The sequence below is a fragment of the Vibrio lentus genome (assembly GCF_030409755.1).
Lineage (GTDB): Bacteria > Pseudomonadota > Gammaproteobacteria > Enterobacterales > Vibrionaceae > Vibrio > Vibrio lentus.
Window position 1 is genome coordinate 1,038,089 of sequence record NZ_JAUFQE010000002.1, and the last position, 115,343, is coordinate 1,153,431.

113 protein-coding genes and 6 pseudogenes (2 of these 119 running past the window's edge) are annotated in these 115,343 nt (G+C 42.9%); 95 read left to right on the top strand and 24 right to left on the bottom strand.

The window, feature by feature from the left end; all coding sequences use genetic code 11:
* The 7 genes and pseudogenes from galU to QWZ07_RS13140 form a co-directional block, all read left to right on the top strand.
* Positions 1-395, top strand: a pseudogene (gene galU / locus QWZ07_RS13110) (UTP--glucose-1-phosphate uridylyltransferase GalU); it begins 412 nt to the left of the window's first position.
* Between the two features lie 159 nt (positions 396-554).
* A complete protein-coding gene (locus QWZ07_RS13115; protein ID WP_192853535.1) occupies positions 555-1,340 on the top strand; it encodes a hypothetical protein in 786 nt (261 codons plus the stop codon).
* Positions 1,341-1,367: 27 nt separating this feature from the next.
* Entirely contained in the window at positions 1,368-1,850 is a 483-nt protein-coding gene (locus QWZ07_RS13120; RefSeq protein WP_192853536.1) for a VanZ family protein, read from the top strand.
* Between the two features lie 67 nt (positions 1,851-1,917).
* The gene (locus tag QWZ07_RS13125) at positions 1,918-2,661 is read left to right on the top strand and encodes a hypothetical protein (RefSeq protein ID WP_192853537.1); all 744 of its coding nucleotides are present in this window, start codon (positions 1,918-1,920) and stop codon (positions 2,659-2,661) included.
* 157 nt (positions 2,662-2,818) lie between these two features.
* Positions 2,819-4,237, top strand: a complete 1,419-nt coding sequence (locus QWZ07_RS13130) for an O-antigen ligase family protein (RefSeq protein ID WP_065112475.1) — start codon at positions 2,819-2,821, stop codon at positions 4,235-4,237.
* On the top strand, positions 4,230-4,670 hold the full coding sequence (locus QWZ07_RS13135) for a low molecular weight protein-tyrosine-phosphatase (RefSeq protein WP_017109851.1): 441 nt from the start codon (positions 4,230-4,232) through the stop codon (positions 4,668-4,670). Before QWZ07_RS13130 ends, QWZ07_RS13135 begins: the two co-directional genes overlap by 8 nt.
* Before the next feature lie 280 nt (positions 4,671-4,950).
* Positions 4,951-5,925, top strand: a complete 975-nt coding sequence (locus QWZ07_RS13140) for a porin (RefSeq protein ID WP_192853538.1) — start codon at positions 4,951-4,953, stop codon at positions 5,923-5,925.
* Positions 5,926-6,217: 292 nt separating this feature from the next.
* Here QWZ07_RS13140 and QWZ07_RS13145 read toward each other — a convergent pair whose 3' ends face one another.
* Together QWZ07_RS13145 and QWZ07_RS13150 are read right to left on the bottom strand one after the other, a co-directional pair.
* Entirely contained in the window at positions 6,218-6,688 is a 471-nt protein-coding gene (locus tag QWZ07_RS13145; protein WP_017109853.1) for a hypothetical protein, read from the bottom strand.
* Between the two features lie 394 nt (positions 6,689-7,082).
* On the bottom strand, positions 7,083-7,604 hold the full coding sequence (locus tag QWZ07_RS13150; protein WP_192853539.1) for a hypothetical protein: 522 nt from the start codon (positions 7,602-7,604) through the stop codon (positions 7,083-7,085).
* A 591-nt stretch (positions 7,605-8,195) separates the two neighbouring features.
* Between QWZ07_RS13150 and QWZ07_RS13155 the strand changes: the two genes are divergently transcribed.
* The 3 genes from QWZ07_RS13155 (at position 8,196) to QWZ07_RS13165 (ending at position 13,781) form a co-directional block, all read left to right on the top strand.
* On the top strand, positions 8,196-10,385 hold the full coding sequence (locus QWZ07_RS13155; RefSeq protein WP_192853540.1) for an immunoglobulin-like domain-containing protein: 2,190 nt from the start codon (positions 8,196-8,198) through the stop codon (positions 10,383-10,385).
* Between the two features lie 248 nt (positions 10,386-10,633).
* Positions 10,634-11,554, top strand: a complete 921-nt coding sequence (locus tag QWZ07_RS13160) for a LysR family transcriptional regulator (protein ID WP_029223507.1) — start codon at positions 10,634-10,636, stop codon at positions 11,552-11,554.
* Positions 11,555-11,735: 181 nt separating this feature from the next.
* Positions 11,736-13,781: a TonB-dependent receptor domain-containing protein gene (locus tag QWZ07_RS13165; protein ID WP_192853541.1), complete on the top strand. Its 2,046-nt coding sequence runs from the start codon at positions 11,736-11,738 to the stop codon at positions 13,779-13,781.
* Between the two features lie 146 nt (positions 13,782-13,927).
* On the opposite strand, the gene QWZ07_RS13170 is transcribed toward QWZ07_RS13165, so the two are convergent.
* Both QWZ07_RS13170 and QWZ07_RS13175 read right to left on the bottom strand, forming a co-directional pair.
* Positions 13,928-14,671, bottom strand: coding sequence for a class I SAM-dependent DNA methyltransferase (locus QWZ07_RS13170; RefSeq protein WP_261890876.1), 744 nt, complete (start codon positions 14,669-14,671; stop codon positions 13,928-13,930).
* Positions 14,672-14,850: 179 nt separating this feature from the next.
* Positions 14,851-16,146 (bottom strand): sensor domain-containing diguanylate cyclase, encoded by a 1,296-nt coding sequence (locus QWZ07_RS13175; RefSeq protein WP_192853543.1) that lies wholly within the window; start codon positions 16,144-16,146, stop codon positions 14,851-14,853.
* Between the two features lie 239 nt (positions 16,147-16,385).
* Here QWZ07_RS13175 and QWZ07_RS13180 point away from each other — a divergent pair, with 239 nt between their 5' ends.
* A complete protein-coding gene (locus QWZ07_RS13180; RefSeq protein ID WP_225998493.1) occupies positions 16,386-16,862 on the top strand; it encodes a GNAT family N-acetyltransferase in 477 nt (158 codons plus the stop codon).
* A gap of 350 nt (positions 16,863-17,212) precedes the next feature.
* On the opposite strand, the gene QWZ07_RS13185 is transcribed toward QWZ07_RS13180, so the two are convergent.
* Both QWZ07_RS13185 and QWZ07_RS13190 read right to left on the bottom strand, forming a co-directional pair.
* Positions 17,213-18,931: a S8 family peptidase gene (locus QWZ07_RS13185; protein WP_020477257.1), complete on the bottom strand. Its 1,719-nt coding sequence runs from the start codon at positions 18,929-18,931 to the stop codon at positions 17,213-17,215.
* A 373-nt stretch (positions 18,932-19,304) separates the two neighbouring features.
* Entirely contained in the window at positions 19,305-20,660 is a 1,356-nt protein-coding gene (locus tag QWZ07_RS13190; RefSeq protein WP_192853544.1) for a sphingomyelin phosphodiesterase, read from the bottom strand.
* 186 nt (positions 20,661-20,846) lie between these two features.
* On the opposite strand from QWZ07_RS13190, the gene QWZ07_RS13195 reads away from it, so the two are divergent.
* From QWZ07_RS13195 to QWZ07_RS13230, 8 genes are all read left to right on the top strand, one after another.
* Positions 20,847-21,443, top strand: a complete 597-nt coding sequence (locus QWZ07_RS13195) for a LysE/ArgO family amino acid transporter (RefSeq protein WP_192853545.1) — start codon at positions 20,847-20,849, stop codon at positions 21,441-21,443.
* A gap of 162 nt (positions 21,444-21,605) precedes the next feature.
* Positions 21,606-22,262, top strand: a complete 657-nt coding sequence (locus tag QWZ07_RS13200; RefSeq protein WP_192853546.1) for a glutathione S-transferase family protein — start codon at positions 21,606-21,608, stop codon at positions 22,260-22,262.
* 487 nt (positions 22,263-22,749) lie between these two features.
* Positions 22,750-23,328, top strand: coding sequence for a porin family protein (locus QWZ07_RS13205; RefSeq protein WP_192853547.1), 579 nt, complete (start codon positions 22,750-22,752; stop codon positions 23,326-23,328).
* Positions 23,329-23,482: 154 nt separating this feature from the next.
* Entirely contained in the window at positions 23,483-23,896 is a 414-nt protein-coding gene (locus QWZ07_RS13210) for a VOC family protein (RefSeq protein ID WP_192853548.1), read from the top strand.
* Between the two features lie 219 nt (positions 23,897-24,115).
* Positions 24,116-25,387, top strand: coding sequence for an exonuclease subunit SbcD (gene sbcD / locus QWZ07_RS13215; RefSeq protein WP_192853549.1), 1,272 nt, complete (start codon positions 24,116-24,118; stop codon positions 25,385-25,387).
* A gap of 5 nt (positions 25,388-25,392) precedes the next feature.
* Positions 25,393-29,115 (top strand): AAA family ATPase, encoded by a 3,723-nt coding sequence (locus QWZ07_RS13220; protein ID WP_192853550.1) that lies wholly within the window; start codon positions 25,393-25,395, stop codon positions 29,113-29,115.
* A gap of 262 nt (positions 29,116-29,377) precedes the next feature.
* Entirely contained in the window at positions 29,378-29,521 is a 144-nt protein-coding gene (locus tag QWZ07_RS13225) for a DUF2256 domain-containing protein (RefSeq protein WP_102561523.1), read from the top strand.
* Between the two features lie 89 nt (positions 29,522-29,610).
* Entirely contained in the window at positions 29,611-30,495 is an 885-nt protein-coding gene (locus tag QWZ07_RS13230) for a PA4780 family RIO1-like protein kinase (protein ID WP_280136710.1), read from the top strand.
* Positions 30,496-30,694: 199 nt separating this feature from the next.
* Here the strand turns inward: QWZ07_RS13230 and QWZ07_RS13235 are convergent, their stop codons facing one another.
* From QWZ07_RS13235 to QWZ07_RS13250, 4 genes are all read right to left on the bottom strand, one after another.
* Positions 30,695-31,435 (bottom strand): SDR family oxidoreductase, encoded by a 741-nt coding sequence (locus tag QWZ07_RS13235; protein ID WP_192853551.1) that lies wholly within the window; start codon positions 31,433-31,435, stop codon positions 30,695-30,697.
* Complete coding sequence (locus QWZ07_RS13240) at positions 31,435-32,994, bottom strand: cryptochrome/photolyase family protein (protein WP_192853552.1); 1,560 nt, start codon at positions 32,992-32,994, stop codon at positions 31,435-31,437. The genes QWZ07_RS13235 and QWZ07_RS13240 overlap by 1 nt, the downstream gene beginning before the upstream one ends.
* Positions 32,991-34,379 (bottom strand): DASH family cryptochrome, encoded by a 1,389-nt coding sequence (locus tag QWZ07_RS13245; protein WP_192853553.1) that lies wholly within the window; start codon positions 34,377-34,379, stop codon positions 32,991-32,993. The genes QWZ07_RS13240 and QWZ07_RS13245 overlap by 4 nt, the downstream gene beginning before the upstream one ends.
* A 227-nt stretch (positions 34,380-34,606) precedes the next feature.
* Complete coding sequence (locus QWZ07_RS13250) at positions 34,607-35,029, bottom strand: universal stress protein (RefSeq protein ID WP_004733915.1); 423 nt, start codon at positions 35,027-35,029, stop codon at positions 34,607-34,609.
* A 235-nt stretch (positions 35,030-35,264) separates the two neighbouring features.
* Here QWZ07_RS13250 and QWZ07_RS13255 point away from each other — a divergent pair, with 235 nt between their 5' ends.
* The 3 genes from QWZ07_RS13255 to QWZ07_RS13265 all read left to right on the top strand — a co-directional run bounded on the left by QWZ07_RS13255 (position 35,265) and on the right by QWZ07_RS13265 (position 37,072).
* Positions 35,265-36,395, top strand: coding sequence for a PcfJ domain-containing protein (locus QWZ07_RS13255; protein WP_065112491.1), 1,131 nt, complete (start codon positions 35,265-35,267; stop codon positions 36,393-36,395).
* A 24-nt stretch (positions 36,396-36,419) separates the two neighbouring features.
* Positions 36,420-36,554, top strand: coding sequence for a hypothetical protein (locus QWZ07_RS13260; protein ID WP_017107965.1), 135 nt, complete (start codon positions 36,420-36,422; stop codon positions 36,552-36,554).
* 65 nt (positions 36,555-36,619) lie between these two features.
* Positions 36,620-37,072 (top strand): GNAT family N-acetyltransferase, encoded by a 453-nt coding sequence (locus QWZ07_RS13265; protein ID WP_192853554.1) that lies wholly within the window; start codon positions 36,620-36,622, stop codon positions 37,070-37,072.
* Positions 37,073-37,090: 18 nt separating this feature from the next.
* Here QWZ07_RS13265 and QWZ07_RS13270 read toward each other — a convergent pair whose 3' ends face one another.
* Entirely contained in the window at positions 37,091-37,876 is a 786-nt protein-coding gene (locus QWZ07_RS13270) for a 4'-phosphopantetheinyl transferase family protein (RefSeq protein ID WP_192853555.1), read from the bottom strand.
* 239 nt (positions 37,877-38,115) lie between these two features.
* On the opposite strand from QWZ07_RS13270, the gene QWZ07_RS13275 reads away from it, so the two are divergent.
* From QWZ07_RS13275 to QWZ07_RS13365, 19 genes and pseudogenes are all read left to right on the top strand, one after another.
* Entirely contained in the window at positions 38,116-38,895 is a 780-nt protein-coding gene (locus QWZ07_RS13275; RefSeq protein WP_065112669.1) for an ABC transporter ATP-binding protein, read from the top strand.
* Positions 38,892-39,830 carry an ABC transporter substrate-binding protein gene (locus QWZ07_RS13280; RefSeq protein WP_065112494.1) on the top strand — a complete coding sequence of 313 codons (939 nt, stop codon included), beginning with the start codon at positions 38,892-38,894 and terminating at the stop codon, positions 39,828-39,830. Before QWZ07_RS13275 ends, QWZ07_RS13280 begins: the two co-directional genes overlap by 4 nt.
* Positions 39,827-41,803 (top strand): Fe(3+)-hydroxamate ABC transporter permease FhuB, encoded by a 1,977-nt coding sequence (fhuB, locus tag QWZ07_RS13285; protein WP_192853556.1) that lies wholly within the window; start codon positions 39,827-39,829, stop codon positions 41,801-41,803. The genes QWZ07_RS13280 and fhuB overlap by 4 nt, the downstream gene beginning before the upstream one ends.
* Before the next feature lie 195 nt (positions 41,804-41,998).
* Positions 41,999-43,654, top strand: a complete 1,656-nt coding sequence (locus QWZ07_RS13290; RefSeq protein ID WP_192853557.1) for a multidrug ABC transporter permease/ATP-binding protein — start codon at positions 41,999-42,001, stop codon at positions 43,652-43,654.
* A 59-nt stretch (positions 43,655-43,713) separates the two neighbouring features.
* Entirely contained in the window at positions 43,714-43,926 is a 213-nt protein-coding gene (locus QWZ07_RS13295; RefSeq protein WP_017110665.1) for an MbtH family protein, read from the top strand.
* 93 nt (positions 43,927-44,019) lie between these two features.
* Positions 44,020-54,978, top strand: coding sequence for a non-ribosomal peptide synthetase (locus tag QWZ07_RS13300; RefSeq protein WP_192853558.1), 10,959 nt, complete (start codon positions 44,020-44,022; stop codon positions 54,976-54,978).
* Positions 54,975-60,557, top strand: a complete 5,583-nt coding sequence (locus QWZ07_RS13305; RefSeq protein WP_192853559.1) for a non-ribosomal peptide synthetase — start codon at positions 54,975-54,977, stop codon at positions 60,555-60,557. The genes QWZ07_RS13300 and QWZ07_RS13305 overlap by 4 nt, the downstream gene beginning before the upstream one ends.
* 160 nt (positions 60,558-60,717) lie before the next feature.
* A complete protein-coding gene (locus QWZ07_RS13310) occupies positions 60,718-62,919 on the top strand; it encodes a TonB-dependent siderophore receptor (RefSeq protein WP_192853608.1) in 2,202 nt (733 codons plus the stop codon).
* Positions 62,909-63,886 (top strand): GNAT family N-acetyltransferase, encoded by a 978-nt coding sequence (locus QWZ07_RS13315; protein WP_192853560.1) that lies wholly within the window; start codon positions 62,909-62,911, stop codon positions 63,884-63,886. Before QWZ07_RS13310 ends, QWZ07_RS13315 begins: the two co-directional genes overlap by 11 nt.
* A 77-nt stretch (positions 63,887-63,963) precedes the next feature.
* A complete protein-coding gene (locus tag QWZ07_RS13320) occupies positions 63,964-65,253 on the top strand; it encodes a lysine N(6)-hydroxylase/L-ornithine N(5)-oxygenase family protein (protein ID WP_192853561.1) in 1,290 nt (429 codons plus the stop codon).
* Between the two features lie 333 nt (positions 65,254-65,586).
* Positions 65,587-65,841 carry a DUF3297 family protein gene (locus QWZ07_RS13325; protein ID WP_029223190.1) on the top strand — a complete coding sequence of 85 codons (255 nt, stop codon included), beginning with the start codon at positions 65,587-65,589 and terminating at the stop codon, positions 65,839-65,841.
* 421 nt (positions 65,842-66,262) lie between these two features.
* Complete coding sequence (gene glpT, locus QWZ07_RS13330; protein ID WP_017107967.1) at positions 66,263-67,636, top strand: glycerol-3-phosphate transporter; 1,374 nt, start codon at positions 66,263-66,265, stop codon at positions 67,634-67,636.
* Between the two features lie 79 nt (positions 67,637-67,715).
* Positions 67,716-68,771 (top strand): glycerophosphodiester phosphodiesterase, encoded by a 1,056-nt coding sequence (glpQ, locus tag QWZ07_RS13335; protein ID WP_192853562.1) that lies wholly within the window; start codon positions 67,716-67,718, stop codon positions 68,769-68,771.
* Positions 68,772-69,015: 244 nt separating this feature from the next.
* Positions 69,016-69,480 (top strand): ASCH domain-containing protein, encoded by a 465-nt coding sequence (locus tag QWZ07_RS13340; protein ID WP_192853563.1) that lies wholly within the window; start codon positions 69,016-69,018, stop codon positions 69,478-69,480.
* Positions 69,481-69,564: 84 nt separating this feature from the next.
* Positions 69,565-69,689: pseudogene (locus QWZ07_RS13345) on the top strand (D-2-hydroxyacid dehydrogenase family protein); the annotation flags it as partial.
* 28 nt (positions 69,690-69,717) lie between these two features.
* A complete protein-coding gene (locus QWZ07_RS13350) occupies positions 69,718-70,224 on the top strand; it encodes an HAD family hydrolase (RefSeq protein WP_192853564.1) in 507 nt (168 codons plus the stop codon).
* Positions 70,217-70,813 carry a class I SAM-dependent methyltransferase gene (locus tag QWZ07_RS13355; protein ID WP_192853565.1) on the top strand — a complete coding sequence of 199 codons (597 nt, stop codon included), beginning with the start codon at positions 70,217-70,219 and terminating at the stop codon, positions 70,811-70,813. Before QWZ07_RS13350 ends, QWZ07_RS13355 begins: the two co-directional genes overlap by 8 nt.
* 111 nt (positions 70,814-70,924) lie before the next feature.
* A complete protein-coding gene (locus QWZ07_RS13360) occupies positions 70,925-71,305 on the top strand; it encodes a SpoIIAA family protein (protein WP_192853566.1) in 381 nt (126 codons plus the stop codon).
* A gap of 183 nt (positions 71,306-71,488) precedes the next feature.
* Positions 71,489-71,902 carry an NUDIX hydrolase gene (locus QWZ07_RS13365; RefSeq protein ID WP_192853567.1) on the top strand — a complete coding sequence of 138 codons (414 nt, stop codon included), beginning with the start codon at positions 71,489-71,491 and terminating at the stop codon, positions 71,900-71,902.
* Between the two features lie 53 nt (positions 71,903-71,955).
* On the opposite strand, the gene QWZ07_RS13370 is transcribed toward QWZ07_RS13365, so the two are convergent.
* Positions 71,956-72,357, bottom strand: a complete 402-nt coding sequence (locus tag QWZ07_RS13370) for a YkgJ family cysteine cluster protein (RefSeq protein WP_017107975.1) — start codon at positions 72,355-72,357, stop codon at positions 71,956-71,958.
* Positions 72,358-72,555: 198 nt separating this feature from the next.
* Between QWZ07_RS13370 and QWZ07_RS13375 the strand changes: the two genes are divergently transcribed.
* The 6 genes from QWZ07_RS13375 to dfrA all read left to right on the top strand — a co-directional run bounded on the left by QWZ07_RS13375 (position 72,556) and on the right by dfrA (position 75,801).
* A complete protein-coding gene (locus QWZ07_RS13375) occupies positions 72,556-72,717 on the top strand; it encodes a hypothetical protein (RefSeq protein ID WP_012604036.1) in 162 nt (53 codons plus the stop codon).
* Entirely contained in the window at positions 72,690-73,406 is a 717-nt protein-coding gene (locus tag QWZ07_RS13380; RefSeq protein ID WP_192853568.1) for a pseudouridine synthase, read from the top strand. Before QWZ07_RS13375 ends, QWZ07_RS13380 begins: the two co-directional genes overlap by 28 nt.
* A 68-nt stretch (positions 73,407-73,474) precedes the next feature.
* Positions 73,475-73,849, top strand: a complete 375-nt coding sequence (locus QWZ07_RS13385) for a VOC family protein (RefSeq protein ID WP_065103514.1) — start codon at positions 73,475-73,477, stop codon at positions 73,847-73,849.
* Between the two features lie 95 nt (positions 73,850-73,944).
* Positions 73,945-74,553: a sugar O-acetyltransferase gene (locus QWZ07_RS13390; RefSeq protein WP_102291543.1), complete on the top strand. Its 609-nt coding sequence runs from the start codon at positions 73,945-73,947 to the stop codon at positions 74,551-74,553.
* Positions 74,554-74,771: 218 nt separating this feature from the next.
* On the top strand, positions 74,772-75,194 hold the full coding sequence (locus tag QWZ07_RS13395) for a DUF6678 family protein (RefSeq protein ID WP_192853569.1): 423 nt from the start codon (positions 74,772-74,774) through the stop codon (positions 75,192-75,194).
* Between the two features lie 133 nt (positions 75,195-75,327).
* The gene (dfrA, locus tag QWZ07_RS13400) at positions 75,328-75,801 is read left to right on the top strand and encodes a trimethoprim-resistant dihydrofolate reductase DfrA (RefSeq protein WP_102278643.1); all 474 of its coding nucleotides are present in this window, start codon (positions 75,328-75,330) and stop codon (positions 75,799-75,801) included.
* A gap of 354 nt (positions 75,802-76,155) precedes the next feature.
* Here dfrA and QWZ07_RS13405 read toward each other — a convergent pair whose 3' ends face one another.
* Complete coding sequence (locus tag QWZ07_RS13405; protein WP_102353495.1) at positions 76,156-77,181, bottom strand: IS110 family RNA-guided transposase; 1,026 nt, start codon at positions 77,179-77,181, stop codon at positions 76,156-76,158.
* Between the two features lie 167 nt (positions 77,182-77,348).
* Between QWZ07_RS13405 and QWZ07_RS13410 the strand changes: the two genes are divergently transcribed.
* The 3 genes from QWZ07_RS13410 (at position 77,349) to QWZ07_RS13420 (ending at position 78,773) form a co-directional block, all read left to right on the top strand.
* Entirely contained in the window at positions 77,349-77,762 is a 414-nt protein-coding gene (locus QWZ07_RS13410; protein ID WP_192854750.1) for a hypothetical protein, read from the top strand.
* A 122-nt stretch (positions 77,763-77,884) separates the two neighbouring features.
* Positions 77,885-78,301, top strand: coding sequence for a DUF6678 family protein (locus tag QWZ07_RS13415; RefSeq protein WP_192854749.1), 417 nt, complete (start codon positions 77,885-77,887; stop codon positions 78,299-78,301).
* 136 nt (positions 78,302-78,437) lie between these two features.
* Positions 78,438-78,773: an energy transducer TonB gene (locus QWZ07_RS13420; protein WP_192854748.1), complete on the top strand. Its 336-nt coding sequence runs from the start codon at positions 78,438-78,440 to the stop codon at positions 78,771-78,773.
* Between the two features lie 386 nt (positions 78,774-79,159).
* Here the strand turns inward: QWZ07_RS13420 and QWZ07_RS26495 are convergent.
* A pseudogene (locus QWZ07_RS26495) lies at positions 79,160-79,300 on the bottom strand (IS110 family transposase); the annotation flags it as partial.
* Between the two features lie 4 nt (positions 79,301-79,304).
* Positions 79,305-79,616, bottom strand: a pseudogene (locus tag QWZ07_RS13425) (IS110 family transposase); the annotation flags it as partial.
* Between QWZ07_RS13425 and QWZ07_RS13430 the strand changes: the two are divergent.
* From QWZ07_RS13430 to QWZ07_RS13460, 7 genes and pseudogenes are all read left to right on the top strand, one after another.
* Positions 79,615-79,872 (top strand): annotated as a pseudogene (locus QWZ07_RS13430) (hypothetical protein); the annotation flags it as partial. The pseudogenes QWZ07_RS13425 and QWZ07_RS13430 sit on opposite strands and share 2 nt — an antisense overlap.
* Before the next feature lie 49 nt (positions 79,873-79,921).
* Positions 79,922-80,398 carry a GNAT family N-acetyltransferase gene (locus tag QWZ07_RS13435; RefSeq protein ID WP_192853570.1) on the top strand — a complete coding sequence of 159 codons (477 nt, stop codon included), beginning with the start codon at positions 79,922-79,924 and terminating at the stop codon, positions 80,396-80,398.
* A 114-nt stretch (positions 80,399-80,512) separates the two neighbouring features.
* A complete protein-coding gene (locus tag QWZ07_RS13440) occupies positions 80,513-80,989 on the top strand; it encodes a hypothetical protein (protein WP_192853571.1) in 477 nt (158 codons plus the stop codon).
* A 221-nt stretch (positions 80,990-81,210) separates the two neighbouring features.
* Positions 81,211-81,601, top strand: a pseudogene (locus tag QWZ07_RS13445) (DUF1801 domain-containing protein).
* 11 nt (positions 81,602-81,612) lie between these two features.
* Positions 81,613-82,086, top strand: a complete 474-nt coding sequence (locus QWZ07_RS13450) for a GNAT family N-acetyltransferase (protein ID WP_192853572.1) — start codon at positions 81,613-81,615, stop codon at positions 82,084-82,086.
* Between the two features lie 14 nt (positions 82,087-82,100).
* Entirely contained in the window at positions 82,101-82,715 is a 615-nt protein-coding gene (locus tag QWZ07_RS13455; protein WP_192853573.1) for a nucleotidyltransferase domain-containing protein, read from the top strand.
* A 10-nt stretch (positions 82,716-82,725) separates the two neighbouring features.
* Positions 82,726-83,388 carry a DNA alkylation repair protein gene (locus QWZ07_RS13460; protein WP_192853574.1) on the top strand — a complete coding sequence of 221 codons (663 nt, stop codon included), beginning with the start codon at positions 82,726-82,728 and terminating at the stop codon, positions 83,386-83,388.
* 159 nt (positions 83,389-83,547) lie between these two features.
* Here the strand turns inward: QWZ07_RS13460 and QWZ07_RS13465 are convergent, their stop codons facing one another.
* A complete protein-coding gene (locus QWZ07_RS13465; RefSeq protein WP_102543721.1) occupies positions 83,548-83,703 on the bottom strand; it encodes a CCGSCS motif protein in 156 nt (51 codons plus the stop codon).
* Positions 83,704-84,016: 313 nt separating this feature from the next.
* On the opposite strand from QWZ07_RS13465, the gene QWZ07_RS13470 reads away from it, so the two are divergent.
* From QWZ07_RS13470 to QWZ07_RS13575, 22 genes are all read left to right on the top strand, one after another.
* Positions 84,017-84,538 carry a P-loop NTPase family protein gene (locus QWZ07_RS13470; protein WP_192853575.1) on the top strand — a complete coding sequence of 174 codons (522 nt, stop codon included), beginning with the start codon at positions 84,017-84,019 and terminating at the stop codon, positions 84,536-84,538.
* 237 nt (positions 84,539-84,775) lie between these two features.
* Positions 84,776-85,066: a hypothetical protein gene (locus QWZ07_RS13475; RefSeq protein WP_192853609.1), complete on the top strand. Its 291-nt coding sequence runs from the start codon at positions 84,776-84,778 to the stop codon at positions 85,064-85,066.
* Between the two features lie 49 nt (positions 85,067-85,115).
* A complete protein-coding gene (locus tag QWZ07_RS13480) occupies positions 85,116-85,412 on the top strand; it encodes a hypothetical protein (RefSeq protein WP_261890890.1) in 297 nt (98 codons plus the stop codon).
* 309 nt (positions 85,413-85,721) lie between these two features.
* Complete coding sequence (locus QWZ07_RS13485; protein WP_192853577.1) at positions 85,722-86,009, top strand: hypothetical protein; 288 nt, start codon at positions 85,722-85,724, stop codon at positions 86,007-86,009.
* A gap of 150 nt (positions 86,010-86,159) precedes the next feature.
* Positions 86,160-86,561 (top strand): OsmC family protein, encoded by a 402-nt coding sequence (locus tag QWZ07_RS13490; RefSeq protein WP_192853578.1) that lies wholly within the window; start codon positions 86,160-86,162, stop codon positions 86,559-86,561.
* A gap of 48 nt (positions 86,562-86,609) precedes the next feature.
* Complete coding sequence (locus tag QWZ07_RS13495) at positions 86,610-86,963, top strand: tRNA-binding protein (protein ID WP_102362249.1); 354 nt, start codon at positions 86,610-86,612, stop codon at positions 86,961-86,963.
* Positions 86,964-87,657: 694 nt separating this feature from the next.
* A complete protein-coding gene (locus tag QWZ07_RS13500; protein ID WP_192853579.1) occupies positions 87,658-88,107 on the top strand; it encodes a DUF3291 domain-containing protein in 450 nt (149 codons plus the stop codon).
* An 80-nt stretch (positions 88,108-88,187) separates the two neighbouring features.
* The gene (locus tag QWZ07_RS13505; protein ID WP_192853580.1) at positions 88,188-88,691 is read left to right on the top strand and encodes a P-loop nucleotide/nucleoside kinase family protein; all 504 of its coding nucleotides are present in this window, start codon (positions 88,188-88,190) and stop codon (positions 88,689-88,691) included.
* An 88-nt stretch (positions 88,692-88,779) separates the two neighbouring features.
* On the top strand, positions 88,780-89,292 hold the full coding sequence (locus QWZ07_RS13510) for a DinB family protein (protein ID WP_192853581.1): 513 nt from the start codon (positions 88,780-88,782) through the stop codon (positions 89,290-89,292).
* A 6-nt stretch (positions 89,293-89,298) separates the two neighbouring features.
* Complete coding sequence (locus QWZ07_RS13515) at positions 89,299-89,757, top strand: GNAT family N-acetyltransferase (RefSeq protein ID WP_192853582.1); 459 nt, start codon at positions 89,299-89,301, stop codon at positions 89,755-89,757.
* 82 nt (positions 89,758-89,839) lie between these two features.
* Positions 89,840-90,670, top strand: coding sequence for an NAD-dependent epimerase/dehydratase family protein (locus QWZ07_RS13520; RefSeq protein ID WP_192853583.1), 831 nt, complete (start codon positions 89,840-89,842; stop codon positions 90,668-90,670).
* Between the two features lie 398 nt (positions 90,671-91,068).
* Positions 91,069-91,554, top strand: a complete 486-nt coding sequence (locus QWZ07_RS13525) for a GNAT family N-acetyltransferase (protein WP_192853584.1) — start codon at positions 91,069-91,071, stop codon at positions 91,552-91,554.
* 69 nt (positions 91,555-91,623) lie between these two features.
* Positions 91,624-92,013 carry an HIT family protein gene (locus tag QWZ07_RS13530; protein ID WP_076671919.1) on the top strand — a complete coding sequence of 130 codons (390 nt, stop codon included), beginning with the start codon at positions 91,624-91,626 and terminating at the stop codon, positions 92,011-92,013.
* A 47-nt stretch (positions 92,014-92,060) separates the two neighbouring features.
* Complete coding sequence (locus tag QWZ07_RS13535; protein ID WP_192853585.1) at positions 92,061-92,669, top strand: pyridoxamine 5'-phosphate oxidase family protein; 609 nt, start codon at positions 92,061-92,063, stop codon at positions 92,667-92,669.
* 5 nt (positions 92,670-92,674) lie between these two features.
* Positions 92,675-93,067: an NUDIX domain-containing protein gene (locus QWZ07_RS13540; protein ID WP_192853586.1), complete on the top strand. Its 393-nt coding sequence runs from the start codon at positions 92,675-92,677 to the stop codon at positions 93,065-93,067.
* A gap of 125 nt (positions 93,068-93,192) precedes the next feature.
* Positions 93,193-93,612: a GNAT family N-acetyltransferase gene (locus QWZ07_RS13545; protein WP_076671922.1), complete on the top strand. Its 420-nt coding sequence runs from the start codon at positions 93,193-93,195 to the stop codon at positions 93,610-93,612.
* Between the two features lie 49 nt (positions 93,613-93,661).
* Positions 93,662-94,096 (top strand): GNAT family N-acetyltransferase, encoded by a 435-nt coding sequence (locus QWZ07_RS13550; protein WP_065112532.1) that lies wholly within the window; start codon positions 93,662-93,664, stop codon positions 94,094-94,096.
* Positions 94,097-94,113: 17 nt separating this feature from the next.
* Entirely contained in the window at positions 94,114-94,449 is a 336-nt protein-coding gene (locus QWZ07_RS13555; protein WP_102362243.1) for a 5-carboxymethyl-2-hydroxymuconate Delta-isomerase, read from the top strand.
* Positions 94,450-94,679: 230 nt separating this feature from the next.
* Positions 94,680-95,171 (top strand): RDD family protein, encoded by a 492-nt coding sequence (locus QWZ07_RS13560; RefSeq protein WP_065103494.1) that lies wholly within the window; start codon positions 94,680-94,682, stop codon positions 95,169-95,171.
* Positions 95,172-95,368: 197 nt separating this feature from the next.
* Complete coding sequence (locus QWZ07_RS13565; RefSeq protein ID WP_192853587.1) at positions 95,369-96,262, top strand: PhzF family phenazine biosynthesis protein; 894 nt, start codon at positions 95,369-95,371, stop codon at positions 96,260-96,262.
* Positions 96,263-96,746: 484 nt separating this feature from the next.
* Positions 96,747-97,199, top strand: a complete 453-nt coding sequence (locus tag QWZ07_RS13570) for a DUF302 domain-containing protein (RefSeq protein ID WP_102438988.1) — start codon at positions 96,747-96,749, stop codon at positions 97,197-97,199.
* Positions 97,200-97,398: 199 nt separating this feature from the next.
* The gene (locus tag QWZ07_RS13575; protein ID WP_102339694.1) at positions 97,399-97,845 is read left to right on the top strand and encodes a GNAT family N-acetyltransferase; all 447 of its coding nucleotides are present in this window, start codon (positions 97,399-97,401) and stop codon (positions 97,843-97,845) included.
* A 157-nt stretch (positions 97,846-98,002) separates the two neighbouring features.
* Here the strand turns inward: QWZ07_RS13575 and QWZ07_RS13580 are convergent, their stop codons facing one another.
* Both QWZ07_RS13580 and QWZ07_RS13585 read right to left on the bottom strand, forming a co-directional pair.
* Entirely contained in the window at positions 98,003-99,034 is a 1,032-nt protein-coding gene (locus QWZ07_RS13580) for a methionine synthase (protein WP_065112538.1), read from the bottom strand.
* A gap of 27 nt (positions 99,035-99,061) precedes the next feature.
* Complete coding sequence (locus QWZ07_RS13585) at positions 99,062-100,039, bottom strand: DUF1852 domain-containing protein (RefSeq protein WP_192853588.1); 978 nt, start codon at positions 100,037-100,039, stop codon at positions 99,062-99,064.
* Between the two features lie 292 nt (positions 100,040-100,331).
* Here QWZ07_RS13585 and QWZ07_RS13590 point away from each other — a divergent pair, with 292 nt between their 5' ends.
* From QWZ07_RS13590 to QWZ07_RS13600, 3 genes are all read left to right on the top strand, one after another.
* Entirely contained in the window at positions 100,332-101,141 is an 810-nt protein-coding gene (locus QWZ07_RS13590) for a sulfite exporter TauE/SafE family protein (protein ID WP_192853589.1), read from the top strand.
* A gap of 267 nt (positions 101,142-101,408) precedes the next feature.
* Positions 101,409-101,915 carry a DUF6653 family protein gene (locus QWZ07_RS13595; RefSeq protein WP_192853590.1) on the top strand — a complete coding sequence of 169 codons (507 nt, stop codon included), beginning with the start codon at positions 101,409-101,411 and terminating at the stop codon, positions 101,913-101,915.
* An 86-nt stretch (positions 101,916-102,001) separates the two neighbouring features.
* Positions 102,002-103,006, top strand: a complete 1,005-nt coding sequence (locus QWZ07_RS13600) for a S66 family peptidase (protein ID WP_192853591.1) — start codon at positions 102,002-102,004, stop codon at positions 103,004-103,006.
* 100 nt (positions 103,007-103,106) lie between these two features.
* On the opposite strand, the gene QWZ07_RS13605 is transcribed toward QWZ07_RS13600, so the two are convergent.
* Positions 103,107-103,550 (bottom strand): hypothetical protein, encoded by a 444-nt coding sequence (locus QWZ07_RS13605; RefSeq protein WP_192853592.1) that lies wholly within the window; start codon positions 103,548-103,550, stop codon positions 103,107-103,109.
* 89 nt (positions 103,551-103,639) lie between these two features.
* Here QWZ07_RS13605 and QWZ07_RS13610 point away from each other — a divergent pair, with 89 nt between their 5' ends.
* The 7 genes from QWZ07_RS13610 to QWZ07_RS13640 all read left to right on the top strand — a co-directional run bounded on the left by QWZ07_RS13610 (position 103,640) and on the right by QWZ07_RS13640 (position 107,726).
* On the top strand, positions 103,640-104,080 hold the full coding sequence (locus tag QWZ07_RS13610; RefSeq protein ID WP_192853593.1) for a MarR family winged helix-turn-helix transcriptional regulator: 441 nt from the start codon (positions 103,640-103,642) through the stop codon (positions 104,078-104,080).
* Positions 104,081-104,251: 171 nt separating this feature from the next.
* A complete protein-coding gene (locus tag QWZ07_RS13615) occupies positions 104,252-104,662 on the top strand; it encodes a GNAT family N-acetyltransferase (protein ID WP_076671945.1) in 411 nt (136 codons plus the stop codon).
* 44 nt (positions 104,663-104,706) lie between these two features.
* Positions 104,707-105,123, top strand: coding sequence for a VOC family protein (locus QWZ07_RS13620; RefSeq protein WP_017112026.1), 417 nt, complete (start codon positions 104,707-104,709; stop codon positions 105,121-105,123).
* A gap of 140 nt (positions 105,124-105,263) precedes the next feature.
* Complete coding sequence (locus QWZ07_RS13625) at positions 105,264-105,845, top strand: HD domain-containing protein (protein WP_065103483.1); 582 nt, start codon at positions 105,264-105,266, stop codon at positions 105,843-105,845.
* Between the two features lie 132 nt (positions 105,846-105,977).
* Entirely contained in the window at positions 105,978-106,448 is a 471-nt protein-coding gene (locus tag QWZ07_RS13630) for a GNAT family N-acetyltransferase (protein WP_192853594.1), read from the top strand.
* Positions 106,449-106,653: 205 nt separating this feature from the next.
* Positions 106,654-107,316 (top strand): DUF922 domain-containing protein, encoded by a 663-nt coding sequence (locus QWZ07_RS13635; RefSeq protein WP_192853595.1) that lies wholly within the window; start codon positions 106,654-106,656, stop codon positions 107,314-107,316.
* A 185-nt stretch (positions 107,317-107,501) separates the two neighbouring features.
* On the top strand, positions 107,502-107,726 hold the full coding sequence (locus QWZ07_RS13640; RefSeq protein WP_020477302.1) for a hypothetical protein: 225 nt from the start codon (positions 107,502-107,504) through the stop codon (positions 107,724-107,726).
* Positions 107,727-107,908: 182 nt separating this feature from the next.
* On the opposite strand, the gene QWZ07_RS13645 is transcribed toward QWZ07_RS13640, so the two are convergent.
* On the bottom strand, positions 107,909-108,241 hold the full coding sequence (locus QWZ07_RS13645; protein WP_017112031.1) for a PBPRA1643 family SWIM/SEC-C metal-binding motif protein: 333 nt from the start codon (positions 108,239-108,241) through the stop codon (positions 107,909-107,911).
* A gap of 193 nt (positions 108,242-108,434) precedes the next feature.
* Here QWZ07_RS13645 and QWZ07_RS13650 point away from each other — a divergent pair, with 193 nt between their 5' ends.
* The 3 genes from QWZ07_RS13650 to catB all read left to right on the top strand — a co-directional run bounded on the left by QWZ07_RS13650 (position 108,435) and on the right by catB (position 110,325).
* Positions 108,435-108,818, top strand: a complete 384-nt coding sequence (locus QWZ07_RS13650; RefSeq protein WP_192853596.1) for a nuclear transport factor 2 family protein — start codon at positions 108,435-108,437, stop codon at positions 108,816-108,818.
* Positions 108,819-108,887: 69 nt separating this feature from the next.
* On the top strand, positions 108,888-109,619 hold the full coding sequence (locus tag QWZ07_RS13655) for a glucose 1-dehydrogenase (protein WP_192853597.1): 732 nt from the start codon (positions 108,888-108,890) through the stop codon (positions 109,617-109,619).
* 79 nt (positions 109,620-109,698) lie between these two features.
* The gene (gene catB / locus QWZ07_RS13660) at positions 109,699-110,325 is read left to right on the top strand and encodes a type B chloramphenicol O-acetyltransferase (RefSeq protein ID WP_019823525.1); all 627 of its coding nucleotides are present in this window, start codon (positions 109,699-109,701) and stop codon (positions 110,323-110,325) included.
* Positions 110,326-110,394: 69 nt separating this feature from the next.
* On the opposite strand, the gene QWZ07_RS13665 is transcribed toward catB, so the two are convergent.
* A complete protein-coding gene (locus QWZ07_RS13665) occupies positions 110,395-111,573 on the bottom strand; it encodes a BamA/TamA family outer membrane protein (protein WP_192853598.1) in 1,179 nt (392 codons plus the stop codon).
* Positions 111,574-111,691: 118 nt separating this feature from the next.
* On the bottom strand, positions 111,692-112,057 hold the full coding sequence (locus QWZ07_RS13670) for a c-type cytochrome (RefSeq protein ID WP_192853599.1): 366 nt from the start codon (positions 112,055-112,057) through the stop codon (positions 111,692-111,694).
* Positions 112,058-112,289: 232 nt separating this feature from the next.
* Here QWZ07_RS13670 and QWZ07_RS13675 point away from each other — a divergent pair, with 232 nt between their 5' ends.
* From QWZ07_RS13675 to QWZ07_RS13685, 3 genes are read left to right on the top strand one after another with little or no spacing between them, the layout of a single operon-like run.
* Positions 112,290-112,541 (top strand): Rho-binding antiterminator, encoded by a 252-nt coding sequence (locus QWZ07_RS13675; protein WP_102578531.1) that lies wholly within the window; start codon positions 112,290-112,292, stop codon positions 112,539-112,541.
* An 8-nt stretch (positions 112,542-112,549) separates the two neighbouring features.
* Complete coding sequence (locus QWZ07_RS13680; RefSeq protein ID WP_192853600.1) at positions 112,550-112,783, top strand: hypothetical protein; 234 nt, start codon at positions 112,550-112,552, stop codon at positions 112,781-112,783.
* Between the two features lie 48 nt (positions 112,784-112,831).
* Positions 112,832-113,281 (top strand): GyrI-like domain-containing protein, encoded by a 450-nt coding sequence (locus QWZ07_RS13685; protein ID WP_192853601.1) that lies wholly within the window; start codon positions 112,832-112,834, stop codon positions 113,279-113,281.
* Positions 113,282-113,410: 129 nt separating this feature from the next.
* Here QWZ07_RS13685 and gltS read toward each other — a convergent pair whose 3' ends face one another.
* Entirely contained in the window at positions 113,411-114,631 is a 1,221-nt protein-coding gene (gltS, locus tag QWZ07_RS13690) for a sodium/glutamate symporter (RefSeq protein WP_192853602.1), read from the bottom strand.
* A 77-nt stretch (positions 114,632-114,708) separates the two neighbouring features.
* Positions 114,709-115,343 carry the 3' portion of a patatin-like phospholipase family protein gene (locus tag QWZ07_RS13695; protein ID WP_192853603.1) on the bottom strand. 739 nt of this gene lie beyond the right edge of the window, so 635 of the gene's 1,374 nt are visible here — the last part of the coding sequence; the start codon falls outside the window, past its right edge — the gene reads right to left on this strand; the stop codon is at positions 114,709-114,711.

Consider the following 115,343-nt stretch of genomic DNA (forward strand, 5'->3'; position numbering starts at 1 on the left):
AAGGGTGTACTCGAACAGATGATTGGCTTGTTCAAACAGTTTCGTTGCACCATTGTTGCTGTGGAAGAAGTGCCGATGCATGAAACACATAAATACGGTGTGATTGCAGGTGAGCACCTAAGTGATGACTTAATTCGTGTTACGACATGATTGAAAAGCCAGAACCCGGCACAGCACCAAGTAACTTAGCCATTATTGGCCGTTATATTTTAACACCTGATATTTTGGAACATATTGAAAACACAGAACCGGGTAAAGGCTGCGAAATTCAGGTAACAGATGCGATCCTCAAACAGGCAAAACAGGGGGGTGTCATTGCATATAAGTTCAAAGGTAAACGCTTTGATTGCGGAAGCGTTGAAGGTTATATCGATGCAACCAGAACATGTTTTTGAATCGTGTGGAATAAAGCGACTAGATACAAAGTTGTGCTCAAAATCCCACAGGTTATGTCGAGAATCTAGTAAGCCAGTGTTTAGATAACTGATGCCCGGACAGACTAAACACTTGCTTACTTTTTAGTTATACCAATTGCATTAAACAAGGCATTGCTTTTGACAATCATAATTCAAGATAAAGAAAACCCAATCGTAATTGAAGCTGGCATTGCACAAAGAAAAGAACGAGCAAACAAAGTGAAAGTTTTCTTGGGAATCAGCCTGATTTTTTTACTGTCGGCTTTTGTTGTTGGTGTGAGTAGTAAAATGCTACTGGCCAATTTTTACGTGTTGGATGCAGAAAAGCAGTTAGGCGCTTTCCTACAGAATAAAGAAAGTCAAAATACCAAGAGTCAGGCGGTTTTTGATTTGACCAAACTAGAATCTGCGATGGAAAAGGTTGCTGAGTGGGACACTAATAATCCGGATAGCCTTTTATTATTCGCGGCATACCAAGCAGTGATTGCGTCGCAAGTTCATGAACTGGAGCCAGAAAATGATTCTTACAGTGTCGAATACAAGTTTGAAGATGCGATAGCAATAGCAAAACAAGCACAGTTGCTAAGGCCGATGAACGCTAAAGCGTTTGTTGCCGAAGCTGAATATCAATGGCGGAATGGCGCATCATTTGAACAAGTTAACGCTCCGTTTGAAATTGCTTTGCAAAATGGTCGCTTTGAAAGACCAGTTGCCTTGTTTGGTTTGGAGTTTTATCTCGCTTATTGGGCAAGACTAGATGTCGAACAGCGTGTATTGGTGTCGAGTTACCTGCTAGAGCCTAAAAAGTACCGTATTAATCACTGGAAAATTAACCAGATCATAGCGCGTTCCCCAGAGAAGCTACGCGCATGTCGATTGCTTGCTTTCAATGACAAAACTACGCCTGCGTGTAAAGGAACTTGATAATGGTTGATTTGAACAAGTGTCTTTATGTGTAGCAAGACAACAGATTTAAAAAGTGCAGTTGTTGAGAGTAACAAAGTGATTTCTGAACAAAGACAAACGAGCTGGAAGCGGGTAGGACTCTTTTTAATCGTGCTATCGCTAGGTGGAATGGCTTCGTTGGCCAAATCTTTAGACCTTCTAACGGGGCTAATCGTCCAGCTAGAAAATAAAGTGGGTGGTGATATCGTTTTGCATCTGGCGGTTTCTGTTTGTTTAGGTGCTAGTGCCTGCTGGGCTGGTATGACGAATAAGCCAAAACGCCACTTCTTTTACTTTAGTGGACGGCAAGCCGCGCTCATTGTTTTAAGTATCAGCTTAGTCAGCCTAGACGAAGCGATGCAGTATTTTATTTCTACGCGAACATTTTCAGTTAATGACTGGTTCGCGAACATGGTTGGTTTGTTTATCGGAATAGGTATCTATCAACTTTTCTCAATTTATCGGATTAAGCAACAGCTATCAGCTTAGCTTGCTTTGGTAAACCATGGTGTGGATGCTGAATTCACGCTGTTTAATTCTCAAAAGAGGTATATACATGAAGTTAAACAAATTTATGCTAAGCGCATTGCTTGGTATGACGATGTCAACTTCGGTCACTTATGCTGCTACATCTGAATCTGTAGATTTAGTGGGTATCGTAGAACAAAGTGAGCTGACACCAGAAGAGCTAGTTGCACAGTTGATCGCTCAGTACCCAGAAATGGCTGCAGCAATCGTTGAAACGGTTGTGACGGCTAACCCTGAAGCTGCTGAAGCGGTCGTAACTGCTGCTGTAACGGCGCAACCAGAACAAGCGGCATCAATTGTTGAAGCGGCAGTAGCAGCTGAACCTGAATCGGCTGAAGCCGTATCGGTTGTTGCGATCGCAGCAGCACCAGAACAAGCAGCTGCTATTGCAACAGTTGCTGCTGAAGCGGGCGTTTCTAGCCAAGCAGTTACAGAAGCGGCGATTGAAGCTGGCATTGATCCTACCCAGGTTCAAGAATCTGTTGCAGCAGTAGAACAAGCGCCTGCAGCTGAGGCTCCAGTTGTTGAAGAAGCGGAAGCTCCGGTAGCTGAAGAGACTCCTGTAGCCGAAGAAGCTCCAGCTGCGGATGAGCAAGCTCCTGTAAATGAAGAAACGCCAGCAAACGAAGATTCTCCAGTAAATGAAGAATCTCCGGTTAAAGATGAATCTCCAGTTAAAGATGAAACACCAAAAGCGCCTGAATCAGATAAGAAATTCCCTGGTGCAGAGCCGACAAAACCTGTGAAAGATTCGCCTGTTTCAAGTAACTAACACAGTATAAAGCCCGCACACAATCTTTGTTGGTGTATAGCGTTAGGTAATAGCAAGCAATGACCTGAATGGTTGTGTTCATTACCAAGCTTTTGTATTTCAAGAAGGAGCGGGCTTTAATGACACGATTTGTTTCCCAATGAGAATGTTACGATTAATGCGTTTGAATACTTTTAGCTTCTATAGCTTACTTACATTGTTAGTTTGGTTGCCTATTCCATTAGGCTCTAACCGCATATGGGCATGGTCCATTGCAGGAGTTTGGGTTGGCACTACTTTAATCGCAGCGGTTCTGAGTTTTCGTTCTCATTGGCAAGCATTCCCTTTTCAACGCCTGAATCAGTTCAAATGGTTGATTTTACCCATTGCTATTTTTCAATTGTGGACGGCATTGCAACTACTGCCAATGTCTGAGCTTCCATTGACGTTTATGTCGCCAATGGCTTCTTTGGCTTATGAACAGGTACATTTAGTAACGAATACACAAGGTTTGGGGCAAATTAGTGTTGATGCTTTCAGTACATATTGCAGCCTAATTAAAGGCTTGGTTTACCTGTTGTTCATCGTGTTAGCTATCGTGCTAATCGATACGAAAGAACGTATTAAATGGGTACTCAGTGCTTTGTTGTTGAGTGGCTGTTTCCAAGCCGTTTACGGCGCGTTAGTGTTGTTGTTTGGGTTCGAGTTTTCACCGATTTTTGGTATTCGTTTGCCCGATGTCGCAACGGGCTCATTTATCTATAAAAATCACTTAGCCAACTACATGATGATGTGCCTGTGTTTAGGTGCGGGATTACTAGTTTCACAACTTCATGTGTCTTCCTCTGGTTCTTGGCATATTCGAATTCAACGTTGGGTATCAGGGTTAATTTCTAACAAAATGGTTGTGCGTTGCGGCCTAATTATGATGGTTATCGCGCTTGTAATGACGCGTTCCAGAATGGGTAACACGGCATTTTTCGCTGCTACCTTGATTGGCGGATTCACAGCATTATTGTTTTATAACCAAAAGCCGCGCGCACTAGTCGCACTAGTCATCAGTTTGGTCTTGATTGATACCGTTGTTGTCGGGTCTTTGTTTGGTTTAGCCAAAGTAAAAGATCGCTTAGAACAAACCGCTATGGAGAAAGAAACACGAGTAGAAGTGGTCGATTGGGGAACGTTAATGGTTGAGCAAGCCCCACTCACTGGATATGGAGCGGGTAGCTTTCATTCTACATTTCCTAAGTTTAGTTTTTGGAACATTGGTTATTACGATCATGCGCACAACGAGTATTTGCAATTTGCCGTGGAATCAGGTTTACCGATGACGTTAATGTTGGGAACAATGCTTTTTGTCGCTTTGTATAAAACGGTTCAAACCATGCGTAAACGCCGTAGTAAAACCATGAAAGGGACAGCGCTTGGCTGCTACATGGCCATTGTTGGCATGCTGATTCACATTTCCGTGGATTTTAATCTCCAACCTTCTGCTAATGCCATGACGTTTTTAATGGTCTTGGTGCTAGTCGGGGTGTCATCTGTATTGCCATCAGGCAAACGCCGTACGTCTACACAAGAGAGTCACAATGTTTAATCGAATTTTAGTGGTTTGTATGGGTAACATCTGTCGCTCTCCTCTAGGTGAAGCGTCATTGAAAGCGATAATGCCGAATAAAGCGGTTTGTTCTGCTGGGATTGCGACCGAGCCAAGTGGCTTAATTGGTCAGCCCGCAGACTCTATGATGCAAAGCGTTTCGGCGAATCATGGCTTAGAACTTAATGAACACAAAGCACAACAGCTAACTCAAGAACTGTGTGATTCAAATGATCTCATTTTGGTTATGGAGCCAGCTCATATTGACTTGGTTGCTTCCATTGCACCTAACGCGAGACATAAGACGTTATTGCTAGGGCAATGGAGTGTAGGGACTATTGCAGACCCTTACCAAAAAGACCAACAGGCTTTTGAATTTGCTCTGCAACAGGTGTTACAAGCAAGTCGCCAATGGGCGCAAAAGATCGCCTAATTTACGGCATTAGTGAAAAGTATTAACTACTGCGATATGAGCTGCGCACGATATTAACTAGGTTTGATATCAGCTAGGTGCAATATTGACTAGGTGCGACATGAATCACGCATCGGGCTAAATGACTCCTAAAAGATAAAACACGGATTCATCAATTTAAGAAGTTGAGTTTAAAGGAGCATGAGCTATACCCCTTTAAATTTTTTAAGGAATACAGCACTTGTATTCATTTTACGGTCTAGGTACGCAATGGTGCGTAGCTATTAGTTTGGAAATAACAATGAAGAAGACTATTCTCGCTTTAGCGACGTCGGCTGTTCTGTCACCCGCTTACGCTTACGAAATTATTAATAACGACACAGCTTACCTAGATGTATATGGTGAAGTGAAGGCTCGTGCGTTTTTCTACGACAATGAGAGCAATGACTACACGTTCGGTGAATCTAAGATTGGTGTAGATGCGCGTTATTCAGTGACGGACACGACTAGTGTACTTTCATTAGTTGAAGCTGAAATCAACTTTGATGCTGAAGAAGATAAAGATGAAGATGATCTTTACCTATCAAAATACTATGCAGGTGCACAACACGAAGTGTTAGGCACGCTAACGTTTGGTAAACATGCAACAACTTCGGATGACCTAAACGGCGTCGATTACTCTGAAGCGTTTGGTGGCTTAGCTAATCTTAATGCTGTAAGCCAACACGATCTTGGCCTTAAGTACAAATTCGAAACTGAAGTGTTTGCGCTTAGTGTGAACTACGGCCCTGAAGCCGGTGACTTAGATCGCGAAATTATGGAAGCTTATGGTCAGTACTTTTTAGCGGATCTAACTTTAACTGCTGGTGTGGGTTCTTCTTCAACAAACGTGACTCAAAACAGTAAAGATGAGCTGTACTCTATGCTAAGTGGTGAGCTAAACATGGGTGACTACAAGCTAGGTGCAACGTACTACAATACTGATATTGAAGACCGTTCAAACAGCCAACTTGACGTTAAGAAAAACGCTTTCGCTATCGCTGGTCAAATTGAGATTATCGAAAAGCTATTTGGTTACACCGGTTATGAGTTCATCTCCCAAGATTCAAACACTCGTACTTTAGACGGCGAAATCAATAACTTCTACTTAGGTTCTCGTTACGAAATCGTAGAATGGGCAAGTGTTTACGCTGAAGTGAACCTTGTCGATGACGGCACTAAAATAGTCGATGAGCAAGCCACTAACTATGCACTAGGTGCAACTGTTAGCTGGTAATTGACCGGTAGCTAATAAGACTGATTTCAGACCAATAAGCTATAGAGTTACGTGTAGCTCTACAGCTTAAAAAGTATTATCGCTCGTCACTTTTACTGATAGCTATAAGCAGAGCTCGCTTTGAGGGACGCTCGTCGCTGTGTTTACGAAATTGGTATTGGCTAAATAAAAAAGCAGTGGGACATTCGTCTCACTGCTTTTTTTATGAAAGTTAACTGGTTAGAGCTTACCCGTTTGTTTGATAGAGGCCATTTACATATCAGTTGTTAGTGTCATCAAAACAAGAGCCGAGTTAAAAGCTGATTTCCATTAGCTCGGTGACAGTTAAACCGAATAATAGTTGAATCAGTGCTAACGAGTCTTCATTAGGTAGTCTTTCTGAAATGAGTTTCGTTAGGGTAATGACACCATTTCGGCCGTTGCCATCAGCACCTTTTTTGTGTGCATGCATAATGAACATGCGCATGATCATTCGAAACTGATTGGATGAGCTCATTGAAGCTTTCCAAGAGTCGATCAGCTGTTCCCTAGATGAAAAATTAAGATGCTGGAGAATAATAGGGAATACTTTACCTTTAATGGCCACTTCAAAATCGCTATTGCTCGCGTAGTAACCTTGCAAGGTACTTTTTCTCAATCCTGTTTCTTTACTAAGACGGTCGTAAGTTACATTGTCCCAACCTTCGTTTAGAAAGATATCAAGAATGATAGAATTGTAGGCTGCAAAGTTTTCTTCCCATTGCGCCTTACTAATACGTGCCATAGTTGTCTCCGTAATGTTGATAGAACAAACATTAGCACATAATTATTAAAAAGTAATAGGTACGTATACTATCCTGACAAAGTGTCACGCTATTTTACAGGCCGTTGACATAGATAAGCGGTGAATACTACTTTTTGGTAGAAACAAGTGAAAGTAATTAACTGATATTTTACTTATTAAATGAGGAGGGAGGGGGAGGTTATTTGGAGTAGGGATTGGAAATGATCGAGTTAACGGACGAACATAAAGTGCGTTGTTTACCGTTTATGCCATAAAGTGTTTAATAAAAGGACTACTGGCTCAGAACATTGATCACGTTCTAGTTAACTCGATGGTTTAACCAACTGATAGTTATCTGTTGATGAATGGTTTCTGTATCAATTAGTGGCTTTTATTAACAAATAGTTTCAGCGAGTGTTTCTCGTATCGGCGCAATAACGGCCAGTCCGAAAATATGAACCATGATTTCACTGCTGTCTTCATGCGGAAGAGCGACTGCTATCAGTTTATGAAAATTTTCCATGGCTTGATTGGCAATTGGGGTCGGTTCATTTGAAATACAGTGCGATATGAGCATTTCGATAATAAAGCTAAATTCGGTTGTAGAGAGCGCGGTATTCCATGATCTAAAAAGTGCCTCTTTACTTGAAAGGTCAAGCTCTTTGAGCATCAAATCCTTTAAGTTCCCTTGTAGCGCAACTAAAAAATCAATATTACTTGGGTAATAGCCTTGTAATGTGCTTTTGCGAAGTCCTGTGATTTTTGAGATACGATCGTATGTTACTTTGCTCCAGCCTTCTGTTAAGAAAATATTCAAAATGACTGAATTCAGCTTTTGATAGTTTTCTTCTTTCTGCTGTTTAGTAATACGACTCAAATTAACCTCAATATCAGAATTTTTAATGAGTTGAATCATATCGTACCTAGTACCTTTATGGAATAGTGTGTCATACTTTTTTATGGAATTGTTGTTAGTTATTTAGTGTGTCGATGTGACGTTAGAGGCTTTTTGACATAGCCTTACCTAGCGAGCGAAATGATACTTGATGAGTAACAAAACTGTCAAATGCCACATTGTGCATATTCATTCAGTTTGCGTGTTAAGTCCGATATTTTTGTGATCTTCTGTGAAAAAAAATTATGTAGGTTCCTCTAAATTTTCTTAATGTAGTGATATTGATTCATATAACTTATATTACTCGGATTAGTAGTAAATTGGGTTAGGATCTAGTCTCCAATTTATTAATAATTTTCGATGTGAATTAAGATTCTAGATTCATTTGCCTTGTCAATAATTTAGCTCGACAAATCAATATTTTAGCATTTTAATTTGAATGAAAAGTCAAAATCATATTGATTCTTATATTCAATCCGTGACTTAAAATCACAAGTTAAATCAAAGGTCATCTTTTCTTATAAATTCCATTACTTGTCTATAAATATTCATGGCTAAAATGAATTGATTCGGTTGTGATGGGCACAGCTGTTGAGTAAGGAAATGGAATTGATGTTGAAACGTAAAGCTCTGCAATTAGCGGTATCTGTCGGAATGGCCGCAATGTCTGGCGCTGTTTATGCGAATGGTTCAGATATGACGAATCCAGATTCTGGTGTCGTAGTCGGTTATTGGCACAACTGGTGTGATGGTGGTGGTTACCAAGGTGGCAATGCGCCTTGTGTGACATTGGACGAAGTGAACCCAATGTACAACATCGTGAATGTGTCATTCATGAAAGTGTACGATGTGGCGGATGGTCGAATTCCTACTTTTAAACTAGACCCAACCATTGGGTTATCAGAACAACAATTTATTGACCAAATCTCAGAACTCAACAAGCAAGGTCGTTCTGTCCTGTTAGCTCTGGGTGGTGCAGATGCACACGTAGAACTAGAAACCGGTGATGAAAGAGCTTTTGCTGATGAAATTATTCGTCTGACTGAGCGTTACGGCTTCGATGGTCTGGATATCGATCTGGAGCAAGCCGCGGTAACCGCAGCCAACAACCAAACTGTTATTCCTGATGCGTTAAAACTGGTGAAAGACCATTACCGTGCGGAAGGCAAAAACTTCCTCATCACGATGGCGCCTGAATTTCCGTACTTAACGTCTGGTGGTAAATATGTACCATACATCGACAATCTAGAAGGTTACTACGACTGGATTAACCCTCAATTCTACAATCAAGGTGGCGATGGTATTTGGGTTGATGGTATCGGTTGGATTGCACAAAACAATGATGAATTGAAAGAAGAGTTCATCTACTACATTTCTGATTCTCTAATCAACGGTACTCGTGGCTTCCACAAGATCCCACACGACAAGTTAGTGTTTGGTATCCCTTCGAGCATTGATGCTGCAGCTACGGGTTTCGTGCAAGATCCTCAAGATCTTTACGACGCATTTGAGACCTTAACGACTCAAGGCCAACCTCTGCGCGGTGTAATGACGTGGTCTATCAACTGGGACATGGGCACCGATAAGAACGGCCAACAATACAACGAACAGTTCATCAAAGATTACGGCCCATTTGTTCACGGGCAAGTGACACCGCCACCGGTTGAAGGTGAGCCAGTGCTGAAAGGCGTTGAACATGCGCGTGTTCTTCATGGCAGCGCATTTGACCCAATGGAAGGTGTCACTGCAACAGACAAAGAAGACGGTGATTTAACGTCTTCAATTGATGTTGAAGGGTATGTTGAAACAGCGGTTATTGGCACTTATGTTCTGACTTACCGTGTGAAAGACAGTGACGATAACGAAACCACCAAAGCAAGAACGGTAGAAGTTTACAGCCAAAAACCAGTATTCGATGGCGTATCTGATACGACAGTAATACTTGGTTCTGCATTCGACCCAATAGCAGGTGTGACGGCGAATGATGCAGAAGATGGTGACCTAACGAGTTCTATTACACACACTGGCAGTGTCGATGTGAATGAAATGGGCAACTACTCGCTTGTATATAGTGTGACAGACAGTGCGCATCAAACCGTCACTGCTGAACGTAAAGTGTCTGTGACTGACGGTTCTAACTGTGCTGCTGCATGGGATGCCGAAACGGTTTATGTTGAAGGCGACCAAGCTTCACATGACGGTTCAACGTGGGCAGCCGGCTGGTACACTCGTGGCGAAGAGCCGGGAACAACAGGTGAGTGGGGCGTTTGGAGAAAGGTTTCAGATTCTTCTTGCGGTGGTAACCCTGATCCGGGTACAGATCCTGAACTTGAAGTTTCGGGTCTTCAGTCCGAATACGCACCTGATAACGGTGATGTCCGCTTGGATCTGACACTAACGTCAAACGAAGCGTTAGATGTGACTGCAATGGTGCTAAATAGTGCAGGTACTTTAGTTGAACAGACTAAAGTAAACCTCGTCGATAGCCAAACAATCACTATCGTTTTGAATGACGTAACTGAAGGCCAATACTCACTTGAAGTGGTTGGTACTGCATCGGATGGTGAAATGGTCATGGTGAATAATTCGTTCTCTGTGAAAGACGGTGGCGGTACTACACCACCTCCAGGTGATTACCCTCCTTATGAAGCGGGCACAAACTACGCAGCCGGTGACATTGTAGTGGGTAGTGATAATGGTTTATACGAATGTAAACCTTGGCCATACACGGCTTGGTGTGCAAGCGCATCTTACGCTCCTGCAGAGAGCCAATACTGGCAAGATGCTTGGACAAAGCTGTAAGTCAGCTAGATTTAACGGTAGACGCTAGAGACACAAAGTAAACGATACAAGAGAGGCTATATGCCTCTCTTTTTTGTGCCTGCAATTCATGACGATGTAGGTTTGGCTTCATTAAAACCGATTTGTAATCTCAAGCTTGAGTATACGCTTTGCTCTAGATCAAAATAAGAGTGATTATCAATTGTATTAATGGATTGATAGATGCACTATGCGCACAGTGAATTTTCAATTTTGTGAATATCTAAATAATGAATCTAGCGCAAGTCGACCTCAACCTCTTAGTCATCCTAAAGCATCTTTTAGAAGAAAAGCATGTGTCTAATACGGCCTTAGCGCTTGATATGAGCCAGCCAACGGTGAGTCGTTCGCTACAAAAACTGCGCACTGTATTTAATGATGACTTGTTGGTGAGAGCGGCTTATGGCTATGAATTAACGCCAAAAGCGGAAGCGATTAAACAAGATCTTAACTCTGTACTTACGCGCTTAGAAAAGCTGGTTCACGGAGACGTATTTGAACCTCAGACTAGTGACAATACCGTTCGTTTTTTTGGCTTGGTTCCTCAAGTTTCGCACTTATTGCCAAAAGTCGTGGCGCAAATTCGTAAACAAGCACCGAACATGGTGGTTGATATTGACTCCATCCCTAAACGTCACTTTGAACCTTTATTGTCGGGCGATGCGCACTTCGTGCTGTCAACGCATGAGCCGTTAAGCTCTGAGCAGAATCTGTATCGAATGTTCGTGATCAGCCGCGATTACCGCCTGTTGATGAGCAAAGACCACCCGTTGGCAGACAAAGAGATCACAGTCGATGATTTACTTAACAGCCAACTAGGTCAGATTTCACTGCAAGGTGACAAAAAACTCTCCATTGAAAATCGCTTTAAAGATTTAGGCTTGATTGATAAGCAGCGCCAACTATCGATTCCGATTCAGCTGTCCAATTTTAATATTGCTGCGGATATCGCTGAGACGACTGACATCATATTTCACTTACCGACACCGTTTGCCACACGAGCCGCTAATCAAAGAGATTTAATTTGTAAACGCGTACCTAAAGCCATCAGAAGCCCATCAGAAGATGTGTATCTATATTGGCACAAACGTTTCCACAATGATCCTATGTGTCGATGGGTTCGCAATCTATTTAAAGAGATATATACCTGATTTATCTTGGTGGTGAATGTGATTTCAATAATGCCATTGAAATGAATATGACTTTGTTTTGTTATTTGAAAGGTGAATAGCGAGAATCAATTTTTGGTATGAAACTTTCGTTGATAAGAATGGTACTAGGTTGTTTAATGCAAACCATTATCATTACCAATCACATATAAGAATAAATATCATGTCTGAGAGATCTCTTTTGATTCGCAAACCTCTTTTGGTTCGTAAACCCCTTTCGATCGCAGTCGCTGTTATTTGTACGTCACTTTCGGCTAACGTGTTAGCGCAAGAAGAAGCACAAGCTACCGATGAACAAATGGTGGTTACGGCAACTCGTACTGAGATGGCACTAAAACAAGCACCAGCTTCAATGTCGGTTATCACCGCTCAAGATATCGAAGACAGCCCTGGTATTACCTTAGCTGACATCGTCGCTGAATCAACGAGTGTTGAGTCTGACTTCGACAGCACACGTGCTGGCCGTCAAATGATCTCTATTCGTGGTATGGATTCTGATTACACGCTTATCATGGTCAATGGCCGTCGTCTAAGTTCGGCGAGCGCTATCATCCGTGGTAACGACTTCGACCTTTCTACCATTCCTGCTGATTCAATCGAACGTGTTGAAATCATCCGTGGCCCAATGTCTGCACTTTACGGTTCAGATGGCATGGGTGGCACAATCAATATCATCACCAAGGCTCCAGAAAATGATTGGAGTTCAACACTAAGCATGGACACGTCTTCACCGTTAGATGGTGATGGTGGTGAAGAGTACTCGATGGGCTTCACCACCTCTGGTGCTCTAATTGAAGATGAATTGTTTGCACGCGTTTCTGTGAACCAAACTAGTCGCAATGCATGGCAGCCATACTCTGGTACACACAGCTCCGGTTACGATCGCTCAGATGTTACCGCTTTAGAAGAGCGTGACACACTAAGCTTACTCGCAAGCTTGACTTGGAATGCGACAGACAACCAAACGATCGACTTTGATTTTGGTTACAGCGACGACGAACGTGACGGTTTAGCTGAATACGCTACAGGTGCAAACCCTGTTGATAGTAAGGTTGTACGTAACAGCCAAGCGATTACGCACAGTGGCTTTTGGAGTTGGGGTGATACGCAAGTGCGTTATTCTCGTGAGAACGTGACTGATAATGATGCTGCTGACTCAGATACTAGCTACAGCAGCGATGTTGAAGAGTTAACTCAAATCGTAGAAGCGTCTGCAACGACTTATCTTGGCGAGAGTCACACTGTAACATTTGGTATGGACTACCAGTTAAGTGAATTAACCAACAAAGAAAACCTCGTTAATGGAACATCAGAAGCTTACCAAGGTGCATTGTTTGTTCAAGACCAATGGTTGATGACTGAGCAGTTAACTGCAACAGTCGGTGGTCGTTTGGATAAGCACGAATTGTACGGTGAAGAGTTCAGTCCTCGTGTGTATCTAGTTCATCAAACGACCAATGACCTCATCATCAAAGGCGGCGTGGGCAAGGCGTTCAAAGCGCCGACTTTGACGCAAAACCAAGCAGACTATCAAGTGAATAGCTGTAAGGGTGCTTGTGATTTATATGGTAACGAAGACCTCAAGCCTGAAACTAGTTGGAACTATGAGATTGCGGCTATATACAGTCAACCTCGTTGGAATGTCGAAGGTGCTTTGTTCCGTAATGAAATTAACGACCTTATTGACCGTGACGACACATACTGCGAGAACGGCGGCATGTTTGAATCGGGTAAAGGGTGTGCGGATAGCTCTAGCTCAACTGGCTATGTGAAAGGAAAGCGTACTTATACCAATGTTTCAGAGGCTGTGGTTCAAGGTGCTGAACTGACTGGTCAATTCCAAATTACCGACGAGTGGGGCGTGTCTGGTAACTACACGTTCTTAGACACAGAAGACAAATCAACAGGTGAAGAGCTGCTTGAGCGCTATAAGCATTCAGGTTTAGTAAAGCTGAACTGGAGCCCAACTTACGATCTAAACACGTTCATCAGCGCTCGTTACCGAGGTGAACGTAATATCGAAACTGATTTGACTCAAGATGCTTACACGACACTGAACATTGGCGGGGTATATAACATTAATGATTCAGTTAGAGTACGCGCAGGCGTTACTAACTTGACTGATGAAGCGGTATCTCAAGAGCTTGAGAACATGGGCTACGTCGAAGAGCCACGTACTTACTATGTAGGTATGACTGCAGATTTCTAATCAGGTATGAGTGATTTCACTCGCTAAATTGATAAGCAATAAACAAAGAACCCACACAGGCTGGATACTCTATAAAGAGATTGGCGAGTGTGGGTTCTTTTGATTTGGGCGCTCGTAACTAGAGTGAGCATAGGTGTAGAAAAGTGTTAGCTTTTTACACAAGCGATCAAAGCATTGCCTGACAAGTTATCCCATGGAAGTAACTTATCGTAATCGTGTTCAAAGATATGAACCTCGAAGTAAGGCTTCAGTATTTCAATCAACTCTTTAAACGAGAACGCGACCATAGGGTGTTCATCATTCCAAATTTGCGTTTCACCTGCAGTTGTCTTTTCAATGCTGAGTTTCAATGCTTGCTTGCTACCTTCACCGGAGTAATACCAACCTGAGCGAAAGGTGAAATCATCTTGTTCTTGGTTGGCCGTGTGTCGAACAAACAAGTCATTGCTGATCTTCTCTTTGTCGACCACGTTGAAGCAGAACACACCTTCGGGTTTCAAGGCTCGGTGCACGCTTGCAATGCACTCTTTTAGTTTCTCTAGACCATCGTTGTAATGGATTGAATACAAGAAACAGGTGATCAAGTCGAGTGGCTCAGAGACTTCAAAGTTACTCATGTTTTGCACGGAGAAGTTGGCTTCAGGGCAACGAACTTGAGCAATATCGAGCATCGGTTTATTCAGATCAAGGCCATTACTTTGATAGCCGTAATCAATAAAATGACGAACATGTGGCCCTGTACCACATCCAAGGTCTAGGTGAGTTTTTCCTTTATTTCCAAAAATCTGATGTAGCCTACGAACGCAGTCACTCTGCGCTTGGTAGTCAATATCGACACACATTAAATCATAGTAACCAGATAGGTCGGTATAGAGTGCGTTGGCGGACATGTTTGCCTGCAGCATAAGCTGAAAAAATTGGGGTGGCGCATCATATACTGAAATGTTGAAATCACAACTAAATATTCAATGACCGATGGGTTTTTATACCGACTTTTCGTTGTCAAAGCGTTTTGTTGTTTACGCGTTTTTAGGATTTATAATCTTTAAAATCGTCATGGGGTATTCTGTTATCCTAATGCTTCAACACACACCGCATCTCTATTAACTGACACTTGATTTTTACCGTTAGTTTTGGCGTTATAAAGGGCATCGTCCGTTACGCGAATTAAGGTGTTAATCGATCTCGTCGAATGGCAAATACAATGGTTGGTAATGCCTATACTGACGCTCGATGTAAACTGTCGGCGGTTAAACCCATAGAATGTGTGTTGACTGAAGTCGTGGCAAATCCTCTCTCCAATAACTTGGGTTTGTGTGGGGTTGGCATTAGGGATAAAGACAATGAACTCTTCTCCACCCCAACGACCAATCACGCCGTTCAAGGCCGCGACATGCGTTTTGATGGTGTTTGCTAGCTGTTTAATCACAGTATCACCAACGGTGTGCCCAAATTTATCGTTAATTAACTTGAAGTCATCAATATCAAGCAATAAACAAGACATTTCCATGTTGTGATGAGCTGGCTTATTTAACCAATCATAAATTGCGCGGCGATTAAAGACATCGGTTAGATCGTCATGCATCGCACGATAAAGCAGTTCTCTCTCTAGCTCTACTTTATCGGTTACTTCTTCAAGCACGACCTGAATTGCGTCTTCACCTTCCCAATTAATCACGTTGTCATAGAGATTGAAGTACTTCTTTGTCCCATCAAAGCACTGATTGATGACGACAGAACTAAAGCTAGGTGGATTGCCGTTAAGGATATTATGGCAACGTTTTATTGCCGATTGGCGTTGTTCTTCAGGAACGATTGAAATAACCGACTCCATAGATAGAACATGTTCGATCGAGGTCGCCCCTTGTTGTTCAACCCAAGCTTGGTTGACCATTAAAGGTTTGAAATTGCGATGAATCAAAATGCCCTGTTTTGATGTACAGAGCAGTTCTCGATACATCCGGTCAGTCTCGTTACGCTTGCGTTCGCCTTCGACCACTTGTGTGATATCAATGAGCGTAACTTGTAAGGCGGGTCGGTTATTCAGTTCGATAACATGTGAAAGGCAGAACACAGATATGTTACGGCCATTGACCGGGATATCCGTGTAGACTTTTCCTTTATTAAGTTTGCATTTGATGGCTTCAAGGTATCTCTTCTTTGCGAGGCTTTGGTGTCCGTTAGGTACCAAAGCGTAGACAAAGTCGATATTGTCGAGCAGTTCTTCTCGAGTGGTGTAGCCAAAAATTTTGGCGATGTTATTGTCAACATCAACGACTCGGTGATCTTGTAGCGTCATATGGCCTTGTGTTGAATCGAAATTCTTACAGGGCATTGTGGTGGTTAAATCTAGTTGAATACTCATATGTTCCTGCTACTTTTTCACTGAACTGAACTGAACTGAACTGAACTGAACTGAACTGAACTGAACTACGTGTGGTTCCTTCGGCGCTTTGATCGCAAGAGTGCAATGGAACACTTTTGCGACGAGACTAGACCAGCAAAGTATGCTATCTAAGTATCAATCAGTTTGGCATTTATAACTTTTTTATTAATCAGTAATTTTACCCAATCAAACGAAGTGATAAGGAAAGCACAGTGGTCATGGGAACAAAGGAAGTCATAGACATTAAAATAGACGATTTGTCCGGCGGCGAAGTTATCGTGTTGCTAGAAGAACATCTTGCCGATATGTATGCTACGTCTCCGCCTGAGAGCGTACATGCCCTTGATCTTGATGGACTCAAGTCGCCAGAGATAACGTTTTTCAGCGCTTGGAAAGACAGTCAATTACTAGGATGTGTTGCCATCAAAGAGCTTGATACTCAACACGCGGAGCTTAAGTCAATGAGGACGTCTCAGTTTGCTCGAAACTTAGGTGTTGCTAGTCAACTTTTACAACACGTTTTGGATACAGCAAACGCTCGTAAATATCGACAAATCAGCTTAGAAACAGGCTCTGAGGAGTACTTCAAACCTGCCCGTAACTTATATGAGAAGTTTGGCTTTGGTTATTGTGAACCGTTTGCTGATTATGAGCTAGATCCTTACAGCCAGTTTATGAGTATCGAACTACGTTAGAAGTCACTACATCGCAATAAGAGATTCCCTATCACGTTCGTTCCTCACTGTAGGGAATGACGGAGGGGTGTATTTTCCCGTAGAGAGTGACGTGGTTGTAGTTCGCGGTCGGAAGTGACGAACATAACATTTAGGTGATTTCCCTTGCGTCATTCCAGAACTGAGGGACGAGGTATCTGGAATCTCTTAGCGCAAAGTGAGGTTCCTTATCACGTTTGTTCCTTACTGTAGGGAATGACGAGGTGGGGTGTATCTCGACGACTTGTACTTCTATTTTGCTGTTGTGAAAAACAAAAAGGTTGCTCTGAGCAACCTTTTTTCTTTATGAATCAATAGATAAATTGAAAACGTTAGCGAGTTTCTAGCTCTGCGAAAATTGCTTCAGCATCCACAACACTTCCTGAGATAGAAAGTGTGTTGAACGGAACCAAATCTTCAGGGCTAGAAGGCTTTTTAACTAACAGCTCTGGGTAGATTTTCGATTCACCCATCAACATTGCCTTGAGCTCTTTGACGGATAGGTCAGGGTAGCGAGACCAAACCAATGCCGCGACACCGGAAACAACAGGTGCAGCCATACTTGTGCCACTTTTCGAACCGTACGTGTTTCCCGGAGTGGTTGATAAAATACGGTACCCAGGTGCAAACACATCAACCGATTTCTGACCGAAGTTACTGAAGCTTGCCACTAACGTTTCGTCGGCATATTTTGCTGATGCACCCACATCTAACCATGTTGAAATAGGCTTTGAACGGTAGTGCTTCGCGTAGCGGTTTGGAAAGCTTGGTTTGATGTCGTTATCGTTACGGCTGTTTCCCGCAGAGTGAACGATCAACACGCCTTTACGCGCTGCATAGCGGAACGCGTGGTCGACGATGTACTTACGTGGCGAGTAGCTTTTGCCGAAGCTCATGTTAATGACCTTAGCACCATTATCGACGGCGTAGCGCACTGCGTTAGCAATGTCTTTGTCTCGCTCATCGCCATTTGGCACCATACGTACCGCCATGATCTGAGCATGATCCGCTACACCATCAATACCAATAAAATTGCCGCGTTCAGCTGCGATGATTCCAGCGACGTGTGTACCGTGCGAACCGACAGGGCCTTTTACATCGTTGTTGCCGTAGCCTTTTTCCCAAGGGTTAGAAATGTCATCCCAAACAATGTCGCCACGCGTATCGAGGTCTAGGTTAAGGTGAAAATCTAGAGAGTCTTGATAGCGGCTACGACGAGATTCCAGGTATTCAAAGGAGTACCATGAATCAAACACACTCAAAAGCCCTTCAGCTGCTGTAACGACGCTAGCATTCTCACTATCTAACAGTGTTTTCAGACCGTTAGTAGAAAAGTCTTTTTGATCGACGAATTTAAGAATCTCTTCTTTGTATTCATTGGCTTGGTCAGTTGCTGTTGTTACGCGATTCAACGCATCTTGGTCATCTTTTAGAGACGACAAGTAATCGGATTCAACACCTTGATAGTACTTACGTTTCTTACGCGGAATCCAATGTCCGTTCTCTTTTAACTCAAGGTACTTTTTGTATTCTCTAGTGACTTCTAACGTGTCTTGGTCAACGTTAATGCCTAACGAGTTACCCAAAAAGTTCCAGCCGTGGACATCGTCAATGTAACCATTGCCATCATCGTCAATCCCGTTGTTTGGGATCTCGTCTTCATTGGTCCAAAGTTTGTTTTTGAGGTCTTCGTGTTCAACGTCGACACCTGAATCAAGAACGGCAACGATGACTGGTTGTGGTTGAAGAGGGGGCATCAAGTAGTCGTATACCACATCAGAACCCACACCCTGAATTCTTGTGTAGCTTGCCGTTAAGTTAAACCAATCACCGCGTTGTTCATCTGCGTTACTCATCATTCTCATAGAGAAGAATGAAGGTTGAATGGTTTCTCGTGAGTAATCCTCAACAATTGTGCCTTTTACATCTTGAATAAAAGGAGAGTTGGCGGGTTGTGGCTCTGGGCTAATCTCATTCAGAGTCGTTGCTGATACGTGGGTCGAAGCCATAATAGCGAGGGCTATTGTGGTAAGTCTTTGTCCGTGATTCATCTGTGGTGCATCCTTATCATTGTGCGACTAAATAGTTGTGCGACTAGAGCTGACTCCTTTGAAAATAAGTGTAAAAAACACGCAGTAAGTCAGTTTTGTGAGAGGGAAATGCCCGCTCAAAACGCAGTTAAAAGGTAATATGCAATCAGACTTGTATCATTCGCTTGGTCAATGAAATGGTAGGAAGATCTCACTGTGATCGATTTTTAACTCTCAAAGTTTGAGCTAAATTCTATTAATAAAATCAATATTTATAAAATAAATATTGGAATTAAAGATGTTTAAAATCAATTGATTAGTTTGTTAATTGCAGGGGTGGTTTTGGCTCTCACTCAGCATTGAAGTGCTTTTGAAAGAGCCAAGATCAAGGAGCTTAGTCTTCGTGAGAGCTAAATTCAAAGTTTCCGTTGATGGCAAAATGGTCTGAAAGGTGCCAACTTCCCCAAGTGTCAGAGCTCAACCTTTGATGAAGCTTGACCGCATTAGTATTACTTGTTGCTCGTTTATGCATTCTGCTAACAAAAACGTAATCCAGATACTCTACATCAGCACCACCTGAATACTTATAAGCAGCATACGGGTTAATCGTCGGGTCAAAGGTTGCATTGGTGTAGCCTCTGAATTCTGGAGGATCAACATCCAACGTAGCTAGCATTAAAAGGTATTCCACGAAGTCGCTATTTTTATCGATATTGAAGTCTCCAGCATAGATAACCGCTTCGTTGGAAGGTATGCCTTTAGTCAGCATAAAGGTTCGCATCAGTCCTAGCTGTAGGCGTCTTAGACGTTTGGCTGCTGGCGTATTAAATGATGCTAGGTGAGTGTTGAATATATGGTATATCTCACCATCTTTGTCGACTTTGGTATAGACGACGCCTTTATCTGCGTAACAATCAGTTCCGGAGCAGTGTTCAAAAACTATACTGTCGGTTTCAATAATTGGATGGCGACTAAAAGTGACCACGCCTCCGTCGTACATCGCACTAGTGCCACCTCCTACGACCTCTGTTCTAAATGCATATTCCTCTGCTAGAGCGTTGAATAGGATCTCTCGGTCTGAAGAAAAAGCTTCTTGAAGTGTGAGTACGTCATATCCGGAGAGAGTGTGATCCAAGACACTTGCACGACTTGTAATGTTTGATGATACGCCGGGGAGCATCCATAGGTTATATGACCCAACGTTCAAGGTATTTGGGTCTTGATCAAAATCATTGATCGTATGTTCTGAGACTACAAATTCAACGTCGTCAAAGCCTGACGTGTATATAGCCTTAACACCGAACTCAGAGTGATATCCATCTTGGTTATATCGATGAAGAATATATGGGTTGTAGTCGGTCATCATCCCTTGATCTTTATACCCATAAGACAACGTTGAGCCTGAACCGTGACCAACTAACCTAAGTTGACTTACAGGTTCTTGCGGCTTAGGTTCCCAAGAACCTTCGTTTGTTAATCGTGAAATTGTTAGGAAGTAGTCATACGTTGCGCCATTAACAAGCCCATAATATCGATTAAAATCAGCTACTTTAGCTTTTTGATAAGGCCAAATAACTAAGTCATTTTCAGTCAACCTGTATTGGTAACCGTTACTTACGGGTTCACTGGAGTCTATCGAAAAGTTTATTAATATGGGTTTGTCGGTGCGGTTTATATAGTAAAGTGATGTTGCGAGTGCTTGGCTGGCTATTGCCCAAATTATCAGTGTTGAACACAGCTTTTTAATCATGTTTCTTCCTTTGATTACATTCCTAAAATCGAAAACAGAAAGTAGTCCTCATATGCATTCGGTTGCAAATTAAAGATTTTGGTTTTGTGCTGTGTAACGCGCATGTGATCATATTGTAAATTTTATGAAAAATTACGCTGTTTTATAGTAACTTATGATTATTCTAACCGATTCGAAGTACATTCTATGACGACTTATTTTGCTGGTTTCTCTCTGGGGCTTTCGCTGATTCTTGCGATTGGTTCTCAAAATGCATTTGTCTTAAAGCAAGGCCTTAAGAATCAACACGTTCTGGCTATTTGTACCGTGTGTGCTATTTCGGATGCGCTGTTGATCAGTTTCGGTGTGACAGGCTTTGGTGCGATCGTTAAACAGTTCCCGCAAATAGAACAATTTGCTCGTTTTGGTGGAGCGATCTTTTTAGGTGTGTACTCTTTCTTAAGTTTTCGGTCGGCATTCACGGAACATCACGCTCTAGAAGCAAGTGTCGAAACCAAAGACTCGTTAACTAAAGCGATTGCTATGTGTTTGGCGTTCACTTGGTTAAACCCACATGTTTATTTGGATACAGTTGTCCTGTTGGGTTCCATTTCAACGCAATATCAACCTAATCAAATGTTGTTTGGCGCAGGGGCTGTGTCGGCTTCGTTTGTGTTCTTCTTTTCGCTTGGTTATGGGGCACGATTCTTGGGGCCATTGTTTAAGAACCCACGAGCCTGGAAGGTGTTGGAGTTTGTCGTTGGAGTGATCATGGCGTCAATTGCGATATCTCTGATCGCTTAGCCACCCGTATTTAGGTATTCAAACTTACTACCTAAAGTGACTACCTTTAGTTACTTCAGTAATTAATTATTTCTACAAATAACGAATTAATTTTCGTCTTTTGAATCTGGCGTTCGTCTTAAGGGTGTAAACAGAAATTAATAACCTAATTCGGAGTCGAAAATGATTAAATTGATTAGCTTTAAAAATTGCCCATTTGTTCAACGTGTTATGGGTTCTCTCGTAATGAAGAATGTGCCGTTTGAAATTGAATATATTGAACTTAATGACAAGCCACAGTGGTTCTTAGATATTTCGCCAAACGGTCAAGTGCCAGTGTTAGTAACAGAAAACGATACTGTGTTATTTGAATCTGACGCGATTGTCGAATACCTAGATGATAAATATTCACCTATTGAAGAAGTAACTGCTGAGCAGAAAGCATTAGACCGTGCTTGGTCTTATCAGGCGAGCAAACATTACATGCCACAATGCGGCACAATGGGAAGTAAAGACAAAGAGACTTTTGAAACACGTTTAACGAACCTTCAAAAAGCCTTCCTAAAAGCCGAAAACAAGTTAGGCAATACAGAATTCTTTAAAGGGGATTATATCTCTAATGTCGACATCGCTTGGTTACCACTGTTGCACCGTGCGTCAGTAATTAAAGAGGGGTCAGGCTTTGATATGCTCGAAGGCTTCCCGAAAGTACAGAAGTGGCAAGCGGCGCTGATTGAATCTGGATTGACCGACAAAACCGTTCCTGAGGATTTTATCGAGAAGTTTAGTGGCTTTTATTTAACGAACAATTACTTGGCAAGCCTAGCAGAAGCTCGTTAGTAATATATAGTCATAACTTGAAATATATTTTAATAGCATAGCGCTCTAAATAAAATTAGATAAAAAATAAACTCACTCTATTTGACGATAGTGTGAGTTTTTTAATATCAGGAGCTAGGTTAACGAAAGAGAACTCGATATATAGAGAGTTGAAATAGAGCAAAATAAGATATTTTAAATTAACGGGTTAGGTTGATTGTCATCATGAGTTTTACGGTTTTTCCGCAACTGATTTATCCATTTTGTACTTGATTAAAATACCTAGTCTCATAATTAAGACTTATTGAATGTCGTCAATTGTTCATTTGATGAACGTAAAATGTTGTGATAACTTCCTATTCACTCCGTAAATGAACAGTGTTTTATTATTCATTAGGAGTTGCTTGTTTATTGTATTTTAAACGGTAGCGCAACATTTGGAATAGTGTCGGATAACGATTTCCGGTTGGCCAACGCTACTACAGGACAAATTAAAAAGGGTATTTTCATGCTTAAATCAACATTTCTATTGGGCCTAGTCGGCTTGGTTTCACTTCCTACTTTTGCTGCTGGTATTGAAGGCGGTCCATACATTGGTGCTGGCCTTGGCGTATATCAAGATTCAGACACGGATGGCGGTGGCAATTTAGACGCAGAAAGCATGGGATACAGCCTTTACGGTGGTTACCAGTTTAACCGTATCGTTGGTATTGAACTAGGCTACACGGATTATGCTGACTACGAAAAGTTTGGCACTAAACTACTTTCACCAACGTCTCTGTCTGTTGCCGCTAATGTCGGTTACACCTTCGATAACTCAATTCGTCCGTTTGTGTTAGCGGGTTTGAGCTATGTCGATCTAAATTCAAGCAAAGGTGCATTTTACGGTGATGATTCAGGCGCAGGTTTCCACTTTGGTGTTGGTGTTGAATACACGCCAGTAGAAAATCTAACACTTCGCCTGATCTCGCAAGCAGACGCCGTAAACATTGAAAATTTCGCTTATGTTAATGGCAATAAAGTGCGTCTGAGCAGCAGAGATGTGGCGTTCAGCACAGTAACACTGGGTGCTTCGTACAACTTCTAATTGCTTAGTATTTGAATTCTAGAAATAGCCCATGTTGTCGAGCGATAACGTGGGCTTTTTTATGGGGTTTGGGTTTGTAAATTATGGGGCAATAGATTCGTAAATATAACCATAGTGTGTAGAATCCTATTTTTGTCTAAATCGAGAAATACAGATGTCTGAACCAATCCAACAGCAAATCGGAAATATCGCGCTCGTCGTGGATAACTATGATGACGCGATCGAGTTCTATACCAAGAAGCTTCAATTCACTTTGATCGAAGACACCAATCTAGGTAGTGGGAAACGTTGGGTACAGGTATCTCCTCCGAATTCAAACGGCACCAACCTATTATTGGCTCAAGCGAGTAATGAAGAACAGAAACAGTCAGTGGGTAACCAAACCGGCGGCCGTGTTTTTCTGTTTCTACAGACCAATGACTTTTGGCGTGACTATGAGTTGATGAAAGCCAATGGCGTTGTATTCAACGAAGAGCCGCGAGTGGAAGAATACGGCACTGTGGTTGTGTTCCAAGACCTCTACGGCAACAAGTGGGACTTACTTCAGTTAAATCGCCCCAATCTTTAAGTTTCAACTTAGCTAGATTTACACATCAAAACCGCTCTAACTTTGAGCGGTTTTTTTATATAACAAGTTCCGATTGATGGCACGTTGAGCACGAATCCTCGAAGGCCCGAAATTAGTTGTTTTTCACAAGCTTATAAACGGGGAAATAATGCTAACTCATTTGGTAGTTGATCGGTATTTTGGTAAATTAAAGCTATTACCGACTTCCAGTGAGCAACAATGAAGATCCTTCACACGTCCGATTGGCACCTTGGCCAAAACTTCTACAATAAAAGCCGTAAGAACGAACACGAACGGTTCTTACAATGGTTACTTGAGCAAGTTACTGATCACAACATCGACGCGATAATTGTTGCTGGCGATATTTTCGATACCAGTACGCCACCAAGTTATGCTCGTGAAATGTATAACAAGTTTGTCGTCGACTCGAATAAGATCGGTTGCCAATTAGTGTTATTGGGCGGCAATCATGATTCAGTATCTGTGCTCAAAGAAACTCAGCAATTACTGAAGTACATGGGTGCCGACGTGATTCCCAATACCAATGAAGAATACGCGACTCAGGTTGTCGAACTCAAAGGTAAAACTGGCGATGTAGAAGCGTTGGTGTGTGCGATTCCGTTTATTCGCCCTCGCGATGTATTGACCAGCCAAGCCGGCGTTACTGGTGTTGAGCGTCAAAAGCAATTAGGTGACGCGATTAAACAGCATTATCAAAGTGTTTATGACGCCGCTGTTGCAAAGCGTGCGACGTTTGAAAATAGCGACAATATGCCAATCATCGCAACGGGTCACTTAACCGCAATGGGCGTTAAGCAGTCTGATTCTGTACGTGATATCTACGTTGGTAATTTAGATGGTTTTGCTGCTGATGGTTTCCCTAATGCGGACTATATTGCCCTTGGTCATATCCATCGGCCACAAGTTGTCGCGAAACGTGAATACATTCGTTATTGCGGTTCACCCATTCCGCTCAGTTTTGATGAGCTTAAATCTCAAAAGCAGGTCTGTGTGGTTGAGTTTGTCGAAAGCGAACGCACCATTTCACAGCTGGCTGTCCCAACATTCCAACCCCTTGCTGAAATCAAAGGCGATTTGAACGAAATCGAGTCTCAATTAAACCAATACATTGGTGTGGAAGAAGGGCAAAGCGTATGGCTGTCGATAGAAGTTCAAGCTCAGGATTACTTGTCTGATTTGCAAGAGCGCATGCGAGCGCTAACGGAAGGTTTGAATGTCGAAGTGCTTCAATTGAGAAGGGCGAGAGAGCGACGTAATCAAGGGTTAGAGCAAGAGTCTGCTGAAACTTTATCTGAGTTAACTCCGATGGATGTGTTTGAAAAACGTATTGCTTTAGAAGAGTTTGAAACGGATTCTGAAAAAGCACGTTTAGAACGAATGACTATCAAGTTCAAGCAAGTGATGGAAGAAGTCTCTTACGGTGCGGATAGCCAAGAAGAAATAGAAGAGCCCAAAGGGACTGGTGAGTAACGAGTATGAAGATTTTAAGCCTAGAATTTGAAAACCTGAACTCTCTGAAAGGTCGTTGGAAGCTCGACTTTACTCAGTCACCGTTTGCAGAAAATGGTCTGTTTGCGATCACCGGCCCAACGGGTGCGGGTAAGACAACGATTCTTGATGCGATTTGTTTGGCACTGTTCCACCGAACACCGCGTTTGAAAAGTATCGCTAAAGGCACCAACGAGCTAATGACGCGCGGTACCGGTGAGTGTTTCGCTGAGATTGCATTTGAAGTGAAGGGTAAAACTTACCGTTCTAATTTTCATCATAAGAGAGCGCGCGGAAAACACGACGGTGCGCTGCAGACACCAACCTGTGAATTTGCGGATGCTGATAGTGATGCTGTATTAGAAACGCAGCTCACTAAGAAAATTAAGATGGTTGAGACCGTGACCGGTTTGGACTTTTCACGATTTACTAAATCTATCATGTTGTCGCAAGGTGAGTTTGCTGCTTTCTTGAATGCCAACGCTAACGACCGTGCCGAGTTATTGGAAGAGCTTACGGGTACCGAAATTTATAGCCTGATTTCAGAGCGTATCTACGACCACTTCAAATCGAGCGAAGAATCACTCAACCACCTAAAAGCTAAGGCTGAGGGCGTGAGCTTACTCTCTGAAGATCAGATTCAAGAGCTGACCAAAGAACATGGCCATCTAGAGTCTGAACAGAGACGTTTGACTGAACAACTTACTGAATGGAACGCGCATTTAGGCTGGTGGAAAGACGTCGGTAAAGCCGAACAGGTTATTACGGCAAGCAATCATGACTTAAAAACGGCGCAAGAAAACCTTGCTGAAAACCAACCATCGTTAGATCGTTTGGCTAATAGCGAGCCTGCTGAAAAACTGCGTCCGCTTCATAAAGATTTAAAGCGTTGTGGGCAAGAAGTTGTGACGACTCAAGCTAACCTTGAAAGCAGTACCAAGCGTTTAGCTGAGCGAGATACAGAAAAAAAAGCGGCACAAGAGAGTGTCAATAACCACATCAAGTCGGTTGAGGTCGCTAAACAAGAGCAGCAAGATCAAGAGAAGATCATTGAGCAGGTTCGACCGTTAGATAACCAAATTGCGATGTTGAAAGACAAGCAAGTAGCGGGTTCTAAAACGGTAAATACGCTTAATCAACAACAGGTTGAGAAAAGTCAGCTACAAGTTTCTTTGAATCAAACGGTTGAATCCATTAAGCAGCAAGAAAAGATCGCGGCACAATATTTAGCGGCTAACCAAGCTGATAGCTTGCTTGAGAAGTATTTGGGTCAATGGCAAATCAAGGTGACTCAGGTTCGAGATCTTGAGCGTCAACACACGGAACTTTTAAGTAGTGTTCAAGCTTCACAGCGCACGCTGGCCACTCAGCAAGCAGCGTTACAGGCAGCGAAAGACTCTAAATTGGCTCAAGACAAAGCACTCACAGAGTTAGTCTCAGCAGAGAACCAAGCTAAACAGCAATGGGACGCTTTGCAGCAAAAAGCCAATGAACATACCCTTAATGCACAAAAAGAGGTGCTTGAGCATTGGAGCCGTAATACCAATACTCTGGTGGATATTAATCGCGGCTTTGTTCAGGCGACTCAGCGTATAACGTCTAAATCTGTCGAATTGCAGACTAATACACAACTTAGCGAAAGGCTCATAAAAGAGCGTGAAGTGCTGGTGGAACGTTATCAGAATAATAAGACATCGTTAGAGCGTTTAACTCGCCTAATTGACCAAGAGGGTGAATTAGCGAAGTATCGAGCGGCGTTGAAGCCAAATTCAGAATGCCCGCTGTGCGGTTCAACCGAGCATACTATTGAACAATCTCAGGATATCGCTGATCTCGTTTCACAAAAAGAGCGAGAAGAGCAAGAGTTAGCTGTTATTCAGAAAGACGGCACAGAGCATCGTCAACAATTGGATTCATTAGTGCCTATCATCAATGGCCTCAACGATGAAATTCAGCGTGCTCAAGCCGATATCGAACAAGCCAAAGTGAATTGGGCAAACCTTGTTGCGAAGCTAGAGCAAAGCAATGTAACGTTATTGGCTCAGAATTACCCACTCAATATCTATATGCCAAATGTAGAAGGTTTAGGTAATAGCGATGTTGTGCAGTCGTTCGTTGATGCTTGTGAGCAGCAGCTTAACAACACGATCGTACTCCTGCGCAATATGGCTGATGCAAAAAATGCCTACCTTGACGCAGAGAAGCAGCGCGCAGCAACCGCGATGGTTGTCGAGAAGGCTCTATCTAATCTTGTACTCGCAGAACAACGACTCGCAGATCTTTCTACACAAACGAACACATTGATTGATCAAGCTGCTAAATGCGCACAAGCGAAAGAATCCGAGTGGCAAGGGCTTAGAGAAAGCATTATTCAAACATCAATTGAAGCGCCTGAGTTAACGCATATCGATGCTTGGTTTGCTCAAAAGCTTGAAGCTTCTAATACGTGGCTCACCACAAAACAGCAGCATGATGAGTTAGATAAGCAGTTGATTAGCCAACATGCTGAGCTGAAAGCATTCGATGACAAACTAGAAGCCTTAGCGAAAGACATCACGGTGGCGAATCAAGAGGTTGAGTCGCTGTCGAAAGAGCTGACGGTAGTGACCGAATCTAGAACGCAGCTGTTTGGTACACAAGACATTCAAGTCGCAACTAACATCATGAAACAAAAAGTGATGGATGCCGTCAGCGCACACGATGCCGCTCAAACGGCGTTTAACCGTTGTGAACTCGACAACCGAACTGAGCAGACGAAACACACATCTTACAGTGACGAGCTAACGGCTAAACAGACCGCTCTGACTGAAGTGACATCGCTTTGGAGACAAGCATTAACGACAAGTCCATTTGCTACCGAAGATGAGTTTGAGTCGGCACTGTTGGATGAAGCCGTGACAGTGCAACTGCAAAGTCTCAAGAAAACGCTGGAAGAGGCGATGGTTAGTGCTCAAGCTCGTTTGAATTCAGCCAAAGCGAATCTAGTCGAACTTAAAGGTCATGATAAAGCGGAAGCTTGGCAACAGCTTCCACTACAAGAAGTAGAACAAGCCGTGACTGACTGTTCCAATGCACAGCAAAGTCATGCGACGAAAATTGGTGCGATTTCTGCGAACTTGGAAACGGATCGCCAAAACCGCAGCAATCAACAAGACTTGTTCAAACAGATCGAAGTACAACAACTTGAGTTTGACGACATCTCACGTCTTAATTCGTTGATTGGCTCTAGAAATGGCGACAAGTTCCGTAAGTTTGCTCAAGGGTTAACGTTAGAGAACTTGGTGTACTTGGCCAACAAGCAATTGCAACGTCTACACGGTCGTTACGAGTTAAAACGTAAAGCCGATGATGGGTTAGAACTGCAAGTGTTGGATACATGGCAGGGCGATGTGATGCGTGATACCAAGACCTTGTCAGGTGGTGAAAGCTTCCTAGTGAGTTTGGCATTGGCACTCGCGCTATCTGATCTTGTGAGCCACAAAACCAGTATTGATTCACTGTTCTTGGATGAAGGTTTTGGCACGCTAGACAGCGATACATTGGATATTGCACTTAACGCGCTCGATAACTTGAATGCGTCCGGCAAGATGATTGGCGTAATCAGCCACGTTGAAGCACTGAAAGAGCGTGTGCCCGTGCAACTTAAAGTGACGAAACATTCAGGCCTTGGCGTGAGTGAGATGGAAAAGCAGTACAAGGTTATTGCTTAACTGGATTAAGCGGGTTTAGTCGAATTTGAGCAGAGTCAGTTCAGATAAAGCCGAATCCGTTTGGATAAGCAGATCCCCGACTCAGTCGTTCCTCCTTCTCGAGGATGACGGAGTCGGGGGCTGTTAGCAATCACACCGCCGCCACTCCTTTAGAGTCAGCAACGATTAGAATACGGCGTCATTCCCTAAAACGACGAACGAGCGTAATAGGAAATCTTTCCTCAACGAATCGGTTAATGGATTCATCGGCAAGGAAGAGGCAATGCACAAGAAACCACATCTACCCACCAAGACATGTCCCGTTTGCCTCAAAACATTCTCATGGCGTAAAAAATGGCAACGTTGTTGGGAAGAGGTGATTTATTGCTCTGAACGTTGTCGTCGCCACAAGACAAAACCCACATAATCTCCCTTCATTTAAGAATCTATTGAGAATAACCACTCATTTAACGAGTTAATATTTTATCTGTCAGGTAACTCATGTATAAAGACGACATGAAGATACCTAAAAGAATACAGCCTTTAGTTGACGATGGTTTAGTCGACGAGGTGAAAAGCCAACTCATGAGTGGCAAAGAAGCGTCAGTGTACATAGTACGCTGTGGTGATACGATCCGTTGTGCCAAAGTGTACAAGGAAATAAGCCAACGTAGCTTTAAAAAAGCAACGGCATATCGAGAAGGGCGAAAGGTCCGCAATAGCCGCCGCGCTAGAGCGATGGAAAAAGGCTCTGGTTTCGGTCGCGAGCAACAAGAAAAAGTATGGCAAAGTGCAGAAGTGGATGCCTTGTATAAGCTGGCAGAAGCAGGCGTTCGTGTGCCTGTCCCTTATGGCTGTTTTGATGGCGTGCTGCTGATGGAGTTGGTCACTGATGACGAAGGTTATGTCGCTCCGAGATTGAATGATGTGGTGATGCCGCCTGAACAAGCGATTGAAGATCATGCGGTGATGATGACTTATGTCGTTAAGATGCTTTGCGTTGGTTTAATTCATGGCGACTTGTCTGAATTCAATGTATTGGTTGATGAATATGGTCCTGTGATTATCGATTTGCCGCAAGCGGTCGATGCTTCTGCGAACAACAATGCCGAGTGGATGTTGACTCGTGATGTTAATAATATCCGTGACTATTACGCGCAATTTGCCCCTGAACTGGCGACCACTGAGTACGCTAAGGAAATGTGGGCACTGTTTGAGAAGGGTGATTTGAAGCCGGATAGCAAACTCACGGGTGAGTTTACCGAAAGTGACGCCTTGGCAGATATTGATGCCATCATGCAAGAAATTGACGCCGCCCGCGCTGAAGAGCAAAGCCGACGTGAGCGCGTTAAGGAAGAAAAAGAAGGCGTCGACGAGAGTAAATTCAACTGGGCTGAGTAGCGGTAATAGTAAAGTAATGATCAGTGTTGATCCTTAATTGAATCCTCAGAGAGTCCTTCGTTGAAACGACATCTTTAGTTTCAACCAACAGCTTCGCGTTTACTACTAAACCCAACAGAGCCATAGCTTTGTTGGGTTTTCTATTTTTACCACTCATCAAATTTTACTATTCATCAAAGCCAGCGATTGCTATTCCTCCCTACCAAGTCAATTGCTCACCATCATACGCGTAGAAATGACCGCTTTTATCCGGAGTAGCGGTTCGAATGATGTCCACCAAATGATGAGCTACATAACTAGACTCAAACAACTTACCTTGGGGCACATTGGTCTGAAAGGGCTTGGATAGAGCGGTGTCGGTTGTACCAGGGTGGAGCGCCAACACTGTGCCTTTCTTCAATGTGCGTTGCCATTCAATCGACATGGTTTTGATGAACATGTTGAGTGCGGCTTTGGATGAGCGATAGCTATACCATCCACCTAATCGGTTGTCTGAAATGCTGCCGACTTTGGCTGATACCACAGCAAATTTTGGATTGTCACTGGCTTTAAGAATCGGCGTGAAGTGCTTGGCCAATAATAAGCTAGGTAGGGTGTTTACCGAGATGTTTTTCAGAAAGAATTCTGGGTCGATAGAGGACAAATTCTTTTCTGGGCCAAGGTCTGGCGTATGAAGCATACCCACGCAATTTATTAACCAATCCAATCGCTCGAATTGAGTGCTTAGTCGTTCAATATCAGCTTCGTTGGTGGCATCTACTTGGTGCCAATTTAAACGGTTATCTTCCAATTCTGGTCGTTGTGAATGATAAGTCGCGTCGACATGGACATCGAGAAAATCAAAGCGAGACAGCTCAGACAATAGGTGCTTAACCACGGCAAAACCAATACCGCCGCTGCCACCAATGACCAATATGTGTAATCTGAGTTGTTCCACCATTATAAGTTCTCCAAGTTAGTCAGTCGTTGTTCTGCGGTGTCGAGTATCGCTTGTTGGTCTTGCTCATCCATATTGTCCCAAGAGCGATAAAGCATCCCCATTCGAGGGTTGCGATTTAAGGCCTCGCGATGTTTGTTCATGAAGCGCCAATACAAGCTGTTGAATGGACAAGAACTCTCGCCACTGCGCTCTTTAATTTGGTAATGACAGCCTTTGCAGTAATCACTCATGCGACTAATGTAAGAACCGCTGGCAGAGTATGGTTTGGTTCCGACGATCCCGCCATCAGCAAAAAGTGCCATACCTCGCGTATTCGGCATTTCGACCCATTCAATCGCATCAACGTATATACCAAGGTACCAGCTATCAACTTGATCCGGGGCAATACCTGTAATTAAGCAGAAGTTACCGGTGATCATAAGCCTTTGAATGTGGTGGGCATAAGCAAACTCGAGGGATTGATCAATCGCGTGCTTCATACAATTCATCTTGGTTTGCCCATCCCAAAAATAATGAGGCAACTGACGGTCTGCTGCGTAGTGGTTTTTGTTGGCGTAAGCAGGCATGTTCGACCAATAAACGCCACGTATGTATTCTCTCCAACCTAGAATTTGGCGTACGAACCCTTCAACTTGCGCAATATCGATAGTGGGTGCGTTTGGCTTAGAAGAGGACTGATAAGCCGACAGCGCTGCATCAATCACTTCTTGGGGGCTTAGCAGTTTGCTATTCAACGAAAAGGAGAGGCGACTGTGATACAAACTCCATTTTGAATCATGCTCGGTCGTCATTGCATCTTGAAACTGGCCGAATAGCGGCAAACAGACTTGGCAGAAGTGAGCAAGAAGAGAAAGACTTTGCGCTCGGTTGACTGGCCATAATAACTGATCACCAACTTCACCAATGGTTTGAACTTGATGACGCTCGATGCGTTTTAAAATCTCAGAAATATCGTTGGAAAACATTAATGGTTGCGGCAAGTTGTCGATGTCTTGCTTCTTGAGTTTGTTGCGATTGTTTGCATCGTAATTCCATTTTCCGCCAACCGGTTTGCCATCGTCGAGCAGGATGTCAAAGCGCTTTCTCATTCGACGATAGAAGTGTTCCATCATGATGTGTTTGTCTTTAGGAAACTGGGTTTCAATCTCGTCAAACGGAAACAGGAAGTGCTCGGAATCGCTACAGCCTTTGGTTACCCCAGTTAACTTCAGCTTTGCCAATTGTTGGAGAAGTCGATATTCGTCTGGCTGTTGGTATTCAAATTTTTCAGCAGCAAACTCGTGGACATAGTGTTGCAATAGAGCATCGAGATTTTCAAATTGAGTCGTGTCATCCAGAGTTAGGTGGAGTACCTGATGACCTTGTTGTTTGAGCTCGTCGGCAAAGTAGTCCATCGCAGAGAAAAAAGCGGCCACTTTTTGGATGTGCGATGCAACGTAGTCAGTCTCTTGCTTGAGTTCGGCAATGATATAAATGACGTCGTCATCAACCTGTTGAAACCAGGAGTGCTGGACATTGAGTTGGTCGCCTAAGACAAGGCGCACGGTTTTGAAGTTCATAACACATCCTGATTGTTAGTTAAGACAGGTTCTTTGCTGCTCGCATTCCACTTGTTGATGAATATATGGTCTGGGTCATACATATCGGTCTGCTTAGCCAAGTCGAAATGGTGTGATTTGGGTTGTGCTTGGTTGGCATTCTTTTGTTTGTTGGTTTGGGTGTTTACCTGAGAGTTCAGGGCTCCGGCTATGTAAGCCCAATTACCCCAGTTTGATGCCACGTCATAGTCGATAAGTTGGCTCTCAAAATAGGCTGCGCCGTGTCGCCAATCGATCCCTAGTTCGTAGATCAAACAGCTAGCGGCCAGCTGTCTTCCTCGATTAGACATGTAGCCTGTTTCGTTAAGTTGGCGCATACACGCGTCGACAATCGGGTAGTTGGTATTGCCACTTTTCCATTTGGCTAAATTCAAGTTCGACGTTGCTGAGGAGTTTGGGGTGTTGAGTTCTTGTTTTGAAGAATCACCGAATAACGATGAGCCCAGAGATAAACATTTCCAATAGAAATATTCGCGCCACAACAACTCAAAGTAGATCCAATAGGTTGAATCGTTACTGCCATGTTCGGTTTCGAACTGCTTCAAATGGCTATAAATCGTTTTAGGCGAAACGCAGCCGAGTGCCAACCACGGCGAAAACTTGGTTGAGTTTTCGATGCCGTCAAATGCGTTTCGAGTCTGCTTGTAGTCAAGAGCGTAATCATGTGAGAAGTAGTTATCTAGATGTGCTAGTCCTGCGTCTTCGCCACCCAAATAATCGTTTGTTGCTGCGCTTTCATCATTTGATGAACTGAATAGTGGGATTGCCGATACTGGTGTTGGTGTTGATGTCACTGCTGGTGGAAGGTGTGCAATAACCGTCTCGCCGCCATTAATGTCCAAGTGTTCGACTAGCTTTCTAAATTTGGTAAACGAGCTCGGGACTTTTGATAATTCAAACGGCAGCTCATGTGAGTCAAACAAGGTCGAGTGATGTGGCAAGCATGTTATTAAACCAGGGTGACGGCTTTGTAGTGAATGAATCAATCGTCGCTCTTCGTGACCGCAGTGTGCATTGGCGAAAAAGTGGGTGACGAGCTGTGTAGCAATGATTTGGCTGAGTGTTTGCTCGGCTGCGTCTGGTTCTAAATGATTACTGTGAATCACGACAAGTTTCTGCCCAAGCTTCACTAAATTCGAATCTAAATTGTCTATCGATTGTGAAACAAAGGTCTGGCGATGCGCGCCATAACTTTGCTCTTGCGCGAAATCAGCAGAGAAACGAACCAAAGTGGGTTCGACAATCGCACAAATGAGCTTATCGACGCTCTGTGCAGCGTAATGGAACAATTGATTGTCGTTGATTCTTAAGTCGTTTGTAAAAAGATAGAGACCAATCTTTTTCATTACTTACACTCGTGATTTGTTAATTATTAGACGCTTACGAGTTGATAAGCCGACAAGATCACAAATGAACTTAGCAAATGGGGGATAGTTGGATTGGGGTAAATAAGAGGGGATGTAAGCCAACCAATAATACCGATAGAGGCTGGCTAATGAAGCCTGGCTTTATAAGCCAAAACAGCTATTTTTTAAGAGCGACAGTTTTTAGGAACCGTGGGTCTCTAGAAGCTCTAGTCCATAGGAACGACGAGTATGTCGACGGGAGAAGAGTCTATCAATTGCTTTGAGTGCGAGATGATCTTATGCCAAAAATCGTGGTGATGACCACAAAGCATTAGGTCAATGTTGTGCGTTTTCACGGCATCCTTGAGTTTATCATTCAAATCACCTGTACCTACGAAAATATGCTGAACTGGCTGTTTAGCGTAAGCCTCAAACTCTCTTAAGTGTTTTATCGCATCATCATTGACAGGTAAGTCACCATTATTTTGCTGAATATCAACGAGTTCTGGGTAGATTTCTCCGTGAGTACCGTCGATATAAACAAACGAAAGTTCCGTTTCTAGTTTGTTCGCGAAGAAGGTTGCTCTATCAATGAGTATTTTCGAGTCATCAGACATTTCAAGTGCGACCAGAATATGTCGGTATTCCATAATTAAAGCCTCTTGTTATTAGTGATGTTACAAGCATAGTTTCTCTCTAAGTAAATGATATCGAAGAGGTCTCATATTGCGTAAAATCATCATTCAAAGATCTTCTAAGTACTCTCGTATTTATATCGCTTTGATTGATAAGAAATTTACAAAAGGTTGTTATAGTGGTTCGAGCGTTAGCTTATGCTAGTAGATAGGCTCGACAGTTCAACGCGCCACTAACAAAGAGGCACCAATGACAGCATTACTTACCATTCCCACTCGCACATTAGGCTTTGACTACGATATTGAGATCAGTGATTGGTCGCAAAAGCTCGTGGGCTTTCATGTGTTTGAAGATGGTAGACGGCCGCTCGACGGTGGTATTGGTTTAAGCCTCAATCTTGTTGAACAATTTGATGTAAATGGCCGTTGGTTAGATTCGTTACCTGATCGTTATCGTGAAATCACCGATGATTTTCCCGAGTATCAATATCAAATGCTTTGGTTGGCTGCGAACACTTATGAGGCGGCTCAACTGCTTGAATTAAGGCCGGTTATCTTGGCGTTAATCTGCATGAAACACAGTGTCGATAACAAGAAAGCATTGGAACTGAGTCGCCTAGGACAAAAGAGAATCTTAGCCAAACTGGGCTTAGACGGAAGTAAAGCGACGCTCAAATTTATCGATAAGCTAGAGCTTAACTATAACGTTGGAGATGAGCTTGACCACATTGTTCGAATTCTCGAACCGCTGCAAAGGCGTGTGCTCAAATTCAAACATTACTCTAAAGTAGGCTATACAGCGCTGCGTTTGGATCAGGTTCATCCGTTTTTAACCGGCAGTCGATTAGGTATTGCAATGGTTGAAGAGGGAAGGCTCAATGCGCCTTCAAAGATGGCTATGTTCCAAGACGCGATTTTACTGGGTCAAGATTTGGAGATGGACGATCCATTGCGCGCCATCACCAGTCAAAATTCCTTTGCTATGTTTGAGCAACTGCATGATAGATGGACAGAACAGCGTCAGTTACGCCGTCTAGAAGGAAATCGGCCTGTGGACATGGACATCCCTTATCCAGTTCCTTTACTCGGTAATGACAATATTCATCCGCTTACTGATTACTACGACCTTGAACAAGAGGGCGTGGAACAAAAACATTGTATTGGCGTCTATCACAATCGAATCATGAGCGACCGCTATGTGGTATTTCGAATGCTCAAGCCTCAGCGCTTAACCATTGGCTTACGTCGTGTTCCAAGCAAAGCCTTTCCGTTTGAAATTGACCAGATTTGTGGGAAACGAAATGCACCGCCATCCGAGTCTGCTCGCCAAGTTATTCATGATTGGTTAGAAGCGAGTAAGCAAAAGTATCCGAAGCAATAGCTGTGACGTAGAAGGAATAACAGGATGTTTCAACAAGGTGATTTATGCCCGCATTGTGGTTTGATTATTGTGATGCCAACGGATTTGCAAGCCGAATGCTTGGGGTGTGGCGAAGAAATCAATGAAGACCCAGCCGACAGTTACGAAGAAGAAGAGTAGCTTTATCTACACTGATATAAACCAAGGCTAGGATGGCCAAATTACCCTTTCAAAGGATGGAAGAAATGCAGAAAGTAATCTTTAGAAACTGTGATGAAAGTTCACCTTATTGGAGTGAATTAGAAGGCTTATTTCAAAGCGAATGGTCTGATTTCAAGTTGAAAGATACGTATAAAGACAGCGTGCAACTTCCCCCAGTAATAACAGTACTTCGCGATAATGTGGTCATTGGTGGCTTGGCATATTCCCATTTTCAGGAACCTCATCAAGTGCGGGATGTTGTGTGGATCAACGCCGTGTTTGTTGAACCTCAATGGCGCGGCCAAGGTATTGCGAGTGAATTGATTAAACGAGCTGTTGAACAAATGCCAGACTATTATCAATCCCAACCCTCGAAAGATTCAACGTCTAAGTTGTACGCCTACACCAATATTGCGCCTTTGTACCTTTCTCTTGGTTGGTCAATCGTCGAGATTGAAACCGAACCCAATCATCACGTCGTGAGCGTTTCGTTTTAGATTCAAACAGAATAGTCGTTATGTATCTGTCGAGTAGTAACACACCGTCAGGTATGCGTTCTCTTGTGCTAAATGGTCGTATTGGCAAATTATACTCTCCGATTTATCGCCGTTTAAATTATGACTCTCTGAATCGGAAATCTGCGAAGTGATATCTTTGGACAATTCGAATTGAACTGTGTTTTTGTCAATCGCGATCAATATTGCTGATTTAAAATCTAGTCCTCTTGAAACAAAGCGAGCCAATGCTTTGTAAATAGCCTCCTTAGCCGAAAACAGCAATGTCACAGCTTCAGCCCGAGTTAATCCATACCTCACCACCAAATCGACCTCTTGTACGGTCGCGACCATGTTCTCGATATCATCACAAACTTCATGGGAAATTCGGTGTTGTATATCGACCCCAATGTTTTCTTTGTTCACATGAGAAGAAGGTAAAACTGCCACAGTGGCTAAGTTGTTACTATGGGAAATAGAACCCATTACACCATTTGGCAGACGTGGACTTCGGTCGACATTCGGTTCAAGGGACTTATGTGAAAAGCCCAGACTTTTTAATTCCCTCGCGACTAAATAACGTCCCGCAAAATACTCCGCCTTTCTTTTGTCGACCGATTGAGAGATCGCGATAGGGCAGTACACGTTTGTTATATAAAACAAATCGTCGTCAAAGCTTTGTTGATCAAACTGCGCAACATGGATTCCAATCCCCTTAGCTTTACAGATACATTCTTTTTGAAAGTTAAATTCGGCCACAATAAATGGATGATCCGTTGGTAGTGGACGAAAGGTGTTGTTCATCATTAGCTTAACCATTTTGCAACAAGGTGAATAATCAATAATAAGCATCCATTATTCATGGTAAGGACTCTAACCCACTAAAAAATAGGGGAAAAGGTCGTATGGCATATAGTTTAATCTAAATGAAAATCGTTTGCATTAGAGTTTTCGCAAGTGTATAAATGTTTGTCTGTTAATGATTTTATGAATATGTTCGTATTTCATTAATTTTTTAGTGAATGATGTGTTTTAAGGTTGAAGATATGCTCGAAGCAAAGGGACTCGGTTTTAGCGTAGGGGATAAGCAATTGCTCAAGACATTTGATGTGTCGTTTGAGCAAGGAAAAATCTACGCTTTGGTTGGGCATAACGGCTCGGGGAAATCGACCTTATTAAAGTTGCTAGCGAAGCAACAGCACGCCACTTCAGGCGATATTTTCCTGAAAGATAAAGCGGTCGCTAAATGGTCTGATAAGGACTTCGCACAGCAAATTGCTTACTTACCTCAACATTTACCTGCAACCGACAGTTTATCCAGCAAAGACCTGGTGAGCTTTGGTCGCTACCCTTGGCACGGCTTATTAGGTCGACTTTCAAGTAAAGATAAGCAATACGTTGAAGAAGCGATGCAACTTACCAACACAACGCAATACGCTGATCGTTTAGTGGATACCTTATCGGGTGGTGAACGCCAGCGTGTGTGGCTTGCGATGCTGTTGGCTCAACGCACCAAATACCTTTTGCTCGATGAGCCTTTAGCAGCGCTCGATATCGGCCATCAGATTGAAATGCTGACATTGATTAAGCGCCTGAGTGAAACATTAGAGATTGGCGTGATCATCGTGATACACGACATCAATATGGCTGCACGTTTCTGCGACCACATTATTGCCTTACATAGTGGCGAGCTATTAGTTGAAGGCGAGGTTGATGAGGTGTTCAAAGAGTCGATATTGAAAGATATCTATGGTGTGCCTATGCACATTACTCAACACTCTGCGGGTTACCCAGTCGCGATGCCTGGTGATTTGGAGCCAGCATGATGCTTAAACAGTCTTTCCAATCAATATTACATCGCTCGCACGTCACTCGTACTCTTATCTCAAGTGTTGTTATCTCTAGCTTACTGGTGTTTTCTCCACTTTCGTCAGCTAATCAAGATACGTCTGAGTTGAATGATGACGATCGACCTCGATTGGTTTCCATCGATTGGACTCACACTGAAACGCTTTTGGCATTGGGCGTTACTCCTATTGCGGTAGCGCAAATTCCCGATTACAACTCGTGGGTAAAGTCTCCTCAAATCCCGTCAACTGTTGCGGATGTCGGCTTACGAACACAGCCAAACCTTGAACGCATTCATGAGCTCAAACCGGACAAGATATTACTCTCTCCAATGTTTTCAACGCTGGAGACTCAACTCAGCAAAATTGCCCCTGTCACGACCATTGGTTTGTACCGAAGCGGTGATGTCGATTGGTCAGCGTTAGAAACGGTTACCCGAAAGTTAGCAAAGGTCTCTGAAAAACAATCTCAAGCTGAAGTTTTGATTCAGAAAGCGAATGCTGAAATGGGTCGTTTAGGTACTCAGCTACCAAACAATGTGCCTGCAATGTTGATGGTGCAATTCATGGACACTAATCACGTTCGCGTTTTTGGGGATAACAGCCTATACAAAGCTTCAGTAAACAAGATTGGCCTTGAATCAGCATGGAAGGCGCAAACCAACGCTTGGGGTTACAGCTTGGTTGGTGTCGATCAGCTTATTGGCGTTAAAGGTCAAATCGTGATTATTTCGCCAATGCCAGCAGGGACTGAAGAGAGCCTTAAAGCAAATCAGTTTTGGCAATACATTGTGAAAGAGTCGGGTTATCCCGCGCTACAAGTACCAGCGGTGTGGAGCTTCGGGGCGATACCTTCTGCAACACGCTTTGCAAGGTTCATTGTTTCTGAATTGAACCAAGGAGGCGTGCTATGAGAGCTCTCTCGTTTGGTGTTTTGACTCTTTTAATGGTTTCTACATTGGCTCTAATTGGGCAACACTTATCTGTCTCTCAGTTCGGATTGAGCCGACTTTCTAGCTTGTGGACCGCTGATTTTACTTCTCCTGACTCAGTGAAACTGCATTTGGCTTGGTGGCCGAGGTTATTCACTACATTGTTATCTGGCGCAGCGTTGGCAGTGGCGGGTGTCTTGATGCAACAGGTGCTCAGAAACCCTTTGGCTTCACCGTCTACGTTAGGTGTCGCGAGCGGTTCGAGCTTTGCACTTATGTTAGCGACACTCTATGCCCCTTGGCTTTTAGAGTGGTCTTATTCGTTGGTGGCACTTGTTGGTGGCGTCACTACGATTGGTTTGGTGTTTGTTTTGTCTTGGCGACGTGCTTTATCTCCAACCGTCGTGATTGTCTCTGGCTTAGTCGTGAACCTCTATTTTGGCGCTGTGAGTACTGTCTTGTTAATGATGAACCAAGACAAACTGAATGGCTTAATGATTTGGGGCGCAGGTTCATTGGTTCAAACCGGGTGGGAAGATGTTCAGTACTTGGCTCCACGCTTAGCGATTGCGACTCTCATGGCGTTTCTGTTCGTAAAACCACTGAGCTTGCTTAAGTTATCAGAACAGGGCGCTAAGAGCTTAGGTGTTTCGTTACCAAAATTAAGAGTCGCTTGTCTCGGTTTGGCGGTTTTGCTGACGGCTTGGGTTGTGAGTGCTGTTGGTGTTATTGGATTCGTTGGTTTAGCAGCCCCTGCCTTAGCACGCTTGATGGGTGTGCACCGTTTAGTGCCTAAATTATTGGTATCTATGCTGTTAGGTGGCTTGTTGTTAAGCCTTACCGATCTGCTTATTCAACAGTTGCCGGGCATCATGTCTATGTTTGTCCCGACAGGGGCTGCAACGGCTGCGTTAGGTGCTCCACTGTTGTTGTGGTTGCTGCCCAAGTTGTCCATGAAAAGTCAGTCACAAACACAAACTGTATTAACGCGTCATAAGAAAGTAGCTTCTCGCTTAAACAAGCATTCAGTGGTATTGGCCAGCTTGTTTATTGCGATGTCGCTGGTCGTGTTTAGTTTGTTCTCTGTACAAACTGAAGGTTGGCGTTGGTTATTTCAAACTCAAGATTGGGCAATGCTCGAATGGCGTTTACCTCGATTAACGGCAGCGGCATTAGCGGGCAGCATGTTGGCAGTCGCTGGTACGATCGTTCAGCGTTTGAGTGGCAACCCAATGGCCAGCCCAGAAGTGATTGGTATCAGTTCTGGTACGGCATTAGGTTTGATTATCGCAATCTTTGCGGGCTTTGGCAGCAGCGTGGTTGGCCTTTATGTCGGTGGCTTTATTGGCGCGGTCTGTACTTTGGGCATCATTGTTGTGCTTAACCAAAAGTCGGGCTTCCAACCGGAAAGAGTACTATTAACAGGCGTTGCGATAACGGCACTGATGAACGCTGTGCAAAGTTTTGTATTGGCAGGCGGTGATCCAAGAAGTTATCAAGTTCTGGCTTGGTTGGCAGGTTCAACGTATTACGTCACCGAGGTAACTCTCGTGCCGTTACTGATATCTTCGGTTGTATTTATCTCGTTAGGTTTTCTCTGTGCGCGATGGTTGGATGTGTTGCCATTAGGGCAGGCGAGTGCCCAATCTCTTGGTATCAATGTATCAAGATCTCGAATTCTATTGTTGGTGCTGGTGGCATGTTTAACCGTGAGCGCAACGCTGGTAGTTGGTCCATTAAGCTTTATTGGTTTGATGGCTCCACACATGGCGAGATTATTTGGTTATAGCCGTGCTAAAGAGCACCTGATCTGTTCTTCGTTAATTGGTATGGCACTGATGTTGTTCTCGGATTGGCTTGGTAGACAGTGGCTTTACCCACAAGAGATCCCAGCAGGATTGGTGGCTTCGATTATCGGTGGCATGTACTTGATGTGGGGCTTAAGAAGGTTATAGCAGTCGCTTGTAGTCCTTGTCGTTAATTATCGCGATTACTGAACACTAGTAACGGGTGTCTGTTGAATTAACGGGTTGAGCTTCTAGAGGCCAAGACTAAACAACAAGATTATCGTACTTGGTTTATACGGGTTTATCTTTTTCTTTATTGATAATGATAATCACAATAATAATTAATTGAATGGTGTATATGAAATGGGATTGATCCTATTGCTGGCTGAAAAACAGAAAAAGTCACTGTTGTTCGTGATCTTATTGAGTATTGCGAGTGCGTTCTTGAGCGTGGGCGTGATTGCGTTTATTCAGCATAAGTTACTTGAAAGCAGTGGTCCACTTTCCAATACCCTAATTCAGTTTACTTTGCTGCTGATTGGTTTGTTGGTGACAGCCACCGTTGCTCAAGTTGCTCTCCATAAGCTGGGACATAAATTCGTTTATAACAAGCGTTGTGAATTGGTCTCTCAACTGTTGAATACCGATATAGAACAAGTCGAGAAGGTTGGAAGTGCAGGGGTACTCGCGTCACTTAATACTGACATTCGAAATATCACTATCGCATTCGTACATTTGCCTGAGCTGATTTATGGCTTGGTGTTAACCGTGGTGGCATTGGTCTACCTGGCTTTTTTGTCTATGCCTCTGTTTGTTGTCAGCGTTTTAATGCTGTCGTTAACCGGTGTCATTGGCTATCTGCTTGTTACGCGCATCACTAAACACGTTAAACAGGTTCGTGAGTACGACGACAAGTTGTATCACGATTACCAGTCCTTAATTGATGGTCGTAAGGAGCTATCTTTAAACCCATTCAGAGCTAAGCGTTACTTTGATGAAACGTTTTCAGTCAATGCTGAAGGTTACCGCAATCAAGTGACACAGGCCGATATCCTAAATGGTTTTGCTGCAAACATGGCGAATACCGTGGTATTGGCGCTGATTGGTTTGAACTTTTATCTGGCGACTGGCTTAGGTTGGGCGACGTTAGAAGTCGCATCTACATTCGCATTGGTTGTGTTGTTTATGAGAACACCATTGATGTCTGCAGTGGGTTCAATTCCAACCTTGATTACTGCCAATATTTCGATGAAGAAGTTGTCGTCGTTAGAGTTGAGTACCGACCGAAGCTTGAGTCCAAAATCGGCAAAAACCAAAGTATTCAACTCACTAGAACTCGTGGGAGCGAGCTATCGATATCGCTCAGATTTTGATGGCGACGCATTCAGCGTAGGTCCAATCGATTTTAAAATAGAACGCGGTGAACACATCTTCATTATTGGTGGAAATGGCAGTGGTAAGTCGACCTTTGCTCGTTTGCTTACGGGGCTCTACCGACCGCATTCTGGCCAAGTTTATGTCGATGGTAATGAGGTGACTCAAGCACATTGGCAAGATTATCGCCATCAATTCTCGGCTGTGTTCAGTGATTTTCATCTATTCCATCAAATTGTCGATGGTGAAGGCCAAGACATCGATAGCAAAGATATTGACGAGTGGATGGTACGTCTTGAAATGGCACATAAGGTCGATCACCAGCAAGGTAAGTTGAGTGATGTTCGCTATTCACAAGGTCAACGAAAGCGACTGGCACTGATGATGTCAGTTCTCGAAAAACGCGGTTGTATTCTGCTTGATGAATGGGCCGCTGATCAGGACCCACGCTTTAGAAAGCTGTTTTACCGCCAGTTACTACCACTGCTTAAACAGCGTGGGGTGACTGTAATCGCGATTACTCATGATGACGCTTATTTTGATGCCGCAGACCGCATTTTCAAAATGGATACCGGCAATCTTATTGAGTTGAGTAAAGGGGATTTGGCTCAAGCGCACCAAGCACTAGAAAGTGTTGTCGCTTGAGTTTTTAAGAGCCGAGTTAGGCTCAAAAACATAATAAAACAAAGTTAGTTGAGGAAAGAATGAGTATCGATAGCCCAAATACGGAATTTACCGTTGTTATAAACGAACAAGAACAATACAGCATTTGGCCAACCTACCACTTAGTGCCCAATGGTTGGACTGAGGTCGGTGTAAAAGGCAAAAAAGAACATTGTCTTGCGCACATCCGAGAAGTTTGGACTGATATGCGTCCGAAAAGTTTACGCGACGCGATAGACGCTCTAGAACACTAAACCCGTTTAACTTTTAGTTAGCACCTGTACTTTTCGCCTATAACGGGCGAATTGAGGATTTCTGCAACCAAATTTCATGTTTAGGTAATAAAAATGTCAGTGGATGATGAACAAATTTTGGATTCCGTAACGCCTTGGAACCCGCTCTCATACTCTCAACAACGCTTGTGGTTATTTCAGCAATTACAACCGATGAGCCTGGCCTATAACCTGGGTGGTTTACTTTGGTTTGAAGGTAAAGATATCACCGCTGAAAAGATCCAACATTCATTAAATGAAATGGTGTCGGCATTTCCCTCATTACGAAGTCAGTTTTCCGAAATTGAGGGAAAATCGGCTCAACGCGTCTTGCCTTTTAGTCCTGTTGATTATGATTGTATTGACATGCAGGGTGGCTCGGATGCGGTTGAAGTTATTAATCAAGATGCTCGCAAACGTTGGCAACAACCGTTTAATTTATTGGAAGGCAATCTTGCTCGCTGTTGTATTTATCAAGTCAGTGAAGATCGCTTCGCTGTGTTGCTTGCCACTCATCACATCGTTACTGATGCTTGGTCATTCCAAATCAAAATTAAAATGCTAGTCAACTCAGTTGCAGGCAAAGCCTACAGTGGAAAAGAGGTTCAAAGTTATCTTGATTACGCAGCTGAGCAGGCTAGTACAGAAAAGTCTGATATCTATAAGCAACAGAAAGCGGCATGGATAGAAAATCAGTTTATCGGTGAAGAGTCGCTGTCGTTATCAAACCTGAATGACCAGTCGCAAGACACTTATGGGGCAAGACATGAACTTGTTCATTTATCTAAAGAGATCAATGATTCGATCAAGCTGTTAGGGAGTGAGCTAGGCGCGACTAAGTTTGAGGTGTTAGCGTCGGCAATGATGCTAACGTTACGCCAGTACTCTTCCAATGTTCATCCTTCTATATGTGTTCCAGCGCTAAACCGTAATGCTCAGAACCGAAGAACGGTAGGCTTCTATGTGAATAGTGCCGTGATGGGCTATCGCATTGATGCTGAAATGTCGTTGTCGCAGCTAGTCAATAATACCCACGCTTCTATGAAAGCATCGCTCGCATTTGAAAGCACGCCGCTAGAGGCGCTAGTGGGCGATTTACCGCTACCGACAACCGCTTTAAATTTTAGAAATCATGGTGACAAATTATCGATTAACACCAACGGAGTGTTTGCTGAGTTTGAAGAGTTTCCAGTATTAGAAACACCGTTTGAGTTGGTGTTGGATGTCATCAATAAAGGTGATGCTCCGCTGCGATTTGTCTATGCAAAAGAGAAGTTTACCCGACCGTTTATTACTAAATTTATCGAAAGTTTTAAGATTAATTTAGCGACCATTGTTCAATCACCTAACGCTGCTGTCGCCTCAGTTAATGCTTTATCAAGTAAAGACATGAGATTAATTGATCAATATGGTTCAGGTGACCACTTATGGCAATACCGTCCATTCACTGACTTAGTGACTGAACGAGCATTTAAGTGCCCGAACAGCATTGCGTTAAAACACCAAAACGAGTCAATGAGCTACCTAGAACTAGAGACTCGCTCCAACCAATTAGCGCATTCTATTTTATCTCAAGGCACAGCGGGCAAATCACCAATCGGTGTGATGATGGAACGCGGTGTCGATATGATCGTCTCTATGATCGCAGTTTTGAAAGCTGGCTCGCCGTTCTTACCATTAGACCCTGATTATCCAACGGAACGATTAAGCTTCATGTTGGAAGACAGCGGGGCAGAATTACTTCTCACTCACTCAAAATCTAACGATAGATGTAGAGACGTCTTGAGTGGAGGTAACTGTGTCACTCAATTCTGTATTGAGAATGCAAAGCTTGCGAGCTTTCCTTCAGATAATTCTTTTAATCGCCCGTTGGCAGAAGAACTGGCTTATATCATCTATACCTCTGGTTCAACGGGAAAGCCAAAAGGCGTCACCATATCGCATGAAGGTTTGAGCATGCACGTTCAGACCATAGGCCAGCGCTATGGCATGAGCGAAGAGGACGTAGAACTACATTTCGCTTCCATCAGCTTTGATGGTGCCGTTGAGCGTTGGACTGTGCCATTAGCGTTTGGCTCAAAACTAGTGATTCGGGACCAAGAGCTATGGACTGCGGAACGAACCTGCGATGTATTGCAGCAAGAAAAAGTCACTATTGCTTGTTTCCCTCCGAGCTATGTAGGCCCGCTACTCGATTGGATTGAAGCGACGAAGCCTGCACTGTCATTACGTTCTATTACTTTAGGTGGCGAAGCCTTCACCCGCGAGACCTTTGATCGTATTCAAAATGTGTTAGCGCCGCTACGAATCATCAATGGCTACGGCCCAACTGAAACGGTGATCACGCCGATGATTTGGGAAGCGTATGCCGACGATACAATGAACAGCGCGTATGCACCGATTGGAACACCAGTAGGTGATAGGAAGTTGTATGTACTTGACTCTGAATTAAGCCAAGTACCGTTCGGTTGCAGTGGAGAACTGTATATTGGTTCAGAAGTGGGCTTAGCTGAAGGGTACTTGAAACAGCCTAATTTAACCGCGGAACGCTTTTTACCCGATCCATTTTCAAGTAACGGCGAGAGAATGTATCGAACGGGCGACCTAGTACAGTGGCGTGATGATGGCGTCATGGAATATTTAGGTCGTGTTGACCAACAAGTGAAGATCCGTGGTTTCCGTATTGAGCTCGGAGAGATTGAATCTCAACTTCAAGCGCTCTCTAGTGCGGAGTTTTGTGCTGTTGTTGATCACGAATCACCTACGGGTAAAAAGCTTGTAGGCTATGTCCAGCTAAACAAAGTTCAAAAAAGCAATGCCCAGTCAAATACGCCTCAATTGCAAAGTTCGAATGGAAATGAAGAATCACAATGGCTTGAACTGCTAGGGCAAACATTGCCTGACTACATGGTACCTGCTTGTATTATTGTTCAAGACAGATTGCCGCTGACTCCGGCTGGTAAGGTCGATAGAAAGGAGCTGTTTGCTCCTGATTGGACAGAGATACGCAGTGATCAAGGTGCACTTGAGACCAACCGACAAGTAATGCTCGCTGAAGTATGGTGTGAATTACTTAAAGTGAAGAGTGTTGGTGCGAACAGCCAGTTCTTCGCGTTAGGTGGTGATTCGATTATGGCGCTCCAGTTGGTCGGAAAGCTGCGTCAACAGGGCTACATGTTATCACCTAGACAAGTCTTCGATTTTCCAAAATTACAAGATATGGCGGAGAACTTAGAAGAAGCACAACTTGTCGTAGCTGAACAAGACAAACTCCAAGGTGAAGTGGCGTTGCTGCCGATTCAGCAAAGATACATCAAACACTTTGAGTTAAGTCGTTGTAACCAATATATCCAGTTTAAATGGGACTATCCGTTTGATTTAGCAAGATTGACTCACGCATTCCGCGGCCTTATGGAACATCATGATGCGCTTAGATTACGTTTCTCTGCTGATACCGCAATTGGAATGACGGCAAATTACCAAGACGATGTTGAGTTTACGATTCACTCGTTTGATAGCGAGATAAATATAAACCAAGTTCAAACGAGCATAGACTTAATCAACGGTGTGATAGGTGCGGTTGGCATACGGAGTATGGACGGCTTAGATGAATCGGCCGAGAATAGTGAAGTGTTAATCGCTATTCATCACTTAGTGGTTGATGCGCTTTCATGGCCAGTCATTATCGAAGATCTCGTTAAACTGTATGTTTCAGAGCCTACATCAGAGCTTTCATATGAGCCAAGAGGTATTTCTGGTCCGCATCTACTTACGCAAAAGACGTATCATCAAGGAAATTGGGCAAATGCTTTAAATACACTGTCGATATCTGATGACCAACAAGCTTATTGGGCAGAACAAACCAAGGAGCCACTTTATTCCACGCCACGTGGTAAACCTATTTCGACACACTGGCATACGCCGTTATCAAAAATAGAAGCTCTGACAAAAGCTGGATTTGGCTTTGCACGTCTTACACAAGAACAAATAGTGTTCCTTGTGAGTACTTTAACCGTAAGCACGTTAAATCAAGGTAAAGCGTTAACTATTCATCGCGAATCGCATGGCCGTTTTACCGAGGACTCTGGACTCGATCTCAGCCGAACTGTCGGCTGGTATACCTCGTTGTATCCGCAAGCTATTCCGGTTCTTGATTCGTTGGAAGAGTGGGTTAAATCCATAAAAGACAGCTTTGATGCTGACCAACTTGGCGGAGTCACGTTCCACGCTGGTGTTATACAAAACCTTTGGCCTCATGTTGGCGAAATGGATGTGCTGTTCAACTATCTTGGTAATGCGGCTCAACAGATTAATGACGCAGTAGAGGTGACTAACACAGGCCTGTGGAGAGATGAGTCTAACACCGCAGACGCAGCCATTGTGATCAATGCGTCTGTGGTCAAAGAAGCATTATTGTGGGATATCGAATTAGACAATGGATGTTTCAATGAATTTGAAATTGATGTTTTACACGCGGCATTTGACAGCAGTATCGAACGTTTACATGACTTGTTTATAGAAGCCAGCCCTATATTAACGAAAGCCGATGCACCATTGGTCGATTTATCTCAAATCCAGTTTAAGCAACTTTGCGGGTGTGTGAGTACCGCTGCCGATTTACCTAGCACGATTCTACCGTTATCAACGTTACAGCAAGGCCTGTATTTCCACGCGAAGCTCTCTGATAGTGACAGCACTTACGTCAATCAAATCACATTGCCTTTTAACAATGTCAATGTGCCAAAGATGGTAGAAGCTTGGCAAGGTGTCATGCAAAGACACCAAATGCTACGTTCAACGTTGTTCTCATTTGATGGAAACGCTTATCTCGCGGAATGGGCAGAACTTGGCTTGGACTATGAGGTGTTGGATGTTCGTAAGCGCAGCCAATTTGATATTGAGGAATATAAGCAACTAAGGGTTGAGGGTGGCTTTCAATTAGAGCAAGTTGTCGAGCGTTCAAAGGTAAAACCTTTATGGCGTGTTGATTTCATTCAAACTCACGACCATCAAGTGCAGTGTATTTTCACGATTCACCATATCTTAATGGACGGTTGGAGTACGGGGGTGCTACTCAGTGATTTGTTCGCCTTGTACCAAGGTCGTGCTATTACTCCGGTTAAAGGTGAGTTTTCTGATTATCTGGCCTGGACCCAACGCCAAGACAAAAGCCAGTCTAATGAGTATTGGCAGAATTACCTCCAAGGTATGGAGTCGCCGACGCGTTTAGCAGAATCCTTTGGACAATCGAAACCTGAGGCATCGGATCCCAAGGTGTCTAGTTTCCATCGATACAATGATGATTATTCATCAGAGGTTATCAGCGAATGGTTACCTAAACTAAGCCAAGCTGGTGTGACGTTGAATACGCTAACGCAAGCGGCTTGGTTACTGACATTGAATCGCTTCACAGGGCAAGAGACTCCAGTATTTGGAAACACGGTAGCGGGGCGCCCAACAGAGCTCGCTCATAGTGATTCTATGGTTGGTTTGTTTATTAATACCTTGCCTATTGCGCAGCGAGTTGACCTTTCAAAGCGAGTATCCGAATGGTTGTTGGATATTCAAACCTCATCAAGTGAACAACGTGAGTACAGTTATTCATCGTTATCTGATATCCAAGCGCAGACGGGTTGGTCAGGAGAGAACTTATTCGACACCTTGGTGGTCTTCGAAAACTATCCGTTAGATGAAGCGCTTCTGAATAGTAAAGGTAACGACGAGTTTAGTATCGGCGAACCTGAAAGCTATGAATTTACTCATTACCCGTTAACCTTAGCAATTTTGCCGAGTGACTCACTTCGCATTGTTTTCGCGTACGACGAAAGTAAATTTACGTCTCAACAGGTTGAAGTGCTTTGTACAACTAATCGACATTATTTAACTCAGTTAGTGGGACACTTAGCCGAAGATTTAGGCCGATTATCTGAATTAGCTGAAGATCAGTTGCGTGAACTTAGGTCGTTTGACCGCCAACCGGAGCCATGGGCATTTGAACCTTTTACCGACTTGGTTACAAAACAGATGTTACTGCACCCAAATGATGAGGCGTTAGTCTCTAACGTTGAAGTCGAGAATGGCCTTCAAAGACAATCTTTAACGTACCAACAAGTGGTTGAACAAAGCGATGCGATAGCTTCAAGGTTGATCACTGAAGGTGTAAAGCGCGACGATATTGTCGGTGTGCTGTTTGAGCGCGACTGTAATATGCTGGTCGCGATGATGGGCATCATGAAAGCGGGCGCAGCATTCTTGCCTCTAGATCCTTCTTATCCTCAAGAACGCTTAGACTTCATGATTCAAGACAGTGGCGCGCGAGTATTGATTCATGATGCGTTGAGTGAGTCTTTAGGGGATCAGATTGGGAACCAAGCGAAAATCATTAGTTATGACTCGTTTGATCTAACTAAAAACCTTAATGATACCCCCGTCATCTTGCCGGACCAACTGGCGTATATGATCTATACATCGGGTTCTACGGGCAAGCCGAAAGGGGTCTGTGTATCGCAACAAGGTTTGAGCATGCATGTTCAAACCATAGGTCAACGCTATGGTATGACAGCAAGCGATGTTGAACTCCATTTTGCGTCAATAAGCTTTGATGGTGCGATTGAACGTTGGACTGTGCCATTGGCGTTCGGCTCACGTTTAGTGATTCGAGACCAATCGTTGTGGAGTGCACAACAAACTTGTGACGTTTTGGTTAGTGAACAGGTAACAATTGCGTGTTTCCCTCCAAGTTATGTGTTGCCGTTATTGGAATGGATAGAGGGTAGCGACCCAGAGCTCTATGTGCGTTCATGGACACTCGGTGGTGAAGCTTTCACTCGCGATACCTATTTCAGACTACAACACGTACTAAAACCAAAAAGAATTATTAATGGTTATGGTCCAACTGAAACGGTTGTGACTCCGATGATTTGGGAAGCGTATTCTGATACTGAGCTAGAAAGTGCCTATGCACCTATCGGAAAGGCTGTCGGAAACCGAACCTTATATGTGTTGGATTCTGCGCTCAATCGTGTGCCTACAGGTGTTGCCGGAGAACTTTATATTGGCGAAGAAGTAGGGTTAGCTAGGGGCTACTTTGAGCGTCCTCACTTAACATCAGAACGCTTTATTCCAGATCCATTCTCAAATAACGGTGAACGAATGTACCGAACCGGAGATGTGGTGAAATGGCGTTCAGACGGAGTGATGGAGTATCTCGGGCGTAGCGACGAGCAAGTTAAGATTCGTGGGTTCAGGGTTGAGTTGGGCGAAATTGAATCTCGTCTACAAAAGATCACAGGTTCAGAGCAGTGCGCGGTAATCGCTTGTGACAGCCCTTCAGGTAAACAGCTAGTGGCGTACATTCAAAGTGATAATGTGCTGTCTAGCGAAGGTGCTTTACAAGATCTTGCGAAAGATCTTCCCGATTACATGGTGCCTAGCCAAGTCGTAAAAATGGATAAGATTCCACTGACTCCAGCAAGTAAAGTGGATAAGAAACGCTTACCAATGCCGAATTGGCAAGAGGTTGTCAGCGCAGACTATATTGCGCCAATCGGTAAGATTGAGTTGACTTTAGCAAAGCAGTGGCAAGCGCTGTTTGATAAAGAACAGATAAGCCGTGAGGATGATTTCTTTGCCTTAGGTGGTCAGTCGTTACTGGCGACCCAGTTAGTTGGAAGGTTGAGTCAACAAGACGACATCAGATTATCATTACAGGCGGTGTTCGATGCACCAGTGCTTAAAGATCTTGCTGCTCAATGTATGTTGACAGATGTTAGAAATAGGGGCGAAGTCGTCTCTTTAGCGCGAGCTTCAAGGCTGCCTTACATGCCAGCCTCCGCTGTGCAGAAGCGTTTATGGTTCGTGCAACAACTGTTGCCAGCCAGTGCTGCTTACCACATGCCTCTAGGACTTAAGTTCATGGGCAATGTGAACGTTGCCGCCCTTGAGCGTGCAATCAATGTGTTAGTTGAACGCCATGAGATCTTGAGAACTAACTTCAGTCAGGTTGAAGGTGAGCTCATGCAGTCTATCCATCCTGAGCGTGAAATCTGCCTTGGGATGCACGAAGGCTTAGCGTCCGATGAACAAAGACTTTTAGCATATAAAGAACTGATCGCTAAACCGTTTGATTTCGCTGAAGGCCAGTTGATTCGCTTTGATTGGATAGTAAGAGCTTCCGAGCGCTCTACTGGTGTTGAACAGGCTGAGCTATTGATCGTAGCGCACCATATTATCTCTGATGGGATCTCGATGCAGCTATTGCTAAAAGAGTTAGCCGTCTGTTATCAATCGATGATTTCTGCATATTTAGAATCTGGGGAGTCAGCAGCTTTTGAGACTCCTGCTATTCATGATGTTCAATATGCAGATTATGTGAACTGGCAGAAGCAATGGCTTGAGTCAGAGGAAGCGAGTGAGCATAAATCATGGTGGTTGGACGCGTTGAAATACGATATCGACCCTCTAGTGCTGCACAGTGATGTTCCAAGAGAACAAACCGAAACACAAGGTCACCGACTTCACTTTGAACTGACGAATGAGCAAGTTTCTAATATCACTCAATTGGCAACGTCGCATAACACGACTCCTTTCACTGTAATGCTGACACTGTGGCATTTGTTGATGCACAAGTATTCCGGCCAAGAGCAAGTGCGTGTTGGTGTGCCGGTTGCTGGTCGCACACAACCTGAAACACAGGCGATGCAAGGGTGTTTCATCAACAGCTTGGTGATTCCGGCTCAGTTTAATGGGGAGCAATCTTTCTCAGATTTATTGCATCAGGTGAAGTCTTTCACTGAGCAAGCTTTGGGCAGGCAAGACTTCCCATTTGAAATGTTGGTTGAATCACTCGGGATTACTGGGAATTTGCAATACCATCCCGTTTTCCAAACCAGTTTCAACTTCCAGCGCTTTGATGAGGCAGAGCTCTTTGATTGGCAAGGGGGGCTGGATGTTGAGCCATTTGATCCGGGTGTTGTGAATGCTCAGCTCGAAATCGGTATGGACATCCAACAGATGTCTGAGAGTAAGTGGCTTGGTTTCGTAAGCTATGTGTCACCGATTTTCACACAAGATTTCGTACAAGCGTTACTTGGTCATTGGTTATTACTTTTAGATAGGGTAGCTACAAATAGTGATGGGTTAGTTAGCCAACTTCATTTGATAGACGAGACAGCAGAGCAACAAAACCGAGCATTCAATGACACGTCCCTTGATTGGGGTGGGTTTGTGACGCCGTCACACAAGATTCAGCATCAAGTAGAGAAAACACCTGGCTCGATAGCGCTATCGATGCAAGGTCAAATTTTCACATATAAAGAGTTTGATAAGCGCGTCAATCAACTAGCAAACTGGTTACGAGATAAAGGAGTGAATTCTGAAACTCGTGTTGGATTAGGGCTTGAGCGTTCGTTTGAATTGGTCATTGGCTTACATGCTATCACTCGTGCTGGTGGTGCATATGTGCCATTGGATCCGAGTTATCCAGTAGAGCGACTGCAGTATATTCTGCAATCAGCCAACATTGACCTGTTATTGACTGACTCAAACTCGGTGCACTTGTGGCCACAAAGCCAAGATTGTGAGTATGTCGATTTAAGCAAGCTTGATGTATCGGGACAACCTTCAGTACCACCTTTGGTTCACTGGCATCCAGAGCAGGCGTTGTATGTGATCTTTACTTCTGGTTCAACGGGTTTGCCCAAAGGGGTGGTAAACACTCAAGCTGCATTACAAAACCGTTTGAATTGGATGCAACAAGAATATGTACTCAATGAGTCCGATTGTGTGTTACAGAAAACCCCATTTAGCTTTGATGTTTCGGTATGGGAGTTCTTCTGGCCATTGATGACTGGTGCACGACTAGCGATCGCACCGCCAGAGGCTCATCGTCAGCCAAGTGTGTTGTCTGAAGTCATTCAACAAGAACAAGTGACCACACTTCACTTTGTGCCATCGATGTTGAATGCATTTTCGGTTGAAACCAATATCTCGGATTGTGTGTCACTCAAACGTATCATCTGTAGTGGAGAAGCATTGCCTGCCGATCTTGTAGAGCAGGTGCTTAGCCATGCGCCTGTCGAACTGCACAACCTTTATGGACCAACGGAAGCGGCGATTGATGTCACGTATTGGCCTTGTGAGTTGCCAGTTTCTAAACGTATCCCAATAGGTTACGCGATCAGCAACACGCAACTTTATGTCCTTGATGATAACTGGAACTCGGTACCCATTGGTGTGCCCGGTGAGCTGTATTTAGCGGGCATTGGATTAGCGCGTGAATATCTAGCTCGACCGGATTTAACGGCTGATCGATTTATACCGAATCCATTTGGAGAAGCTGGCAGTCGAATGTATCGCACTGGTGACCAAGTGGTGCAAATGGCCGATGGTCGTTTGGAGTATTTAGGTCGCTTGGATAACCAAGTCAAAATTCGCGGTTTACGAATCGAGCTAGAAGAAATTGAGAATGTGATCAATCAACTGGACTGGGTTGAAGAGTCTGCGGTGATCGCCTTTAAACACCAAACGGGCGATCAATTGGTTGGCTATGTCATCGACTCTCACTGGGAACAAGACAAGCATGAGCTCCTGAAGAAACATCTATCTGAGCATGTTCCAGACTACATGGTGCCAACGATACTGATTGGGTTGGGCGAAATGCCACTCTCTCCTAATGGTAAACGAGATAGAAAAGCGCTACCAGCGCCTGAATGGCAATCAATCAAATACCGCGCACCGGAAACGGAGTTGGAATTGTGGTTTGCGACTAATTGGGAAGAGGTTCTAGAAGTCCCTCAAGTGGGCTTGGACGATAACTTCTTTGCTCTGGGTGGCCATTCATTATTAGCAACTCGAGTGGTAGCTAAGGCACATCAAGAGCTTGGCTTAGAGGTGGTACTTAAAGACTTTTTCGAAGCCAATAGCCTGCAGGCACTAACGGATAGCTTGCAAAATCAATATCAAACACAAAATGAACATGAACAAGACGAATTCGATGCCATGGCAGCATTGATGGACGAACTGGAGCTGCTATGAGCCACCTAAAAGATAATATCCAACTAGAAACAAAGAGTCACTCCAAAACGATGACTCAACCCAAGACAACGAGCCAAGGAAAAATCGACAAACAAGCATTAGCAAAACGCTTTTTATTATTGGGTAAACCAGAACAAATCAAGTTCATCGAACTGCTGAGTAACAAAGGCTTAGATTTCGAAAAGCTACCGATTGTATCGGTTGGTAGTGAACGACAAGTGGCGTTGTCCCCGGCGCAGCAACGCCTGTGGGATATCTATCGCTTAGATAAGGGGAACAGTGCCTATCACATGTCTGGCACGTTTCAGGTAAATGGAGATCTGGATACAGAGCGATTAACGCATCTCGTCAATCAAGTGGTGGATCGTCATGATGTGTTAAGAACACGCTTTATAACTAACGCCACGGATCAGGTTATTCAGTTTGTTGATAACGCAGCGGTTATGTATCCGGTGAGTGTTGATGCCAAAAGTTGGAATCAGCAGCAAGTTCTTGACGCTCAACAAGCGTTTATCACAAAGCCGTTCGAGCTTGAGACTGAATTGCCGATTCGTATGCAGTGTTTGAAAGCTGATGACGGTGCATGGAAGTTACAACTCGTCATGCACCATATTGTTTCTGACGGTTGGTCGATAGGTGTGTTCTTAAATGAGCTGATAACTCTTTATCAACAAGGCGAACTACCTAAGTTACCGATTCAATATCGTGATTATTCTCACTGGCAGAGTGCTTTGTTAGATGCGGGGAAAGGGCATCAACATATTGAGTTTTGGAAGGGCGAACTTGCACTATCAAATTCAACCATGTTGTTTCCTTGGTACAGTGAAGTTATCCCAAATCAAAGACGTACTGCCGATGCTATCAGTTATGAATTGAGTGAGTTGCAATCTGGAAAACTCAAACAGATTGCCCGCCAAATGTCGGTGACAACGTCAAGCCTATGGTTAGGTGTTTGGCAGGCGGCTTTAGCGAAAGTCACGTATCGCGAAGATATTTCAGTCGGTGTACCGATGGCAAATCGCACACGACATGAGGTTTCCAATCTGATTGGCTTCTTTGTGAATACCATGGTGATTCAGCAATCTATAACGCCTAACAGCTCTTTATCTGATGTGATTAATGGGGCTCACGACAAAGTACTTGAGGCGCAAGAACATCAACTATTGCCATTCGATCAGTTGGTCAACGCTTTCAAGACTGAGCAAAACAATAGTGAGCCAAAGATTTACGACCGAAAAGCAGGACAAACACCCTTGTTTCAAGTGCTTTTTAATCATCAAAATTCATTGGCTGATGAGATTCAATTAGACAATCAACTTACGCTGTCGTCGGAAGATCAAAGTGGTGAATTTGCGTTATTCGATATTGCATTGGATGTTCGCGAGACTGAACTAAAAACGCGTATCGTGCTGACTTATTCCAAGGATCGAATCGATTCAGAAACCATGGTTGAGCTGAATGCCGTACTTGAAAATCTGATTGGTGAGTTGGAATACAAAGCAGATACAAGTTTAGTGCAAATTAATCACCTGACGTCACATGATGCATCCGTGTTAGAAAGGCTATCGCAACCTGAAGGGCAATGGAGCTTTAAGTCAATTATAGAATTGATCGATGCTCAAATGAAAGCACAGCCAAATGCCATCGCATTAAAACATCAAGATCTTGAATTAAGCTATCAGCAATTGGATTCAGCTTCATCCCAACTCGCTTCCAAACTTATCTCCCAAGGCGTGCAGCGCGACCAAGCTATCGGCGTACTCTTTGAAAGAGGCGTAGAAATGGTTGTTGCTATGGTCGCAGTAATGAAAGCGGGTGGGGCGTTTTTGCCACTAGATCCAGATTACCCAACCGAGCGTCTGGCTTTCATGATTCAGGATTCTAAGGCTGGCTTTGTGATCACCCAGCAAGGCTTAGAATTACGTTGGCAATACATTCATTCTGAGTTTGATGTCTCATCGTCTCAAGCAAGTTCATTCGTTTATGGTTCGCAGGATTTAAAGAACTCACTAAATCAACGGTATGAACAAGACCAAGCAAACAACCAGAGTGAACACGTAACAACCATACTCCCTGAACAGCTGGCTTACATCATTTATACGTCAGGCTCTACAGGTAAACCCAAAGGCGTGGCGATTAACCACATTGGTTTGTCGATGCACGTTCAAACCATTGGTAAACAATATGGTATGACACCAAAGGATGTTGAACTTCACTTCGCCTCAATTAGTTTCGATGGCGCCGTCGAGCGTTGGACCGTCCCATTAGCGTTTGGCAGTAAGCTCGTTATTCGAGATCAGGCGTTGTGGAGTGCGGAGAAAACTTGTGAAGTGTTATGTGATGATAAAATCACCATTGCCTGCTTCCCGCCTAGTTATGTAGGCCCTTTGCTAGATTGGATTGAATATCAAAAACCATCTATTAATGTGCGTTCTTGGACATTGGGTGGTGAAGCATTTACCGCAGAAACTTATCAACGCTTACAAAAAGCCGTAAATCCCCCACGTATTATTAACGGCTATGGTCCAACAGAGACCGTAGTTACTCCCATGATTTGGCGCGCGTACCCGAAAGATAAACTGAGCAGTGCCTACGCACCTATAGGCCAACCTGTCGGTGAGCGTCGCTTGTATATCTTGGATGCACAGCTGAATAAGGTGGCGTTTGGCAAAGTCGGAGAGTTATATATTGGCGGAGAAGTGGGTCTTGCTCGTGGTTACTTGGAACAGCCAGACTTAACTTCTGAGCGTTTCATGCCTGATCCGTTTACTAATAACGGTAATGGCAGTAACGAATCGATGGGCGAGCGGATGTATCGTACTGGAGATCTGGTTCGTTGGAATCATGATGGTGTGATGGAATACATAGGGCGTGTAGATCAACAGGTGAAGATCAGAGGGTTTCGTGTTGAGTTAGGCGAAATCGAAAGCCGCCTCCAAGCACTATCTAAGGTTGAACATTGTGTTGTGGCTGTGAAAGAAGCTGGTCAACAAAAACAGTTGTTTGGTTATTTGCAGAGTAGTGAACCTGATCGCTTTAAGCTTGATGACATTCTCGAAGCGCTTTCACGAGAGTTCCCTGATTACATGGTACCAAGCCAATTAATGGTGCTAGATAAACTTCCTCTAACACCGGCAGGAAAAATTGATAGAACATCTCTGCCGACGATTAGCGGGAACACCAAATCGATTGTGGCGTTTGTGTTACCTCAAACCGAACAAGAGGCGTTGCTCGTAGAGATATGGCAGCAACTGCTAGGTATCAAGGAAGTAAGCTGCTCGGATAACTTCTTTGCATTGGGTGGTGATTCTATACTTTGCTTGCAAATGGTGAGCAAAGTACGCGTTGCGGGTTACAACTTAACACCACAGCAAGTGTTTGAAGCTAAATCCTTAAGTGATCTGGCGTGCATGCTTGATATCCATAAAGTGGCAAAAGAGCGTGTTCTGACTGAAGAACCGTTTGGATTGATGCCGACACAAGCACACTTCTTTGCTCAAGAGTTTGCAGAGCCTGATCATTGGAATCAGCATATTTGTGTCGAGCTTAAACAAGACATGAATACTGATTACTTAGAGTTGGCGATTCAAGCACTGGTAAAACAACACCCAAGTTTGAGATTGGCGTTTAATCAGCATCAGGGTAATTGGAAGCAACAGTATAAACCTTATCAGGAACGTGAGTACCTATGGCGCACCTCGGTGGATTCTGAAGAAGTGTTTTCAGCGTTTGCGCAAAAGATCCATCAAAGTATGGACATCGGGGCTGGAAGGTTGATTCAAGCTGGATATGCAGAATTTACTGAAGCACCGAATCGTTTGATGATAGCGATTCATCACTTAGCTGTGGATGGTGTGTCTTGGCGAATTCTATTAGATGACCTCTGGAAAGCGTATCAACAACAAGTTGCAGGGCAAGTTATCGAACTGATGCCGAATTCGAGTGCAATGGATGAAACCGTTCAAGCAATTGATAAGTGGTCATCAAGCGAGCAAGGTAAGTTGATGCAATACTCTTGGCATGAGTTAGCTCAAAAAGCGGCTGACCCCATAGAAAATAAACAAGAAATAACTCCTGCTCTTTATCAAGATAAACAAGTCTACAAAACTGAGTTATCGAATGATCTAACTCAAACGTTACTGCGTGTTTCAAACACCAGTAATGGGGATGTCCAAAGCGTGTTGATTACTGCGTTAGTGTCAGCATTGACGAATGAAGGCCAACCTGAAATTTCTCTGTATCTAGAGGGACATGGTCGAGAAGCTTCTGTTTTCTCAGGCGTTGATCTATCACGAATGGTGGGTTGGACGACAAGTTTGTATCCAATGATTGGGCATTTCCAACCAGATATTCTTGGTGTGCTCAACCAAACCCATGGCTATCTAGAGAGCGTTAAGCAAGATGGCGGTATCGGCTATGGCGTGAGGTATTTAAACAAAGATACTACTGATAGTTATCGAGCAAGTGCAACGTTTAACTATCTCGGCCAGTACTCAAGTGACGGGTTTGCACACTGGTGTACGCCTATCGAAGACGGAAGCCTACCTCAATCTGGACTCAATAAGATGTTGACGCCACTTGTCGTCAATTCTCAGGTTGTGTCTGGGCAGTTAAGCCTGTCATGGGAATTTGCGGAAACGCACTATTCACTGGACGATATTCAACAAATAGCCGAGCGCTATGTCGAGCGTTTAACGGTGCTTGTCAGTGCTATGAATAAAGAACGCAAGACATTAAATACCAATCAATGCTCCGCGAATCCACGGCTCGTGGAAAAACTCAATGACACGACTGACGAAAATGAGCCCCTATTCTGTATTCACCCGGTAACGGGTCGTGTGACGGGCTACCAGAGACTCGCACAAGCGCTTGAAGGCGATAGAAGCGTATTTGGCATAAAGTCACAGAGCTTTATATCAGAGAATTTATTTGATTCCTCGTTTAATGATATGGCCGACACCTACTACCAAACGATCAAACAGATCCAGCCTCATGGCCCTTATCGATTAGTTGGATGGTCATTGGGCGGGGCACTCGTTCAGGAAATCTCACTACGTTTAGAGAAGAATGGTGACGATATTGCATTCGTCGGGTTACTCGATTGCTATGTGCCAGGGACTGAAATTACTGAAGATCAGTGGGACTCACCAACCTCAAAAACCAAACTAATAGAGCATATTTCATTGCTGCTTGGTTCAATTACGGAAGCGCAAGGGCAGCGATGTTTACAGTTGCTCGATTCTGCGCCTCCTCCAAGGTGGCCAGAAGTTTTTAATACATGGTTAGCGGAAAATAACTTCGACCACTACATGGCGGACAACGCAAAACAAATGCTTTATAGCTGGGCTGTTGAACAACACATGCGTGCTTTGTGTCGTGGTTATCAATTACCAAGCATAAAAACCCAGTTGCATTGTTGGTGGGCAGGGCAACCAAATGGGCGCTCAGAGCTGTTATCAAAAGGGTTGAATAAGCATAACGAACTCCAATATTCCGTTGTTGTAGATACTGATCATTTAGGAATTGTGCAGAACAATAAAGTAATCAAAGACTTATACAGGCATTTGTATTGTGAATAATTTTATAAATATCTATTGCTGAGATGTTTTTTTTTGAAAATTACGTGGTACACTTCGTTAAATTATTAATCGCAATGATAACTATTATCGTTATTGTTTGTGCTTTTATTACAATTGGTTCATAGCCGTATTGAAGGAGAAATATATGAATCGGCACTTTATGCGCACCCCAACAGCTCTTGCGGTCGCTTTAGTTGTATCGTCAGGAATGGTTCAGGCCAACGAAGATGAAACCGTTGTTGTTATTGGTCAGCAGCTAGAAGACAGCTCAGTAGGTCCTGATTTTAGTTACGTAGGATTAAGCAGTCGAACAGCAACAAAAACAGACGTTGCGTTAGGTGAGACACCACGTGCAATTTCGATTGTGACTCGCGAACAGATGGACGATCGAGCGTCGATCAGTATTGCCGATGCATTGCAGTACACGCCGAGTATCCAAGCGAACTATTTTGGTGAAGACAATAAGCAAGATTGGTTTGTTATCCGTGGCTTTAAGCAAGCAAACAGCGGCTTGTATCAAGACGGAACGCGTTTGTACTCATCTGGCTTTTATAGTTGGCAAATCGACCCGTTTGGCTTGGAACGAGTAGAAATCTTGCGTGGTCCAGGATCAGCGCTATATGGCCAAACCCCTCCAGGTGGTGTTATTAACGTAATCAGTAAGCGTCCACAGTTTGATGGTGGCTCGGGTCAGTTTGCTATCGAATACGGTACTGACGATCGCAAGCAAATTAGCTTAGATGTGAACTCTGAAGTTAACGATAAAATGGCGTTTCGCTTACAAGCACTTGGTCGTAAAAATGGTAGCCGTGTCGATGGTGTAGAAGCTGAACGCATTTTTATCGCTCCTTCTCTGGCTTATAAATTCACAGATGACACAAAAATAACACTGCTAACTAGCTACCAGAAAGATGATTCTGACCCGTACCTCCAGTTCCTACCAATGGAAGGAACGTTAACGTCGAATCCAAATGGCACTATTAGTGATAGCACTGCGTTAGGTAATACGGATTGGGAAACGTTTGAGCGTGAACAAATCTCAGTAGGCTACGAATTTGAACATCATTTCAATGATCGTACTTATTTCATGCAAAACACACGCTACAGCCAAATGGACATTAACTTACGTCAAATGTACTACTCGCAGTATGTCGGTGATACGGCTCTAGCACCTTACGATCCAACGCGCTCTTCTATTATCCGCCAAGCATCAACTGAAGAAGGAACATCAGACGCATTTAACATCGATAATCGTTTGATCCATAAATTTACGACAGGTTCAGTTGAGCACACCTTACTGACTGGTATTGATTACCAGAGCATCGATATTGATAGTAAAGATTACGCTGCTGATCCAATCATTGGTGATGGAAACAGTCTTTTGCCTGTGCCGGGTGTAGGAAATATACCGAACCCAATCTTTAACGTGTTTGATCCGTCATACAGCACAAATGTAGCTTTGTTGAATCCAACAACATTTGCGCCACTTGATGAATCAGATCGTCAAACCACTAAAACGAAAAATAATCAATTAGGCCTTTATTTACAAGACCAAATGATGATTGCGGATAAGTGGGCGGTACAAATTGGTGTTCGTTACGATGATTCCCAAAATAAGACACATAACACGACTACTGGTGCTAAAACGAAGGTTGATAACGAAGAGTGGACAACCAACTTCGGTGTTGCTTACCTGATGGATAGTGGTTTTACACCTTATGCGAGCTATGCTCAGTCGTTCAACCCAATCATTCAGCTTGATCAAAATGGTGACCCGGCGAAACCAGAACGTGGCGAGCAATACGAAGTGGGTTTGAAATACCAACCGAGTAGTTTCGATGGCTACTTCAATATTGCCGCATTCGAAGTCTCGAAAGAAAACTTAGCGCGTCAAGTCGCAGGTCAACTAACACAAATTGGTGAAGTTCGTAATCGCGGCCTTGAGTTAGAAGCTGTCGCAAACGTAACTGAAGCATTAACCTTGATTGGTAACGTTTCATTCATCGATTCTGAAATAACTGAAGATGCGACAAGCAGTAATGTAGGCAATACGCCGTCACAAATTGCTGACCAATTGGCTTCAGCTTGGGCAAACTACCGTTTCCTAAATGGTCCACTAGATGGGTTAACTATTGGTGCGGGTGCTCGTTATGTTGGTGATTCTTACGCTGACAATACCGAGACAAACAAAGTGTCTTCTTACACGTTGTTTGACGCAACATTGAGCTACCGTATTGAAGATTATAAGTTCCAAGTTGCAGCGAAGAACTTAGCAGACAAAGAGTACGTCGCGACGTGTGATTACTACTGCTTTTACGGTGATCGCCGTAACGTGATTGCGAGTGTAACTTATGACTGGTAGCCACCAGCCTTTGAACACTCTGCCTGAGGGGCAGAGTGTTTCTTTAAGTGAGGCACAAGACCGTTACTGCGTTGAAGTCAGTTCCGGTGTGGTTGAAGTTGTGCGTGAAACAAACCAGTTCTGGCGTTTAACTCAAATGACAGCGTTAAACACGGAGCAACTTTCTGCTTTTGCACTTCTATTCTCTGCTAACCCCGAAATTCGAACGATTGAGCTTGGGCTGTTTAGAAGTGAAGTATTGGATTCTTTGTGCTTTGAAACTGCTGAGGGCTTAAAGGTGCTATGGCGTGAAGCCATTATGCAAGTTCCTGAACTTTGGCTTAAGAATCGACACCGAACGCTTTACCCCCATAAACAAATCCTCGACGCTGCAGGGTATCACCCAGCTAGACCAAAGCCCTTGTTGGGTGAGTTATATCGCCGTTATATTCCCGACCTTAACGCTGTTCTCACTCTAGAAGGCTTAGATGTCGACAAACACTTAACCTTCTTCAATAAGTGGCAAAACAGCCAGCGTGTAGCGAATTTCTGGGAGCAAACGGGCTCACTGGAAGAACACAGAAAGTACTTAGAAGAGTCAGTTAAAAACAACAAGAATCAGCTTCTTGTTGTGTGTTTAGACAATCAGCCTTTCGCTTATATCGAAGTGTACTGGACCAAAGAAGACCGAATCGCACCTTATTACGCGGCGGGAGATTATGACCGAGGTATTCATATGTTGGTCGGTGAAGAATCCCACCGTGGTGCACATAAAGTTGCTGCTTGGTTGCCTTCTGTTTGTCACTTCATCTATCTATCAGATCCCCGTACAGAAAAGATTGTTAGCGAGCCAAGAGCCGATAACGACAAGATGATCGGATATCTGCAGAAATATGGATTTGCCAAAGTAAAAGAATTTGAATTTCCGCATAAACGTGCGGCTTTAATGTGTCAGTTGAAAGACAGCTTTTTCAGTAACGAGTTCTAATAATTAAGCGGCAAGTACTGGGAAAGGGAGTCGGAATAGGGTGCTTTGTACTCAAAGAAATTATTATGAGGTTATACATGACGAAACAAATTAAGGAATATGATGTTCTCGGAGTGGGCTTTGGTCCTGCTAATTTATCGATAGCCATTGCTTTGGAAGAGCAAGCTAAAGATAAAGGCTTAAGTTATTGCTTCTTGGAGCAAAAGTCTCATTTTGAATGGCACGGCGGCATGTTGCTTGATGGAACAAGAATGCAAATCTCTTGTTTGAAAGATCTGGTGACGTTACGAAATCCAACCAGTCCATATTCATTCGTAAACTATTTACACACTAAAGACAGGCTAAACGCTTTCATCAACCTAGGCAGCATGAACCCTTCTCGTGTTGAGTTTAACGACTACCTGACTTGGGTTGCTAATCAGTTCTCAGAACGCGTAAATTACGGCCAGCGAGTGATTGATATTGAAGCGATTGACGAAAATGGTCATAGCTCCAAAGTAAAAGTGACCTCTACCGATATACATGGTAATCAGACAGTTCGAATCGCTAAGAACCTTATTGTTGGGATGGGAGGGATGCCGAAGCTTCCAAAACAGTTTGAAGGTCATGATAACGAACAAATCATCCACTCCTCGAAGTACAAAGCGTGGCGTGAAACACTTAAGCCAAACTCAGAGCCAAAAATCGCTATCGTGGGTGCTGGGCAGAGCGCCGCTGAAATATTCGTTGATCTTACAAACCGTTATGCGGATGGTGAAGTTCACATGGTTAACCGCCGCTTTGCATTGCACCCAGCTGATGACAGCCCGTTTGTAAACGAGGTGTTTGACCCTGAGTTTACCGACCATATGTACGAAAGCACACAAGAGCAACGTGACCACATCCTCTCTCGCTTTAGTGCGACCAACTATTCAGTTGTGGATACAGAGGAGCTAAACGCTATTTATGAGCTGCTTTACCTGCAGAAAGTAACTGGGGAAGGTAACCATCAACATCTACGTTGTCATGACATCCAAGAGGTCGCGCAGAAGGACGACAAAGTCGCATTGCGCTTAAATGACACGATCAACAAAACACAGGCATGGAATGAATACGATGCAATCATTCTTGCTACTGGTTATCGATACGATGAGTTCAACCAAATGCTGAGCTCAATTGAACCTTTAATTGATAGTAAATCGGTAGGTCGTTCATACCAATTAGACATGAAGCCAAGCTGTGACGTCAAAATCTTCCTACAGGGTTGTTGTGAATCTTCTCACGGCCTGAGTGACACGCTTCTTTCAGTGTTGGCTGTTCGCTCTAAAGAAATTGTGGATGCGCTTCTTTCTAGTTCTAACCAAACGGTTGAGACTGAAAAAGCGTAATCAATATTGCTACATAGCGCCGAGCCCTTTTGCTTGGCGCTAATTTGCTAGATACATCGATAGCTCGCCTATTTTCATACTCGTTCGCTACCTTTCGCTTATTCCTACCAATAATATTATTACTTCAGTCATCGTTATTCTCAGCGCAATACTGGATTGTGTTACTGATGGGGTTATCTTTGCATTCAAACAGAGCAATTACCGCTGCTAAATCAAACAACTAGACGCGGATTAAAACGATCAAGACGATTTATTGCAGCAGTTGTTGAGCACAAAGCCTATATTGACTAGAATGACGCACTTTTTTTATTTACGTACATACAGGTAATGAACATGAGCGATACTAATTCAAGACCAGCTTTACCAGATCATCTTGCAGGTAACCCACGCAGCCCACACCACGTGGCTGAGTGTTTCGAATACCCAATTGGCATTCGTCTAAATGGTAAAGAGCGTACTGATGTTGAAGAATACTGCATCAGCGAAGGTTGGGTTAAGATCCCTTCTCCTAAAGCGCTAGATCGTTTTGGCCAGCCAATGCTTATTACTCTTAAAGGCACAGTAGAAGCTTTCTACATCGAAGATTAATCACTTCGTGTAACTCGATAATGCCGAGTACAAACGCTGTTGTATAGAAGGGTCTAGAGAAATCTAGGCCCTTTTTTTATCCTTATTCATACCGCCTTACATATAGCTTTAATCGATTCAACAGTCGTTTAGATGGATCTCGCATTACCAGTTTAACTCTTCTTCTGTTCGTTATTTGTTCATTCGAAATACTGAGCGTCTCTAAAGAACCTTCCAAAAGTAAAATACACAAACGAAAATATGAAGCGTAGTCTAATTAAATGAAACTAAAATGCTGTATTTAAAGTTATTTTTTGTTAATGGCTATCTCTATCACAGAAATTAATCCTGAAGCACATACAATGCCCTGACTTTCGAATGAGCGCTTTATTTTTTCGTTCGAGCATTTTTATTTCTATCGCCCAATACACATGAGGTTCCTATGTTTGGAATATTCAAACCTATGGCGCATATCGATCGCTTATCTACCGATAAGATCGATAGCACCTACACACGATTACGATGGCAGCTTTTTCTCGGCATCTTTGTTGGTTATGCGGGGTACTATTTAGTCCGTAAAAACTTCAGTTTGGCGATGCCATATCTTATTGAACAAGGGTACAGTCGCGGAGAGCTCGGGGTTGCTTTGGCCGCAGTTTCCATTGCTTACGGTCTATCTAAATTCTTAATGGGTAGCGTTTCTGATCGCTCTAATCCTCGTTATTTCCTCAGTGGCGGCTTGTTAATGTCGGCATTGGTCATGTTCTGCTTTGGTTTCATGCCATGGGCGACAGGCAGCATCACTGCGATGTTTATCCTGCTGTTCTTGAATGGTTGGTTTCAGGGCATGGGTTGGCCAGCTTGTGGGCGAACCATGGTTCACTGGTGGTCACGTAAAGAACGTGGCGAGATAGTGTCGGTATGGAACGTTGCTCACAACGTCGGCGGCGGTTTGATCGGTCCAATGTTCTTATTGGGTCTTTGGGCTTTTAATGACGACTGGCGAACCGCTTTTTATGTTCCTGCATTTTTTGCCACTCTCGTTGCTATTTTTGTTTGGTTCACCGTAAGAGATACACCTCAATCTTGTGGTTTACCGCCGATTGAAGAACACAAAGACGATTACCCAGACGACTACGATACGTCTCATGAGAAAGAAATGACGGCTAAAGAGATCTTCTTTAAGTACGTTTTCTCTAACAAGTTGTTGTGGTCAATCGCGATTGCTAATGCGTTTGTTTACCTTATCCGTTATGGCGTACTTGATTGGGCTCCGGTCTACTTGAAAGAAGCAAAAGATTTCTCAGTAGATAAATCTTCTTGGGCTTACTTCTTGTATGAGTGGGCGGGTATTCCTGGAACGCTACTGTGTGGTTGGATTTCAGATAAGTTGTTTAAAGGCCGACGCGCACCAGCAGGGATCCTGTTCATGGTTCTCGTTACTGTCGCTGTATTAGTGTACTGGCTAAATCCGGCAGGTAACCCAACGGTTGATATGCTGGCACTTATCGCGATTGGTTTCCTTATCTATGGACCAGTAATGCTAATTGGTTTGTATGCACTTGAACTTGCACCTAAGAAAGCGGCAGGTACGGCTGCAGGTCTTACTGGCTTGTTTGGTTACTTAGGTGGCGCAGTTGCTGCCAATGCCGTGCTTGGTTTCATGGTTGACCATTACGGCTGGGATGGCGGCTTCATTATCTTGGTTGGTGCTTGTGTTGCTTCAATAATTTGTCTGCTTTACGCCTTCTTAGGAGAGCGTGAACACCACAAACAAAAAGAACTAGAACAACAGAAAGAAGCATTAACTCAGTAGTTCATTAACTGGACAACGTCATACTAATAAACAACAGAGGCAGGTATATCCTGCTTCTGCTTTATCAAGGGAAACAATAATGAAAACAACGTCACTGTCTATGACTTTATTAGCTCTTAGCTTATCTGCAAATGCGTTCGCCGATCCTTTAGTGATTGCGCATCGCGGTGCTTCTGGTTATTTACCCGAGCATACATTACCGGCTAAAGCACTTGCTTATGCCATGAAACCCGACTACATCGAACAAGATGTCGTGATGACCAAAGATGACCAACTGGTGGTATTGCATGATCACTATTTAGATCGCGTCACCGATGTTGCTGACCGCTTTCCTGATCGCGCACGAGCAGATGGCCGCTATTACGCGATTGACTTTACGCTTGCTGAGATCAAATCACTAAAAGTGACAGAAGGTTTTAACCTAGATAAGCAAGGCAACAGAGTGGCAGGGTACCCAACACGCTTCCCGATGTGGCAGTCAGATTTTCGCGTTGCTACATTTGCAGAAGAAATTGAACTGATTCAAGGCTTAAACAAAACGCTGGGTTATGACGTAGGCATTTATCCTGAAATCAAAGCACCTTGGTTCCATCGTCATGAAGGCAAAGATATCTCGAAAGCAGTGCTTGCCACCTTGCAGCAATATGGTTATCTATCAAAAGACGACAAGGTATATCTACAGTGTTTTGATGCCAATGAGCTGCAACGTATTAACGATGAATTAATGCCTGCGATGGAAATGGATCTTAAGCTCGTTCAGCTGATGGCCTATACAGATTGGAACGAAACCATGACTTACAAGGGCGATAAAGCGACGCCGTACAGTTATGATTGGATGTTTGAGAAAGACGGCATGGCAAAAGTCGCTAGCTACGCTGATGGCATTGGCCCTTGGAAACCTATGCTGGTGGATGATGCATCGACCAAAGATAACATCATTATTAAGCCATTGATGATGTCAGCAAAAGACGCGGGCTTAGACGTTCACCCGTACACGTTCCGTGCCGATCCGGGAAGAATCCCAGCTTATGCTGATAACTTTGATGGCATGTTGGATGTCTTTTACAACCAAGTAAAAGTCGATGGTGTGTTTACCGATTTTCCAGACAAAGCGGTAGATTTCTTAAACCGTTAGTTTCCTGCTTAGTTAAGAGATACTAGTAACGAAATACGAAGAGCTAAAAGCACAGTCTTAAGTCGCTTTTAGCTCTTCATGTATTAGTCTTAAAAACCTACCCATATTCTTCTTTCTCAGCCCACATTTTGATATTCACTCGGTTTACAGCAATAACGCGGCTTGATAGGTTACTTCCAATGCAGTCAAATACTTAATCTATAAGTGTTTATCGACTCGACCTTATATTGAATTTGGAAAGATCATGGAAGAAAGAAGCAAAGCTTATCTCGATAGCTACCTCAATACATTGTCAGCAGACGTTGCCTCGCAATACACCTCCTTTAGTGCAGACTATTATTGCGCCGACGAATACAACGCCAACCTATGCGCGCAACTGATACTCAAAGGTGAGAAGCAAGCATCTTGTAGCCTTGAATATTGGTATAGCCATGAAGGGGAAGCGATGCCTGTCGTGGGGCATTTGCAAGTCGTCACTGATTGGGATGGCAAACCAGTTTGCATTGTAGAGATTACCTCGGTGTCATTGTGCAAATACAACGAAGTGACGGCTGAGTTTGCTGCCGCTGAAGGCGAGGGTGACAAAACACTAGAATGGTGGCGAGAAGCACACTGGAACTTCTTCTCTCGCGAATGTGAAGAACTCAATATAAACCCAAGTGAAGATATGATGCTGGTACTTGAGCGTTTCAAAGTGGTTCATCAATAGTGAAGTCCCAGTGAGTGATGTGTTGATTCGTAAGGCATGGCACTTAGGCTGCCTTTGACTAAAGCTAGATAGCTAGACACCTAACCGCTACGGTCCTTACCTAACGTCACGACGACTCTACATTTGGGCTATGTTGACAAAATAGCTACGAACTCTACTTCGATATCGCCTTCGACAACATTCTGTCCTATCAAAGAGATGGCTTATAAAGGCGCGATGACTAATGCAGGAGGCAAGATGACAAAGCTAATCGAATTAACAGAAATAGTCTTATTCGACTGGGGCAATACGCTCATGATCGATTTCCCAGAAGCACAAGGGAAAATGTGCGACTGGGAAGTTGTCGAAGAAGTTGCTGGGGCGCGTGAAGTGCTGGCTGCGCTTTCGAAACAGCATAAACTCTATGTCGCAACCAATGCGGCTGACTCGACAGAACAAGACATTATTCAAGCGTTTGAACGAGTTGGTCTGTCTCAATATATCTTGGGTTACTTTTGTAAGGCGAGTCTTGGCGTATCGAAATACGATTTTGATTTTTATCCTGCAATCATTTCCAAACTCGGTGTTGCACCACAAGATATCACCATGGTAGGTGACACCTTAGACAAAGATATTTACCCAGCACTTGAAGCGGATTTGAAAGCGGTGTGGTTGAACACAGAAGGCACTGCTCTTAAGTCAGGGCATCCGAATATCGTACAAGTTCAAAGCCTAAGCGAACTATTGGAGAAGTACTATGGATGATTACTCTGAGATCTGGCGTCAGTATTACCAAAAGGCACTAAGCAAACCTCATTTAAAGAGAACTGAGTGCGTAATTAAACTGAATGAGTCAGGCTTAAATGTTGCGATTGATTGTGGTTGTGGAACAGGTAGTGACATCGCCTTTTTAGAACAGCAAGCGTATCAAGTGTATGGCTTCGACGTTAATCCTGATTCGATTGCACTATGTCGGGATCGTTTTGGCCGCAAACCTTTGGTCGAGATATCTGAAAGTGGATTTGAACACTATGATTTCCCGAAATCTGGCGTAGTGATTGCCAATTCGAGTCTGTTTTTTGCTGACCCAACCCGTTTTGACGAGGTTTGGCACAATATTGAAAACTGTCTTGAAGTGGGAGGCGTGTTCGCGGGCGATTTCATGGGCGTCGATGACAGCTGGGCACATGGCTATCGAACCCCAACAACGCCGTTAACAAAAGCCAAAGTACTTAGCTTATTCAACGACTTTGAGATAGTACGATTCCATGAGCGAGACGAACAAGCACTCACGTCGCTTGGTAGGATGAAGCATTGGCACACTTACTCGGTCGTTGCGATTAAGCGTCGTTAAAGTCAGTAACTAAAACTCGTTCAGATGCTTTTCTGTTTTGACGCCAACCTCTCATCTCTTTGTTGTTTAATCCTCTAAGCTAACTCTAGTTTCCATTAAGAGGACTAGGTTATGAGTATCGAACGTCATGGAATATCTGTTGGCATTGAACGTGTTAGCGGTGAAACCATCGTTGTGTTTAAGGCCAAAGGAAAGCTCACACACGATGACTATCAAGCGATGATGCCAATTCTGAATACCACACTAGAAGAACTCGACTCATCTGAACTTAAGATGCTCGTCGACATTTCAACCTTAACAGGATGGGAGTTACGTGCAGCTTGGGATGATTTCAAACTTGGGCTAGAACTGGACTCGAAAATAGACAAAATTGCCATCTACGGCGATAAAAGCTGGCAAGACATGGCATCAAAAGTCGGGAGTTGGTTTGTGCCGGGTGAGATTAAGTCTTTTGAAGATCATGACTCCGCTATCGAGTGGCTAGTTGATTAATTCAACCACAGTTCAGTTCTTATGACAGCTGGCGAGTGTTCTACTTGAAGGCTGTCGTTTATCGACTCTTAAAGCCATTTCCTAAGCAATTCAATAGAATATGTTCACTGCTGAATGTAATATACACCTAGCGCGATACGTTGTGCTACCAAAATAATAAACACAATAACAAGGTCTAAGAACATGAATAAGGTAATTGATAAGCTCGCTTGGATATTCATTGAAGATGGCAAGTTGCTGATGGTGAGATCAAAAGGCAAAGAGCTGTTCTACTTGCCGGGCGGAAAGCGCGAAGCAGGGGAAAGTGACGAGCAAGCATTGGTTCGTGAAATCAAAGAAGAAATATCAGTAGACCTAGTACCTGATTCCATCAAATACGTTGAGACGTTCACTGGTCAAGCTGATGGCAAAGCAGAAGGCGTGTCAGTGCAATTGACGTGTTACCTCGCCGATTACACAGGCGAACTCGCTCCAGACACTGAAATTGAAGAGCTTAAGTTTGTTGATGGCAACGACAGAGCAGTATGTTCATTGGCTGCTCTTGTTGCGCTTGATTGGTTAGAAGCAAACCAGTATTTACCACTTATCAGTAAATAATGGTTCGTTAATACAAAACGACTGTTTAGTCAGGATCTTTGTAAGATCAGTGCTTATGAAAAGCTTGAAGGGCGACTGTCTTTCATCAGAATATCGAGTTTTCTTTGAGCTTTTTTCGTGTCTTGTAGATCCACCACCTCAATCATCTCGCATTCATCTCTTACCATCTCATTGATTAGGCTCGGATAGTGGCGACAATCTTCAGGTCGGTCTAAGTAAATGCTGCACGTATATTTCGCTTGGGCATTCTTATCTTTCGTTGGAACAACTTCTAGGAAAGGGCAACGACTTAAACGTTCGCCAGATTTAGGATCAAACCAGATCTCACTACCGCGAACATATTCAAATATGTCTGGATTGAACAGTTCCCACAAATCAATCTCTTCTTGAGTCGCGGCAAGGTCACCATCTCCATATTTGATACAGCATTTTCCGCATTGATTACAATTTTTCATTAGTGACTTCATCGGTTGGTGAGCTTTTGTCATTTTACCACTGATAGCCGTGGCACGTTGATTTTGTTGTCCATCGTTTGGAACCTCAAAGGAACCCCCTCATTTGATATTCATTTATCTAGATCACAACACTGCAAACAGGGCTGTAAACAGTGATACAATTTGCGCCTAGCAAGTTATTAAAACAAAGGCATAAAAATGAGAACCGTATACACCACTGAAGGCGACATTAACGCAAAGAAACAGAAAGACGCTTACCCAAAATTGGCGCTATGTGATAATTGCGTTCGAGACTATGTGGTGATTGCTCAAGGTGAACGTACCTATAAGCCTTGTGCGAAATGTGGCGCAGACGATTAATGCGCCTTGATAAATACCTTTGTAAAAGCACAGAACTAACAAAACTCGAAGCCGTCCAGCGAATCCAAAACGGCGAGGTGAGTGTGAACAGTATGATTGTGCTGGACGAGTCTACTCAGGTTCATGAAAGTAACGCTATCTTGCTTAATGGTGATGCATTAACGCTACGAGAGTTTAGATACATCTTAATGCACAAGCCTGCGGGCACCATCTGTTCCAATATCGACGAAGTGTACCCATCGCTTTTCAATTACCTAGAGTTAGAGAAAGCGTCTGAACTGCACATCGCAGGGCGGTTAGACGCCGACACAACCGGTTTAGTGTTGATCACCGATGATGGCCGTTGGTCTTTCAATATCACTTTGCCGACCAAGTCGTGTAAAAAGGTCTACCGCGTGACATTGTCACGAGATATCAAAGATGATGTCGCTGATAAATTCAAGGCGGGTGTTCAGTTGCAAGGTGAGAAAACCCCAACGCGCCCAGCAGAGCTAGAAGTGGTAAGCTCGAAAGAAGTGTTACTGACCATCACAGAGGGTAAGTTTCATCAGGTTAAACGAATGTTTGCTGCAGTAGGTAACCGAGTTGTAGGGCTTCACCGAGAGCAAATAGGCGAAGTAAGTTTAGATGTCGAAGAAGGCCAGTGGCGTTATCTCACAGAAGATGAAGTTAGCTCTTTCAGCCAGTAACTGAAAACAAATTAAAGCATAAAGCCTAGCGATACTTCTGGGCTTTAAAACAGAAGGAATTGTTTATCATGGAAAACCTCAAAGTCACTGAAATAAAGTCGTTCGTACCCGCGAAAGACTTCGACTTATCAAAGCGTTTTTATCAAACTCTCGGCTTTGAAATCATGTCTGAATTCCATGATATCGCCTATTTTCGTCACGGTGATTATGCATTCCTTTTACAAGATTTTTACGAACCTGCGCACTGTCACAATTACATGATGCACTTACTGGTGGAAGACGTAAAAAGTTGGTATCAGCACGTGCAAAACTCTAATGTAATGACGGAATTTGAAGTAACCGTTACTGAGGTTGTAGAACAGCCTTGGGGAATGCTTGAGTTTTGTATCACTGACCCTAGTGGCGTGCTATGGCGTGTTGCCGAGAACATCAGGCCACGTTAGCCCGTAAACTTGTTTTAAGGCCAGTGAAGCGCTTCAAATTATCCATATGTCGCTTAATTTATACCGCTCTCGGTAATTATCAAATAGGTTAAAACATGGATATAAAGGCTAAAATGCACAACCAAGACGTTTATTACTGTGATGACGTTGATCTGGTCGCCGAGCAAACACAATGCTTAGAAGTGCTTTACGATTTCAACCACACTCGCCCGAGTGAAGGTGAGAAGCGCCAGCAAATCATGAAGCAACTGTTTGCAGAAGTTGGCGAGGGTTGTTACATCGAGCCACCATTGCGCGCCAACTGGGGCCGCCACACGCACCTAGGCAATAACGTGTATGTGAACTTCAATCTCACTCTGGTCGACGACACAGACGTATTCATCGGCGACAACGTGATGATTGCGCCTAACGTAACTATCGCGACAGGCACACATCCCATCAGCCCAGAACTCAGGCTCAAAGCCGCGCAGTTCAACGTGCCTGTTCGCATCTGTAAGAACGTATGGCTTGGCGCGCACACCGTAGTACTTCCTGGTGTCACCATCGGCGAAAATTCGGTTATCGGAGCGGGCAGCATAGTCACCAAAGACATCCCAGCCAATGTGGTTGCTGTCGGAAACCCTTGTAAAGTGGTACGAGAAATTAATGAACGTGATCGAGAGTATTACCACAAAGATCGCCGCATTCCAGACGAGCTTAAGTAACCCGTATCCCCCATAATTTCGCTGGCTTAGCGTTTGGTCATGCTATACAGAAAGATTCTGCATTTTCTCTAAAGCCGATGCTAGCTGTGATATAAGTCATTGTTATATAATGGCTAGATTGCATGTGAAGTATGTGCAGTAGAAACTAGACAGAGTTAATCTGCATTTAAATACAGAATTTTTCTGTCTAATAAAGCTGTTATGTGTATTGGAGATTTATGAGTCTAACTTCCAGTTCAAAAGTTAATGAGTGTATTAATCAATTCGGTTTATTTGGTGTTATGAATAACACTAAATGGAATGCACTATTTTCAGCATTAAATGATCTCGAAGAGCTAATCAGTTATCGGGTTACATATATAGATGGTTCAACCTGGCCAGAGGTTGAATCGAGTCAACACTATACTTCCGAACTAGCCCAAATTTGGGGGAATTTTCGAGCAATAGAATTTGTTGATATCGATGCTCGTATTAGTTATTCAAAGGGAGTTCTTATGGAGCCTGAGATAATTGATTATCAGTATAAAATTATCAATATTTGCTCAGTGGCAAATACCCCTATATCTCTAGAAAATGGAGTTATTCGTGTTTGGGGTTATCTCAGGCATGGAGTCGATATTCCGCTTCATAAATACACATAACAAGCAATTTAAGCAGACTGTCAACGCTCGGTATTTTCAACTCAGTTTAGCTTCAGTGATTTAGGAGGTAAGTTTGAGTGTATTAGTAGCGTTGTCAGCTACTTAATTGGGCGTTAGCCCTCAATGGAGTCGCATGAAATTATCATTAATCGCAGCAGTGTCTGAAAATGGTGTAATAGGTTCGGGCTTAGACATACCTTGGTCAGTAAAAGGCGAGCAGTTGCTGTTTAAAGCTATGACATATAATCAATGGTTAATTGTTGGTAGGAAGACTTTTGAGTCTATGGGGAAGCTCCCAAATAGAAAGTATGCGGTAATTACTCGCTCAGAGTTAAAATCGGATGATAAGGATGTATTCTATTTTTCATCAATTGATAATGCATTATCTACACTGAAAAACGTTACCGACCATGTATTTGTGTCTGGTGGCGGTGAAATATACAAAGCACTAATTCATCGCGCTGATACACTGCATATATCGACAGTTCATACTGAAATTGACGGTGATGTGTTTTTCCCTCAAGTTCCTAATGGCTACAGTGAAGTGTTTGAACAACGATTTAGTTCAAATTTAGACTACACGTATCGCATTTGGCAAAAGGGCTAATAAGGCGTTTAAACGTAACTAAAACAGTGGGTTAGGTTTCGCTTCGCTACACATTGTAACCCACAATTTTAGTCCGCTTAACGCGGCTACATGGATTCCCCCCAGGTTGTCAAACACCCGCTAAACTTATGTTGATGGGTTTTGGACTGCCGCTCTACATTCGGCCTACTTATCGACGATTCGCATACGTCGTGGCCCTGATGACTTGCGCGACTGCGGTGCCTTATTCGTTAGATGACATCTAGTGTGTCCGCCGCATTAACAGGCTCTCCGCAAGTGGTCTTAACCTATCTCCATCATTAGCGTCTGCAATGACCCGGTGGGTTTAACTCTTTATGCTGCTTAAGGTTTTACTTAAGCAGCATAGTTTTCATATTCTGTTTGATTGTGTAAAAGCGACCATATAATTCGTGCGTTCTTCGCGGCAAGTGCCACTATTGCTCGGTTCATTCCTCTTCGTTCCAGAACGCCTCTGCACCACTGACTTAACTTATCTTGTTTGTCGCCAAGGTTGGCAATCACGGTCCTTGCGCCGTGAACTAATAGTGTTCGTAAGTATTTGTCGCCGTGTTTGGTTATCCGACCTAACCGAGGTTTTCCTCCTGTGGAATATTGCTTTGGTACTAGTCCTAGCCAAGCAGAGAAATCACGGCTTTTATCAAATTGAGAACCATTGCCTATCGAAGCAAGTATAGCAGTAGCGGTTTGCGGCCCAATACCTCGAACTTTCATCACTCGTTGAACATTAGCGCTGACCTTAGCAAAAGAGTCAAAGACTTGCTCTGTATCGGCGATACGTTGATTCAATTCACCAAGGTGGTGATAAGCATCGGCAATGACTGTTCTTGCGAGGTGTGGCAGTTCATTTTCTGCATCTTCGAGCATTAAGGGAACGTGTTTCATTAACGAAGAGCGGCCAACAGGAATGATCAACCCGAATTCAGAGAGTAGGGCACGCATGCGATTCATAAGCGCGGTGCGTTCACGAACCCAATGCTCTCTCATTCTATGTACCGATAGGATGGCTTGTTGATCGGGGGATTTTATGGGCACAAAGCGAGTAGATGGACGCTGAACAGCTTCGCAGATAGCAACAGCATCATTAAGGTCGTTCTTCCCTTTAGTTCGATAAGGAACTACGTATTTAACGGCCATAATACGGGCGTCGTGACCGAGTTTATTGAGTGTTCTTGCCCAATAATGTGCACCACCACACGCTTCAACGCCTATACGCATGAGTGGCATATTTGCTATTGTAGTCAGTAGTTTAGAGCGAGTTACCGACTTATGAAGTATGACCTTACCATTTTGGTCTACGGCATGAAGACTAAAGTGGTTTTTAGCTAGGTCGATACCGCAGAAATAAGAATAATCAGACATGGTGCCTCCGATGCATTTAAGTACCACATAAGTGTGGCAGATTCTCGGTAGGGGGAATCCATGTCATTCGTTAGCACTAGAGGGGTATCACTATTTACGAGGTTATTTTTAATATAAAATACGAAGGGTTCTGGAGCTTGCTTTTCATTCTTCCAGGCATTCTATTTATGTCTATCGCAATTGGTGTAATAAAGAATCAAGATAAAGTTATCGAGTATAACGGGACAAAAGCAGGAAAAAAGCAATCCACTTTAGGATTTAAGGTAAAAATGGGAGTGTTTTTAAGTTTTTCTATTCTTTGGACTGGTTTAGCTGGGTATGGAGTGGGATCTCAATTGTATTCATTGTTGTCTGATTACTCAGCTGGTAAATACAGTATTGTTGAGGGGCAGGTAGAAAAACTTGATTACAATGGTAAATATGAGAGTTTTAGTATTAACGGAGTTAGTTTCCGTTACTCAGAGTCATCTGTTACCCCTGGCTTCAATAATACCAATGGTCCTATACGCGAAGGGCTTGATTTAAGAATCTCTTATATTAAAAATACAATTCTAAAAATAGAGGTTCTTGAAGCACTGTAAAATAATGCTAACAAGCGCTTTAAACGGACAAAAACAGTTGGTTAGGTTCCGCTTCGCTCCACATTATAACCAACAGTTTTTGTCCGTTTAAGCGGGCGTTATACGTTTTTTGGAGGCTCTTCATGCCAGCAAGAATTGATGAATACCTTGATAAGGTCATCAAGAATCGATTTACTGTTTCATTAATGTCAAACACTAAATGGCATAAAGCTTTCACGGTGTTAGATGTTCCTGAATTGATGTTGAATCAGTGTTACTGGAAGTTTGTTGATAGCGATGATGAGTTTCTAGGTTTGCTTACTAAATCAGATGAGCTGATGGAAAAGTATGTGTGTGACTATGGCTCAGGTCCTTTCGCCTACAAAAGAATAGAGTGGTTAGAAATCCCCAAAGTAGGTAAGCCTAGTGGTTATGAAAACGTTCCCTTTAAACATTGGCATCAAGATATAGATGGTGCATTGAGTATCTTAAACTCAGTTGGTCACTTCGATACTGAGTTTACGGATAGAGGGTTGCGTATCTACGGTTTCAGAGAGTAAACGTATAACAAGCAATTTAAGCAGACTGCCAACGCTTGGCAGCCTGCTTGTTTTAGCTTCAGTGACTTCGGTGGTATTTTGAGTGTATCGGTTGCGTTGTCAGCTACTAAATTGGGCGTTATGTGTCAGAGAGATTATGAGATTTTTGAAACTATTTATCTTGATTTTAGTAGCAGGCTGTTCAAGTCCTGTAGAAAACAGTCTCTCATCTGAATATTTAGATTTAGAGCCAACAGAGTTTGTACTTCCGAGATATCCCAAAGTTGCAGTGGAAAGCAACCTATCAGGGTATGTGGTCATGACGTTTAACATCAACAAGCAAGGGGATGTGACTGATATTGTTGTAGTCGAGTCCAATCTAAAGGGGATCTTTGACAAGGCCGCTGTACAAGCGTTGTCAAAATGGAAATATGAACCACTCAAAGATGTTGAATTTATTGCTCAAAAACAAAAGTTAGTGTTTAAAATCTAACACATAACAAATTGTTCAAGAGTGCTTCGTCACGCGTGGTATTTTACAATGCGTTGGTTTGACTGATTAAGGTGTAATGCGGGATCTTCGGTATTGCGCTCCTCTCACCTTAACAGGGCTACATGGATTCCCCCCAGGTTGTCAAACATCCGCTAAACTTATGTTGATGGGTTTTGGACTGCCGCTCTACATTCGGCCTACTTATCGACGATTCGCATACGTCGTGGCCCTGATGACTTGCGCGACTGCGGTGCCTTATTCGTTAGATGACATCTAGTGTGTCCGCCGCATTAACAGGCTCTCCGCAAGTGGTCTTAACCTATCTCCATCATTAGCGTCTGCAATGACCCGGTGGGTTTAACTCTTTATGCTGCTTAGGTTTCTACTTAATCAGCATAGTTTTCATATTCTGTTTGATTGTGTAAAAGCGACCATATAATTCGTGCGTTCTTCGAGGCAAGTGCCACTATTGCTCGGTTCATTCCTCTTCGTTCCAGAACGCCTCTGTACCACTGACTTAACTTATCTTGCGGGGGATTTTATGGGTATAAAGCGAGTAGATGGACGCTGAACAGCTTCGCAGAGAGCTACTGCATCATTAAGGTTGTTCTTCCCTTTAGTTCGATAAGGAACCACGTATTTAACGGCCATGATACGGGCGTCATGTCCCAGTTTATTGAGTGTTCTTGCCCAATAATGTGCACCACCACACGCTTCAATACCTATACGCATGAGTGGCAGATTTGCTATTGTAGTCAGTAGTTTAGAGCGGGTTACTGACTTATGAAGTATGACCTTACCATTTTGGTCTACGGCATGAAGACTGAAGTAGTTTTTAGCTAATGAGCTTAGAACACAGTTAACTGAAGCAGGGGTAAGAGTAACTTTCGATAGTCGTTATAAGCTAGTTACAGCGCATAGCTCAATTATTCGGTTCAAAGCCCCACTCAATGATGCTCAGCAACTTTTAGCCTTATGTCAGCGGTATAGGAATCACGATTTTGGTCATGTTGTGCTTGAAAACTTCGAGTTGGTTTTCAATAACTGGTATCAGAATTTAGACGTCACCAAGTCTTTGGCAAAGTATAGGGTGCAATAGTTAGCACGCGTTATGTTGCGGACTAATTTTACATAGATAAAGGATAAAAATGGTAGTACTCAGAGAAATGCGCCAAGAAGAATATCCGGCTTATTGTCAGTATTTCATTGGCGATTACAGTCAGGATATAGCTAAAAATTATGGACATTCTTTAGATGTCTCAATCGAATTAGCCAAGAAGGATTTGCATCGTTGCTTCCCTAACGGGCTAGAGGGAAATGAGCATTCATTATTATGTATTGATGCAGAAATCAATGGTGAGCTTAAGCTGGTGGGTTATCTTTGGCACTCAATAAACATGAGTGATAAATCTACTTTTATTTATGACTTTTTTGTTTCAAGCGAATATCGAGGTTTTGGTTTCGGCACTCAATCTATTTCAGCGTTGGAAGCTCAACTACAAACGATTGGTATCAGTCAAATTAAGCTTAGGGTCGCGTACCATAATGAACGAGCGCTTAAATTATACAAAGACGTTGGTTTCGAGATTACTGGTTTCAATATGTCTAAGAAAATCAGCGGGTAGCTTCAACATGACATGCGTCCAGATCGAGCACTAACGCGTCGTATTCTCGCTGTAGTAGAGTGCAGTGTGCGTTAGTTTTAGCTTAACTTGGTACAATGCTTAATTAGGTGGTTTATGAAGGAAGTCGTACTATTCGCATTACTCTATTTGTGTTTTTATGGGATGTCTTTATTGGATAGTGATTTGTCCTCATTCACACATAATATCAGTGTTATCAATATCGAATCAGCCTATTGCGAAAAAAAATATCGACGCCGTATATGCGAATCTATTTTTACTTTAGATGATATGCCGACCAGATTCAGAGTTGACACAAACCTGTCTTCAGGGTTTGAAGAGGGGGAAATATATTATAATCGAAAAGTTGAAGTTCTATTTGATCCAAAAAACGTATTAAGCGATAGAGAGCCTATAGAGGTAAGTAATATTATAAAAAATGGCTATTCTATTTATGGTTCTACGAAGTGGCTTAGTGGTAGATCGTTTGGTGTAATAACTTTGGTTTATCTGTGTATTTGTATTGCACAGTTTGTATTTGCTATCGATAGATATGAAAAAAAGCACAACAAAAAACTTGAGGCTGATTCTTAACGCGTGTCATCTACACTGTGCGTTCGTTTTAGTGTCTAAAGCCTATCTGTGAGGGCTGTGCTCTCCACTTAATGCCGCATTTCGTTTAATTCCTGCCACACATTTTAACTGTATATATATACAGTTAAAATGTGTTGGTGTATTATCTTCTAGTGCTTTAGTTATAGAGCTAATCTATAACCAACTATTTAGGTGTTGGTATTCGAGAATTGGAGTTTTCAATGGACAAGGCAGTCAAAAATCATTTCGAAGAGTGTCCAGAAAACGCCCGAGTTCGATTGGTAGAGTTACGAGAGCTCATTTTAAAACTCTCATTGGACTTGCAGTTGGGTGAAGTCGAAGAGTCTTTGAAATGGGGAGAGCCAAGCTATAGCGTAAAGAGCGGAAGCCCAATTCGAATTGATTGGAAGTTAAAGACACCAAACAATTATTATCTGTTTTTTCACTGCCAAACAAAGTTGGTAGACACCTTTCGAGAGTTGCATGGTGATGTATTGCGGTTTCAAGGGAATAGGGCTGTCCGACCCATTGCCAGAGCCTGAAATTAAACATTGCTTAGAGCTTGCATTAACTTATCACCAGCGAAAACATTTACCGCTTCTTGGAACATAATTGGTATTAATATGAACGTAAGGAAAGCATCTAAACAAGACTCGAGTAAGTTGTTCGAACTCATTGAGCAAAAAGCTGAATTTGATCGAAGCATGAAAGGGTTTGAAGGCGAAATATCGACGACTACAAAGAAAATCGAACGCACGTTATTTGGTGACTATCCATTTGCACATGCTTTGCTATTAGAACTCAATGAGGATGTTTTAGGTTTCGCGTTGTTTCATTATCGTTACTCCTCTTTTAGCGGTGAACCGTCTATTTGGCTTGATGACCTTTTGGTTGTTGGGGAACATAGATCAAAGGGGTATGGTGCTGAACTTATGCAGGCTTTGAAAACGGAAGCTGAAAAGTCGTTAGCCTCTCACATTTCGTGGACAGCAAGCCCATACAATACAAAAGCCCATGAGTTCTACAATAACTTAGGTGCAGAAATAGAGCGTATGGATGGCCAGCGTCCGTATTTTCGTTGGGTAACATTCGACTAATAAGGTGTTATGTTATGGATAAAGCGACAGAGCTAGCTGTAAATGAAATGGTTAAAAAGTATGACCCTCATACTGTAATCGTTTATGGCTCAAGAGCGAGAGGGGATGCGACGGCTGAAAGTGATGTCGATCTCGCATGTTTTGTTGATGGCTTGCAAACTTTCGAAGATACGAGCGACCGTGATGGTGTGTTCATTGATGCTTGGATATATCCGACGGATGCGATGAATAGCGTTGGTGACTTTATAAAGTTACACCAAGCGTGCTGCATTATAGACAAACAAGGGCTTGGCAAAAAACTAGTCACGAAGGTCGAGAAAGAGCATCAAAAGGGCCCTGCGTCTCTAACTGATTTAGACAAAACCAATCTTATCGAGCTAAGACAGAAGATCTTAAAACAGGCATGCAAAGGTGGGCTTGAGGGCAATTTTCGAAAAGGTTGGCTTCAAACTGACCTGTTACAAACGTATTTCTCATTACGCAGGCTTTGGTATTTCGGACCAAAACAGAGCTTTTCATGGCTGGAAGAGAATGATGAGGTTGCTTTTAAACTTTTCTCTGAAGTATACGAAGAGCCGCAGAGTATTGAAAAGTTAAAGAAATTGGCAGCGTTCGTCTTAAACGTATGACAAAAAATTTATGAGTGTATTCGACTTAATTGCAAGAGAGCTACGTGGGGTTGGTTATCCTGAGCAAAGTGTTCGCACCAGCCAAATTCGCAGTATATCGGCGAAGGTCTATAGAACCTTAGAGAGTAAAGATATCTCAGATGTACTTAAAGCGAGTGAAGAACTCCTTGAACATAGGGATTGGGCATTTGGGGTCATCGCCTATGATTGGGCGTTTCGAGTAAAGAAGCAATATACGCTGGAAACGTTCGATACTTTTGAGCATTGGCTATTTGAGTATGTGACTGATTGGAACGACTGTGACGATTTTTGTACCCACGCTTTTGGGGAATTAATCAAGCAACATAATGAGTTGTTTGAGAAGGTGCTAAGTTGGGGTGAACACGATCACTTTGCGGTACAAAGAGCTGCTGCTGTTGTTCTGATATACCCAGTCAATAAGAACGTCTACAAGGATTTGAAACCGACTCTAGTTGCGGATCATTTGTTAGAAAACGAACATCACTTGGTTCAAAAAGGTTATGGCTGGTTATTGAAAGTGTTTTCCAAGAAAGAGCCAGAATTGGTCGTGGAGTATTTGAAAAATAACCATGACAAAATGCCTAGAACTGCTTTTCGCTATGCTTTAGAAAACCTAGACAAAGATACGCAGCAAGCGCTTATGTCTCTTTAGCAACATAACTAGAAAAATCTATATTACCAATGAGAGTTTGGTTCAGTGTTGGTGTTTACGATGGTAAGAGCTTAGGAAGGGTGCTTCGCTTAATGTGTTATAACGTGTTGCAGACAAACAAACCTTAGACGGGTTTCTAAGGTTCGTTCTACATAGGAACTATGAACAAGATCCGCAACAGCCGCTTGGGGTGTCATGTTTAATTTTCTTCTTTGGTTCATTGTTTTCTTGAGTCGTTTCTTCTGTAGTTAGTTTCGTTTCTTCAGTGGTTTCTGCATCTTTGTTTTTGAAGATCTTCTTGATTGAAAATGTCATCTCATTGGTCTCGATTAGTCTGTGAACGTGAAATGATAATACCAGAGTAAATTAGTCAACTATTGATGTAGCACATGTTTGACGCTGTAACTTCCCTTAATGAATCCACGATTCTAATCAATTCAATTGACAACTCACTTTCAATATATGAGAGTGGTTGTATGAAAACTAATCTAAAGCAAGTTCAAAAACGAATTATCATCATTCCATAGGAATGGTGGGTTTTTGATGCGCTCTAGAATAATCAAACCCACCCGTGAGGTGGTTTTTTTGTATCTATCTTTCGGGGAAACAGGCTCTTAGAGGTATTAATATGAAGAAAATAGCGGTTTTTGGTAAACCGGGCAGCGGGAAATCTACGATAAGTAAAGCGTTGGCAGCGGCCACTGGATTACCACTTCATCAACTAGATTCAATTGCCTACAAGCCAAATGGCGAGTTGATCGAGCGAGAAATATTCAAAGACGTTCACGACATAATCATAAGCTCAGACACTTGGATTATCGATGGGCTTGGGCCAATCGGTGCGTTCAATCAGCGTTTAGATGCCGCCGACACGTTGATCTACATCGACCTACCTTATGCGGTTAGCTATTGGTTCGTAACAAAACGTTTTCTTAAAGGGGTATTCGTAAAACCAGAAGGCTGGCCTGAAGGAAGCTCGGTATTGAAGGGAACACTAGCGAGTTACAAAATTCTGAAGTTATGCCCAGTGTTCTGGAATGATGAGCTGATGAGTAAGTTAATCGCTAAGTCGGATGAGAAAACAGTACATGTAATCAAAAGCGTTAGTGAACTCAATAACTTTGTCTCTCGCTTAAAATTGAACGATTAAAGCGGGCACACAAACCTTCACCGCATTTGGATGCGTTATGCCTCCTTATGGGAACTTGGACTATTGTTAAGCTAATAAGCTAATAAGCTAATAAGCTAATAAGCTAATAAGCTAACAGGCTAACAGGCGAAGAGTGAGGGTTCAGGTATGACAAGGTTTCTATTACTACTATTGTTTACGATTATTTCTACGGGCTGTGGAACAAGTGACAGTGCTTTAATTGAAAGCGGGCATAACATGGCTTACGTGCAAGGTTTTCATGATGGCAGACATAGTGGCATGCAAGAAGCGGGTAATAACTTTGAAACCTTCATAAAAGACCAAAAGCGGTTCGAGTCCGATACTGATTATAAGCAAGGTTGGATCGCCGGCGAGTCTGAGGGGAAAAGATTACAAGACGAAGCAACGTCATTTGGTAAAGGTGTCGCAGGTAGTTATTCCCCTAAAGCTGAAGCGACGAACTCTGACGATGTGGCAAAAGAAGCGCTGAAAGGTGTCGATACCTCAGGCTTGAAAAGTTTAGAGTGATGAAGTCAGAATATAGCGAGTGGTCGAGAAGCATAATGCTGACTTGAAAATGCATGCAACAGGATACTTTGAAACGCCTTATGCCATGGAGTGGATGAACTTCGATGAAGACAGTTCATTGCCAGAAGTCATTAAGACGCAGCCACATATAGGGTATGTTGTAGAAAACTTGGAAGATGCCATCAATGGCAGAAACATCGTTTTAGCGCCAACAAGCCCGGCACCGGGAGTTAAAGTGGCGTTTGTTCTCGAAGGCCGAGACCTTATTGAATTCCTGCAGTTTGATCGACCTGAACACGAAGTTTGGCCACACCCAAACAAGTTCATGTTAGAGCTCTTAGGCTAGCTTAGAGAGCATAGGTTAGCTTAGAGATCATAGCTAAAGTCTTTAACAAGAAATATGAATTAGAAACCCAACGTTTAGGTCAATAGTCCAACGTTGGGTTTCGTGTTTCTGGTGTCATGGTTTAGATTGGGCAATCTCGCCGTATAATCGGTTATTCGGTGTCGTTAGAAAAGCGTTGGCTACAAACCTAAATCGATAACGAGGCATTTCGGATGATGCTTAATACTTGGTAATTTAGTGCTAAGTGGTTTAACGAATTTGTTTTGCGGGTACAATCATAAGGTCGTTGTATGCAAGATTTGGTTTCTAATGAAAAAAATGATGGCTGTTTTAGTCACTCTACTTCTTAGTGGATGTTCTCTATTTATTACTGGCGCTTATTTAGGGAAGGATTGGCCAGGAAGGGATGTTGACGCACTCATAGAGCATTGGGGAGAGCCGAATGAGGTTATTGTGAGTGATAGCGGTGAGAAAGAAGTGATCTATAAATTATTCAGTGATACTTGTACTTATACATTTTATTCTGATTCAGCGGATGTCATAACTGATTATGACTATGAAAGTACATGGTTGGGTACGTGTAAACCCATAGGTTAGTGTCACAGACCGCTATTCTTAAATGCGATTGTAGAGTTCTGCCTTACTGCACAACATCTATTTCAGAGACAATTCAGCCTGCTGAGGTTAATAATTCCCGCAATAGAACAGAAGACATCCAAAAACTCACATGTTCAAAGGTAAGTCACTATGAGTCTCAATGTTAAATGGGGTGGTGAGTGTCAATTTAAAGTGACCACAGAGGGTGGTTTCAATTTTGACATCGACGCCACCAGCAACCAAGCACCGTGTCCAACCGAGGTACTTTTGTCTGCACTCGGCGCATGCAGTGCAACGGATGTGGTTTTGATCCTTCAAGAGAAAGGTTTCGAAATCTCAGGGCTAGAAAATAACGTCACACACACCTTAACGGACGAAGAACCTCGATTGTATAAATCTGCCAATCTCCATTTTTCGGTACAAAGCTGTGGGATTTCTGAGTCAGATATTCTTACTGCGGCTCAAGAAGCCGTTTCAAAACATTGCCATGTTTGCTTGATGCTGCAACCTAAAATAAAGATTACTTGTTCGGCAGAAGTGATAGCAGCGTAACTTTCATCATAGAGCGTTAAACGCTCATCACAAATTTAGGATATACCTATGAAACCAGCACCAATCAAAGACGAAATTACATTCGACGATTTTGCAAAGCTTGATATCCGAGTTGGTCAAATCAAGGAAGTGAGCGAAGTCGCTAAGTCTGACAAATTAATGAAGCTAACCGTAGATTTTGGCGACCACACGCGTTCAATCTTGGCTGGCATTAAACAAGAACGTGAAAACCCGAAAGAGATTGAAGGCAAACAGGCGCTATTTGTGGTGAACCTTCCAGAAAGAAAAATGGCAGGTGAAGTTTCTCAAGGGATGCTTTTCGACATTGGCTACGAAGATAAACTGCAACCGTGTTTAGCTTGCCCAGAAAACGAAATGCCCAATGGTGCTAGAGCGGGTTAGAACATAAATGAAATTTTGGTGGCGGGATCGTTTACAACTTACTGTATAAATAAAATAGTAGATATTGGGTATATATGGACGTTTGGTTTTTAGTTACCGCAATCAGTTTTGTTGTCTGCTTGGTCGCAACTTTAGTTAGTTTAGTCATTAATGTTAGGCTAAAAGTCACTCTTTATTGGTTTGGCTTAGCATTTCTAAGTGTGACGCTATTTTTTGCTCAGGAATACACGATACGCCATTTACTATCGGATAGGCTAGTCGAGGAAAGTTTCGTTATTTCGTCTAATGAAGAAGTTAACAAGCTTAGTCTATTGAGAGCTCTAAAAAATAAGCAATATGTAGATATAAACAGGACTAAACCAACGGTTAAAAACAAAGTTAGAATCGTCGCGCGCGATGGAGAAGTAGAGTTAATCTTAGCTAAGGACTCAGTGCACGAAGATATCTACTGGGTGTATTACCCTAAATATCGTTTTAGTCGAATCAATGATATTGGAAAAATTAGGTTGGACTAGGTATTTACATAACAATACGCATAAATAAATACACATAAAAAATCACCGGAAGAACTGGAAAGTAGTTTCCGTGTTACGGTGTAAAAATTCAGCTTGAGACTTTGGTTAGCGATTGACGTTGGTAATTGCTCATCGAAGTGTTCTCCATTTTTATCATAATCATTCAAGGAAGAAGCATTGTGAAATTAGCTCAGTTAAATATTGCTCTGGCGAAGTACCCTTTAGATGCGCCTGAAATCAAAGATTTTGTTGATAATTTGGATCTGGTTAATGGCATAGCCGAAAGCAGTGAAGGATTTGTCTGGCGTCTCAAAGATGAATCTGGTGATGCGACCAATATCAAAGCGTTCGATAATCCGAACATGATCGTCAATATGTCTGTGTGGGATTCAGTAGATTCGTTAAAGAACTTCATGTTTAGAACTCATCATCGCGACTTCATGCGAAGAAAAAACGAATGGTTTCATCGTTTAGCTGAAGATACGTATGTTCTTTGGTGGGTTGAAGATGATCACATCCCAAGCCTTGATGAAGCTATCGAGCGACTAGAACACCTTAGAGAAGTGGGTGACACACCTTATGCATTCACATTTAAAACCAATTTTACTGAATTAGAAGCGCAAGAATAGCTTTGTATAACAGTGTTTTGCGGGTTCCTTTGGTATTGTCAGTTTTACATCTTAAAGGCGTTGTTTGTTAACGAGGAACTATGACCAAAATCTATTTCGTTTGTGGCTTTATTGGGTCGGGTAAAACTACGTACTCTAAACGACTTGCAGAAGAGCATAACGCCTTTCGCTTCTCCATAGATGAATGGATGATTCCTCTCTATGGCGAGCATATGGATCGTGAAACCTTTGACCACCGTTTAGCGACTCTACAGGGGTTATTCAAAGACTCGGCAACACAACTTTTCTCTCTTGATGTGCCTGTTATTTTTGACTTCGGTTTTTGGCGCAAAGCCGATCGAAATGCTTTTACTGAATGGGCATTAAATGCAGGTGTTAAAAGTGAAGTACATTACTTGGATATTCCTTTTGAAACCTGTAAAGAGAGGGCATTTCATCGTAATTCAGAGTTGAACGGAAAATCTTATGAAATGACGCCAGAAATGTTGGAGTTGTTCTGGTCTTGGTTCGAAGTCCCAGATCCCGATGAAAATGTGGTTTGGGTTCAGCAAGCGCTCTCATTGCGGAGCAAACTGGCTTTGTAGTGATTGGAACATCGAGTGTGGCAATTGCACGCAGTCACGGAGTGGATGACGGTGCATAAGTGAATAACTGAAAAAAAAGGATAAATAGATGCAGTTTGCGAAGGCATTTGAATACAAAAAATGGGCAAATAGTCAGTTACTCGATTTTGGAGAGAAACAATTCTCAAAACTGCCGGAAAACGATGGCACATTTTTCATTAGAATTCTAAACCATACAACTGTAGTGGATAGCCTATTCATAAGTCGAATTCTCGGTGAACCGGAAAAATATACTGCTGATAATACTGTTGAAACTCCTTCCTTTTCAGAGCTGCGTGAGAGGATGGCTCATAATGATACTCGGTTAGTGCAGTATGCAATGTCAGCCTCAAAAGATGAGTTAGACAAAGTTATTCAGTTTAACTTCGTAGATGGTGATATAGGGACAATGTCTGTTGAAGAAGTCCTTCTCCACTTGCTCACACACGGTAATAACCACAGAGGCATGGCGTCTAGAGTGTTAGCTGAAAACAATTTAGAACGCCCAAAGGACACATTTACCCGCTATCTGCACTTTGCTGAGCCAGCACGTAGAGGTAGCGACATGTTGAAAGAAAAGTAAAAGGTTATGTACTTAAGAACAGCACATACGCATGAGTTGGATGATATTTATCTCATGGGTTTTGATGTATGGGGAAGCCAGTTGTCGGTCGATGAGTATCTAGCTTGTTGTTACAACAGTGGTAAGTATCAGAATGGAACTTGGTATGTGCTAATAGAACAGGAACAAATTGTGTCTTCTTTGATTGTTTATCAGAGAGAGTTTGGCCTTTTGGAAGGAAGCCGTGGGCTGGGTTCCATTGCAACGCCACCAGAATTAAGGGGCAAAGGCTATGCTTCAAAATTAATTAACTTGGTAAAAGATGAGCTATTCCAAGATCAAAATAGTAAGGCATTGTTTCTGCATAGTGATATTGACAAAGAGTTTTATAGGCGACTAGGATTTACCGCAATTGAAGGTTCTGACTGTATGTACAGTACGAGTGATAACGCGGAATTCAAAGGCGCGATACCTGCGTATTTTTAATCGCGAACATTATATTTGTTTTTACGCAGAATAAATGGCCAACGGTTGAAGCTTGATGCTTGGCATTTGATTTAGGGAAAGAATGAGAGTTTTAATAGCAGGTGCCAATGGTTATATTGGTCGTCACATTACGAAGGCATTCGTAAACAGTGGTTTTGATGTTTTTCGCTACAGCAGGGACAAAGGCATTGCCGCTTGTTCGGATTGCATCAAAGACCTATCCGCAGATTATGAAGATTACTTCGATGTGGTTATCAATTGCGCACGCCCTCACTGGTCAGAATTTTCGCCAGTTGAAATCGCAGACATTGAACATGGCTTGCTCAAACAGCTTGATAGATTTGCGTCTGAAGATGCGATAAAGATCCACACATCGGGAGTTTGGCTCTTTGGTAATGCATCTCAACAAGACCTCAAAGAGTTTAGGCTTAAACCTTTAAAGGCCGTTGAGTTAGACGTAAAAACAATTCACTCAGTGATTCGTACTAACTGGCATATCGTTTACTGCCCGAGCTTGGTATATGGCGGTGGCAATTGCCAATTAAAGCGAATCATCGAATCGTATGTTGAACAAACCGCTCAAGTTGCCGTTCCTTCCCAAGGCCACAATCAATACGTCCACGTTTATGATATTGCCAAGTTTTATTTACTATTGGTACAAAACCCAGTTTCAGAAATGCAGCACTTTATTGCAGAAACTAAGGGGTACAGCCCAGTTGAGTTTGCGCAACTTTTATTAGAATCAAATGTGATTCAAAAAGTAGATGAACGTTCTTGGGTGGAATTCGCGGCTCTAAATGGTTTTGAGTCTCAACAATTAGAAAGGCTCAACCTCACTCTACCAGTGAGCCCTCTATTCCAAGCGACTGAGTTGATTCATGAGTATATAAAAAAGTTAAACGAAGGAAGTTAAAGCGAGAGCTGAATATTGCTGCCGTGCTTTAGTATAAATACTCGGTGTGATTTTCAGTGATTCTCGATAGGCTTGCTAAAAAGCTTAATTACCGTAAGTTGCTCAGCATTAACAGCTCTTTGTTAATAATGTGTATCACTACGCACTTCCACGTCTATCCGGGTTGATGGCATATTTGCTATGCTAGTCAGTACTTTACGAAAACCGATTGATCGGATAGTGTGCAGGTTGATAACTTTCTTTAAACACTTATTGTTGGCCTTGTGCTGTTCTAATCTGCTTTCGTAACATAATAATGACTAACAGGGCACCTCCGATATAAATAAGTACCACATCAATGTGTCAACTTGGTGGTAGTAGAATCCGTGTTGTCATAAGTTTGGTTTTGGAGGGAATTCATGATTAGGGAAATGTCTAAATCTAACTTTGTGTCATTTTGGCCTACGTTTTCAGCAGTTATTCAAGCACAAGAAACCTACGCTTTTGATCCAGAAATGACGATGGAACAAGCCTTTTCGGTTTGGTGTGAACTGCCATTAAAAACTTATGTATATACCGAAAATGATATTGTTTTAGGATCGTACTACATAAAGTCAAATGCAATGGGGCCAAGTGGTCATATTTGTAATTGCGGTTACATGGTTTCGGTAGAGGCAAGGGGACAGGGAATAGCGCGGTCTTTGTGTGAGCACTCTCAACAAGTCGCCATTGATTTAGGCTTTGAGGCGATGCAATTTAACAGTGTCGTATCGACAAACAAAACGGCAATAAAGCTTTGGGAAAGGCTCGGCTTTAGTATTATCGGTGCTATCCCAAAGGCATATAAGCATCCTAAGTTTGGTCTCGTTAACAGCTATATCATGTACAAATCACTTAAAAAGTAAGAAAGCCGATGAATGGCGTTATTACTTTTTAAGAAGGTTAATTTCAAGCGGTATCCTAGGAGGTTTTAAATGACGATAGTCGAAAAAATTGTTAGTCGTGAAATGGAAGCTGTGATCGTTTATGAATCGGATAACGTGATTGCGTTCGCTGACCACGATCCTATCAACTTTGGGCATATATTAATTTGTCCGACATACCCGTACACGAACTATATTGATTTACCGGAAGATGTTCTTACTGAAATTCAATCTGTCGCTAGGCAGGTATATAAGCGTATCCAAGAGGCGTTTAAGCCTGATGGGATTTCGTTCCTGCAAAATAACGGTGAGTTTAATGAATTGTCTCATTACCACCTGCATATTTTCCCAAGGTTTGAGGATGATCAGTTCGGGTGGAAAAGTAGTGAACTCGGAATTCAAAGTATAGATAAACTGCGCGAATCATTAGAAAACTTGTAATTCATAGTGAAAACTAGATGCACATTAAGTGCACAAAAGGCTTAACAATGAGTGAAATAAAAACGTTAGAACAATTAAATGAGCTTTATGCCGAGCCGAGTAAAAGAGCTCAAAATAAAGTACTTCCAGCGCTGGACGCCCACGCGAGCACTTTAATCAACCATTGCCATTTTGCTGTGTTGGGGACGACCGACTCGCAAGGCTTTGGCGATCTGTCTCCAAAAGGCGGTGAGCCCGGCTTTATCAAGGTTCTCGATGAGTCTACGATTCTGATACCGGATAGCTCGGGGAATAATCGTATTGATGGCTTAAAAAACATCATCAATAACCCTGAAGTTGGCTTGCTGCTGATGGTTAATGGAATAGATGAAGTGGTGCGTGTTAAAGGTAAAGCCAGTATTCATACCGATCCAAACTTGCTTGCGGCTTGCCCAGATGGGAAGAAAGCCCCAAAAGTCGTGATTAAAATCGCTGTAGAGTCTATGTACTTTCATTGCGCTAAGGCGGTAATGAGAGGCAAGCTTTGGTCTGATACGTTTAAAGTGGAGCGTTCTATTCTGCCATCGCTGGCACAGATCATGAAAGATCAACAAAACTTAGAAGATCCCGCGATCAATCAAGACGATATGGTCAAATATTACCAGTCCACACTGTGATATTTATGAAGAATGTAGTTCAAATTATCTTTGTGTCGGGCTCTAAGTTTCTACTCGGCTTTCGTCAAAACACAGAAGCGTACGACCAATACTGGGGATTTCCTTCTGGGAGAATAGAACAAGGGGAGTTACCTCGGACCGCAGCAAAGCGAGAAGCGCGAGAAGAGGTTGCGGTTGACGTCAGCAACTTAGCATTGTTCGCGATTGTCTCTGATCCAGAGTTACCCATTTGTCATTATTTTTACCTTTGCCACGACTGGCATGGTGAAATAGAAAATGCTGAGCCGCATTTATGCCGAGAGTTACGCTGGTTTGATCACGACAAGCTACCCGAAAATTGTACGCCTATTACTTACTTAGTGATGAAGGAATTAGAAGGGTTTTGTGCATCAAGTTAGCTTGTCGGTCCTCTATACACAAGGCGTAGCCAAAAAATTTGAAGGTTGGCTCGCTGCCCCTACAGAAGTTTCATTAATGAATAAGTTATCTTGATGCAACTCGTCTAATTAGGATTAATCAGTCAGTGGAATATAAGTTAGATACCGAACCATCAGATAGTGACATTAATGAAGTTCGCTCCGGCCTAATCAAACACAACACACCATTTCTGGAGGGTATTCCCAAATCTCAAGTGGGTTACTACGCCATGGAAGGGGATGTTAAAGTCGGTGGCATTATTGCCGATCTTTGGGGTAATTGGTTGTTGATTAAGTTCCTTTGGGTAGACGACTCAATGAGAGGGAAACAGGTGGGAGGAAAGCTTCTACAACTCATTGAAGAGTACGCGCAAACCCAAGGCTGTACATCGTCACTTGTCGACACCTTAAGCTTTCAAGCTAAGCCTTTTTATGAGAAGCATGGCTATCAATGCCAAATGGTGTTGGAGAATTATCCTGTGGATTCATCACTTTCATTTCTTACTAAGTCAATTATCGAGAGCTAACTGACTTTCGACTTATTCAATTGAAACTTACAGAAGCAAGGAGAGCAATGTGGTCAAGATTCGAGAAATGGTAACTGCAGATTATGATTCAGTCATCGCGTTATGGTGTAAAACTGAAGGCATGAGCATTCGTGATGCGGATTCAAAAGAAAGCATTGCGAGTTACTTAAAGCGTAACCCTGGTTTGAGCTTTGTTGCCGAGTCCGACAAAGAGATTGTTGGTGCGGTCTTAGTGGGTACCGATGGGCGTCGAGGTTATTTACAACATTTGGCTGTCTCTACTGAATGCAGAGGGCAGAGGTTAGGTTGTAAACTTGTATCCGAAGCGGTTAACTCTCTTGCTACGTTAGGTATTCCCAAGACGCACTTATTTGTATACAACGATAATATCAACGCTCAGCAATTCTATGAGAAATTGGGTTGGTTTCCTCGTGACGAAGTTCGTATGTACTCGTTTAATAGCTCAAGTAACAGTAACGTCTAATTTTTAAGGAGTAAGTTTTGCCTCATTGTATTATTGAACACTCTTCGTCTATTAAGTCAGATGAGTTAAACAACAAAGTCTTTCTAGGTGCACTAAATTCGGGTTTGTTTGAGGCTGACGGCCGAGATATCAAGGTGAGAAGTATCGCCTATCAGAACTACCAAACCGGTACGACGAAAGCTGATTTCATCCACGTCACACTACGTATATTGTCTGGCCGCAGCGATGAGAATAAGGCTACCTTGTCAAATACTGTGATGACGCAATTAGAGTCTTTGTCTCTGGTTGATGCCTCGATTACGATTGAGGTTGTCGATATGGATCGAAATAGCTACAGCAAGGTCGTGGTCTAACTCTCTCCGTATTTACTTCTTTTTCCAAGCTTATAAATAGATTCATAACACTCGGTGTTTTACCGTGCGTTATGTTTTGTTGATTGACGGCATTTTTTGAACGATTTTCTATTGTCGTGATTTATAAATTGGTACGGCAATCACAAACATTAAGTGTCTTGTTGAGTATCAATTGAGAAGTCGATTGCATTAAGTATCATGTATTTACGTTAATTATATAAGTAAATAGCATGAAAGATGATGTCCCCTCGACAATAAGTGATTTGTACGAATATTCAGGCTTTTGGCCTCGAGTTGGTGCGAGTTTAATTGATACAGTCATAATCGGTGCCATCACATACCCTATATTGATTTCGGTTTACGGCTGGGTATATTTTGATAACGAGGCATTAGTAAAAGGCTTCACAGATCTTGTGTTTGGTTGGATCTTTCCAGTCGTCGCTATTTTGGTTTGTTGGCTTTATCGACAAGCAACACCTGGCAAAATGGCGATATCCGCAAAAATTGTAGACGCAACCACTGGCGATAAACCCTCTCTTCAACAATATATAGTGAGATACCTTGGATATATCCTAGCGACTATCCCGTTTGGGCTTGGAATATTTTGGGTTGCTTGGGATAAGCGTAAACAGGGGTGGCATGACAAATTGGCCAACACTGTGGTTATCTGCAAAAAAGACCGAAAAACACCTCAGAAAGTCAGGTTTTCTTCTAAGAGTTAGTATCTATAGTGAGTCGAACTCATCGCTCACTATTCATGAATTCGTGTTAATCAGGTCTGTAGATTTACACGTTAGTTGATTGAAAGTTATTACAGAAAAAGCACACTTAGTAACATCAAAATGTGACAAGATTGTCTGGAGTGGGAGTGGGAGTGGGAGTGGGAGTGAGCATTTATCCCCGTTTACTAAGATGTTGCATGGAGGTACTGAAGTTGAAGAACGTAGAAGCTTTTTTGGTGAATTCCTTTACTAAGAACGGTAAGGGAGGGAATCCTGCGGGCGTGGTTTTACAGGCGGATTTTCTGTCTAACGAAGACAAGTTAGCGATAGCACAAGCGGTTGGCTTTTCTGAAACAGCGTTTGTTTCTCAAGATGATGAAGTCGACTTTGAATTGTCTTTTTTCACCACAACGAGTGAGGTCGATTTCTGTGGACACGCAACATTAGCTGCGTTTTCAACAATGTACCGTGAAGGGCTAATCACTCCAGGGCAATACGTTCAAAGGACTAAAGCTGGCATGTTGGCTGTCACTGTTGAGTCTAATGGGCAGATAGTGATGGAGCAGGCATTACCTGAATATCGAGATGTGTTTAGCTATGACACGATATCTGAATTGATTGGAATCGCTCCACAAATATTAAGATCTACCCAGTTGCCAATCGAGGTTATTTCAACTGGGTTGCCAGATATTATTGTTCCCGTCCCCAATGGCTATCTCGACAAAATTCAAGTCGATGAAGGCTCTCTTAGTGAATTCTGTAAGTTACATGATGTCATTGGCCTGCATGCTTTTGAACTGTGTGAGAAACCCACCGAATTAACTGCAAGTTGTAGAAATTTCGCTCCTTTATTTGGCATCCCTGAGGAATCAGCAACAGGGAGCGCCAGTGGTGCGTTGGCTTGCTATTTAGCTAAGCACTTAAATGGCATTCATGGACACAGTTTTACTTTCGAGCAAGGTAGGGCAATGGGTTATGTTTCCCAAATTACGGCAGCCGTTGAATTAGACGATGTTGGCGATAGTGAGATTATCAAGGTTAGGGTCGGAGGCTTCGCGCACCCAATTGGGGTTCAGAATATTGCCATATAGGAACACTGAAAACTCATGCGCGACGCCTTATTAACAGGGTGTTGGTCTCAAGGTTTTTTATAAATAAGGAGGTCTTAGACCGATAAGGATGTTCATGAACTTGATCATTATTTTGAGCACTATCTTATTTAGCCGGCATGTTATGAGTCAGCTAGGGTATAGCTACAATATCTTTTCTGATCCGTTCGATTTAACGCTCTTTCTCATTGATATCGGGCTGTCTATTCTTGTTTATTGGGTATTACACTTTTCATACACTCGGACAAAACTCATTGTCCAAAATTCAATGAAGAAATACAGATAATGTGTCGCACACTACAATCATAAGTACCAACCAGTTGAAAGGTTAGGCTTTCTGATGACGCATATTACAAAGGTCTGCGTAGACTAAGTACCTAAAAAGGCGTTATAAGAGTGATGTTTCGCCCTGTAATTCGGCGTTAGGCAACTGTGTTTTGAATGAGTTAACTCGTAGAGGTATAGAATGAAAAGAATAATATCACTAGGCATTATCGCACTTTCCGCTTCCTTTTCTGTCGCGGCTTCTGATGGTCTAGTTAAGTATGAAAGTAATTACTCGGTAAAAGAAACAGCTGATCGCTTCGAAAATATAGCGAAAAGCAAAGGGCTTACTTTGTTTGCAAGAGTTGACCATCAAAAAAATGCGGCCAGTGTGAACCTAGAACTACGACCAACCGAAGTTATCATTTTTGGTAACCCAAAAGTTGGAACGCCTTTAATGCAGTGCGCTCAAGATGTGGCTATCGACTTACCGCAGAAGGTCATGGTGAGTGAAGACGATAATAAGAAAGTTTGGCTTACTTACAATAATCCTACGTACCTGATGGAGCGTCATCAGATCCAAGGTTGTGATGAAGTCATTAAAAAGATCTCAGGTGTGTTGAGTAAGCTGTCAGAGGCTACAGTAGCCAAGTAAGTATCGATAGTTTTTATCACCAACAGCCTATGCGTGGCGTGCTACGCGAGGTTAGGCTGTCAGTAACATGCCTCAATTCAATTAAGCTTCACTCTAGTTCTCAACCAGTTGTCCATAGGGCATGGTCTCTCATGTGAATTAGCGTAGTGAGTATCACTTTTGATAGAATTCGGTTTGCTTTTCGTTCTTGGTGACAAATATGGAATTAAATGAAGTTGGAAGTCATGAGATCCCGATGGATCTACTTCTCGAAGCTGACCCGTCAAAAGAGAGCATTTCATCGTATCTGCCAAGTTCGTGGTGCTTTAGCGCGTCAGAGAATGGAAAAATCTTGGGCGTGTGTGTTGTTAAACTGCAAAAGCATACTGTTGCTGAAATCTATAATGTCTCGGTCTATCCCGAAAATCAGGGGCGTGGCATTGGGTCTGAATTACTTAGGTTTGTTTTGTCCGTTTTACCGACCAAAGGGATAGAAAGAGTCGAACTTGGTACCGGTACTTTTGGTTATCAACTAACTTACTATCAACGCCTTGGCTTTCGAGTCGATTCAGTGGCTAAAGATTACTTTCTTCTCAATTATCCAGAGCCCATCTTTGAAAACGGCATTCAACATAAAGACATGCTGAGGTTATACATACAGCTTTAACAAGCTGTGAGCTTGAGTGAAATAGTCAGCGATTCAATGCTTATGATTAACTAACGGTATCAACAGTTAAGCACAAAAAAGCACACCGATTTCTGCGGTGCGCTTTTTGTTAAACAGGTTGATGCTTCAAATCTCGATAAAGCTTCCGATGAGTGTTCTATCTATCGGCGATTTCTTTTCGGATGATCTCTGCACCTGCATGTAATGCATTAAGCTTGGCCGTTGCGATAGAGCGTGGCAGGGGAGCCATTCCGCAGTTAGTGCATGGGTACAGGTTTTCGGCATCGACAAACTCTAGAGCTTTTCGTAAAGTATCTGCAACTTCTTCTGGTGTTTCGATATCGTTGGTTGCTACGTCAATAGCACCGACCATAACTTTTTTGCCGCGAACAAGTTCCAATAGCTCAATAGGCACACGAGAGTTGTGACATTCTAATGAGATAATATCGATATTAGATTTTTGCAGTTTCGGAAATACTTCTTCGTATTGTCTCCACTCAGTTCCTAACGTCTTTTTCCAATCTGTATTGGCCTTGATGCCGTAGCCATAGCAAATATGAACGGCAGTTTCGCATTTAAGGCCTTCAATGGCTCTTTCTAAACACGCGATTCCCCAATCATTCACTTCATCAAAAAACACGTTAAATGAAGGCTCATCAAATTGGATAATATCAACGCCAGCCGCCTCTAAGTCTTTAGCTTCTTGGTTGAGAATTTTGGCAAACTCCCACGCCAATTGTTCGCGACTCTCATAATGATCATCGTAAAGTGTGTCGATCATGGTCATAGGACCAGGCAATGCCCATTTAATCGGCTGATCAGTTTGTTGACGTAAGAACTTAGCATCTTCGACAAAAACAGGCTTTTGGCGAGAAACAGGGCCTACAACTGTAGGGACGCTTGCGTCATAGCGATTACGAATCTTAACGGTCTTACGCTTCTCAAAATCAACGCCGTTAAGGTGCTCAATAAACGTTGTGACGAAGTGTTGGCGTGTTTGTTCGCCGTCACTAACAATATTGATTCCGGCTTGCTGCTGTTCTTGCAATGAGATACGCAACGCATCGTGTTTACCAGCAATCAGTTCTTCACCTTCCAATTTCCATGGTGACCAAAGTGTTTCTGGTTGAGCTAACCAAGAGGGCTTGGGTAAGCTGCCTGCTGTTGAAGTCGGTAATAGTGTTTTCATAATAAGTGCCGCTATATTCTGGGTTAATTACAATGCGTAGTTCGCAGACCAATTCTCAAGTGTTGCTTGGTGCGGCTTAATGAAGTGTTCTTCAGCGAATTTACCCTGTTCAATAGCTAACTGACTGCGCTCTTCTCGGTCATAAACAATTTGAGTCAACGAATGATCTAAGCTCTTCAGGTTTGGCTGGTAGCATTTACCAGCAACTGCGTTCGCATTATAAATCTCTGGGCGGTAAATCTTCTGAAAAGTTCCCATTGTGCTGATGGTGCTGATCAATTCAAAATTGGTGTAATCATTAAGTAAGTCGCCAAAGAAATAGAAAGCTAACGGTGCTGCGCTATTTGGCGGCATAAAGTAGCGAACTTGTAATCCCATCTTCTTGAAATATTGCTCAGTGAGAGAAGACTCGTTTGGCTGATATTCAACGCCTAAAACTGGGTGTTGATTTTCAGTTCTATGATAGGTTTTATTGTCTGAAACACTCAGGCATATCACTGGCTGTTTATTAAAATTCTGCTTATAAACGTCCGAGCTCACAAAGTATTTAAAGAGTTTTCCGTGTAGGTCACCAAAATTATCTGGGATACTAAATTTCGGTTGGCCTTTATTATGATCCAGTAGTAATACACTAAAATCATAATCGCGAACATAAGAGGAAAAGTTGTTTCCAACAATACCTTCAATACGTTTGTTGGTGGTGTGGTCAACGATATTTGTTTTCAAAATTTCGATTGAAGGGAAGGCTTGGTCACTGCCTTCAATGTCCATATCAACCGAAATGATTTCAAGCTCAACAGAGTAGCGATCACCGTTTGGGTTATCCCAATGTGCTAAAGCGTTGAAACTGTTATCAATCATCTTTAATGCGTTACGCAGATTCTCTTGGCGGCTATCGCCTCTCGCTAAGTTAGCAAAATTGGTTGTGATACGAGTACTGTCTGAAGGACGATAATTTTCATCGAGACAAATGCTTTTAATTGTAAAGTTAAAGTCTTTATTCATAGTGTTGGTATCCCAATATTTTGATTTCTTAGTCAGCGATTTGCACAGGTTTTGGTTTGAGGCCGTGAGCTGATTTAAGAATTAAATTCAATAATGTTTTTGTTATGGGGTTATTTATACGTGCTTCAGTGGATGGTTAATAATGGTTTTCTTTCACATTCAACATGAGGATTATTCATGATGTATTCGTTTGAAAAATAAAGCGACCGTCAGTTATATTAACTGGCTGAATGCGAGCGTAACTGAATTTATGTCGTAAATTAGCCCCTAAATATATAAGGAAATAAGCGGAATGAGTGAATGGCTGTTGTTGATTTTATACTGTGCAATACTTGGCAGTGGTGTAGGTTTCTTGGCTGGGTTATTAGGGATCGGCGGGGGGCTTATTATTGTCCCGGTACTTAGTAGTATTTTATTGCACTTCGGATCTTTACCAACAGATCAGGTCGTGATCGTTGCAATTGCGACGTCATTAGCATCGATATTATTCACATCAACATCGTCTGCAATCGCCCATCATAAAAATGGTAACGTGCCATGGAATCTTGCACCATGGATAATGACGGGTGTTGCACTTGGCGCATTGGTTAGTGGTTTTATGGCGGCACTATTGCCAGAACAAGTGGTGCGTTTGGTCTTTACCGTGAGTGTTGTGCTTATCGCAATTAAGATGTTTCTAAGCAGTAAAAGCGCGGCATCTAAAGAGCGTAAGCTACCCAACAAAGCATTGTTAACCTTTTTTACGACGATCACTGGCGGGTTGTCAGCCATGATTGGCATCGGTGGTGGCGCGTTATTAGTGCCTTTACTGACGTTCTTCTCACTGGATATGAAAAAGGCCATAGGTTGTGCGTCTGCCTGCGGTATTGTCATCGCGTTGTTTGGTTCGATAGGTTACATAAGCTCAGGTACGCCTCACTTTGCTTTAGAGGATGGCTTTGCTGGGTTTGTCTATCTACCTGCTTTGTTGGGTATTGTTTGTACTTCATGGTTCACAGCACCTTTAGGGGCAAAAGCGACCAATTACTTACCCGTTCCAACGATCAAAAAAATCTTCGCTGTATTACTGTTAGTCATGGCTGCGAATATGATTATTCGTTAAAAACTAATGGTTGTTAAGAATGAGTGGTCGCTAAAAACTAATGGTCGTTAACTTATCAATGTTCGTTTAAAAATCAATGAACGAACGTCTCCGAGAAGGTGCTAAGCCTATAGGGTGATACAAGTTCACCCTGTGATATCACAAAATACGTTCGAATAGTTTTTAACGTTTAATTGGTCGTGTAATGTTTGAGTTCATATGCAGCGTTGCTTGTTGTTCGTGGCTATTTGTTCACGGCCGATACGTTAACAATTCAAGGGAAGCCATTTGGATATCATCAAACAATTAGAAAAGCTCATGTCGATGGATGAATCCACTTGGCATAAGCACTCTAACCCGTGGAGTGTTTATACTCGATTTACTCTTCTCCCACTGATTTCTCTCGCTTTTTGGTCTAGAGATTGGATCGGAATCTATTCTGTACTGGCAATATTGGCCTCCTTCCTTTGGGTATGGATTAATCCGAGGTTATTCCAAGCTCCTGAGACAACGAACAACTGGGCTTCAATGGGTACGTTTGGTGAGCGCATCTATCTGAATCGTAACGTTGAGCCTATTCCTCTTCATCATGTAAAACCGATTCTGGTTCTTCAGTCCTTAACTGGGCTAGGCTTGCCCGTATTTGTATATGGCTTATGGAGTTTAGACTTAACCTTAGTCGTCATTGGTAACCTTTGGATTGCTGTATTTAAGGCTTGGTTTGTCGATAGAATGGTTTGGCTATATTTGGATATAAAAGACACTAAACCTGAATATGCGAATTGGCTAAAGTGATGACAAACGAATCGGGTAGTGTACTCGTGCGTCGTCTTTTGGGTTAGGTTTGAATGAAATTGTTTAGATAATGGAGTATTTAGTTCGTGTTATATCCAAAGGCTTTAAAAGCAGGTGACAAAATTGGTTTCTTCTCGCCATCTTCTCCTGCCACTGTATTCGCTCCGAATCGATTTAATCGTGCTAAATCTTATCTGGAGTCACAAGGTTTCGTTTTAGTTGAAGGCTCACTCACAGGGGAGTCGGACAAGTATCGCTCTGGTTCGATTCAAGATCGAGCTGAAGAATTAAATCAGCTCATTCGTGATCCAAGTGTCCGTTGTATCATGTCTACAATAGGTGGCACCAACAGCAATTCACTGTTGCCCTATATTGATTACGAAGCGTTGAAAAACGACCCTAAGATCATTATTGGTTATTCAGACGTGACCGCGTTGCTGCTTGGCATTTATGCACAGATAGGGCTAATCACATTCTATGGTCCGGCGTTGGTTGCTTCTTTCGGTGAACTTCCGCCATTGGTCGATGAAACACTCCGTTCATTCATTGATATTTTGTGTTCTGACTCCGAGCAATATCAATACGCTATGCCCTTGGAATGGACAGATGTGAAACATGATTGGGAAACACAAGATACAGCGAAACCTGTGTATCCGAATGACTGGCAATTCTTGGGAGAGGGTAAGGTTTGTGGTCGTCTTATTGGGGGTAACTTGAATACGATGGCTGGGATTTGGGGAAGTAAGTATATGCCAGATCTTCAAGCCGGTGACATCTTACTTATTGAGGATTCATTAAAGGGTATTGAAAGCGTAGAACGTTCATTCTCACACCTTCTAGCCTGTGGTGTTTTTGACAAAGTCGGTGCCATTATTCTGGGTAAGCACGAGCTATTTGATGACAAAGGAACAGGACGAGCACCACTTGAGGTTCTACTCGAAGTTTTAAATGGCAAGCCAATCCCAATATTCTGCGGATTTGATAGTTGCCATACTCATCCAATGCTTGTAACACCTTTAGGAGTAACGTGCTCAATCGACTTTGATAATCAAATCTTTGAGCTTAAAGAACGGTGGCTTTCAGAAACGTAATATAAATGCTCACTGCGATTCCCAACGCTTGGCATTTATAATGACTGTTTAGGTGAAAGGCCCCTGAGTGCTTCACCTAAACAACTCTACCTAAAGATACTTAAGATATCGTCTTTTTAGGACGGAATTTTCGACCATCCATAATATTCAAAGACATCAGTGTTAGGTTAGTGGCTCCAGCGATAAGTTCTAACGCTTGAACGCCATAAAATACTGCATCGAGCTCTCCAGAACTCGCCCATTGATTCAAAAAATAGGCTGCTGGGATCAAAATAAAGATCCCGTTAAAAGCAATGATTGGCATCCGTTTACTCTTACGTTCAACAATTTTTCCTTTTCGGTGCTTAGCCATTGCAGCACCTGTTGCGCCCGTAACTGCAATCGCTGGTACCAGAATAAATAAACCCGGAAATACGATCAGCGACTTAACCAGCTGTATCGACTCTGTGGTTCCAGTCAGTTCCACAATCAAGGTTGAAGAAAAGAATGTTGCAACACATAACGTAGCAACTATTGCAGCAAGTCGGTGGATTATTGGTTTCATATTGTTCTGTTCCATTTGTTATTTTGGTAACATGTTGTCAATATCGTTGAGTTTAAATTAATGACAGCATGTTGTCAAAGTGAGGCGTTGTGGATACGAATGGAGAAGTCTTTACTAAGATTGCTTTAGAGATCTTTAAGGTAAGTGGTTTATTGAACAATGAAGGCGATAAAATAACGGAAGAGTTTGGACTGAGTAGTGCACGATGGAAGGTGATGGGAGCGATTGAAAAATCAACTGACTTAGTCACAGTGTCACAAATTAGCCGTATCATGGGCCAAAGTAGGCAAGCCACTCAGCGCGTTGTTGACGTCATGGTTAAAGACGAGCTGGTGGCATGGTTAGATAATCCGAATCATAAGAAAGCAAAACTGGTGGAACTCACGGACAAGGGTAAGCAAACCTACAACCTACTCGATAACAAACAAGTTTTGTGGGCAAATCAAGGCGCCGAAGGAATCGACAGAGATGAGCTAGATAAGGCTTTAATCACTTTAAATAAAATGGCCAAATTTCTTGAAAGAGAATAGCTTAGGCTTGTGTTGTTATCCTTTAATTCTATTGTAAATCATCGATTAAACAATGAGTTATAGGGGAGTGTCTATGTTTAGATATGCTAATTTTCGAATAATACGGAATGACTGTATATATATACAGTGAGGGGGTGTATACTCCGTTTATATCAAAAGGAGTAGCATAGAATGACAATAGTATTTGATGAAAAAGTTCCTAATCCAAATGAATTCTGCGATATGCGAGTACGAGCAAACCTATCACCAAAATCTATTGAAGCTGCCACCATTGCGTTACCAAATAGCCTCTATGGTGTCTCGATAAGAGACGCAGGTGTTCTAATTGGTATGGGGCGTGTCGTCGGTGATGGTGCATGTAATTTTGAGGTTGTTGATGTTGCTATTGATCCTAGTTATCAAGGACAAGGGTTAGGGCGAAAAGTGATGGGATATATCGACGACTACTTGTCCTCGGTTGCACTTGAAGGATCGTATGTTTCAATGATCGCTGATGAACCTGAATTCTATGAAAAATTAGGCTATAAACTAGTGTCTCCTTCATGCCAAGGAATGACAAAAAAGTTCAAACCTTGCGTATAATGAACGGATTCTAAAAGCCAAAAATTTACACACTAGGTAGAACCATGAAGCAAAATATTGTCCATATTGCATTGGTCGTTAAAGATTACGATGAAGCCATCGATTTCTATGTAAACAAGCTGAATTTTGAACTTATTGAAGACACCTATCAGGCAGAACAAGACAAACGTTGGGTTGTGGTTGCTCCGCCGAATTCTCATGGCGTTACCTTATTGCTTGCAAAGGCGTCTAAGCCAGAACAGCATGATTTTATTGGTAATCAAGCGGGTGGACGCGTATTTATTTTCTTGAATACCGATGATTTCTGGCGTGATTACGAGCATATGAAATCGATAGGGATTAACTTTGTCCGAGATCCACAAGAACAAGACTACGGTACCGTTGCTGTATTCGAAGATTTATATGGAAACCTTTGGGATTTACTTCAGTTAAACCCTGACCATCCGATGGCAAAGAGATAAGCTATAGGACGTTCTTTATTATACGCCCTATAAATAAGGCCACAAGCCACTAGATAAATACTTCTAGAAATACGCAAATCTGACGCTTAAGCCATGGCACTTAAACCATTTAACTAACAATCGATTTAGGAGAATGCTTCATGGAAGAAATCAATAATGTCCTTCAGTTTATGGTTGAAATTGAAAAGCTAAAATCAGTTCACCGTCAAACGAAACCAGTAGGGCTGGATCGCTACGAAAATTCAGCGGAGCATAGTTGGCATGTGTGCTTAAGCGCCCTGATGCTGAAAGACTACGCGAATGAGACGATTGATATTACGCGTGTCGTTAAAATGCTATTGATTCATGACCTAGGTGAGATCGACGCCGGAGACACGATTATTTACGCCAGTGAAACGGAAGAAAATAAGTTAAAAGAACGTCATTGTGTTGAGCGCTTATTCCAATCGTTACCTCATGATCTACGCGATGAGTATGTACAGTTGTGGTTAGAGTTTGAAGAAGGCAAGTCTCCAGAGTCGATGTTCGCAAAAGCGATTGATAGAGTGCCTCCCTTATTACATAACATCCACGGTGGTGGTCATAGCTGGAAGAAGCACAATATCTCTAAAGATAAAGTCCTCACTTTCAATGGTGAACGCATATCCAAGGGCAGTAATAAGTTGTGGGATGCACTTGAAGTTCAGTTAGAAAGTGCCGCAGAGAAAGGTTTTCTGAAATAGTGCGTGAACCACAGTATTAATCCGGCTTCTCTTAGACAATAAGTCAAAACATTAGGTAATCGGCCATGGCGACTTAATTACGGAACTTACGTAATTACTAAGTGCGACGTAACCAGACAATTTGGAGTATTTATGATAACCGTTGAACGACTCAAACCGTTGGATGTTGAGAGAGTGAAAAACATTCAATTGGCTGATGAACAGATCAAGTTCGCAGGAACCGCAGAGGCGTTTTTATTGAGTGGCAGTGACACGATTCACTTACACGTAATCAAATACAACAACGATGTTGTTGGCTTTTTTAAGTTAGACACTGCGTATGCTACTGGGTACGATTTTTGTTCTGAACATGGCTTAGGATTAAGAGCATTCGCTGTCGACAAAAATCAGCAGGGCAAAGGCATAGGGACGGGTAGTGTGAAGGCGCTATTTCCTTATTTAAAATCTAACTACGCCGAATTCGACTCGATTTACCTGACCGTTAATTGCAAGAACCCAGGGGCAGTCAGTTGTTACAAAAAGGGTGGATTCGTGGATACCAATGAAAAGTACTTAGGTGGTGAAGCCGGTCCGCAGCACATAATGAAAGGACAAATTAGATAAGCGGTGTTCGTAAGTGATGCTCGAATGAAAAAGTCGTTTGTGAAAACTCAATACCGACCTATTTTTAATACTGGGAACGAACTAAGTAATGACTTGGCGTTAATCGACACGTGAGGTAGTCCTGACATAGGTCGTTCCTTATATGCGGTGATTGAGCGATTGCTGATGATCACTCTGGTCTTGCTTTTAGAACTATTGAGGGACTATGAATAGTCGGATATTAAAGGCTTTGGGAACGAACGCATCAATTGTGTTTGGTCACTTTATAATGTTTAGCCACCTTATTTTTTTTAGCCATATAGCAATGAGCGAAACGTTGCCCTTAGGATATTCTCTTAGTGTTGAGTACCAACCTTATAGCGTGAACGGAGGTACCGTTGCTGAAATTAATCGCTCCTTTCATGAGAATAAGCCTCAACACTTAAAAGATAGAGGTTTCGATGGTCTTACTAATTGGCAATATCAAACCTCTCATAACAGTGAAACCTGCGAGCTATCTAAACTGGACGTTAACATCACGTATACCTTGCCCCAAATCCAACGTTCGGAAGCTAACCGAGACGTGGTGGACGAATTCAAATCTTATATGGGAAAACTGTATCGTCATGAAGAAATGCACTGTGCGATAGCCGCAAAGCTATTTCAGCAGGTGTATTTAGCGTTCAAGCAGGGAGAGAGCGGAGATTGCAAACATCAACTCACTGTCGTAGACGATTTATATGCCAGCTTGCAACAACAGAGTGATGAGTTCGATTCTTATACCAATCATGGTGAAACTGAATTGCTCGCTTCTCCTTTTGGAGAGGAAGCCTATTACGCTCATTGCCGTATCACATTATCAAAGTATCTAACAGACATGAAAGAGTGAGTGCAACGTAAAGCTATGTGAGTTGAACAATTTTGTTCACCAACAAGTCGGTTGACGAGCGGCTACTCTTATTGGTTTTGGTTGTTTGATTGACGGATAATTCTATAAAACGATTTAGGTTGAATTCAACTTGTGGCATATTTGCATTGGTTAAGTTTCTGTTATCGATAAGGTTTATAGATTTTATGTATGGAAGTGAGCAGACGAGGGCGTTTTGTTGTAACTGCAAAGTGTTGACACTGCATAAATACACTATGTTCAGCAACCAAGTTCAAAAAGCACCTCAAAAAGAAAAGAAACCAGGTTTGATCCAACAGATTTTGTCGTCATTAGTGTCCAATAACACAACGGGTGATTATAAGTGTACAAAGTGTGGTACTTACTTACGTACGCCAGACAATCTTGACTAAGGCAGGCGATCAGTAAGGTATCTGAAAGGTCGGTTATCAAAAAGCCAAAACATTATTAAAGTGAACGCCTTGCTTAAGAAATAGCTCGAGATACAAAAAAAACGGGCAGATCGTAGTGACCTGCCCGTTTTTATCTCGATTGTCTCAATCGTATGCGGTTACTGATTGAGAGTTAGAAGTGCTTATGCGCAGCACTTCTTGTATTTCTTACCGCTACCACAAGAACATGGGTCGTTACGGTTAGGCGTTTTTTCAAACGTCATTGTTTTTGGCTTGTTTAGTAACGTGTCGAACTCAAGCGTGTTTTCTTCTTTTTCTGCATCAACAGATACCGCAACAAAGATTGAATGCTCAGCTGCGATTGCTTCAACTTCTGTTTTACGAGCTTCAGTTTGAACCATTACGTTAACTGGTGATTCTTCAGTACCCGCTTTAACATCGCGGTTTACATTGTAGCCAGCAAGAACGTGGTTCTGTCTTGTTTCGATACGGCCTTTAAAAAATAGTTTCGACATTGGGTACTCATTAAAAATGTGAATGGCGCTATTTTTAATGGAGATAGCGCAATGGAGCGGGGATTATACGCATATATTCCAATTGATAAAGCAGTGATGTGAGCAAAGGCTAATTGCTTTTTACTAAACGATGATTGAGTAATCAGGAACTTGTTTGGTTTTTGGCTTAAACGTAATGATTTAGGGATGAGAGATGACACCGAAAGAAGTGGTATTAGGTTTTTGGGATGCAATGCGCACCAACGATTTTGCAAAGGCAAGTGAATGGCTAGCCGAAGATTTTCAAGGTTACTGGCCTCAGTCGTCTGAGCTGACGGTAGGGCGAGGTAACTTCACTGCAATCAACTCTGAATACCCTGCTAACGGTGTTTGGGAGTTTACGCTCAATTCGATTGTCTGTGAGGGTGATACAGTAGTCACGGATGTGTCAGTGACTGACAGTGTATTGAAAGATCGGGTGATCACCTTTCACACGGTGGTTGATGGTCTAATTCAAAAGCAAACTGAGTTTTGGCCAGACCCATTCGAAGCGCCAGTTTGGCGATCGCAGTGGGTTCAGGTTGTATCGAACAATTAGGTTATATCGAGCAACCAGGTTGCATCGAAAAATCAGGTTATAACAAACAAGTGGCATTAGGAGGTTTCATTGAGCAAGGTAGTGATTGTAACAGGCGGAAGCCGAGGCATTGGCGCGGCGACATCTAAATTGTTGGCCAGTAAAGGCTATGCCGTATGCGTTAACTTCATACACAATGAATCGCGAGCGGAAGAGCTAGTTAATGATATTCGTGAGCAAGGTGGAACCGCTATCAGTGTTCGGGCGGATGTGTCGGTAGAGTCGGACGTTAAATCCTTATTTGAGATTGCTCGTAATAAGCTAGGTCCAGTGACTCACTTGGTCAATAATGCCGGGATCTTGTTTACCCAGTCACCATTGGTTGATATTGAATTGGATCGTTTTGAAAAGGTGATGAAATCCAACGTATCAAGCTGCTTTCTGTGTAGTAAAGCCTTTATCAAACAAGCTGATGGCGCGGGTGCAATTGTGAATGTATCGTCTGCCGCTTCTCGCACAGGCGCACCGTTTGAATATGTGGATTACGCTGCATCGAAAGGTGCGATGGATTCACTCACCAAAGGCTTATCGCTTGAACTTGCTTCACGCAATATCCGAGTGAATGGCGTAAGGCCAGGGTGCATTTATACTGAGATGCACGCAGACGGCGGAGAACCTGATCGCGTAGACAGACTAGCTTCGCAGCTACCATTACAACGAGGTGGCACGCCAGAAGAAGTCGCTAATTCTATCGCGTGGTTACTGTCAGACGAAGCTTCTTATGTAACTGGCTCATTTATTGATATTGCGGGCGGTCGATAGGGCACGTTGGCCTTTACACTAAGATAAACCAGTTAAAACCATAAACACGTAACAAAAGTACGAAACTAAGAGTACAAACATGAAAAATTATTTTGAAAGTCCGTTTGTCGGAAAGTCACTCAAAGAACAAGTGACCAACCCAAACATCATCGTGGGCGAGCACAGCTATTACTCGGGTTACTACCATAACCACAGTTTTGATGATTGTGCGCGTTATCTGCTGCCTGATAGAACAGATATCGACAAGTTGATCATCGGCAGTTATTGCTCGATTGGTTCTGGTGCAGTCTTCATGATGGCAGGCAATCAAGGCCACCAAAATCAGTGGGTGAGCACTTTCCCGTTTTTCTATCAAGATGATGAAAAGTTTGAAGGTGCGATAGACGGCTTTGAACGCTCTGGCGATACTGTGATTGGTAATGATGTATGGATTGGCACAGAAGCCATGATCATGAGTGGTGTTAAGGTCGGTGATGGGGCGATTATCGCGAGTAGAGCGGTTGTGACCAAAGATGTAGCGCCATACTCGATTGTCGGTTCAAACCCTGCGCGTCACATCCGTTATCGTTTCAATGAAACTGAAATCGCTCAATTGCTAGAAATGAAATGGTGGGAGTGGAGCGAAGAACAGATCAAAGGCGCAATGTCGTTGATGTGCTCTTCAGATATCGATGGCCTTTATCAGTACTGGAAAGCACTCAAGTAATTATTGTTACCGGAGCGCTTTGTCTCATCGTTATCGCTTTGGTTTATTGGGTAAGCACAGCGTAATAAATTAGATACCAGCACCGACTTGGAAATATAGGGCGGTATCTTCTTCACTGAAAGCAATATCAATCCCTGAAATCAAACCATAGCGTCTTGCGATAAGGTATCGGAAACCGACGCCATAAGCAGCGTGAGAACTTTGATCAAACATGTCTTTATCACTGTCACCCGCATAGCCAATTCCCGTAAACACCGCGGTTGACCAACGTGGTGTCCATTGTTTGCTTATTTGAACTTCTGCCGCGACAGTGTGTTCACCTTGATAGCGATTGCGGGCGATACCTCTGAGTTCAATGTCTGGGTAATATTGAGGGGAAAGCACGCGTTCATTGGTCGACAATGATTTGTATTGTCCTCGCAATGCTAAGTTCCACTCCTTGTTTAACTCCCAATAATTCAACCCTTCCAAATTAAACGTTTGGTAGGTGTAGTCACTGCCAATCGCATCACCAAACCAAAGATATTCCGCGACATAGTTGTATCCTTGCGTCGGATTCAAGAAGCTGTTCTTGCTGTCGTATTCAGCGATTAGACCCAAACCGGAAGAGGTCGGTGAGGTGTTGCCAATGTTGTTTAAGATTTTTTGCGCTTTGGGATGATTATTAAGTGAGAGTGTTGGTGCGAAGAACTGTTGAGAAAACCCCAGTAACCATTGGGAGTCGGGTACTCTAAATTGGAGCTTCTGTATCCCGCCCATGCCTTTGAGTCCTAGCTCAACACCTTCGTTTGGATCGAGTGGAGACAAGGCGTTCGGAGAGCTTTGTCTATAAAAGGTCATGTTGATATCGCCATAACCTAATCCACCAAGGTAGCGTATCGAGTCTTCATTCCAACTGCGTTTGTGACCAACAAACGCCATCCAAGTGCCATTTTCTGTCGCAAAGCCGCCAATCGCAGTGATTGCAGGGGTGAGAAGTTGCGCGCCACCGTCGATGGATTTTTCGGCGAGTTCTTTACGCGTGTTTTTTTGCGATTCAGATTCGTGCATGAAGATACCGGTGAAGCCGCCACCGTATCCTACCGCAGGCTCTGTAATGAGAATTGGGACAGGAAGAAAACCATAGGCATTTTCTGCGAGGTATTCTCCCATATCGAGTTGGCCATCAATTTCATCGATAAAGCTGACGGCGTGTGTCGCCGTAGAAACAAGTATCAGGCTACTTAGTGTTAAAGGTTTAAAGGTCATAACATTCCGTATTATTCAATATCCATTAAATTGAGTGTAATCAACCAAATAGAGAGCGCAATAGAACGAGGAGTATTAGCCGATATATCTGTTCAAAAGGCGAATGGCACAGCGTTTACTATTGGATAGTTTCTACGTACGTCAGAATATTCAGAGCATCTTGCTTGGTAATTGTACCTTTCCACGCTGGCATACCTTGTTCTACATCGCCCTCTAAAATGTCATCCGCCAAAGAGCTTGGGCTGGTAAAAAAGCCGCTCAGTTTATTAGCGATATTGGCGGGCTTGTGTGGCAATGAAGCTGCAGTGGGACCATCACCGTGTCCTTTGTCGCCATGACACACCTGACAAAGCTGTCGATATTTGGCTTTGCCATTGGCGAATTGACTCGCATCGACTTCAGTGGCCGCATTAACATTAAACGTCATCATTGAGGTGACTAACCCTAAGAAAGCTAACAAGTGTAAATAGTTCATGTGTTTCATTTTTTTATTCTCGATTATTATTTAACAATGAAAGAATAAGCAGGCGTGAGTAGAAGAAACGTGAATGGGTAAAGCGGGAGTAAGCTAAGTTTAGAAGCAAGTTTAGAAATAGGATTAAAAACAAGTTCAGTTGCGGACGAACATCAATGTGATTTGGGTAAATGATTGATTATATGCATATTGCATAGTATGGCGTGTCGCATTAGCGTGGTGGATGAATTGGAGGGGTATTATGATTAGTTGCAACGATTACGATTATATTGAGATTGTGTGTATGCACCGATACCCAATCAAATTAACGCTGAAGTCTGGCGAGCAGATTGAATGTGTCGGATTAGATACTCAACGCAATGATAGCCGTGAAGAGTGCATTAAGGTCAGTATTCAAGGTGTAGAACAACTTGTCGTACTCACTGATCTTTCCAAACTAGAAGTCTGTGTCGACAATCCTCATTTTCAGCAGATTTCATTCAAAACGTCATAGGCTTTCAAATGAATAACAGCATAGAACAATGCTATTGCACCGCGTGCAGAGAAGACACACAACATGTTGTTGTGTTGGTCAGAAAGACGAGTGCGTTTGCAGACAAACCTAACCAAAAGCGAAGCGAGTTTTGGGCAGGCATGATAAAAGGTTGGTTCCTTGATCCATTTATCGCGTCAATGGATGAGTTTTCTCGTCATCTTGTCTGTGAACAGTGTGGCCATAAAGAGATACAAGATTAGTTAAGATTTTACATAGTTAAAGCGTCGATTGGCTTAGGAATAAAACGAATGAAAGTAGAAACGATTGAAGCCGTAAAGGCGTATGGGTTTTCAGTAAGAACCACTAATACCGATGAGATTGATCCAGCAAAAGCAAAGATAGGTCAATTATGGCAAGGGTTTTTCGATCAAGCTTTTCCTAAGCTAACTCCAGACTCAAAGGTTTATGGCGTCTACACCAATTACCAATCGGATTTTACTGGTGAGTTTGATGTTATTGCATGTACCAATGCACTTACCCATAACAATCTAGATGACCTAGTTGAAACCGAAATTGAAGCAGGTAAGTACCTAACGTTTTCTGCTGAAGGTGAACTCCCTCAAGCTGTGATCGATCTTTGGGGAGAAGTGTGGGCGTACTTCAACGCAGCGGATTGCCCATATGTTCGAACTTACACGACAGACTTTGAATTTTACAAAGGCGAAACTGAAGTCGAGATTTCGATAGCGATTCAATAAGCTTTGGGTTGTCATTAGTGCTAGCGCAAATTTAGTCATTAGTACAAGAGTCGCTCTGTATTGAGCGGCTCTTTTTATTGGGGTACACCGCTTAAATAAATTGCGGCATACCGTCCTAACAAAGGTCAGCTACATCATTCTCATGAAGTAAGGAATAATCAGGGCGTTCGCTAAATCAATGAAGAACGCGCATACCAATGGCACGATGATGAAGGCTTGCGCTGAATGCCCATACTTCTGGCTTACTGCCGACATGTTTGCCATGGCTGTCGGTGTTGAACCTAATGAAATTCCTCCAAACCCCGCACATACAACGGCTGCATCATAGGTCTTACCCATTGAAGGGAACACGATGAAGATATTGATTATCACGGCCAGTAGCAGCTGCATTGCCAATATCGCGAAGATAGGACCAGCCAAGTCTATGAGCGTCCAAAGTTGCATGCTCATTAGTGACATCGCCAAAAATGTACCCAGGGAGATTTCGGCAATTAAGTCGATAGCGGGCGAGCGTGTCGGCCATTTTGCGCCCGAAATTCTAGGGTAGGAGTCTGGCATTACGTTGGTGATCACGATACCCGCAAACAAACACGATACGAACAGTGGAAGCTGTAATCCTGTCTGACTGATCAATTCATTAAGCAACGCGCCGACAATGACACAAATATGGATCGCTAACACGGCATCTAAAAATTGAAATGATGTGAGAGCTTGTTGTTTTTTGGCATTTGAATCGATTGATCCTGATTGGCCGTCGGCTGGTTTGAGGTTATGACGCTTGATGAGAAACTTCGCAATAGGACCACCCATCAGGCTGGCTAAAATCAGCCCGAATGTTGCACTGGCGATACCTATCTCCATCGCGCTTTCTAGGCCGAACTCTTCTGCAACCTTGGGTGCCCAAGCAATCGCGGTACCATGTCCGCCAATCAGCGAAATACTGCCGCTGAGTAGACCAAAGACTGGCTCTAGGCCAAACATTGATGCGACAGAAATACCGACAATGTTCTGCATGATCATGAAGAAAATAGTGATTGCTAGCAAAATGACCAAGGGCTTTCCGCCTTTGAACAGGTCTTTCAAACTTGAGTTAATACCAATCGTGGTAAAGAAGTAGACCAATAATACATCGCGAGCAAACAGATCAAACTGCACTTCAATTGAGGTCGTCGCGTATAAAACCGCGAACAAGAGCGATGCCAAAATCCCACCAGAGACAGGTTCAGGGATACTGAACTCTTTCAAAAAACCGATGACTTGATTCAGCCTTCGTCCGACAAATAGAACCACGATTCCCATGGTCACTGCAAAGAATGACCCGAGATGTAAGATGTTGTTTTCAAATTCCATAGTGATCCTTGTAAAGGTGAAATTATGACTAAATTTTTGATGGCCAAATCGCGCTTTGATAAGCAACTAGATTAGCATTATTTATTGCGTTCAAATGATAAGAAGTTTCGGAATTCCGGATCGGCAACAAGTTGTTTGTTACCTTCTTCAATCAATAGGTCGACGTTTTCTTTGTCTATCATAAAGTCCGTCGGAATTTGATTGAGCAAATATCGCTTGGCGCTGTTGTCTGATTTATTCAAGCTGATTTCAATGAAGTAAGGAGACACCTTACGACCTTGCTGAGAGGCCAACTCCGACCAAGACTGCAACTCGTCAACGATCAAATCTTTTGTTGTGTCGTTATAGCGATGCAGCTGGATATCAGTGATGACATCCACCGTTTGTTTCATGGAAGGCGCTTCAATTGATTCTCCAATGCCAGATTCTGGCGTCGTCGATGCATCAACCGAAATGATGACAATAGGGCGCGCGTGCTGGTTGTCGTACAAGTTTTTCAGCTCTTCGTTGTCGTTGTAACGCAAGTATTCAGACATCTCATATACCGACAGTAAACCGAGGTTGTCAGTGATCCCGCCATCCACAAGGTGGAGATAACTCACATCATCCTTATTGCTATAGGACTTTAGCGATTTGATGAGATTTCTATTGCGATAACTTGTGGCTTCAAACGAGGGCTGTAAATGCTCTGATTTGTCACAGTCATTTTTGT

Bases quoted from the DNA above. Each gene is read 5' to 3' on its own strand.
- QWZ07_RS13450 (WP_192853572.1), top strand. From the start codon at position 81,613: ATGAACGTAAGGAAAGCATCTAAACAAGACTCGAGTAAGTTGTTCGAA.
- QWZ07_RS13475 (WP_192853609.1), top strand. From the start codon at position 84,776: ATGGCTTACGTGCAAGGTTTTCATGATGGCAGACATAGTGGCATGCAA.
- QWZ07_RS13515 (WP_192853582.1), top strand. From the start codon at position 89,299: ATGTACTTAAGAACAGCACATACGCATGAGTTGGATGATATTTATCTC.
- QWZ07_RS13420 (WP_192854748.1), top strand. From the start codon at position 78,438: ATGAGATTTTTGAAACTATTTATCTTGATTTTAGTAGCAGGCTGTTCA.
- QWZ07_RS13275 (WP_065112669.1), top strand. From the start codon at position 38,116: ATGCTCGAAGCAAAGGGACTCGGTTTTAGCGTAGGGGATAAGCAATTG.
- QWZ07_RS13650 (WP_192853596.1), top strand. From the start codon at position 108,435: ATGACACCGAAAGAAGTGGTATTAGGTTTTTGGGATGCAATGCGCACC.
- gltS (WP_192853602.1), bottom strand. From the start codon at position 114,631: ATGGAATTTGAAAACAACATCTTACATCTCGGGTCATTCTTTGCAGTG.
- QWZ07_RS13480 (WP_261890890.1), top strand. From the start codon at position 85,116: ATGCATGCAACAGGATACTTTGAAACGCCTTATGCCATGGAGTGGATG.
- QWZ07_RS13490 (WP_192853578.1), top strand. From the start codon at position 86,160: ATGAGTCTCAATGTTAAATGGGGTGGTGAGTGTCAATTTAAAGTGACC.
- QWZ07_RS13460 (WP_192853574.1), top strand. From the start codon at position 82,726: ATGAGTGTATTCGACTTAATTGCAAGAGAGCTACGTGGGGTTGGTTAT.
- QWZ07_RS13455 (WP_192853573.1), top strand. From the start codon at position 82,101: ATGGATAAAGCGACAGAGCTAGCTGTAAATGAAATGGTTAAAAAGTAT.
- QWZ07_RS13685 (WP_192853601.1), top strand. From the start codon at position 112,832: ATGAAAGTAGAAACGATTGAAGCCGTAAAGGCGTATGGGTTTTCAGTA.
- QWZ07_RS13355 (WP_192853565.1), top strand. From the start codon at position 70,217: ATGGATGATTACTCTGAGATCTGGCGTCAGTATTACCAAAAGGCACTA.
- QWZ07_RS13210 (WP_192853548.1), top strand. From the start codon at position 23,483: ATGTCTGAACCAATCCAACAGCAAATCGGAAATATCGCGCTCGTCGTG.
- QWZ07_RS13585 (WP_192853588.1), bottom strand. From the start codon at position 100,039: ATGAATAAAGACTTTAACTTTACAATTAAAAGCATTTGTCTCGATGAA.
- QWZ07_RS13350 (WP_192853564.1), top strand. From the start codon at position 69,718: ATGACAAAGCTAATCGAATTAACAGAAATAGTCTTATTCGACTGGGGC.
- QWZ07_RS13170 (WP_261890876.1), bottom strand. From the start codon at position 14,671: ATGTCCGCCAACGCACTCTATACCGACCTATCTGGTTACTATGATTTA.
- QWZ07_RS13640 (WP_020477302.1), top strand. From the start codon at position 107,502: ATGTATGGAAGTGAGCAGACGAGGGCGTTTTGTTGTAACTGCAAAGTG.
- fhuB (WP_192853556.1), top strand. From the start codon at position 39,827: ATGAGAGCTCTCTCGTTTGGTGTTTTGACTCTTTTAATGGTTTCTACA.
- QWZ07_RS13180 (WP_225998493.1), top strand. From the start codon at position 16,386: ATGGGAACAAAGGAAGTCATAGACATTAAAATAGACGATTTGTCCGGC.
- sbcD (WP_192853549.1), top strand. From the start codon at position 24,116: ATGAAGATCCTTCACACGTCCGATTGGCACCTTGGCCAAAACTTCTAC.
- QWZ07_RS13270 (WP_192853555.1), bottom strand. From the start codon at position 37,876: ATGATGAACAACACCTTTCGTCCACTACCAACGGATCATCCATTTATT.
- QWZ07_RS13260 (WP_017107965.1), top strand. From the start codon at position 36,420: ATGTTTCAACAAGGTGATTTATGCCCGCATTGTGGTTTGATTATTGTG.
- QWZ07_RS13505 (WP_192853580.1), top strand. From the start codon at position 88,188: ATGACCAAAATCTATTTCGTTTGTGGCTTTATTGGGTCGGGTAAAACT.
- QWZ07_RS13370 (WP_017107975.1), bottom strand. From the start codon at position 72,357: ATGAAAAATTGTAATCAATGCGGAAAATGCTGTATCAAATATGGAGAT.
- QWZ07_RS13200 (WP_192853546.1), top strand. From the start codon at position 21,606: ATGATTAAATTGATTAGCTTTAAAAATTGCCCATTTGTTCAACGTGTT.
- QWZ07_RS13195 (WP_192853545.1), top strand. From the start codon at position 20,847: ATGACGACTTATTTTGCTGGTTTCTCTCTGGGGCTTTCGCTGATTCTT.
- QWZ07_RS13190 (WP_192853544.1), bottom strand. From the start codon at position 20,660: ATGATTAAAAAGCTGTGTTCAACACTGATAATTTGGGCAATAGCCAGC.
- QWZ07_RS13635 (WP_192853595.1), top strand. From the start codon at position 106,654: ATGAATAGTCGGATATTAAAGGCTTTGGGAACGAACGCATCAATTGTG.
- QWZ07_RS13630 (WP_192853594.1), top strand. From the start codon at position 105,978: ATGATAACCGTTGAACGACTCAAACCGTTGGATGTTGAGAGAGTGAAA.
- QWZ07_RS13305 (WP_192853559.1), top strand. From the start codon at position 54,975: ATGAGCCACCTAAAAGATAATATCCAACTAGAAACAAAGAGTCACTCC.
- QWZ07_RS13435 (WP_192853570.1), top strand. From the start codon at position 79,922: ATGGTAGTACTCAGAGAAATGCGCCAAGAAGAATATCCGGCTTATTGT.
- QWZ07_RS13570 (WP_102438988.1), top strand. From the start codon at position 96,747: ATGAAAAGAATAATATCACTAGGCATTATCGCACTTTCCGCTTCCTTT.
- QWZ07_RS13410 (WP_192854750.1), top strand. From the start codon at position 77,349: ATGTCTATCGCAATTGGTGTAATAAAGAATCAAGATAAAGTTATCGAG.
- QWZ07_RS13625 (WP_065103483.1), top strand. From the start codon at position 105,264: ATGGAAGAAATCAATAATGTCCTTCAGTTTATGGTTGAAATTGAAAAG.
- dfrA (WP_102278643.1), top strand. From the start codon at position 75,328: ATGAAATTATCATTAATCGCAGCAGTGTCTGAAAATGGTGTAATAGGT.
- QWZ07_RS13300 (WP_192853558.1), top strand. From the start codon at position 44,020: ATGTCAGTGGATGATGAACAAATTTTGGATTCCGTAACGCCTTGGAAC.
- QWZ07_RS13405 (WP_102353495.1), bottom strand. From the start codon at position 77,181: ATGTCTGATTATTCTTATTTCTGCGGTATCGACCTAGCTAAAAACCAC.
- QWZ07_RS13175 (WP_192853543.1), bottom strand. From the start codon at position 16,146: ATGAGTATTCAACTAGATTTAACCACCACAATGCCCTGTAAGAATTTC.
- QWZ07_RS13390 (WP_102291543.1), top strand. From the start codon at position 73,945: ATGGATATAAAGGCTAAAATGCACAACCAAGACGTTTATTACTGTGAT.
- QWZ07_RS13135 (WP_017109851.1), top strand. From the start codon at position 4,230: ATGTTTAATCGAATTTTAGTGGTTTGTATGGGTAACATCTGTCGCTCT.
- QWZ07_RS13160 (WP_029223507.1), top strand. From the start codon at position 10,634: ATGAATCTAGCGCAAGTCGACCTCAACCTCTTAGTCATCCTAAAGCAT.
- QWZ07_RS13465 (WP_102543721.1), bottom strand. From the start codon at position 83,703: ATGACATTTTCAATCAAGAAGATCTTCAAAAACAAAGATGCAGAAACC.
- QWZ07_RS13290 (WP_192853557.1), top strand. From the start codon at position 41,999: ATGGGATTGATCCTATTGCTGGCTGAAAAACAGAAAAAGTCACTGTTG.
- QWZ07_RS13440 (WP_192853571.1), top strand. From the start codon at position 80,513: ATGAAGGAAGTCGTACTATTCGCATTACTCTATTTGTGTTTTTATGGG.
- QWZ07_RS13245 (WP_192853553.1), bottom strand. From the start codon at position 34,379: ATGAAAAAGATTGGTCTCTATCTTTTTACAAACGACTTAAGAATCAAC.
- QWZ07_RS13620 (WP_017112026.1), top strand. From the start codon at position 104,707: ATGAAGCAAAATATTGTCCATATTGCATTGGTCGTTAAAGATTACGAT.
- QWZ07_RS13225 (WP_102561523.1), top strand. From the start codon at position 29,378: ATGCACAAGAAACCACATCTACCCACCAAGACATGTCCCGTTTGCCTC.
- QWZ07_RS13615 (WP_076671945.1), top strand. From the start codon at position 104,252: ATGACAATAGTATTTGATGAAAAAGTTCCTAATCCAAATGAATTCTGC.
- QWZ07_RS13525 (WP_192853584.1), top strand. From the start codon at position 91,069: ATGATTAGGGAAATGTCTAAATCTAACTTTGTGTCATTTTGGCCTACG.
- QWZ07_RS13235 (WP_192853551.1), bottom strand. From the start codon at position 31,435: ATGGTGGAACAACTCAGATTACACATATTGGTCATTGGTGGCAGCGGC.
- QWZ07_RS13120 (WP_192853536.1), top strand. From the start codon at position 1,368: ATGTGTAGCAAGACAACAGATTTAAAAAGTGCAGTTGTTGAGAGTAAC.
- QWZ07_RS13280 (WP_065112494.1), top strand. From the start codon at position 38,892: ATGATGCTTAAACAGTCTTTCCAATCAATATTACATCGCTCGCACGTC.
- QWZ07_RS13415 (WP_192854749.1), top strand. From the start codon at position 77,885: ATGCCAGCAAGAATTGATGAATACCTTGATAAGGTCATCAAGAATCGA.
- glpQ (WP_192853562.1), top strand. From the start codon at position 67,716: ATGAAAACAACGTCACTGTCTATGACTTTATTAGCTCTTAGCTTATCT.
- QWZ07_RS13395 (WP_192853569.1), top strand. From the start codon at position 74,772: ATGAGTCTAACTTCCAGTTCAAAAGTTAATGAGTGTATTAATCAATTC.
- QWZ07_RS13665 (WP_192853598.1), bottom strand. From the start codon at position 111,573: ATGACCTTTAAACCTTTAACACTAAGTAGCCTGATACTTGTTTCTACG.
- QWZ07_RS13580 (WP_065112538.1), bottom strand. From the start codon at position 99,034: ATGAAAACACTATTACCGACTTCAACAGCAGGCAGCTTACCCAAGCCC.
- QWZ07_RS13145 (WP_017109853.1), bottom strand. From the start codon at position 6,688: ATGGCACGTATTAGTAAGGCGCAATGGGAAGAAAACTTTGCAGCCTAC.
- QWZ07_RS13165 (WP_192853541.1), top strand. From the start codon at position 11,736: ATGTCTGAGAGATCTCTTTTGATTCGCAAACCTCTTTTGGTTCGTAAA.
- QWZ07_RS13325 (WP_029223190.1), top strand. From the start codon at position 65,587: ATGAGCGATACTAATTCAAGACCAGCTTTACCAGATCATCTTGCAGGT.
- QWZ07_RS13590 (WP_192853589.1), top strand. From the start codon at position 100,332: ATGAGTGAATGGCTGTTGTTGATTTTATACTGTGCAATACTTGGCAGT.
- QWZ07_RS13255 (WP_065112491.1), top strand. From the start codon at position 35,265: ATGACAGCATTACTTACCATTCCCACTCGCACATTAGGCTTTGACTAC.
- QWZ07_RS13645 (WP_017112031.1), bottom strand. From the start codon at position 108,241: ATGTCGAAACTATTTTTTAAAGGCCGTATCGAAACAAGACAGAACCAC.
- QWZ07_RS13540 (WP_192853586.1), top strand. From the start codon at position 92,675: ATGAAGAATGTAGTTCAAATTATCTTTGTGTCGGGCTCTAAGTTTCTA.
- QWZ07_RS13530 (WP_076671919.1), top strand. From the start codon at position 91,624: ATGACGATAGTCGAAAAAATTGTTAGTCGTGAAATGGAAGCTGTGATC.
- QWZ07_RS13140 (WP_192853538.1), top strand. From the start codon at position 4,951: ATGAAGAAGACTATTCTCGCTTTAGCGACGTCGGCTGTTCTGTCACCC.
- QWZ07_RS13320 (WP_192853561.1), top strand. From the start codon at position 63,964: ATGACGAAACAAATTAAGGAATATGATGTTCTCGGAGTGGGCTTTGGT.
- QWZ07_RS13360 (WP_192853566.1), top strand. From the start codon at position 70,925: ATGAGTATCGAACGTCATGGAATATCTGTTGGCATTGAACGTGTTAGC.
- QWZ07_RS13510 (WP_192853581.1), top strand. From the start codon at position 88,780: ATGCAGTTTGCGAAGGCATTTGAATACAAAAAATGGGCAAATAGTCAG.
- QWZ07_RS13520 (WP_192853583.1), top strand. From the start codon at position 89,840: ATGAGAGTTTTAATAGCAGGTGCCAATGGTTATATTGGTCGTCACATT.
- QWZ07_RS13150 (WP_192853539.1), bottom strand. From the start codon at position 7,604: ATGATTCAACTCATTAAAAATTCTGATATTGAGGTTAATTTGAGTCGT.
- QWZ07_RS13185 (WP_020477257.1), bottom strand. From the start codon at position 18,931: ATGAATCACGGACAAAGACTTACCACAATAGCCCTCGCTATTATGGCT.
- QWZ07_RS13250 (WP_004733915.1), bottom strand. From the start codon at position 35,029: ATGGAATACCGACATATTCTGGTCGCACTTGAAATGTCTGATGACTCG.
- QWZ07_RS13675 (WP_102578531.1), top strand. From the start codon at position 112,290: ATGATTAGTTGCAACGATTACGATTATATTGAGATTGTGTGTATGCAC.
- QWZ07_RS13340 (WP_192853563.1), top strand. From the start codon at position 69,016: ATGGAAGAAAGAAGCAAAGCTTATCTCGATAGCTACCTCAATACATTG.
- QWZ07_RS13295 (WP_017110665.1), top strand. From the start codon at position 43,714: ATGAGTATCGATAGCCCAAATACGGAATTTACCGTTGTTATAAACGAA.
- QWZ07_RS13535 (WP_192853585.1), top strand. From the start codon at position 92,061: ATGAGTGAAATAAAAACGTTAGAACAATTAAATGAGCTTTATGCCGAG.
- QWZ07_RS13130 (WP_065112475.1), top strand. From the start codon at position 2,819: ATGCGTTTGAATACTTTTAGCTTCTATAGCTTACTTACATTGTTAGTT.
- QWZ07_RS13220 (WP_192853550.1), top strand. From the start codon at position 25,393: ATGAAGATTTTAAGCCTAGAATTTGAAAACCTGAACTCTCTGAAAGGT.
- QWZ07_RS13680 (WP_192853600.1), top strand. From the start codon at position 112,550: ATGAATAACAGCATAGAACAATGCTATTGCACCGCGTGCAGAGAAGAC.
- QWZ07_RS13670 (WP_192853599.1), bottom strand. From the start codon at position 112,057: ATGAAACACATGAACTATTTACACTTGTTAGCTTTCTTAGGGTTAGTC.
- QWZ07_RS13230 (WP_280136710.1), top strand. From the start codon at position 29,611: ATGAAGATACCTAAAAGAATACAGCCTTTAGTTGACGATGGTTTAGTC.
- catB (WP_019823525.1), top strand. From the start codon at position 109,699: ATGAAAAATTATTTTGAAAGTCCGTTTGTCGGAAAGTCACTCAAAGAA.
- QWZ07_RS13565 (WP_192853587.1), top strand. From the start codon at position 95,369: ATGGAGGTACTGAAGTTGAAGAACGTAGAAGCTTTTTTGGTGAATTCC.
- QWZ07_RS13205 (WP_192853547.1), top strand. From the start codon at position 22,750: ATGCTTAAATCAACATTTCTATTGGGCCTAGTCGGCTTGGTTTCACTT.
- QWZ07_RS13575 (WP_102339694.1), top strand. From the start codon at position 97,399: ATGGAATTAAATGAAGTTGGAAGTCATGAGATCCCGATGGATCTACTT.
- QWZ07_RS13315 (WP_192853560.1), top strand. From the start codon at position 62,909: ATGACTGGTAGCCACCAGCCTTTGAACACTCTGCCTGAGGGGCAGAGT.
- QWZ07_RS13240 (WP_192853552.1), bottom strand. From the start codon at position 32,994: ATGAACTTCAAAACCGTGCGCCTTGTCTTAGGCGACCAACTCAATGTC.
- QWZ07_RS13385 (WP_065103514.1), top strand. From the start codon at position 73,475: ATGGAAAACCTCAAAGTCACTGAAATAAAGTCGTTCGTACCCGCGAAA.
- QWZ07_RS13560 (WP_065103494.1), top strand. From the start codon at position 94,680: ATGAAAGATGATGTCCCCTCGACAATAAGTGATTTGTACGAATATTCA.
- QWZ07_RS13375 (WP_012604036.1), top strand. From the start codon at position 72,556: ATGAGAACCGTATACACCACTGAAGGCGACATTAACGCAAAGAAACAG.
- QWZ07_RS13125 (WP_192853537.1), top strand. From the start codon at position 1,918: ATGAAGTTAAACAAATTTATGCTAAGCGCATTGCTTGGTATGACGATG.
- QWZ07_RS13265 (WP_192853554.1), top strand. From the start codon at position 36,620: ATGCAGAAAGTAATCTTTAGAAACTGTGATGAAAGTTCACCTTATTGG.
- QWZ07_RS13470 (WP_192853575.1), top strand. From the start codon at position 84,017: ATGAAGAAAATAGCGGTTTTTGGTAAACCGGGCAGCGGGAAATCTACG.
- QWZ07_RS13485 (WP_192853577.1), top strand. From the start codon at position 85,722: ATGAAAAAAATGATGGCTGTTTTAGTCACTCTACTTCTTAGTGGATGT.
- QWZ07_RS13495 (WP_102362249.1), top strand. From the start codon at position 86,610: ATGAAACCAGCACCAATCAAAGACGAAATTACATTCGACGATTTTGCA.
- glpT (WP_017107967.1), top strand. From the start codon at position 66,263: ATGTTTGGAATATTCAAACCTATGGCGCATATCGATCGCTTATCTACC.
- QWZ07_RS13605 (WP_192853592.1), bottom strand. From the start codon at position 103,550: ATGAAACCAATAATCCACCGACTTGCTGCAATAGTTGCTACGTTATGT.
- QWZ07_RS13310 (WP_192853608.1), top strand. From the start codon at position 60,718: ATGCGCACCCCAACAGCTCTTGCGGTCGCTTTAGTTGTATCGTCAGGA.
- QWZ07_RS13365 (WP_192853567.1), top strand. From the start codon at position 71,489: ATGAATAAGGTAATTGATAAGCTCGCTTGGATATTCATTGAAGATGGC.
- QWZ07_RS13155 (WP_192853540.1), top strand. From the start codon at position 8,196: ATGTTGAAACGTAAAGCTCTGCAATTAGCGGTATCTGTCGGAATGGCC.